The following is a 106,592-nucleotide window of genomic DNA, read 5'->3' on the forward strand; positions in this document are numbered from 1 at the left end:
TTTTGCCGTTGTTGGTGGCGCAGCATTTCTTGCTGCGGCTCAAAAGATGCCAATCACTGCAATTGTCCTGGTCATTGAGTTTACAGGGATCAATTTTAGCTTTTTCATTCCGATGCTTTTAGCGGTTGCTGGGGCCATTAGTATGTTTAATTATTGTACTACGAGGCGTTTATCCAAAACCTCCAAGGATAATATTCCATTATCTCATATCCGAAACTAATATTGGATAACATGTCTCTGGAAGTAGGTCCTTTAATAAAGGAAGCAGAAAGCACTAGATTAAAGATACGATTAACCCCCATAAGCTTTTTCAATCCAAGAAACAAAATCTTCTGCTAAAATCGAGCGATCAAAATTGCTTTCTCCCAAGAGGCGAGCTCGTTCGCCCTTTTCTTTTAGTTGGACTCGATTCGTTGCCGCAGTCTCTAAAGCATCAGCAAAAGCAACTGGGTTTTCAGGGGGTACAACAAAACCGCAATCTTTTTCATAAATCAACTCAGCAAGCCAGCCAGGATAATTATTTAATACAGGCAGACCTGCTGCAATATAATCAAAAAATTTGTTAGGTGAGGTGCCATAATAAAAAGCAGGTACATTCGCAAGAATTTGCAAGCCCAAATCAGCACGTTTCATCAGGCCGGCTAGTTTTATCTTGTCCACTGGCGCATGGAAAATTATATTATCAAGCGCTTCTCTAATGGCTCGTTTTTGTAATTCGGCTTTTAATTTCCCATCGCCAATTAAGAGCAATTTAATATCATTTCGCCCTCGTTGTTTAAGCTCCATGGCAGCATCCAACACCGCATCAAGCCCATTAGCTATGCCATGAGTTCCAGAATACACCGCAAGAAAGTCTTCTGAATTTACCCCAGGTGGTTGCCATTCTAAGACTGGCTCTGAAAAAATATGGAGGTCACAGCCATTCGGTATCAATTTAACCGTGTCATTGGAAACTCGATGTTTTGTAATGCCTTGTACAATACCTGGTGATAAACCAATTAATCGATGTGCTGAGCGGTAAGAGGCCCACTCCAGTACAGACATAGCTCCCAAAACAAAACGATTACGAATAACTCCCATTGCTCTAGGCAATTCTGGCCATAAGTCACGCACTTCAAATACAAATGGCTTACGACGAAACCAGCGTGCAAAAATACCAGGGATACCTACTGTTAAAGGCGTAGTTGTGGCAAAAAGCAAATCATATTTTTCAGTGAAAACCAAACTCGTACTTCTGAATGCAAATTTAAAGAATATTCCCGTACGAGTAAGAAAACGATCCTTGTTTGAGTAGGCTAAATCAAACTCAATAATTTTAATTCCATCAACGGTTCCTTTGCGGCAACCTCGAACAAAAGGTTGTGAAAGTCCTGTTTGGGCGGCACCATAACTACCACATACCATAGTTACCTGATGTCCACGCTTAATAAGTTGCCTCGCCATTTCATAGGAACGAATGCCAGTTGTTCCTTTGGGTGTAGAAAAATGCTGATGAAAATATAAGATCCTCATATTACCCACTATACTCCATTACTATAATAAATCTCTCTGCTTGTTATTATCCAATTCCAATACGGGTAACTTGTTTTTTGAAGAGAACAGCGCGATTTTTTAATATCTACTCACTTAAAACAGATAATATGCAGACTGGCATTATATTTCAATATGTTACTTCACTTTTATGCTTTAAATTTTTATTTTGCCCGGAATATTAAATATCTAAGATAATTTGTTTTGCACATATTATTTCCTTCATATGCCATATGAATTATCCATTGATTTCCCATGCTAAAGATTGGCGATATGATACTGAAGCTAAGTGCTTTAGCTATTCTATGAAATGGAGCAGATTAAGAAGCGATTTTGTCGCTTTTCTATTTGCTCATTTGGTATAGCTTTTAAAAAGCATTGTTAAGCTCTATACCTTATTAAAGTTGTAAGCGAATGATATGATTGAATCTGAATTTTATAACGGAAAAAAATATTAATATATGAAATTATAATAAATTCATAGATAATAAAAAAATCGATTTATTAGCCAGCGAATAGGCAGATAAGGTTATAAGGGTATCTTGGGAAATTTCGTACCTTCCTGCAAAGAATCCTAAAACATTCATAGACCTAGTGAGTTCCAAGAGGAATCCGTGCAAAACTCATACAAACCTCAATTATCTAACAGCTATCGTCCTGATATAGATGGTCTAAGAGCATTGGCTATTATATCTATAGTTGTTTTTCATTTTAATAAGACTTGGTTGCCAGGAGGATTTGTTGGAGTAGATATTTTTTTTGTAATCTCAGGATTTTTAATTACTAAAATAATACAGAATCAAATGATAGACGGAAGATTTTCGTTTGCGTCTTTTTATGCACGTAGAGCCCGACGAATTTTTCCTGCAACATTATTTCTTGTTTTATTTACTTTGTTTGTAGGTATAATTTTCTTATTACCTTCTGATATAAAGAAGTTGTGTCAAGCCGCAATAGCTGCTTCTTTATCAAGTACGAATATTTATTATTGGAAATTTCTTGATACCAGTTATTTTGCCCCTTCATCAGAACTTTTGCCTTTACTCCATCTATGGTCTTTGGGGGTAGAGGAGCAGTTTTATTTAATATGGCCTTTGACTTTAGTACTATTGCATAGAACAGGGGGAAAATTACTTGGAATTGGAACTTTAATTTTAGCCAGTATTTCATTTGTAATTAGTGCGATTGCTCTTAAGAATGATTCTGTTTTTGCTTTTTACATGCTTCCCTCAAGAATGGGGGAATTTTTAGCTGGAGGAAGTCTGTGTACCGCCTCTATTTTACTAGAAAATAAAAAAATTCCTTCTTGGGTATATCAAATCACTGCAATTTCCGGTCTTTTACTAATAGTCTGGTCTCTTTGTTTCTTAAATGAAAAAACAGGATTCCCAGGTCTTATTTCAATAGTACCAACTTTAGGTTCTATGCTATTAATTATATCTGGAAATGGAAGTAATCTGCTTACCAAATTGTTATCTCTCAAGCCAATAGTTGCAATAGGGTTACTCTCCTTTTCCTTATATCTATGGCATTGGCCGATCTTGGCATTTTATCGATACGCCTACGTAGAGTTAGATTTGCTTGGATACTTTATATGTTTGGGTTTAATAACTATATTTAGTATATTTTCATACTATTTTATTGAAACAAAATTTCGATATAATCAAAGAGGATTTATTTTACCTGCAGCAGGATTTAGTGCTGCATTACTTATTCTTATTATTGTCCCCGGATGTTATTTCAATTCAACTGGTGGTTTTATAAGTCAAAGTGCAGCTAATAAGTTTATATTGAAAGCAAGGGCAATAAATGCTCTCAAGGCTCCTGCATATACATACCCTTATAATTGTCAGGATAAACCAGAAAAACTAAAAGATGTAAATTGTATTTTAGGACCTACAAACGTAGAACCTCGCATATTATTATGGGGTGATTCACATGCTGCTCATTATGTTGGCTACTTAAAAATTCTTGCTGAACATTATAGAGTAGGGATTAGAAACTTTACTCGTTCTTCCTGCATCCCATTTTTTGTAAATACGAGAAGATACGTTAATCCCGCTTTACAAGCATCTTGTGAAAATTATCATAAAGTAATCCAGGGTATAATCTCGCAATATGACACTATTATTGTCGGCGCATCTTGGCTTAACTATAACAAAGGTGATTCTATCTATAAGAAAGATATGGAAGTGTTTATTGATGAGTTATCTCGTACAGGAAAGAATGTTATTATTGCATTGGATGTTCCAAAATTTCCAAAGTATGACCAGAGTTGTGAATTAAAATCAACAAAAATACCTCGGTTAGACTGTGAAAAAATGGGCCAAATTATTTTAAAAGAAGACTATGAAATTAATAAATATATCGTTCAATTAGCCTCAAAATATAAGAATGTCTCAACATTTTCATTACGCCAATTGATCTGTAAAAAAAATACTTGTTCGGTTTATTTTGGTGGTAATCCGATTTATTTCGATACAGGCCATTTGAGTATGGCTGGGTCTACATCATTAGGCGAAACATCCCTCAAGAAACACATTATCCCAGATAATATTCGTTCTCTTTTTTTGGTGTAACATAAATATATAGCTGGGTTAAATATTATATCTTCGACGTAGTATGTCCACATAAGTTTTGCCATAATATTGAAGATGGTGTGATGGTATTTCGTGATGATGACCATTTATCTAAGGAAATGGTCATAAAATTAATCCCCTCAATTAGAGAGCAGCTACATCTTGCTTTTGTTGCGCAATAATATCAGCCAAAACGGGTGGAATACGTTTCTTTGCAATAGCATACTTCCCTAGAGCATGGGATCCATAAAGGCTTAAATGTTCTTTATCAAAATAAAGTGCTTTGCCATGCATATAAGCTGAGCATCGATGATCCTTACAAATCAAATCATTAATAGAAAGAACATAAACATTTGAGTAGCGCTGAGATATCTCTTGCACCATTCGATTCCACCTAGTTTCACCATTCCATTCATATTCGCTTTGAGAATTACAATCAAGTGAAGGTACTTTGAGTTTTTTAAATTTACAAACCTTATCATACTTAGGAAAATGAGGAACATCCAAAGTCAAAATAACTTTTTTGCGTGCTTCTGATAATTTTCTAACGAAGTTATCCAGATCCTCATCTAGCGTTTTATGTCTATTACCATACATTTCCCAATTTGCAGCAACTATTAAAATATCATAGCCGTCAATCAATTGCGCAATACGCCTATTAAATGTCCTGCACGAGTCTACTACATCATATCGAAGATATTTATCGACTTCAGTAAAAAAAGGTAAGCATTGTGAATGGGAAAAATTAGTAATACTTATTTCCCAATGTTCTGCAAGTTCTTTCATAAAACCAACATAATGAGCAGAGTGAGAGTCACCCCACATGAGAATTTTAGATTGTTTGGATGCATCACCTAAAATACATCGTTGTTCTGAGAATAATTCCTTTTTATATTTATCCACCTGGCATGTATACGATGCTGTAGACGAAGGGGCTTGCTGTGCCAAAACCTTACGCATGGCAATTAAATAGTCCCTACCTGCATCTTGATTAAGAAATCCGCCCTGATGAATAAACCAAAGTGCTGGCATTAAATTGACCAAAAACAAACATGCAATCTGAACTAATTTTGTCAAAGTCCGGCCGGTACTATACCGGAATCTCTTTTCTACAAAAAAATATGAGCAGATTGAAATAGTTAATATAAGAACCATACAGCTCACCATATCTAAACTGTTTAATTCCACATAGACATAGCGATAGAAGGAAAGAATGGGCCAATGCCATAAATAGAGTGAGAATGAAATTAAACCAATAGATACTAGTAACTTATACGATAATAAATGCGAAATAATATTGCTAGATATCCCATTAGCAATAAGTAAAGTTGCTGCCGCTAAAGTTGGAATACTAACAAGCCATCCTGGGAAAGCCATATTTTCGTTTAACAAAAACATGGCTGCTATAATCAGGAAAAAACTTAATATCGCGATACCATTTACAAATCTAACTTTTTCTCGAGTATTAAAATATTCTGCTAGCAAAAAAGCTAAGCCGCCGATAATTAACTCAAAAGCTCTTGTCGGCAACATATAGTAAGCAAATAGGGGGTGGGAGGCGGTTATCTCAATACTTAAACACAGTGATAACAGTGCTAAAAAGACCAATATCCATTTTATGGATTTGGGCTTTAGCCCTTTGTAAGCCACCATTAAAAGGACTGGCCATATTAAATAAAATTGCTCTTCAACTCCTAATGACCATAAATGCAGTAATGGAAATAATAATGAAGAATCTGCAAAATAATTTGCATCTAAAAAGTACCAATAATAAATATTTGTAACAGAAAAAACTGCTGTTATCGCTGTTTTAGACAAGCGAGATAAATCCTGTGGCAACATAATGAAGTAGGCAACCAACATTACCATTGCAATCATGCAGAGTGTTGCAGGTAATATGCGTTGTACCCTACGCCAAAAGAACTGTCTCATTGAAAATGAGTTATGATTCAATTTTTGAATAATAATTCTTGTAATCAAAAAACCAGAGATTACAAAAAATATATCAACGCCAACAAAACCACCAGGAAGCAAGCTCACATTCAAATGGAATACAATTACGGCGAGAACAGCAATTGCTCTTAACCCATCAATATCAGCCCTATAATCAAAACTATATTTTCTCACTTAAGAAGCCAAATATTTTTTATTCAATTGTAGCCAAATTTCTAGGGCTAAAGGATTAAAAATGTCACGGTACCAAACTGTGGAACTTTTTGATTTATTAGCGCAATAAATTCGATATTTTTCTAATAACTCGTTCCGTTCAACTAATTGATATTTAAATATAAGTGCACTTTCATTAAAATAACTTAATACCGTTTCAACCAATTCATTTCTTAGCCATTCCTCTTGTGGATTCACAAAACCTTGTTTGTCTTTTCTCCAAACAATTTTCTTAGGCAGATAGGCTTTTATTGATTCTCTAAATATCAATTTAGTCCAACCCTTGCCTAGTTTCTTGTGAGGCGGCAAATTAATGAATAACTCCATCAAACGATAATCAAGGAATGGCAAGCGAATCTCTCTTGACCAGGCCATAGACATTCTGTCTTCATAGTGTGTTAAAAAAGGAACCGAAAACTGACTAAGATCTTCAATTTGTCGATCAGTAATTGTTTGATGTTGTTTCAAACCAAGTGCTTTGGACCGATAATTTTTACGTATCATAGCACCAGAAATATCAATATCTCGCCGTTTAATCCAGCGTTTTGGAAGATAACGCTTTGCTTCTTTCCAATTAAATTGAGTTACAACACTACGATTAATTAAAAAACTCCATCCTAATGAAAATGCACGCCAGATTTTTTTTTGCCGTATTAGTGATTGAATATAAAAACCAAGATATTTCTTATAACCACACAGCAATTCATCAGCCCCTTGCCCACTTAATATGACAGTAATTCCCAGCTCATGCGCTTTCTGCATCATTAAATAATGTGCAACATTAGAAAAACTTCCAAGTGGCGCATCATTATGCCAAGTAGCTTTTTTTAACAAATCAATAGCATCTGTCGGCGACCATGATAGTTCTAATTTATGTACTTTAGCGCCTAAGAAATGAGCCATTTTATCAATAAAAACGGACTCATCTAACTTACTCCCAGGCGATACAACTGATAAAATATTTAAATTTGCCGCACTTCCCAAGTGTTGCTGCATCATCGCTGCGATACTCGATGAATCAAGCCCTCCAGAAAGTGTCACACCAATTGGGACATCACTTTTCATACGAATGTTCACAGCATCTTGGAACAAAGAGGCAACATGCTCATGCAAATTATCTCCCTCAAAAGGCTCGGCATCTAAAACATTCCAATAGGGTACGAGATTAAGTTGCAGCTGTTGATTTTTCAAATCAATTTCTATGTAGTGGCCTGCCGGAACAGCTTTAATTGCCTCAAAAAAAGTATTATTAGATGTGTCCTGTATCGACTGAATTAAATACTCACCAACAGCTTGATAATCCAAATGAAATTGCTCACCGGACATTTCTAAAATCGCTTTAACCTCTGAGGCAAAGTAAAGCTGATTATCTTTCAAATAATAATACAAAGGTTTTACACCAGCGCGATCACGGCATAAATACAATTTATTTGTTTTTTGATTGAGCCATGCAAAAGCCCACATACCATTAAAAGCACGTACAGCCGTATCAATGCCTTGCTCATCCAGCGCACAAAGCACCACCTCAGTATCAGTTTCACTATGAAAATGTGTTGTCTGTAACGAGGACTTAAGAGTTAAATAATTATAAACCTCACCATTATATATAATGCATGAAGACGCAGAAGACATAGGTTGTGCACCTGCATCAGACAAATCTAATATTGACAACCGTTGATGAGCAAATCCTAGCTGCCAATGCTCACATTTAAAATGTGCTATATCTTGAATATCCGGACCACGATGCTTTTGAGCTATCTCAGCTCGTTTTAAGCAAGATACAATATCTTTATCCGCAAAATTTGTAACAACTCCAGCTATGCCACACATAAAAATACCTTTTAAAAAAATATCCTTTGGATATAAGCTTCTGACATGATCAAATCTTAAAAAATAGTTTAAGCAATTAATGGTATCAACTTAAACTGTAAGAAATGATTAGTTCATGTTCGTATATTGAATTTGATTCTTCTTTATATTTTTATCTAAAAAACGTCGTGAAGATGCATAATAATTTGTTATGGCGTAGCGTACACCATCGATAATAGGTTGTCCTCGATGCAAGCCACTTGTATCACATAAAATTACAGTTCCTTTTGGAGCTAAAAAAACTTTTGGTGATACATCCATTATCTGCAAATATTCATCAATATTTTCTTGGTCATAACGTGGATTATTAGCATGTTTTCGCGTTTTGGAGCGTAATTCAAAGAGTATTTTATTGCGTAGTTTATGAGAGCCCGTGATGTATTCAAAAGGACCATTTAATTCGGAAACATCTGACAAATAACAAATTGCCTTAAATTGTGATAAAAATGAATCCCTATGCCATCCTCCCCCAGATCCAAATGCTTTAGCATCAGAATATATTTTGGCCGCCATTGTTGTAGTTAAGAGCTGTGGGGTTTTAATATATTGCTCACCAATGATTTTTAAAAATGCTGAATCAGAAAACAAATGACGATGATCCGCACTCATTTTTTGTATCGAAAAAATTCTACGATCGTTGTCTATTATTTGAGCCGTACTTTCCAATGAATTAAAAATTGTGATCAGTCGGTCACAGATATCCGCAGGAAGAAAGGAATCTAAAACGGCATACCCATTTTCTCTAATTTCGCCAACAAGCGCCTTCTCTGAAAAAGGATTTTTGCCAATTTTAGCTATTGAATGCGCAAAAATTAACGCAAAAGAATGAAAAAATGCGGTTCTTTTGATATCTATACTCATGGAATATTCCTTCGATTTTGGTAGAAATATAATGACACAATGACAAATACAACCATTGCAATCATTGGTGATGACAAGGGGTTTATCAACGCTGCCGGGTTCAAATATAGTCCTCTTAATAAGTAACCATAAACAACGACACCAACTACCGTTACTGTTATTGGACGATTTATTCCAACAACTACATCCATTATTGCAGCAACAATACTATAATAAAAAACAGTTATCAGCGGCACTAAATACAAAGGAAATAAATATGCAGTAGCGCCCAGCACTCCAGGTGATGCCCCTCCACGTCCGGAGTCATTGATTAAAATATTTGAAAAATTAAATCGCGATATGGAGCCAAATGAGTCCTTAAATATACCACAATTTCCATCATTAAAAATGACACAAAAGCGGAAGTTAATCTCGTTGCTAATAATTTCCCAGGCTTTTTGTAGTATTTCAGGATTATCACTATGACTATTAATTGCAAAACCAGTTGAAAAATAAATGGTAGACAATCGATCGATTAACCATATGATTTTACTGATATAATAGTCTAATAATAGGGCTGGATCCGATGGGAGCCCTCTTTCCTTAAATGCGATACCAAGAACAAATAACAGGAAAGCAAGTATTAAAGCGAAAAACTTATATTTCAGTCCATTTAAAAGGGGTGTATTAATAAATTTTGCAAACATTGCTGGAAAGTATATATACCATAGAATAATCCCAACTAATATTACTTGTGCCATCCCATCAATTGTTAACAATAATGCTATTGTAATCAACATCCAATATGATTTTCCAAACGTACACTGAGCAGAAAAAATGCCGGTCTTCCTTGCGACAATCATGTAAAATACTTGTGCACATAGTACGGCGTTACCCAAAAAAATGATTTCAACCAAAAATGTTCTAGAGAGATTACTTGATGCTGAGATACCATCATAACGATTAAAATGAAGCCCGGAACTAAAATAAACAATTGCTGCAATAAAATATCCGATAGCAAACAGTAAAAAAAAATGTCTACTTATTCGTGGAAATAGCCTAAACCAAATTCGAACCCATGAGGCTATAATTTTAGTTAAGGGTTCAGCAAAAATTATCAAAAGCAATAAGGTACTAATCAAAACTGTTACAAACTCAAGTGTTACTTGAGGATAAACAAACTCATTGCGTAAATCACCTTGGATCAATCCATAAATAAACAAAGGAGCAATAAGGGAAAAAAAGAGATCTCCCAGTGCAATTTTGATTCCTATTTTAGTAATTTTCACTGTTACTCCCTGCATTGACAATATACGCAGTGCCTTTAAAACTATAAATTATCAGCAGTAAACAAGACAAGCTAAACAGATTAACAAGTACCACAAAATACAACCAGTTATCGCTCCAAATACCGCTATATTTTAGTAAAAACATAATACATTGGAAAACAACAATAACGTTCATCCATAGTAAAAATATGTTACGAGTATTTTCATTGATAAAACTAGAAATTAATGCGATCGCATATCCTCCCAGCAATCCTAGCAATAACAGGAAAAATAGCCCCATTTCATTATTATTCCCACCTCTAACAAAGCAACTTAATAAAGCAAGCAATAATAATGCCCCATGTATTATCCATAAATAAAATTCAACTCGCCCAGATTTAACCACTCTTTGTTCAAAAAGCAACATAACACGTGATAATATCATCGTAAAAATTCCAGAGATCAAAATAGCATCAGAATATATAATAATAATCTCTTTCTGGGTCTGAGCAATATTGAGTATCAATTGGGAAAAAATATATCCGGAGAACACAATTAAAAAAGAAGAAACCTGCATACCCCAATATTTTTTAGATATTTTGACAAACAACTTCATTCCTTTGGAATAATTAAGCTTGCTCGATGGTCGTTTGATAAAGAACATGCCAATAACTAAAGCACAAACTTCAATCATCACATTGCTTGCTGTTTCTGAATGATAATCAGCATATATGCACCATCCTCCAGCAATAAAATTTATAAAAAACAATACCACCGAATAAAAACACGCCTCAACTATATTCTTTTGTACCAAGCGCAATCCAATTAACAGAGTTAAAATTGCATTTAAGGCGCTAATTATTGGGAAATAATAATTTTTCATTACAAGCAGTGAAACAATAGACAGGGGCGGAAAAATAAAAACCCATATTCCTATAATATAATTTTCTACTACATTTACTATTCGCTGGCGGCCACATAAAAATTCTTTTCTTAAACCAGCTCTCATACCTGCTTGAATCAAAAACGCTAAGAATGCAGTAGTTGTTTGCAAATAAATTAAATTTATTAATCCATGATTATTAAAAAATACGCGCGAGCAATATATTGCCAAAGAAAAACCTACTGCACCAAGAAATACCATGAAAAAGCAAATTATATTTACAATTTTTTTCACATCGTTACTCAACCGTTTGAAACATTATATTTTCACGTTTAGAAAATGCATCAATAATCAAATTATAATGTTGAAAGAGCTCGGTTTTTAATGCTGTGGTTCTTAAGGCAATACATTGTGTCTTTGGAAAAATGCATGATAATGAATATAACGCTGTTGATATTACAGAGTATAATTTCTCTGGATACCACTGGTTTTTAAGTAAATAATATTCTATAGCTACATCCGCACGTAAAATATGAACACGTGGGATTGACGCAATGCGTTGAATAACCTCGCTACTTTCTGCCCTATGTGGGATATAATGTACAGTCACATCAGGTGAGTTATGTACTGCAAACTCAACGAGACGGACATAAGCATCTAATTCAATAGCAGACATGTCTACTAATATTTGACCTATAAAAAAAATGCAATTATCCGGATGGATTGAACACATAAATTTATTCGCCAACGAATTAAAACTATTTAAATAAACCTGTTTATAATTTTCTTTCTCTAGTTGAAAAATACTGAAGGCAAGATATTTTTTTATTTCCTTATTTTTTATGATCCTATCCGCTAAAAGCGTAGCCACTCCATCATCGAGTAATACAACTTCCTTTTTTACTACTATATTTGAAAAAAACTTTAAGACACCTGAAAAATAACTCCCCAAAACGACATGATTGTAAGATCGACGTGTTAAAAGAAGAAAATTTATCGTAGAAAATAAAATACTCTTCCAATTTTGGGGTTTAACAAAGAATGTTTTTTTTACATGAACACCAAGGGCTTCAAGCATAACGCGCATTTGCTCATCATTGGTTCCTACTCCACTGTTTCGCACAAAAAAATCATAATATCCTGGATATTGATTCAGATATTCATATGCACACAATAATTGAAATGGGGTTTCTACTAAAATTAGTCCTTTTTTTCTAATTGCCATTGCCTTAATTACTCCGAATCATGCTTTTTAGAGGCGAAAAAAATTATATTCTAAAGTTGTCGACTATTCATCTTCACTGTCTAGGTTCCGTTACTTGTTCGTGACAATTGATCTGATTAATATCCAAACATTTCAACTTTATCCTCCATTTCTGGATTCCGCGAACAGGTCGCGGAATGTGGACCACGATGAATTGTCACAACCCCTTAAAGAGATGGTGATCGATATCACCATTAATTAGCTATTTCTTAGTTAAATAGCTCGGAGGTTAATGCGGTACCTATAGCAATATTTTTTGTAGCTCGTTTTCCTAAAATTTCTTCATAAAACTTAGGTTTTAACCCATAACCAGGTCGAATGGAGCGGATATTTTCTGATGTAAAAACATCTCCGGCCTTCATGGGCTTCACAACGTACAACGAACGGCGAAATTTAATATTATCTTGTTCACTTTGTTTTCTTGCATAAGTAACCTGTCCCAACGCAGACCATGCCACCTGACTATCTCTGCAAAGAGCAGCGAGTTCATCGGGTTCCAATGAAAAACTATCATCAGGCCCCCCCGCGGTTCTATCTAACGTAAAATGCTTTTCGATAATACATGCGCCTAAAGCGACGCTGGTAATTGCTGTTACATTATCTAATGTATGATCGGATAAGCCAGTAACTAAACCGAATCGTTCCCTCAGGTTTGGTAATGTTCGCAAATTATAATCTGCAGCAGGGGCTGGATAACCACTTACACAATGTAAAATAGCGAGTTGTTTACATCCGCCTTCTTTAGCAGCATTAATAGCTTCTTCAATCTCAAGTGCGTCTGCTAGTCCAGTAGATATAATCATAGGCTTACCTGTACTTGCCACATATTTGATGAGCGGCAAATCAATTGCCTCAAACGATGCAATCTTATAAGCAGGGGCATTTAATGATTCTAAAAGGTCTACAGCTGTATTATCAAATGGCGAACTAAATATAGTGATCCCTATATCATGAGCGTAATCAAATAGCTCTTTATGCCAATCCCACGGCATATGCGCTTTTTCATATAACTGGTATAATGTAGTTCCCTGCCACAATCCTTCACGAATAAGAAATTCATCTGATTGGCAATTTATAGTAATGGTGTCTGGCTTATAAGTTTGTAGCTTAACTGCATGAGCTCCTGCATGTTTTGCTGCTTTAATCAAAGTTCGCGCATTCTCTATACGACCATTATGGTTAGCAGAAATTTCTGCAATGATGTATGGTGGTTGTTCTGCAGAAATGCGTCTACCATCTATTATTATTTCAGGATTATTATTCATTCCGTTTAAACCGTCCTTCTTAATTATTCCATTCGTTCTTTAATAAGCCCAAACAAATGACTGCTTGATAATTTGTTCCGTCAAAATATTGATCTCGTAAAATACCTTCCTGTCGAAATCCTAATTTTTCATGGAACTGCAGTGATCTTACATTAGAAGCAATAACATATCCCATCACTTTGTGTGTACCAAATGTGGAAAATGCATAATCTAATGCATGCTTACCTAAAGCACGGCCCGTACCTTTAGGAGCATCAGGCGCTATATAAAATCCCCATTCGACAGGCAGTGTTGAGCAAGACCGAGCAAAATTTACAAAACCTACGGGGATATTATTCTCTTCAAAAATTAATAATTTTTTCTTATCATTTATTGATTCTTTTTCAAACCAAACTATATGTTCGTCTAAACTAATTTCATGATTAGTATACATATACTGCCGAATATCGGGGTGATTGCGCCAATTTAATACCATCCGCAAATCATCACGAATCATGGGACGAATACCATATCTTTTCTGTTCCAGATTAACTAGCATTTATTCTCCCTACCTGCTAAAAAACACTGAAAACCTTTGAACTATCCATCAACTTGATCAAGTTATATTGATGGTTATCATTAGGAAATATTAGGATTACATTCCATTGCTCGTACAACCCGAGCCACACCATAGCCATCAACAAGACTTTGGGCACGATAACTGATTGTATTTAATAAAGCAATATCTTTCATGATGTCCATAAAAGTTTGCACAAAAAACTTTGAAAAAGCTGATGCAGAAGGAGTACCTACATCGATCGCTGCACCCATTGCACTTAATTCAGAAGCAATAGACTTTTGATTATCAGCCAAGGTTACCATAATGGTAGGAAGCCCCAAACAACACCGTTCCCAAGAAGTACTTCCCGCGGCACCAATAGCCAAATCAGCTTCAGCCATTAATTGCTCCATAGTACTAATCCCTTGAAGAACTTCTGTTGCCCAAGGTAATGTTTTAGCTTTAGTATGAACTGAGGCTGCAAAAGGGGCATTAGCTCCTAATACTACGCCTAATTGACAACTGCCTGGTAGTTCAGTTAAGAGCAGCAAGTCTAAAATTTTTTCTGTTACATTAAATTGATCAACTCCGCCCATAGAGATCAAAATTTTGTTAAGAGCTGCCACAGAACGTCGGCCTAAACTATACTCTCGAATTGCGGCAAACTCAGGTCGAATTATTGCAAAATTAGTGCCTGTTAATAAGGAGCAAGATGCTGGAACCCAAGGGCTATAATCTCTGTTTGGTCTATTTAATGTTTGATCTAATAATAAATCGCACATATGACTTCGGTTTGCCAAATCATCGATTACCATTAGATGTTTACAAAATGGCTTCAATACTTCTTCCCAAGATACATCAAGAGCGTAATGATCTACTACCAACCAATCAATTTTGGATGATTTAATTGCAGCGGCAGTTTGTCCTGCATCAAGATTCCAGGTACATCCCAACCATGCATCATAATCGCTTGGATTGCTTTCTTGCTTCGTTAATGAATTATTTTTATCTTTCTGTCGCGGTAAAATATGTACTTTGTAATCTTGCTGTATAATACTTGATATGAGATTACCTGGCAGATCAGCGCAGATAAATACACAATAGTGACCATGGATACGTAATGCATTAGCTAAGGTTAAACACCGCATAACATGACCATTGCCAATCATCAAAGAAGCATCAACTCTAAATGCAACATTCATAAATTTTAATTATTTTGTGGCGCTGAGCAGAAATATATCATATTCAATTTTGACGTAACAGGTCATTGAACGAAGTATACCTTCGAGAGTTTACTTAGGTGTATAATAAAATTTTTCTTCAACATAAAATATCATGAACATAGCAATTATCCCTGCTCGTGGCGGCAGTAAACGCATCCCAAGAAAAAATATAAAAAATTTTCATGGCAAACCTATTATTGCGTACTCTATTGAGGCGGCATTAAGGACCAATTTGTTTGACAAAATAATTGTTTCTACTGATGACAAAGAAATAGCGGCAATAGCCAATCAATATGGAGCAGAAACCCCTTTTATAAGGCCGCTAGAAATCGCTGATGATTATGCGACAACGTTAGATGTTATAGAACATGCCCTAAACTGGCTAGACTCCAATAACTATTATATCAAGAATCTATGCTGTATATACCCAACGGCACCTTTTTTGCAAAAAGAATATCTCGAGGAGTCTTATAATCTTTTAACTAAAGGTGTTCATTATGTATTTGCTGCGACAGAGTATGCTTATCCAGTCACTAGAGCATTCAAATTAACTGAGAACCGTACCATTCAAATGCTTTGGCCTGAGAATTATGAGCAACGCTCTCAAGATTTAGATAAAATATACCACGATGCCGGTATGTTTTATTGGGGAACTTATGAGGCGTTCAAAAAAAAGCTCCCTATTTTTTCTCAACACTCAACCCCCTTATTGCTTCCACATTACCGAGTTCATGATATAGACACATCAGATGATTGGGTCATGGCAGAAATTCATTATAAAATGTTACAAGAAATGTGATGTTTACTCGTTTAATATTCTTTGCAAAGCATCAATTACTGTATCGTGCTGTTCGAGAGTCATCGATGAGTACATAGGTAAACTAATAGCTTCTGAATAATAATCTTCTGCCTCTGGAAAATGCTCTTTTTTAAAGCCCATTTTTTGGTAATATGGCTGACGATAAACTGGAATGTAGTGTAAGTTCACCCCAATGTTATTCTGCCTTAAAGCATCAAAAACCTGTCTATGCGTTAATTTGATACGATCTAGCTGCAAACGGATCACATAAAGATGCCATGACGAATAACTGTTAGCATCCTGAAAAGGGCAAATTAAAGGTAACCCATCTAAAGACTGATTATAACGAGCAGCCAATACATGGCGTTGGGTTATAAACTGCTCTAATCGCTGCATTTGACTAAATCCTAGAGCCGCCTGAATGTCTGTCATTCTGTAATTAAAGCCCAAATTCAACTGCTGATAATACCATGGACCATCAGACTGTTGCGTCATTTTACCCTCATCGCGGGTAATCCCATGACTTCGCAACAAATTAATATATTCTGCATATACAGGATTATTCGTCAGCACCATACCACCTTCTCCGGTGGTAATAATTTTAACAGGATGAAAACTGAAAATAGTAATATCACTATAACGACAGTTTCCTATCGTCTCATTTTTATAACGTCCTCCTATAGCATGAGAAGCATCTTCTATGATCTTAAAACCATAGCGCTGACTCAACCGATAAATAGTTTCCATCTCACAAGGTTGACCAGAAAAATGTACGGGAACCACAATTTTGGGTAAACATCCGTCTAATTCAGCCTGAATTAATTTATTTTCTAAGGCATGAATGCTGATGTTATAAGTGTTGGGATCTATATCTATAAAATCTACTTGCGCCCCACAATAAAGGGCACAATTTGCGGAAGCAACAAAAGTAATCGGGCTAGTCCATAACCAATCACCGGGCCCCAAATCTAAAGCAAGACAAGCAAGATGCAAGGCAGACGTTGCACTATTAAGTGCTATCGCATACTCAGCGCCGCAGTAATTACTAATTTCTTTTTCAAATATAGAAACGGCTGGTCCTTGAGTTAAATAATCCGATTTTAATACTTCAACAACCGCATCAATATCATCTTGTGTTATATTTTGGCGCCCGTATGGAATCATTAGTAAATACCCGATAAATGATTAAATTGTTTTATTTCATGAATATCTAGGAACTTCTCATTTGTTCCTGAATTATATTCAAAACCTTGTTGTACTGGAGTTCCTTTTTCACCTAACTGATTTACTACAAAATCATTTTCACGTCCAAAAAAAGTGATAGTAGGTCTTAAAACATAATGATCTCTAAACTCTAAAGTAAGATGAGAGTCATCCGCAGGGCACATTATTTCATGTAATTTTTCACCTGGCCTAATGCCCATTATTTCAATAGGAAGTTCGGGAGCCATTGCTGTTGCTAAATCAACAATACGGATAGAGGGGATTTTAGGAACAAAAATTTCTCCACCGTGCATGCGGGCAAAATTATTTATCACAAAATCAACGCCCTGTTGTAGGGTAATCCAAAATCGAGTCATTCGTTCATCAGTAATAGGTAAATAACTTGCCTTCTCATCAATTAACTTTTTGAAATAAGGAACTACCGAACCACGGGAACCTACTACATTACCATATCTTACTACCGCAAATCGGGTTCTATGCCCTCCTGAGATATTATTTGCGGCGACAAATAGCTTATCTGAAGCAAGTTTGGTAGCACCATATAAGTTGATGGGGTTTGCTGCTTTATCTGTTGAAAGTGCAATAACCTTCTCTACATTACTTTGTAATGCAGCCTGAATTACATGTTCTGCACCATGGACATTGGTTTTAATACACTCCATAGGATTATATTCAGCTGCAGGAACTTGTTTTAATGCAGCGGCATGAATGACAAAATCTACATCTCTCATCGCTTGAGTTAGTCGCTGCTGATCGCGAATATCGCCAATAAAATAACGCATACACGCATGATTATAAATTTGCTGCATTTCAAACTGCTTCAATTCGTCACGCGAAAAAATAATTAATTTTTTGGGCTGGTAACGCTCCAAAAGAGTTTGTACGTATTGTTTTCCGAAGGAACCTGTTCCTCCAGTAATTAATATTGACTTACCATTAAACATTACATCTCCATTATAATTTATTGAAACCATATCCCGCGCAGATCAAGAACAATACGATCACGAACCCGTTCTGGTGGCAATTCTCTAAACTGCCGATGATCGACTAATAACAAAATAATATCAGCCTCTGTATAGGCATGCTCCATAGTACTTAGCATGACATTACCACTCAATACTTCAGGCAACAAGCTTATATTGGGCTCGACAACCATTGTATATCCCTTATGCATTGCACTAATTTGACTTACTATCTGTAACGCAGGACTTTCTCTTAAATCATCAATATCTGCTTTAAAGGATAGTCCCCAACATGCGATGGTGACGTCCTTGATTGTTTTTTCTGGATTGTTTTGTAAGAAATCAGCCACTGCGGTCTTAACTTTTTCAATTACCCATTCAGGTTTACCATCATTCACTTCTCTCGCAGTCCGAATTAATTTAGCATGTTCTGGACAGGAATTGACTATAAACCAAGGATCAACTGCAATACAATGACCACCAACACCAGGACCTGGCTGTAAAATGCGAACACGTGGATGACGGTTTGCTAAACGGATAAGTTCCCAGACATTAATCTGTAATTGATCACATATAATTGATAATTCATTTGCAAATGCAATATTTACATCTCTAAAACTATTTTCAGCCAGTTTACACATTTCTGCAGTACGAGAATTAGTAAGAATGCATTCACCCTCAACAAAGGTTTTATAGAATAATGCGGCCTTTTCTGAGCATTTTGGAGAAATACCTCCAATCACCCGGTCATTTTGTACCAATTCATGTAATACGTGCCCTGGCAGTACTCGCTCAGGACAATAGGCAATTTGAATGTCAGCATGTTCTCCATGAAGATGAGGGAACATTAAATCAGGTCGTTCTTGAGAGAGCCAAGATGCCATTTGCTCTGTGGTGCCTACTGGTGAGGTCGACTCTAATATAACCAGATCTCCCTTTTTTAAAAAAGGGGCCAATGACATACTAGCTGCTTTAACATAACTTAAATCGGGCTTATAGTTTTCTTTAAAAGGAGTTGGAACCGCAATTAAAAATACATCTGCAGGTTCAGGCCTGTTAGTTGCCCTCAAATATCCTTCAGTTACTACTGCTCGAACTATAATATCTAATTCAGGTTCTACAATATGAACATTTCCGGAGTTTATAACATCAACTGCATTTTGGTTAATATCAACACCAACAACGTGTATTTTCCGAGCTGCTAAAATAGCTGCTGTAGGTAATCCAATATATCCAAGACCAATCACTGCTATTTTATGAAAAGGCATAGTGCTTGGCATATTTATTGAAGTCATTTCCATTTTCCCTAATCTATAAATATTTCTTTGTCGCTCAATTTATTTTCAAGAGCATTTTTATTTGACAGTTGATAAATAATTTGGCCAATGCGTACCGCAGCGAAGCCATCACCATAAGGATTTTTTACTTGGCTCATACGTTGATATGCTTCTGTATTTATTAAAAGCTCTTTGACATGCGCAACTATTTCTTGGGTATTAGTGCCAACAAGCTTTACTACCCCAGAATTAACAGCTTCTGGTCGTTCTGTAGTTTCACGCATCACTAAAACAGGTTTGCCTAGAGAAGGAGCTTCTTCTTGAATCCCTCCTGAGTCAGTAAGGATTATGTAAGCCGATTTCATAAAATATACAAAAGGTAAGTAATCGATGGGCGCTATCAAATGAATATTACTAATGGCCCCCAACAATTCATTGACCGGTTTCTGTACATTAGGATTAAGATGAACAGGATAGACAATATCAACATCGGGAAAAAGCTGGGCAATTTCTTTTAATGCACAACAAATATTTTGAAAGCCTTGTCCAAAATTTTCTCGTCTATGCCCAGTTACGAGAATCATTCTTTTTTCAGGCGCAAAAAAAGGATATTTTTCATGCAGTTTACGAACAACGTCAGGTTGTATTTCAATTTTATCAAGAATGGAATATAACGCATCTACAACAGTATTCCCGGTGAGATAAATACTATCTGAATTAACTCCTTCATTTAAAAGATTTAATCGTGCTAGCTCTGTTGGTACAAAATGCATTGAGGCCAATCCTCCTGCTAATTTGCGATTAGCTTCTTCCGGCCAAGGTGAGTTCATATTTCCAGATCTAAGGCCCGCCTCAACATGAGCTACAGGGATACGGTGATAATAGGCCGATAAAGAAGCGGCCAAAGTTGTTGTCGTATCACCATGAACCAGAATAAGATCAGGTTTGTATGTTTTAAATATATCTGACAACCCAAGTAATATTTTTGCAGTTAAACTGCTAAGATCTTGATTAACTTCCATAACCTGCAAGTTAAAATCAGGGGTTATTTCAAATAAATCCAGTACGGAGTCAAGCATTTGTTGATGCTGTCCTGTTACACAAACTTTGCTACAAACTGTTTCTATGCACTGAAGTTCGCGAATCAAGGGCGCCATTTTTATCGCCTCTGGGCGCGTACCAAAAATTGATAAGGTATTAAATGACATAAAGAACTCTTTAAGTTTTATAATTTTATTCCCTGGCCCAATGTTTTAGCATCCCAATAAAGATGCCTCCCAAGGGCCCCAAAATTAGCCTAGTAATTAAAACCATAGCTTTTTAGACAAATCAGATGGCTTAATCACTCCATCCGGATAAAACAGCTGAAATTTATCCAGATTTTCTATGTCGTTTTTATAAAAATCATACTTGCTTTGTAGAAGAGGTATAAACGTACGAGCTAAATTATATTTTGTTGATTCTGCGAATAAATCGTGGGGAAATATATTGTAAGTTGTATCTATACCAAATGGTTTTGGTAAATGACTAAACCTTACCTCACGTTCATAATTAAAAGTATCAATATTCGGTGTATCTGCAGGTAAAATCCATGCTTGAACTTCGTATGCAGGCTTGGTGAATGCGATATATGCGCTCGCCGTCAGAACGCTTATAATGATTAACCACTTTTGCTGCCACAAGGAGTGTAATAGCCCAAGAGAATCTATTTCCTCATAAGAGGAGGCGTGATTTATTTGTTGTTTCAACGTTAACTCCTTTTATTAACAACAGTAGTCCTCGTAGGGTAAATAGTTCGTTTAAACCATTCCTACATGTAAGAACGTATAAGAACTATAAGTTATTTTTCTATATAACTTTTGCCCCAATGTACGGATTCTACAATACCCATATGCAAATTCAAAGAACAAATTTATTCATGATTGGAGATTCAATTTAGTCCATCTCTGGATAAAGAATTTTTATGAAATCAAGTGGATAAATTATGAGGGTTTATTGCAAAACTTTTCCTGGAAAAAGCGATTATTATATAATGATTATCTTCTGGCCTGCAGCGTTTATAGAATTCGTTACTACGGCTTTCTGTTCAGTGAGTTAGAGGGTAATTATTAGGTGTGTTAATGCTAAAAATTTTTGCAAAAGAGATGATTATAATCAATAATTGGGTTCATTTGCTATAAGAACAAAAGGTAAATTTATAATGTCTTCTCTAAAAATATGCTACATACTCTCAACTACAGAAGGAGGGACATGGGCTTTTGAACAATTACGGGAGCTTAGAAATACTTATCGGTATGATGTTTCAGTTATATTAAGTGGGACTTCCGGAACTTTAGTTGATCGTTTTAGAGCAGAAAATATTCCTGTTTATACTGCGGATTTCGATTTTATGCGTCCGACAGACTTGTTCTTTTTACCGCAAAAGATCTTAAGGCTAGTTAAGTTACTGCGCCAAAAGCGATTTGATGTAATACAAACGCATCTTTTTCCATCTATGGTTATTGGTCGGATTGCGAGCTGGATTGCCGATGTGCCGATTCGTCTTTCAATGATTGCAGGCCCATTTCATCTTGAAGCAGATACACCACAATGGATTGATAAAACAACCAGCTGGATGGATGTGGCAGTGATACCTTCCTGCAATTATTCGAAACAACTTTATTTGAAAATGGGCGTTCCAGAACATCGACTTCATGTCATTTATTATAGCCCGGATGAACGACGTTTTGATGCAGAGAATACCCTTCCTGCAGGCTTGAGGGAGGAATTTGGATGGCCTGCAGGCACGCCATTAATTGGGATGATTGCTTATTTTTATCCAAAATTGGGAAAAAATAGATGGACTCCACCATTTTTGCATGGAAAAGCAATTAAAGGTCATGAGGATGTAATTCGAGCAGCTCCGACCATTCTTAAGGAGTTTCCAAATGCAAAATTGCTTCTAATCGGCAGTGGCTGGGGCGACGCAGGGCAGGAAGTAATGCAATCCATGCAGGCTTTGGTTGCAGAGCTTGGGCTGCAAGATAGTGTGATTTTCACAGGGCATCGTCAGGATATCCCCCGCATTTATCGGGATCTGGATGTATCGATACAAGCCTCACTCAATGAGAATCTCGGTGGAACAATCGAGGCTTTATTAATGGAGTGTCCTACCGTTGTAACCCGAGTAGGTGGTTTAGTAGATACAGTAATTGATGGAGTAACAGGTGTGCAAGTCAATGTTGCTGATCCTGCAGATTTAGCCGAGGGCGTTTTACGCTTGTTGCGAGATCCTAAAGCAGCAAAGAAACTTGGAGAAGCAGGGCGTGCCTACATGCTTGAGAAGTTTACTCTTAATTCCACGGTTAGTGATTTAGATAAGCTTTATCAACATTACATAAAGACAACACCTGTCGGCTATCGATTTTATAAAACGATTTATCGTTTTCTTTTACTCAGTGTCTTAGGATTTTTTGTTTCCTTACGTTTTTTTATTTTAGATATTTGGTTTCTTCCTCGATGGGATATGGGGTGGCGCCCATGGAAACAGATAATCATCCGTTCCAAGATGTTGTTTTATCGATTTTGGTCCCTTATGGTTACTCGCCCCAAGATGTTGCTCTATCGATTTTATTCCCTTGTTGGGCGAGTGGCGGCAAAGATTTCCCTTAAATCTAAGGATTAGGCCCAATAATGCCTAGTAGATAGGGGTGAGATTCCATTTAAGATGATGCCTGATACTTAATAGAGCGAGATTATTGCAAGTTAACTACTGCATCACAGTGGTTAACTTGCTGGCCGTTGCGATGAACTAGGATTGTAGTACCATGCTATTACGTTTGTTCATTGCGTCTTGGAAAAGTACAATCATACACGACAATAGAAACCCTAAAATTAACCCTAATACAATAATTAATCCCTTTTTAGGTTTAATTGGTTTGGAGTCAACCAAAGGCTGGCCGTCCATTGCAAACAGAGTGACTCCATTCACATCGAAGGATAATGTCTTTAGACGTTTAAGCTCAAGTTGTAACTGTTCGATATTTTTTGTATAGGGTCTATCATCTTTTCGCTCACGTAACGCGATAATTTTTTTGTCATTTTGTACAATGTGGAGCTTTTCTTGTAGTGCAGAGATCTGTTTATTATATGCTAAAGTATGGGGGGTTGCTTTCAGAAGAGCGATTTCTTTCTTGAGGTAGGTAGTTCCTTTTAAATAAAGATCATTATGATTTTGATTTACATCCACCACTATATTTTGACTTTTTATTTTCTGAACTTGGTTGGGGTATGTAATTCCCAAAAGTTGGGCGACTTGTAGCGCTTGATCTAATTCCTGTAAGCGAATTTGTCGATCGCGTTGGTCTCGTTTCGTGAGAGCCTCAATGCTGTTGTTTAATTGTGCAATGGATAAGTTCTGTTTATCAATCAGTTGTTTGATTTCATTGCCCCGATTTGCAGTAACAGTGGCGATACGTATCTGTATTTGTTCTGTTAATTTGGTTATTTTACTTTGAATAATTTCTCGTTGCGCTGAAATAAGATTTTTTAACACTTTTTGATTTGTATAGGCCAGATACGCTTTATTAGCAGTAGCTTGTAGATCAAGTGTAGGGAAAAAAGTGATCAATTCAGCTTCTTTACCACTATCATTAAAGCTGTCTTTTGTATCGCCTTTAAAATGATTAATAACAACTATTTGGAAATGTTTTGATGCAACATTCAATAAGTGAGAAAGTTTCTCTTGAGATAGCTGGGCTTTTTGATCTTTAGGGATTACTAAATTATTTTCGCGTAAAAAAGAAATAATATTACTTTTTTTCGATAATAGCTTGATAAATTTATTAAATAAAACAGGTCCCTGTGCATTTAAATCAGCATTTAGTATTAGTTTTTGAAATTGATTTGGGTACGGCTCAATTAAATTTGATTTAGCCTCATAAGTCTTCGGAAGTAAAAAAGCAATCGATATAGCACATAAAGTGCAAAGGCCAGTAACAGCGGCTATAAAAGCTCTTTTTTTGAACAGAACTGATAATAAATCAAAAAAATCAATAGATTGACTGGTATCTGTTTGGTCATGTACAAGCAAATATTGGGGATTAATTGCCTGCAGTTTCTTAGAATTTTCATCCAACATAATTTATTTCCTTACCATTTAACTGAAACAATGCCGACTGCAGATCTAGAAATTGTCGATATTGATCCATGATGCATATTATATTTTGAATAACTCTTGATGTTTCCAATGTTTGAACCAAAGGGAGCATTTTGATGGCTTCAGGAGGGGCTCTAAAATTGCAAAAAGTATTAACAGTCATGAAAATCCATTTAAATTTTGTCAAAATCTATATCACAAACAACTCAGAATCTACGAATGTTTCATCGCTTACTTAGTAGTTTCAACTTTACTGCTTTCTGTTAAGCAGCATAATAAATACCATACTCTATTGAATTTGAATAGCAATTTTTTATCATTCTCAAAACAGTAGGACATAATTGATTTTCCTAATTTTCGCGAGTGTAAAAAATGAAAGATTTTTGGCTAGAAAAATAGGAAGTTAAAATCTTAGAAAAGCCTCAAAAGCACTTTTATATTGTAATTTCCAAACGAGGAAAGTGAACATCAGTAGGTTACTTTTGCTCCTGGCGCCAAACGCAATGATACTTAGTTAAGCTGGTTGTACTTTTCCTTCGTAAACATCCATCACCGAATTAACGTCACCAAACATTTTTACGCTCCCGTGCTCTAGCCAAAGTACGCAATTGCAAAATTGTTTGATGATTTCATTTGAATGAGATGCAAGCACCATAATATTCGATTGATTTACATATTCATTCATGCGGTTTTTTGCTTTTTCAATAAAACTTGCATCACCTACCCCAATTACTTCATCTACAAGAAGAATATCGGGAACTAATGCAGTAGATAAACCAAATGCTAAGCGAATCATCATCCCACTAGAGTAGGTTTTAACAGGCATTGAAAGAAAATCACCAAGTTCTGTAAATTCCTCAACATTTTTGATAATGCTCTTTATTTGACCGTTTGATAAGCCAAGAATTAGTCCTCGCATGCGGATGTTTTCATAACCCGTAAGCGTGGGCTGCATGCCTACACTGATATTAATTAAAGAAACGATATTTCCCTTAATGTATATATTTCCTTGTAGTGGTTCATAAACACCAGAGAGAACACGAAGTAAAGTGGATTTTCCGGCGCCATTATGGCCTATTAATCCTAAACGATCCCCATTTTTTAAGTGCAGAGAGATATTATTTAAAGCCTGTACTTGTAATTTGCCACTTTTCCCATTACTTAAAAGACCACCGGTTGCGATATTGGCGATTCCTCTTTTTAAAGAACGCGCATCAATATCATAAACAGGATATGTAAGTGAAAGATTTTTACAAACAATGTAAGACACAACGCACTCCGTAATTAAATCCAAAAAGGAATATTTCTTCTAAATCGTGCAAACAGGACGAATGAAATGCACGATGAAACTATCGTTATTGAAATGCAGGTATTCCATGTCATCAGATCGGGAACTTGTCCTAACAAAGGCATTCTAATTAGATCAATAAAATAATTTAATGGATTGAATATGATAATGGCAGAGTTTGGCAGCAAATTTGCATTCCAAGAAATGGGAGTAATAAAAAACATCACTTGAATTAAGCTATTAATGATGGGAGGAATATCACGATATTTTGTACCTAATATCGACAAGATTAAGCCTGCTGAAATTAAATTTAAAATAATTAGAAATAAACCAGGAATTACATAAAAGATTGCCCAATTGAGCGGTACTTGAAAATAAAGCGCAACAGCACCATAGACTAAGGCATTATGAAAAAATATGATGACATGACGCCAAGTCAACCTGAATACATATAAAATATAGGGCAACTTGATTTCATTAATAAGTAGGGAGGCTTCAACAAATGTATTACAACTCTCTGCCAGTGCTGCTGAAATCAAGACCCACACTAAGTAACCGGTTGTAAAAAAAGGGACATATTCTGCTATTGATTGATGAAACAATCGACTGTACACAACTGAAAAGGCGACAATAATAACAAGCATACTGGCCGTGATCCAAAATGGACCTAATACTGATCCGCGATAACGAATTTTTATGTCATTCCAGCCTAGATAGGTCCATAGCTTCCACTTTTTTATTGAGTCGAATAAGTCAATAACAGCAAGCTTAGATTGACTGTTTCTTATTTCTTGAGTGGGTATATTAATATCAATAGTCTCAGTTAATTCGTTCATGTACCTTACACCTGGGTTGCTTGAAGCATTACTTCTGTAAGAACTTGGCAGGTTTTATCAATTTCTGATTTTAATAAACTTGGATGAACTAAAAACATCAAGCTGGTTTCTCCAAGTTTGGATGCAACTGGAAGTCTATTATGCGGACGCCAGCCAGTATTATCAAATGCTTTTTCTAAATATACTTCAGAGCAGGAGCCTTGATAACAAGGGACGCCACGATCATTAATTTCTTTTAAAATACGATTACGATCCCAGCCTGCTGCCAGTTGGCTTTCTTCTACAAATACATAACATTTGTAAGCGGCATGCACAATTTCATCAGGAATTTGGGGAACTCTAAGGCCTTTTAAAGTTGAGGCAACTTCATAAATTTGTTTTAGATTGCCTAGTCGTTGTTGATGCCAAGTGGGCATTTTTTTAAGTTGTATGCGGCCAATTACGGCTTGAATTTCAATCATCCTTCCATTCATACCAAAGCTTCGATGTAGCCAACGAAAACCAGGTTCAATGGGTTCATTATATATGGCATCCCAGGATTTTCCATGATCCTTATAAGACCACATGGACGACCAGAGTTGTTCATCATTAGTCGTGACCATGCCTCCTTCGCCTCCGGTGGTCATAATTTTATCCTGGCAGAATGACCAGGCTCCTATATGACCTATTGAGCCAACTGAACGACCTTTGTATTGAGCGCCATGGGCTTGGGCACAATCTTCAATGACATATAAATTTAATTCTTCTGCCAATGCTAGAATGGGATCCATATCACAAGGCCAGCCAGCAAGATGAACGCAGATTATTGCTTTAGTATTAGGGGTTACCACGGCGCGAATGGTCTCGGCGGTAATATTTTGACTGTTTTCATCGACATCAGCAAATACAGGAGTGCCGCCGCAAGTCACTATAGATGAAGCAGAAGCGATGAACGTCCGTGAGGTCACAATGACTTCATCCCCTGCTTTTATTCCAATCGCTTTTAATGCGACATCAAGTGCAATAGTGCCATTTGCTAATGCTACGGCATATTTTGTACCTACCCACGCTGCAAATTCATTTTCAAATTCCCGGCATTCATTTCCAGTCCAATAATTTACCTTATTCGATAGCAGCACTTGATGTATTCGCTCTGCTTCTTCTTCAGAGTAATTAGGCCAAGGTGAAAATGCTGTATTTAACATATTTAATCCTTTGAATTTTTTTTATAAATTTTTGCGGGTACGCCAAAAGCGGTACAATAGTCTGGTAAGTCATTAACAACAACCGAACCTGCTCCTACCATCACTTCGGCACCAATTTTAATACATTGACGTACACAAGAGCCAATACCAACCCAACTTAAATTACCTACACTTACATTTCCTGCTAAACTGACTCCTGGAGAAATATGTACCGCGTGCCCAATAGTACAGTCATGCTCAATAATTGCACCCGTGTTAATAATCGTACCTGCACCAATTGTGCAATCAGGATTTAATACGGCTCTGGCAAAAACAACAGAGCCTTCGGCTATTTTAGCTGAAGGACTTATTATTGCTGAGGGATGAATAATTGTTGCTAATGGAATTTTTTCATTTAAAAAGTACGTCATTTTTTCCATGCGAATAGAATTATTGCCAATTGCAACAACGAGGCCATCAAATTCAGATGCTTGTTCCAGAAAGGATTGCGTCGTTCCACTAACCTTCCACGCCCCAACTTGGTTAATATTTGGCCATCGGTCATCAAAAAGAACAATATTTTGCCAACCAGAACAGAGTGCTGCATCAGCAACAACTTTTGCATGCCCACCTGCACCAATAACAGCAAGAGACTTCATGGATTATTACCTGTAAATTTTTCGTTAGTGACACTTCCTTGACCTGTAATTCCTTCTCGAATCAACACTTTTTTAATGGTTAACATTAAGATTTTAATATCCAAATAAAAAGACTGATGATCCACATACCATAAGTCTAATGCAAACTTTCCTTCCCAATTTAGGGCGTTTCGGCCATTAACTTGAGCTAAACCAGTAATGCCAGGTTTGACATCATGCCGTCTTTTTTGCTCGCTATTATAAAGGGAGAGGTATTCGATTAATAGAGGTCTAGGGCCTACGAAGCTCATTTCACCTTTAAAAACATTCCATAACTGGGGTAACTCATCCAAACTACACGCTCTTAAAACATGGCCCAGGCGAGTGATGCGATCTTTATCAGGTAATAAATCCCCGTGTTTATTAAATGAATCCTTCATTGTTCTAAATTTAATCAGACGGAAGGTTTTGCCATGTAATCCTGGGCGATTTTGATAAAAAAAGATCGGTGAGCCTAAATAATAACGTATTAATAATGCAACAATAATCAATACAGGCATCAACATTATTAATAATGTACCTGATAAGATAATATCGAAAATACGTTTCAGCACAATAATCTCTCCAGTAGTCCTATACTTAGAAGGGTCAATAGATCATAAAATTTTGAACTATTTCTTACAAGGCTTAACTAATAAAAGATTTTTGTTTGGAGTTATGTTTTATCTTATCTAGCTGACAATGAAGCATTGCTCAAGAATATTGATAAAGACCATGTGTTTAATCGCATATGGATTGTAATCAGAATATAAATCACTTTGAATTACCCCAATTTTTGGGGCAAATCACTTAAGTTCTGACTTCCGGTACAAAACATAGCCACTTTTAATTCATACTCAATTGTCTGCATGCATAGGCTAACATGTTCAGACGATTCCAATGCGGCTTCGAGCAGGGGTCTTGCATAACCAACAGTTGTTGCTCCAAGTGCAAAAAGCTTGGCGGCGTTTAAGCCATTAGTAACGCCTCCTGAACCCCAAATTTCGAAAGAGGGTTTTAGTGCTGCAGCTTGTTTGACAGCGGTTACCGTATCAATTCCCCAGTTGCGAAATGTAATCGCTGCCTGTTGGCGAATAGGGTCATTGATTGCTCTATGTCCTTCAATTCGTCCCCAGTGAGTGCCTCCCAAACCACCTACATCAATTGCGGCAATGCCAATATCATTTAAACGTGACATCGTTGCTCGAGAAAATCCACAACCAGTTTCTTTAACGATAATCGGTAAAGGCAGCTTTTTAACTAAATCAGCTAAGGCTTGCCAACCTCCCTTATAGGTTGTTGTTCCTTCAGGTTGCATGCACTCTTGTAAGGGATTGCAGTGAATAATTAAACCATTAGCCTGCAAAGCATCGGTTAAGCGTTGTATTTCACTTAGCGATGTTGTGATTAATTGTGCTATTCCTAGATTGCTGTATAAGTTGACTTGAGGGAAGTCACGACGTAAATCTTGCCATTCAAAAGCTGCTTTGGGATCCGTGAGCTCTCGTCTTTGTGAGCCAACTCCCATTGCCCATCCATTCAATGCACATGCTTCAATAAGATTATGATTGATGTGCTTTGCTCGACGATGACCTGCAGTCATAGAGCTAATGAGGAAGGGTTTTTCTACTACTTGGCCAAATCGGGAGCTTTTAATACTGATTTCATCAAAATTTAAATCAGGCAGAGCATCATGAATTAGATTGATGCTTTCGAACGTACTGAGTTCTGCGGTTTGATTTTCAGGCATTAAGGCTAATTTGATGTGATCTTGTTTGCGTTGCTCAAACTGTTCATAATTATTCGTCATGGATTATATGCCTGCTTCGTTATCTGTAGTAAATACACCAAAAAGAATGGGAGCCTCTGCAATGTACCTCTTTATGCCTGTATTTTCCACTTATTTTACTTTGTGAAGTAATCTATTATGTGAAATAATTATACTATTTTTATGTCTGAGAACCTAATTGGATTCAATCACGAGGAACTACTCATGAGCACACCGCGAATAATTGTTGGAATTACTGGTGCCTCAGGCATGATTTATGGAATACGTCTTTTAGAGCTATTACGTACTACATCCATTGAAACTCATTTAATAGTTAGTAAATCGGCTCAATTGACACGCAAATATGAAACTAACTTGTCATTGGCCGAAGTAAAAGCACTGGCCGATGTTTATCATTCCTGGAATGATGTCGGTGCAAGTATAGCCAGTGGTTCTTTTCAGACAATGGGAATGATCATTGCTCCCTGTTCAATGAAAACTTTGGCAGAAATTGCGCATGGAACGGGTGATAATCTTATAGGTCGGGCAGCGGATGTGACCTTAAAAGAGCGTAGGAGATTGGTACTCATGCCTCGTGAATCTCCCTTGCATTTGGGGCATTTACAAAATATGGTTTCACTGACCCAACAGGGGGCGATCATATGTCCTGCAACGCCTGCATTCTATACCAATCCGGAAACGATTGATGATATTATCAATCACAGCGTAGGTCGAATACTTGACCTTTTTAATATTGATGTAGGAATAGTAACACGTTGGCAGGGATAACGCTCTGCCAAAAAAATTCATGCCGTATCCAGGCACAATGTATTTTATTGTGATTACCCTTTGGGGTTTAGTTCAACCCAATTGGCGTAAGCTTCCATAAATTTTTGCAAGAATTTTTGAGTGTCTTCTTTTGTAATATTTCCTTGCGCATCAAACAAATCTCCTGCCATTCCTATGTATGTTTCGGGTTGTTGCAGCGTTGGAATATCTAAAAAGACAAATGATTGTCTTAAATGATGGTTTGCTCCAAATCCTCCAATAGCACCAGGAGAAACACTTATCACAGCGCCAGGAAGCTTGCTCCAAATACTTTTGCCATAAGGGCGAGAGCCCACATCAACTGCATTTTTAAGTACCCCAGGAACTGAACGGTTGTATTCAGGTGTAACAAAGAGCACGCCCTGATATGTTTTCATTTGTTCACGAAATTGAACCCAAGCCGCAGGAGGTCTATTGTCGTCATCAAGATCCTGGTTGTATAATGGCAAATCACCAATTTCAACAATGTGTAGGTCTAGAGATTTAGGCGCTAGAGAAATAAGCACTTTTGCCATTTTTCTATTGTAGGACTCTTTGCGTAAGCTTCCTACAATAACTGCGATTTTTTTACTCATTTATACGGTTCCTTGTATTATAAGACTCTATATAGGTTATACTGGATGGGTTATCCAAAACAACCCTAAGTTCTTTTTAAACAGGAAAACTTCAGGGCTGGCTTATTGCATTCTTTAATGAACATAATTTTGCCTCGACCTTGGGTTTTTCCGTAAGTCCTGATTATGTGAGCCTCGTTAGATTTTTCATTCACTTAAGCACTGATTCGGGTTTCCAATTTTATTATTGTTTATGTTTTTAATAATGCCAGCCACGTCGATGGCATGATTTTGATTAAAATGTCCATACAGCCATCGCAACAGTAAATGATCGTTTTAAGTGTAATCTACGTTGTTGTTGGCAAGATGATGCTCTATAAAAGTCGAGGTGTGCGCGATATTGGTTAAACGTAAATTGCAATGATTTAATTCAACATGAATAAAATTAAGTATTGATAAATCGAGACAGCGCAAATCGAGGTTATGCAATTGGATTGATAGCTTAAAATCGAAGTAGATGATGATTGATTATTGAGGATGAGTTTGACATTATGAATGTTAATTTTACAAATAAAAAACTCCCTATCCTCTAAAATACTCTCATATTTAAGTGAATAGGAAGTTTCAGGAAATGAATTAGACTACTTCAACTTCTTCAGCTTGAGGACCTTTTTGTCCGTTGCTTGGTTTGAACGTTACTGTTGCACCCTCAGCAAGAGTTTTGAACCCTGTACCTAGAATTGCACTGAAATGCACAAAATAATCTTTACCGCCACTTTCTAAAAAACCGAAACCTTTGGACTCATTAAACCACTTTACTGTACCACGAATTTTTTCTGACATGTTAATTTCCTAAATTGTTACCAGGACATTGTAGCATTATTTTATTAATTGTGCTGTTTTTTTATTAAATATTTTTAAATTTTTTTACATTTAATGCAAAAACATAAAATAACGCTTCCATATCATAGAGTATTTTGATTAAAAACTCTAATACTTTACAATCTTTTAGCCTTTTGATGTTTGTCAGTGGAATTTCACCTCTAGAACTGGAAAGCATTTACTTATTTATTGGGTAGTAAGAAATGAAATCATCGTATCTTAATTCCGGAAGTCTTAGCTGAGGGTGAAGGACTTCTATAACGCAGCAAAGTGACTTAAGTATTTTAAAAAATTAGAGGCGATCAATGTTCAGGGAGCTGAATTAGCTCAAGACCATCTTCTTTTTTTAGAAAAGTAAAAATAATTCCTGAAAAAAAAGTAAGAATCCCTAGCATTAGAAATGTATCATGAAATATTTGAACCGATAGCGCATGGCCCCCAGAATACATGGTAGTGAAAATGCTAAGTAAGATTGCTGATACGGCAACACCAAAACTTTGAGCCAATTGTTGAATGGTACTCATAATACTGGTTGCGGCACTCATATTGTTTTCTGTAATGTTGGCATAGGCCAAAGAATTCATGCCTGTGTACTGTAGCGCAATGAGAAATCCATACATAAAAGTTAAAAATGCGATACTGTATACGGAAGAATGTTGATTGATGGAAAAAAAGGACCAGAGAGAGATACTTACGAGGATTGTATTTATAATTAATAAATTTTTATAACCAAACCACCGTAATATAGAGAAGGATAAAGGTTTGACTAAAAAAACTCCTAAAGCAATTGGAGCGAGCAACAACCCTGATAGACGAGGCGAATAGCCCAATCCAATTTGTAACAGCAAGGGTAATAAAAAGGGGACGCCGCCAAATCCTAGGCGTGCTAATATATTCCCTACAACTGAAATACAAAATGTACGTGTACGCAAGAGCTCCACTTTAACAATAGGGTGTTTTCTTTTATGGGAGTGTTTGGTATATCCACCCAATAAAAGCAAGGCAACCATGAAGGTACTAAGGATTTCTATGGTTGAAGCAGTTGACTCACTAACCATGGACAAACCAAAAGTTAAGGTAGCTAACCCACTGCCGAAAAAAATAAAACCCAGTTTATCAAGCGGAGGAACTGGGCGAGGGGGCATAGAAGGTAATAATTTGCTTGATAAAATTACAGCAAGTACTCCGAAAGGAATATTGACCCAAAAGATCCAACGCCAAGAAAAGCGATAGGTAATAATTCCACCTAGCAATGGTCCAAGCATCATTCCCAAAGAGGCAACCATCACCACGATACTCATCTTGGTGATTAATTCATGTCGTTCACAAGTTCGTAAAATAATGAGCCTGCCAATAGGTATAGTTAGCGCCCCCCCCAAGCCCTGAATGATGCGCGCACAAATTAATTGCCCTAAATTGTTAGTAAACCCGCACCAAATTGAACTTAAGGTGAATACAGAGATGGCCACGATAAAAACAGTTTTCATCCCAAATTTATCGGCAATCCAACCGCTAATCGGGATAAAGATCGCTAAACTCAAAAGATAACTGATTAGTGCTAATTTCAAGTCAATGGGATTGACATTTAAACTCTGTGCCATCACTGGAATTGCGGTATTAATAATGGTGGTATCAACCGCTTCCATAAACATGGCGAAAGAAATAATGAACAAGATGATATTTTTCTTCATAAGTTCAGTATAGCAACAGGCATCAATCATGCATATAGTTGTACTTCTAATGTAGCCTGGGCGGATGCCGCGAAACCCAGACTTGAGTTTAATTTATGATTCAGCCAACAAATTTTTTAATCCTGCTAAATGAGATTTAGCCAGGTTTTTTGATTGTTCCTCAGAACGTTCTACGTTTTTACCAAACCATTCCAAATGTTCTGGCGGCAATTCATCCAGGAATCTGCTTGGTAAACAATCTTGTAATTCACCTCCACGTCGTCTTTGTTTGGCCAAGGTAAAGCATAATCCTTTTTGGGCGCGAGTAATCCCAACATACGCCAAGCGTCTTTCTTCTTCAATTTGGTCTTCATCAATACTCACTCGATGTGGCAATAATTCTTCTTCCATGCCGACCAGATAAACATAAGGAAACTCCAGGCCCTTGGATGCGTGTAAGGTCATCAGTTGTAAGGACTCGTTATCCTGCTCATCTGCTTGCTCAAGAATATCGATCAAAATTAATTTATTAATAACTTCTGCTAATGTTTGTTCGGGCTTTTTGGCTAATAAACGCCCGACCCACTCTAATAACTCCCAAACATTGTCCATCTTTTTTTGTGCTTTTGCGGGAGTATCGCATTGTTCATAAATATGGGCTTCATAACCGCTGTCCTCAACCATCTGTTTTAAATGCTCTACAATCGAGCCTACGGTTAAGCGTTTTTTTGTTTGTTCTATCCATGATTTAAAAGCAAGTAATGCCGCACGAGGTTTTTCTGCAACATGTTCACTAAGCGCGAGATGGTCTGCGGAAGCGTAAAGACTAATCCCGCGGCTTTGCGCATAGTGTCCTAGGGAGTCAAGACTGGCTTCGCCTATGCCACGCTTGGGGGTGTTTATTACCCTTAAAAAAGCAGCATCATCAGCCTCATTACATAGTAGTTTTAAATAGGCAAACACATCTTTAACTTCTGCTTTAGCGAACCATGATTGTCCTCCGCTAATAGTATAAGGAATACCATAATGACGGAGTACTTTTTCAAATACACGTGACTGATGATTGCCGCGATATAAAATCGCATAGTCACCATATTGGGTTCTGGTGCGTAGTTTGTGGCTTATTAAATCAGCCACCACCTGTTCTGCTTCATCATTTTCATCTTTACAACGAATCACTCGCAAGAGTTCTCCATGACCAAATTCACTCCATAATTTTTTTTCAAACAGATGCGGATTATTGGCGATAAGGTGATTGGCCGTATTTAGAATAATATTGGTTGAGCGATAATTTTGCTCTAATTTTATTATTTTTAGTTGAGGGTAATCTTGCTGCAATTGCTTCAAATTTTCCGGTTTAGCGCCTCGCCAGGCGTAAATAGACTGATCATCATCTCCTACCACCGTGAAGCGAGCCTGAATTCCAGTTAATTTTTTTACCAAAAGATATTGGCTTGTATTTGAGTCTTGGTATTCATCCACCAATAAATGGCGAATTTTGTTTTGCCAATAGTCCAATACGGAAGAATGTTCATTTAAAAGGCTGACAGGAATACGAATTAAGTCGTCAAAGTCAACGGCATTGTATGCCTTAAGTGCTTGCTGATAACGTGGGTATAATAGTGCGGCTTCTTCATAAAAAGGCATATTTGAGCTGTTTTTAATTACTTGCTCTGGCGTAAGAAGATCATTTTTCCAGCGTGAAATGTGCTGCTGGATTTGGAAAATAAATTCTCGTTCAGTTGCTTTATTTGCAGGTAAGAAATTGCGTAAAATTTGTAAACAATCTTCACTGTCAAAAATTGAAAACCCTTTTTTCAGCTCGCATAAAGCATAATCACGCTTGAGAATGCTTAATCCCAAAGTATGGAATGTTGCTATTTTTAAACCTCGACGATTAGCTGCCGGCAGAACGGCGGCAACCCGAGCACGCATTTCGTTGGCTGTTTTGTTCGTAAATGTTACGGCACATACTGTATTGGCGGCATAGCCGCACGTGTTAATCAAATAGCCTATTTTTTGCGTTATTACTCGTGTTTTACCGCTTCCAGCTCCAGCAAGAACTAATAATGGTCCGTCTATATAACGTACCGCTGCCATTTGTTGGCTATTCAACATCTTAAAGGGACTCGCTCAAAAAAGCGCAATTATTGCCCGCTTAGGCATTGTGAATCAACTACTAATTAATAGAACGTTCGACATCAAATTCTTCTTCAGTATCAATTTCAATAAATTCAGGTTTAGTTTCTGGTTCATTTGGTTCTTTGATACCAAAAACGACTTTGTCAATTGTTTTGAATAAAGGTGTAAGAATGTTTTTATCTATCATGATTAGTCCTTTAATTTTTCCTGAGGGAGATTTTAAAAGCATAGTTCAAAATCATTTTTTCTCCAGGAAAATTACAAAAAAATTATGATATACTTTGCACAATCACGAGATTTTCTTTAGGGTCTTGCAATCTACTAGTTTGACTCATCCCTCGACTTTTTGTGCTCCCATACTCACATACTGTGTATGCATGCTTCGCTTCGATGCTCAAAAATAAAGAGGGGATTCAATCTGGTGAGGTGTAAAGCAGGTCCTGTTTGCCGTAATTTTATATGAGTCCATTATGAAAGAATCCGACACCCTTCAGCGTTTTATTTTTGAACATGCCAATATTCGTGGTGAAATTGTTCATATTGAAAATACGTACCAAACTATTATGAACCAACGGAATTATCCGCCAATGGTTAAAAATTTGTTGGGAGAAGCGATCGTTTCTTGTCTTCTTTTAGCATCCAGTATTAAATTTCAGGGCAGTTTAAATTTGCAATTTCAGGGGGATAATCGGCTACCTTTATTATTGGTTCAGTGTGACCATGAGTTTAATGTGAGAGCTTTTGCCCAGTTTATTGAACATTTGGAAACTGAAGAATATGCCGCAGCTTTTCTTGAAGGACAGATGGTAATTACTATTAACCAATATAATCAAACAAACTCATATCAAAGTATGGTTCCCATTCAGTCGACATCCATGAGTGAAAATTTAATGAGTTATTTTGCTCAATCCGAGCAGGTATCCACGCAAGTTTGGTTAGCCGTGAATGATAATGCCGCGGCTGGAATGCTACTGCAGTTAATGCCTGGCCAAGATACAGTACAAAGAGAGCAATTTTGGGAGTATGCGGTGCATTTAGGCCAAACGGTGAGTGAACATGAATTACTTACTTTAGATAATGAAACATTGCTTTATCGCCTTTATCATGAAACAGAACTGAGGTTATTTGATAGCCGTAAAACTCAATTCAAATGTCGCTGCAGTTTGGAGAAAATGAAACAAGTGTTAACTGTTTTAGGCGAGGATGATGCAAAAGCATTGTTACAGGAAGAAGGGGAAGTTGCGATTCGATGTGATTTTTGCAATACGAAGTATACGTTTGATCCAATTGATGTAACGATGTTATTTCATAAAGGATGAGATGGCATAATCTGGGGGGAAGGCAAAGCAATAACTGAGAAAATGTTCCTCTGCATCCCCAGATACTGCTACGCTTCACCCAGGCTATAGAACGTTATTTATTGTAAAATAAATTTTATAGAAGATACGATTCCTTTATCCGATTGAATGAGCTGTACGCACTCTCCACGCATGGCTTGTAATACTTGTTGCAATCTAAGAAATTGCTCGCTGAGTTGTGTGTATAGATCCGCCGTATGTTTTCCTTCTAACTCACCAATAGTCAAATAAGCGGCTTGTCCCATTTCAGAAAAATACTCAAGACTGACGTGTCGCTTTTTTGCCATTCCCGGAAATAGTCCGCAACAGAGTAAGCTTTTATCTCCTATATCGCGTAGTAATTCCATTTGCAGGGTTTTCGGCCTATGTATGGACTCAAGAAAATCGAGTGCGATAATGGATTCGATGAGTTTAGGTCCCTGAGAAAAACGCATTAATAAAAATACCAGATAACTTTCAGTATTTTCAGTGAGCATAAGCTGTGTCGCAGCTTGAGCTTCATTAACCAATGCATGCCATTGGCTAATGTCAGTGGGATGTAAAATTAGTTGTTTCATAATTACTCCCTATTTTTTTACCCCTCTCTTTTATTTTAGCAGTTAAAAAATAATTGGTAGGCTAGAAAACGAGTTATTGAGCAGTACTTTGTACACCATGTTTCAAATCACCAGACAGCAAATTCAATTTGCTATACCATAGTAATACCCACTAAGTTTAATACGGCGTTACAAGTTCACTCGGTTTCAGTCATGTACAATTAGGTACACTCCTTCGCCTCGTTCACTTGCACCCTGTCTAAAACATAGTGGGTAATGCTATAAAATATGAGAAGCAGATAGGTTTTAGCTGCTTAATGATGTATAATGTCAAATCTATGAACAAATACTCTGCTTTTTCCTTCAAAGGTTATTTATGATTGATCAGATTCGCAATATTGCCATTATCGCCCACGTTGACCACGGTAAAACCACGTTAGTAGATAAATTACTGCAACAAACCGGTACATTAAATGAGAGAGCGCCCAAAGTTGAGCGCGTGATGGATTCCAATGCTTTAGAAAAAGAGCGAGGAATTACCATTCTTGCCAAAAATACTTGTGTGTATTGGAAAAATCATCAAATTAATATTGTTGATACCCCAGGACATGCTGATTTTGGTGGGGAAGTCGAGCGTATTTTATCGATGGTTGATAGTGTATTGTTGCTGGTGGACGCAGTTGACGGGCCTATGCCACAAACACGTTTTGTGACGCAAAAAGCGTTTGCTCGCGGATTAAATCCTATTGTGGTGATTAATAAAATCGATCGCCCTGGGGCACGGCCTCATTGGGTTATGGATCAAGTATTCGATCTTTTTGATAACTTGGGCGCAACCGATGCGCAATTGGATTTCCCTGTTGTTTATGCATCTGCATTAAACGGTTATGCCAAGTTAAATTTGGAAGATGAAGCGACCGATATGAGCGCTTTATTACAGACCATTATCGATAAAGTTGAAGCACCTAAAGTGGATGCGGAAGGCCCTTTCCAAATGCAAATCAGTTCTTTAGATTATTCATCTTATGTAGGGACTATTGGTATCGGCCGTATCACTCGTGGACAAATTAAAGCAAAATCCGCAGTGAAGATTATTGATAAAGATGGCAATATTCGTTCAGGCAGATTATTGCAATTATTAGGCTTTAAAGGACTGGATCGCGTTGAAGTTGAAGAGGCCGGTGCAGGTAATATTATCGCGATTACCGGTATTGATGGCATTAAAATTTCCGATACGATTTGTGATCCCAATATGGTTGAAGGTTTGCCAGTTCTTTCGGTTGATGAGCCAACAATTAGCATGACCTTCCAGGTGAATGATTCACCTTTTGCAGGCCAGGAAGGAAAATTCGTGACCTCGAGAAGAATTCGTGAACGTTTAGAAACAGAATTATTACATAACGTGGCTTTACGGGTTGACGACTGCGACGATCCTGACAAGTTTCGCGTGTCTGGTCGTGGTGAATTACACTTATCCATTCTTATTGAGACGATGCGTCGTGAAGGTTATGAATTAGCGATTAGTAAACCTGAAGTGATTATTCGTGAAGTAGATGGTGAGCAACAAGAACCTTATGAACATCTGACTGTCGATGTGGAAGAAAATCATCAAGGTTCCATTATGGAAAAATTGGGTGAGCGTCGTGGTGAATTACAAAATATGGTTCCAGATGGCAAAGGAAGAGTGCGTCTTGACTATATGATTCCTACCCGCGGCCTGATTGGATTTCACAATGAATTCTTGTCATCTACCTCAGGTACCGGTTTAATGTATCATGTCTATGATCATTATGGTCCGGCAATTAAAGGACGCATAGGAAAGCGAGCTAACGGGGTGCTGATTGCCAATTGTCAAGGAATGGCTCGCGGTTTTGCTTTATTTAACTTGCAAGACCGAGGTAGATTATTTGTTGAGCCGCAAACCGTGTGTTATGAAGGGATGATCGTTGGGATTCATGCTCGCGATAATGATTTAGTTGTGAATGTGACTAAAGAAAAGCAATTAACTAATATGCGCGCTTCGGGTACAGACGAAAACATTATATTAACTCCTGCTGTCAAGTTAACGTTGGAGCAGGCATTAGAATTTATTGATGATGATGAATTAGTTGAAGTAACTCCTGATTCGATTCGAATAAGAAAAAAATCATTGAAAGAACATGAACGAAAAAAAGCATCAAGAACAGCAAGCATTGAAGAATAAAGTTAAATTTAAACGAATTGTCTTGTATGCACGCCAGCACCGAGCCAATCAAGGGGTAAACGAAAGTTTATACCGTTTGATTGACTTTCTGGAACAGCAAGAAGTGCAAGTTTATCAAGATATTGATACAGCTTCAGGCTTTGATGCGAACATTCCCATATTGGCCAGAGACGATATGGGTAAAAAAAATGATTTGATCATCGTTGTTGGTGGTGATGGAAGTTTGCTTTCAGCTGCCCGGATGGCGATTAAAGTGGATACACCGGTAATTGGAATTAACCGCGGGCGGCTGGGGTTCCTTACCGATATTTTGCCTCATGAACTGGAAAAGCAACTGGGTGCTGTTCTTAGAGGTGATTATGAAGAAGAAAAGCGCTTTCTTTTACATACTCGAATTTATGATGAAAATCATATTTATTTTGAGGGAGATGCGCTTAATGATGTAGTATTGGGGCGCGGAAAAGAAACACATCTCATTGAGTTTTCCGTGCATGTCAATAAGCAACTGGTGAGTCATTATCGCTCTGACGGTATGATTTTATCGACACCCACCGGCTCTACTGCCTATGCTTTATCCGCAGGGGGGCCAATCATGCATCCACAATTGAATGCGATTGTTCTTGTACCTATGTTTTCTCATAGCTTGAGCTCACGTCCATTGGTGATCGACGGTGAAGCTAAAATTGAACTGCATATCAGTAAGTTTAATGAAGCTGATTTGCGAGTGAGTTGTGATGGACATGAATCAAGAATGGTCAAACCCGGACAAAAAGTTGCTATTCAAAAAAATGGCCATCAATTACGGCTGTTGCATCCTCTTGATTATCATTATTATGATACATTACGATCAAAACTTGGTTGGGAATCTAAACATCAGGGATAGGATAGAACATGCTCACCACTTTGTGCATTGAACAGTTTGCGATTGTACAACACCTAGAGTTGGATTTTACTCAAGGGATGACTGCTTTTACTGGTGAAACGGGGGCAGGCAAGTCAATCATGATCGATGCTTTAATGTTGGCTTTAGGTGATCGGGCAGATGCTTCAGTTATCCGGCCTGGCCAGGAAAAATGTGATATCACTGCTGGATTTTTTGTGGGACAAGGATCGGAGCCTGCGCAATGGCTTGCAGAACATGATATTGCTTGCGATGACGGTGAAATTTATTTGCGACGGGTGATTTATGCCGAAGGTCGCTCCAAATCCTATATTAATGGCCAACCATTCCCGTTACAAAAAGTAAAAGAACTCAGCGAAAAACTGGTCCATATTCACGGACAGCATCAACATCAAACACTGATGCAGCATGCAACGCATCGTCAACAATTGGATCAATATGGCAAAAACCAGGCGTTACTTGAAGAGGTTGCGCAACTCTACAAACAATGTCATAAAATTCATCAAGAGATAGAAACATTGCAAAGCCAGGAGCAACAGGCAGATAAAATTGCATTATTGCAGTTTCAAATTGATGAGTTATCTGCGTTGAATCTGCATGAAAATGAAATTGAAACTTTATATCAAGAACATCAAATGTTGCATCATGCAAAAGATTATTTGCAAAAAAGTCAGCAGATCCATGGATTATTAAATTCTGAAGATGAGCCCAATATTTGTACCAGTTTAAACCAGATTTTGCACTTATTGAGTCAATTACCGCAGGAGCAAGCTCAGATCAAAAATACTGCGGAGTTGATCAATGGGGCACTGATTCAATGCGAAGAAGCAATTGATGAAATGCAACAATTCGCCGAACGTGTTTATTTGGATCCAGAACGATTGCATGAAATTGAAACACGTATGAGTGTCATACACCAGCTTGCGCGTAAATATCATATTGATAGCAGCCAACTCCATGAGCATGGACGAAACTTGCAAAACGAACTAGACCATCTGCAAGACAGCGAAAGCAGACTAGCGCAATTAAAAGCTCAGCATTGCCAATTGGTTGCAACTTATGAAACAGCCGCATTTAAATTAAGAGAGATACGACAAGCACAGGCAAAAAAACTGGCAAAAGAAATCACAGCCAGTATACAAAAGCTTGGCATGCCTAAGGGACGGGTGGAGATAGAACTATCTCCCTTAGAAAAAATGCAACCCCATGGAATGGATAAAGTGGAATATAAGGTGTGCACCAATCCGGGTATGGAGCTTGATTCTCTAAGTAAAGTGGCATCAGGTGGTGAGCTTTCGCGAATTAGCTTGTCCATTCAAATGATTACTGCTCAGCAAGGTACAACGCCTACCTTATTGTTCGATGAGGTGGATGTAGGTATTGGTGGCGCGACAGCTGCTCTTGTGGGGCAAATGCTTCGTAAATTAGGTGAGCGGTTGCAAGTATTTTGTGTGACACACCAACCTCAGGTTGCTGCTGCAGCGCATAACCATTTCATGGTTGAAAAGCGAAGTGATAATAAAGAGACGTTTACCCATATCTCCCTACTGCAATCTACTGAAAAAATCGATGAAATTGCACGCATGTTGGGAGGATTGAAAATTACAGAACAAACTCGTTCTCATGCCAAAGAACTGTTGCTGCAAAGTAATTAGAGGGTGTTAAATTTCCTAATTTGTTAAAGCTTCGTATCCTGAATGAAGGCGTAAGCCATAACCCGGGAAATCTTTATTAGGAAAAATCAGATTTCGCTTTCTGAGGTATCGTTACTCTTTTTTGAATGGTTTAAGAGTCATTAATGAGCAAATTGCTCATGTATCGTGTCATTCCCGCGCAGGCGAGAATCTATCCATCAAGCTTGTTCATGACTTTGTTTGCGAGATGGATTTTCGCCAGCGCGGAAATGACATCAATTTAGAGTAGAATGAATTATTAATGTTGGCATTGAATATTAAAAACTCTAGCCTTTAAAAGGTGACCATACTACAGGGTTCCCTTCAACAGGACTACAATCGCAAGTTGACGCCCAGTGAACCTGGGCTAATATATTTCCAGATTTCGCGCTGTTTTATCTCTTTATTAAGTTTTTAATGCCTCAGCAAGTGAAATAAAGTGATAGCCATGTTCTTCAAACATGTGTAGCAAATCATCTAAAAAATAACCATTCAGTAAATTAGCATGGATGAGTAAAATTTGCTTTCCAGGGGTATCTTTTTCGGCAGTTAATGTGCGCTGCCAAACATATTCAAGATAGCGTTGTTTAAAATCAGTTAATGATGCATTTGGATTTTGCTTCATGAACGTTAATAATTTCGAGTTAAACTCGAAATCTCTGCTATCAATGGTCACTGGGGCAATAATGTAATTATTTTTACGTAAATAGTCACGAACAATACTTTTTTTCCAAAATCTTCCTTCGGAAAGATAGGGATAACGAAAATATTTTGGCTGTGACATAAATGGTGCAAGCACTGTTTCTGCCTTACTCAGATCGTTGATGTATTCTTCATAAGAAACACGTTTTAATCTCAGATGAGAATAACTATGGTTTCCTAATTCAAATCCATTTTGTTTAAATACCTGAAATTGCTTGATGGTTTCATTGTTAATTCGATTGCCAATGATAAAACCTATTGCCGGAACTTGATGTTTTACAAGGCTATTAACGATTTTTTCAAACGCTTCATCAGACGTACTAATAAGAGGTAAGTCATCAATGGTAATTGCAATATTCCGTTGTTCTGCATGACAGATACCAACCAATAGAAAAAAGAAAGCAAAAGCAAGGTACCGAATTTTTTTCAAAATATCACTCCAAACATGGTGTTGGTAACATGGTATTGTTCGTTGTTAAATTCTAATTTGATTACAGGGTTGCCTATGTTTGCATAGAAATGTGATAGTTCCAATAGCTAATATGAGATCTGGTGAGCAACCCTATCTATGGTAGAGAGGGCGCTTGCGCAGTATGGTTCCTCATGAATCAACTAATTATTAGATTGCATTAACCCGTTCAGGTAGTGCTTCAATGAATTCTTGTGTTGTAGTTTTTTCATCTTTCCGCAGAGCAAATAGTCGAGGTTGATTATAAATAGGATTATCTTTTTCTTCTGTAAGCACTGCATATATTGCAGAATTATCAGAAAGGGTTGCACGAACTTTATTTTTTAATTGTTCTAGTTGGTCTTTTTTATCATCTGCTACTGTAGTGTTAACCCGGACGGAGTCCAAATGCTTTCGCTCATATTTTTCAATGAGCGACAAAGTATGCTCAACTTTCCATTCTTTTGATGGCTGTTTTGCATCTTTTGCCAATGAAACATTAATCTCCTCTGGAATTCCTAATTGCTTATTCCATGCTTGAGAAAAACTGAGCATCTTCGGTTGAGACTTTTGCACTGCATCGTGCGAAGCTGAGTTCATTTTGCTTGCCAAGTAATCCCAACCGGCAGCAAGAAAATATAAAGGGGAGGCTATAAATTTAAGAAGTTGAGTCGGAATGTCGGTGCCTTGTTCGTGACCTGCTTCAGAGCCCAGACGTTCTTCCAATAATGTTTTCTGTTTATGATTATTAGAACCAATAAAATAGTGGGCGTCTTCAAAACCTTCACTAATAATTGCTACTAATGCAGATATTATTTGAGGGATCCCAGGCATACGATCTGAGGTTAGCGCAACACTCACTAAATGGCCCAAAAAAAGTAAAATACGTAATGGTGCAACCGTTAATTTTAATATAATGCGAAATGGGTTAATCATCTGCAGCCAATTCTCAGTATCCCATACATGGGTGAGCCCCTCGGAAATTGTCTTGTATGCGCGTTGAAATATATTCCCAGTATTACTATCTGTGGCCTCATACACCATTTCCAGTGATTCGGAAGAGTTTTGTATATTAAAAAATATAGCGGACAAGCCAGTGATGATGGGATTAATAAGGCCCATAACGAAACTTGGAATTTTTTTCATCCATTCAAATAAAGGGCGGGCACTGGTTGCTACAGTCCACCAGGTACCCGCAGTACAAACTGTAAGCGCAATAGCTAAACTAACTAAAAATATGGCTATGGAAGCTATAAGCACGTTACGGGCAGTTAAGCCCTGACTCAAATCATTGCTTAGTTTGGTGTACCATTTTTTTATGGTGTCATTGTTGATGAGATCGGTAATCGTATTATACGTCAACATACCATAAGCTGCCCCTGCAATTACCGCCATAGGAACAACGAAAATTGGCCATAAAGCAAAGGGAATAGCGGCTATTAACGGAATCACGCTAAAGGCTTCAACAATGAGATAGGTGCTACCAAGCCCCATAAACGTTGCCGCAAGCAGGCTAAAACCTTTAACAAAATTAAAAGTGGACTTGCGTTGTTCTAATCGCTCTTGCCATTGATTTTGACCATGATTTTTAAGCCAATCTCTTAAGCGTTGCGTATAATGTGATAGTTTTTCCGATTCTTTTGTCTTCGCCGCAAATAATTGTAAAGCGAACCATTTTTCCATATCCGACAATGCTTTTTCTATTTGTTTTTTGCGTTTTCTGCTCTCTTTATCAAGTGGTTTGTTATTGAACTCACTGAGCAGTTTGAGTTGGATTTCATAATCTTTGAAGAACTGAGGACACTCTTCAGAGTTTGTATTTTCCGGGAAATTTTCAAGCAGATACTCTTTAGCTAAATGATTCTCTAGATAATTACTTTTAAATAATTTTTTGAAGGATCCTTTTAGATTTTGTAAATAAACTTCACCTTCATAGGCTACCGAGAGGCCAAAAGCAGCAAATGCTAAATATAAGGCGGGATATAAGGCATACATCCCACTAAAACTTAAAAAACCAAGAATTAAACTAGCGCCTACAGTAAGGGATGCCAGAGCAAGGTAATGAGGAATTTTTTTGAATCGTTTTTTTGTTACTGCCATTTATTTGCTCAATTAATGGATTGGGGTTCAACTGTATCCCAAATGAAAATGATTATCAATAGCGTTAAGTTTAAAAAAAAGACATGTGGTTATTTTTTTAGTGAAGAAAACTTAAATTAAACAGTGGATTCAACTGCCGAATTTAGGTAAAGTGATTTTCGCGATGTAAATATATTTAAAATTTAATTTAACTTAGGAGTAGAAATGCGTTTGAATCAATGGATGACCTATATTGCAGTGGGCTCAGTGTTGGCCAGTGCTAATGTTTTGGCAGCAAATGCCCCTGTTCATGAGCAGTTACAAGTACCTCAATGTCTTGCAGCAAAAATTGCTACTCCTTATGAAGTTTTAGCAGAAAATAAACAATTTAAAATTATTGATATCGCTGCGGCCGATGTAGATGCCCTGACTCATTTGGCAGATGAGACAAATTGTGGTCGTTTTGTGAATGTAAGCCACCATATTATCGGTTCGTTACTGGAAGCAAAAAAACAATCGGCGCAAAGAGTTCTGCAGAAAAAAACAATTAAACCAGTACAATCACAAAGCACGGTTTATGAGATTAAGCACCAGGATGAAGTCAATGCAGCATTGCAGGATGTGACTCCAGCAAATATTTGGAATACTTTGACAAAACTTACTTCATTCCATAACCGCTCCGCCACCAAAGATACAGGCGTCGATGCCGCAAGATGGCTAAAAAAGACTTTTGACGATATGGCTCAAGCAAGCGGTCGCACTGATACAGCAACATTTTTCGTGAAAACAGGCACTTATTATAAGCAACCCTCATTAGTAACGGTTATTGGTAAAGACATCAATGCACCAGGTATCGTAATTGGAGCGCATATGGATACATTGGATGGTCGTATGCCAGGCGCTGGAGATGATGGCAGTGGTTCTGCATCGATTATGGAAATGGCTCGGATTTTGTTGTCCTCTAAAACCACGTTTAAGCGCCCAATCTATATTATTTGGTATGCAGCTGAAGAACGAGGCTTAGTAGGATCTCAATATGTAGTTGAGCATTTTATGGATAATTCAATTCCAGTAAAAGCCGCCATTCAGTTCGATATGACTGGATATCGAGTGGATGCCAACGATCCAACGATGTGGGTCTTTACTGATTATACCAATGAGAATTTAAGTAATTTCGTCGCAGAATTAATCAGCGCTTATGTTCAGGTTCCAGTTGCTTATTCAGAGTGTGGCTATGGTTGTAGCGACCATGCTTCATGGGATGAAGTAGGTATTCCAGCTGCATTCCCATGTGAGTCTAATTTTGAAGATCACAACCCGTACATTCATAGTTCTCAAGATACTATGGATAGATTAAGTCTTGATCATATGACTAATTTCTCTAAATTGGCGTTGGCTTTTGCTATTGAAATGGCATCTGAGTAATTTTTAAATGCCTCTATAAAAATTTATGGAGGCATTATTTTTCATACTGTAAATAGAGGTAATCATGTTGTATCGCGCTGTACTAAGTAAAGTAGGGCTTTCTTTCGGCATATTTTTTTGTTTGATCCTAAGCTGTATGACGTCTACAGCCAATGCTGGAAATATGTTACTTCCTCCTTGGTACACATTACAAACCCGATTAAGCGCTGCGTTAAATGCGGATCCTTGTGTTCATGTCGCTAATTTAACGGGTGAAGGGCGTGATATGGAAATTAAAATTACGGTGTGTAATGAAGATAAAGCTCAGGCATTAGCTTCTTTTGTTAATCGAATTCATGAGTTTGGAGAGCAATTAGTAGTGACGGTTAAAGTTTATTCGTCTGATTCAATTCCTGTTGAAGCAAGTGCTTCAAGCAGTATTAAGGAGTCTGTTGAATTACTTACTCGAGCACTGAAAGGTAATGAATATTTTATAAAAGCAGGAATAGGAATAAGAGGGCATGTTGAATCAGCTTATGCAGTCTTTAAGCCTCAGATTATCCAATATTATTCAGATGATGTTAGTGATTGGTTTCTTAATAGTAATGAAATTGCAGCAAAATTGTTTAGCGACATTTTCAATTTAAATCCTTTTGCTGAAGATGCAATTAAAATATATGCATCTACTGCGATTATTGAAAAATAATGAATCGAAGAATCATTTTATCACTATTTTTGTCTTTAATCGTTTTGCCTCTTTGCGCTGAAAAAGTCGATCAAAAAAAAGACAAAATATCATTCTTTAATAAATTAATAATAAAATTGTGATAGACTATAGAAAATACAGCCAGTTAATTATTTACCCATCTCGCGTTATATATTCGGAACGATCTTATGCCCTTTGTTAAGCCAAAATGTACAATTGGATTATTACTCAGTGCTGCACATCTTGCGTATCGCGTGGTGGGAAAAGACAATGATTTGCGAGATGAGAAGCGTGATGCTTATGTCACTACAGAGCAGTTAGAATGTGATATTGATAAGTCAGGATATCGAATAACTAAGAAAACAAATGCTGATGTAATAAATTCAAATGGATTAACGGCCGTTCGTCTTGAACCAAACGATAATAAATCACCTATTATCATTTCTTTTAGGGGGACAGATTCTATTAGAGATGTGTTTTCTGATATCAATGTACTTTTAACGGGAACAGTAGAAAGAAAATTACAGAAAAAAGCTTTTTCTTTTTTAAAGAAACAAAAAAAGATTTTCCCGGTAGAGAAATAATATTAGTAGGACATTCTCTAGGAGGACACTTAGCTCAACATGTAGGAGCTATAGCTTATGCCGAAGATCCAAACTTGATAACATCAAGAAGCGTACATGTTCGAACGTTTAATACGGCACCTATCGATTCACCTCATGGACGATGGTTGAGTAGTAAACACCCTTCTATTTTGAGTCAATTTTGTAATTATAGACTGGACAAAGACGTAGTCAGCCAAACACCGGTTCAACAATATTATGGAAACACCTTTTCTTTTTGTACCGAAAAAGGTAGATTTGAAGCCCATCCTTTGAGGGCGATGAGAACTGTTCTTCCTGAGTCGGTAAAAAATTTAGAAATAGGGGGAAGCAGTGAAGTGCAAAGGGACTTGAATACCCTAAAAGAAGCAGTTATAGGAATAAAAGAAGCCTATGCAGCCCATATAAGGGGACAATGGTTTTCTAAGCTTCGAATGGGTAGTGAAAATAAAAAAATTATAGATGAGGCATTAGACCAGGTTACAAAGGAATTAAATAAAAATCCGCCCGATTTGGAAACAGCAAAGGTTCTTCTAAAACTTTCTAAGCTTGGTACACATGGATCAACATCGCGCAATTGCCTGAATTGTTTAATAAACGATGTTGATTATGTTCAAAATGAATTTGAGAAACTGCCTAAATGCTCACAAGAGCAATGTGAGGGCGTCCAAGCTAGAGAAGAGTCATGCTCCCCCCGTTTGATGTAAGCTACTATTGATTTATATCTTCCAATTAAACATTGTATGCACATCGCCATTCTTTCGGATGACATTGTGTACAAGTTTTGCGAGAACACCAAAAAAGAACACTTAATTTTCCTGAGCCCTTGTTACGTTGATGTATTATGCAACGGTGGGCAATGATACTCTTCGGTGATCTCATTTTCGGGATTGACTGCTTGCAAAACAATAGGAAATTTCCATAAAGAATAGAGATGTTTTAGTACGTCCGCGGTAGTTTTTCCTAAAGGCACTCTGTTTTGTTGGGTATACCTTAAGGTCATGGAGCGATCACCTTGTACGTCAACAGAGTAAATTTGAATATCGGGTTCCAGATAACCTAAATTATATTGTCGTGACAAGGCTTCTCTTATTCTCTGATACCCTGACTCATTATGAATTGCATTGACGTAAAGATCGGGACTGCGATCATCATCCACAATATGAAATAATTTTAAATCGCGAATCAATTTAGGTGATAGATATTGGGCAATAAAACTTTCGTCTTTGAAATGGCGCATTGCATTATCCAAATTGCTTAACCAATCGGTATTTGCCAAATAAGGAAACCATGCTTTATCCTCTTCGGTAGGATTTTCACAAATCCGCTTGATGTCTTGCATCATATGATATCCCAAAGTATAAGGATTAATGCCACTATAATAAGGGCTGTTATAAGACGGTTGCATAATGACGTTGGTATGGCTTTGCAAGATTTCCAACATAAATTCGTCTGTAACCAAACCTTCATCATAGAGTGCATGTAAAATGGTATAGTGCCAGAAGCAAGCCCATCCTTCATTCATGACCTTGGTTTGGCCTTGAGGATAAAAATATTGGGCCATCTTGCGTACAATACGCACGATTTCTCTCTGCCATGGTTCTAACAAGGGCGCATTTTTTTCGATGAAATACAAAATATTTTCTTGGGGTTCTTCGGGGAAGCGTTTTTTCTTGGCTTGTTCGGTGACTTGTCGGCTCTGAGGTATTGTTCGCCATAATTCATTAACTTGAGATTGCATATAGATTTCGCGATTTTGTTGGCGAATTTTTTCTTCCTGGATGGACAAAGGAGCAGGGTGTTTATACCGATCTACCCCATAGTTCATCAGGGCATGGCAGGCATCCAGGATGGCTTCCACTTCATTGATGCCATAACGTTGTTCGCATTCACTGATGTATTTTTTTGCAAATACTAAATAGTCAATAATGGCATCAGCAGAAGTCCACATTTTAAATAAATAATTGTTTTTAAAAAATGAGTTATGACCATAACAGGCATGAGCAATTACCAAAGCTTGCATAGCCATGGTATTTTCTTCCATCAGATAGGAAATACAAGGATTTGAATTAATGACCAATTCATAAGCCAACCCCATCTGTCCCCGTTTGTAACTTTTTTCAACGCTGACAAAATGTTTGCCATAAGACCAATGGTGATAACCTATAGGCATACCTACGGAAGCATAAGCATCCATCATTTGTTCTGCAGTAATAATTTCTATTTGATTGGGGTAGGTATCTAACTTAAAGTCTTTGGCTATGCGTGCAATTTCACGATCATAGTCTTGTATTAATTCAAAGGTCCATTCTGCCCCCGTGGATAATGGCTTCTTCTTCATGCAGTTTTCCTTTTAAATAGCTCATGAAATACCGGGTAGATGTCTGCTACCGTATCAATATTTTCCATAGCAAAATTAGGATAGCGCTCTTTTACCAGTTGATAGACTTCCCATAGACTTTGATGATGGCGTGGCATGATTTCAATGTAAGCAAAATATTGCAACAAAGGCATAATTTTATCTTGCAATAGCTCCTGACAATAGGGTGAATCGGCATTCCAATTATCTCCATCTGATGCTTGGGCTACATAAATATTCCATGCCTCGGGAGGATATCGCGCATCGATAACGGCACTCAGGAGTTCCAAGGCGCTGGAAACTACAGTACCCCCGGTTTCTCGAGAATAAAAGAATTCTTCTTCATTCACTTCCTTGGCAGAAGTATGGTGCCGGATAAATACTAATTCAATTTTTTCATAATTTTTGGTAAGGAACATATAAAGAAGGATAAAAAAGCGTTTTGCAATGTCTTTTTTCGCTTCGTCCATTGAACCGGATACATCCATAATACAAAACATGACTGCTTGAGTTGATGGTGAAGGGATTCGAACGCGAAAGTTATAGCGCAGATCAATGGTATCAATAAATGGCACGGTTTGTATTTTCTTCTTTAGATATTCAACTCTCTTTTGCAGATTTTTCAAAGCTTCGGTATCTGGAACTGGTTGTGCATGTAGTTGTTCGAGTTCTTCTTCAGCTTCTTTTAATTGTTTTTTATAAGGGGACGCCAAAGCAACTCGACGTCCAGTTGCTTGTTTCATCGAACGAAGAACATTAATATTGTTCGGGATACCGCTGGTTGTTACTCCAGCCCTTACTGTTTTAAAGGTGCTAATGCGCGCCAACTCTTTTTTAACTAAATCAGGTAATTCCAGATCTTCAAAGTACAGATCCAGGAATTCTTCCCGAGATAATTCAAAAACAAAATTATCTTCACCTTCGCCACTATCACTGGCTTCAGAACCATCACCACCACTACCAGAACTGCCATTGGGCCTTCTTATTCTATCGCCGGTTATAAAATTATCATTGCCTGGTAATACACGTTCTATGTGTCCACCTTGGCCTCGGTGAAACACTGGCTCAGAAATGTCTTTGGCTGGAATGGTGATTTGTTCGCCTTGATCAATTTCGGTAATACTTCGCTTGCCTACAGCATCAGAGACAGCACGTTTGATCTGATTTTTATAGCGGCGAAGAAAGCGTTGGCGATTAACCGTACTTTTTTTTCCCGCATTTTGTCGTCTATCAATTAATTGCGACATAATTTAGCCCCACATAAAATATTTCTGCACCTATTTGTAGTTTGGGCGGAGGCAAAAGCCTTAGCTCAAAGACACGTTGATTATAGGTCTTGAGCTACAGCGTCGCGTTTGCTCAAACTACAAAATATCCAGTATTAGCTTTCTCTCATAGGTGCGAGAGAACCGTTTTTATTATTGTGACTTACGTACTCGCAAATACCATTCGCAAAGCAAGCGTACTTGTTTGCGTGTATAACCTTTATCGATCATTCGAGAAATGAACTCTTCATGTTTTTTCTTGTCATCTTCAGATGCTTTAGCATTGAAAGAAATAACAGGTAACAAATCTTCCGTATTGGTGAACATTTTTTTCTCAATCACGGATCTTAATTTTTCATAACTGTTCCACACAGGATTTTTGCCACGATTATTAGCTCGAGCGCGTAAAACAAAATTCACCACTTCATTACGAAAATCTTTTGGATTTGATATCCCTGCGGGCTTTTCTATTTTTTCCAGTTCTTGGTTTAATAAAGCACGGTCAAAAATTTCACCGGTATCTGGATCTCGATAATCCTGGTCTTGAATCCAGAAATCAGCATAAGTTATGTAGCGGTCAAAAATATTTTGACCATACTCAGAATAGGATTCCAAGTAAGCGGTTTGAATTTCCTTGCCAATAAACTCAACATACTTGGGCGCCAAATATTCTTTAATAAAGGCCAAGTACGATTCTTGTACTTCTTGTGGAAATTGTTCTTGTTCAATCTGACGTTCCAGAACGTACATTAAGTGTACGGGGTTTGCGGCGACTTCACTATGATCAAAATTAAACACTTTGGAAAGAATTTTGAAAGCAAAGCGGGTTGATACGCCACTCATTCCTTCATCAACACCGGCGAAGTCACGATATTCCTGATATGATTTTGCTTTGGGGTCGGTGTCTTTTAAACTCTCACCATTGTACACCCGCATTTTGGAATAAATGCTGGAGTTTTGTGGCTCTTTTAAACGGGTTAAGACTGAAAATTGCGCCAGCATGTCCAAAGTACCCGGGGCGCATTGCGCATGAGTCAGAGAGCTGTTATCAATGAGTTTTTGATAAATTCTAGTTTCTTCAGAAACACGGAGGCAATAAGGCACTTTGACAATGTTGATACGGTCTATAAACGCTTCATTATTTTTATTGTTTCTAAATGATTGCCATTCTGATTCATTTGAATGCGCTAAAATAATTCCTTCAAATGGAATGGAAGATAATCCTTCAGTCGCATTGTAATTGCCTTCCTGAGTAGCAGTTAATAAGGGGTGTAGCACCTTGATTGGCGCTTTAAACATTTCAACAAACTCTAAAAGACCGCGGTTTGCTCGGCATAGGCCACCAGAATAACTGTATGCGTCTGGATCATCTTGAGAAAATTCTTCCAGTTTACGAATATCAACTTTACCAACTAATGAGGAAATATCCTGATTGTTTTCATCGCCTGGTTCTGTCTTGGCAACGGCAATCTGTTTTAAACGTGAAGGTCTGACTTTAACTACTCTAAATTTACTGATATCGCCATTATATTCATGTAATCGTTTGACCGCCCATGGTGACATTAAGTAACGCAAGTATCGGGACGGGATCCCGAAACGCTCTTGAAGTAACTCAGCATCTTCAACCGGATTAAATAAGGACAGAGGAGATTCAAAGACAGGCGAACCTTTGATGGCATAAAATGGTGTTTTTTCCATCAAGTCTTTTAATTTTTCAGCAATAGAAGATTTCCCCCCACCAACAGGTCCCAAGAGATAAAGTACTTGTTTGGTTTCTTCCAAGCCTTGGGCTGCATGCTTAAGAAAACCAACAATTTGCTCAATGGGCTCTTCCATGCCATAAAAATCTTGAAATACAGTATAACGAGGAATGATTTTATTGGAAAAAATTCTGGATAAAACAGGATCATGGCGCGTGTCGATCATCTCTGGTTCGCCTATAGCCATTAATAAGCGTTCTGCTGGATTGGCATAGGCAGACGGATCATTTTTACACAACTCCAGGTATTCCTCCAAACTCATCTCTTCTTCTTTGTTATCTACAAAGCGTTTGGTATAACCGGTTAAAAAGTCTTGAGTATTCATGTGCCATCCCCTTTTATCCTTAATATAAGGATATATAGTGTTACTTTACATTTATTGCATTTTACTGGTAAATGCAATAAATGAATTTTCAGCTAACTTCGTTCCATTTATAAAGATTGACCTAAGAAGTTACCCCTTTATAATCATTATAGGCTAAACTAGAAAAATTGTTATATAACTCAATAAACTTAATCGCATTTTGCATAGGATGTAATGATCATGCCTAACACAACCGTTTTTTTAAAAAACTACCAGCCCCCTTTTTTTACAGTGGAGACTGTGAATTTAAATTTTGACTTGTATGATGATCACGCATTGGTCCATAGTGAACTCAAATTAATCCGTCAACATAAAGGTCCTTTGCACTTATATGGAGATGAGTTGGAATTGATTAGCGTGCATATGAATGGCCAAAAGCTGGAACCATCGGCTTATACTGTGCGCGATGATGGGTTAATTATCGAAAATTGCCCTGATGAACTTATATTGAATATAGTAACGCGTATTTACCCGCAAAATAACACGCAATTATCCGGACTTTATCGCTCGAATCATCTATTTTGTACGCAATGCGAGGCAGAAGGTTTCCGACGCATCACTTATTTCCTTGACCGGCCGGATGTTTTAGCCACTTATACTACGCGTATCTCTGCAGATAAAAAGCAATATCCTATCCTATTATCCAATGGAAATTTGATCGAATCCGGTTCGACTATGGATGGACGTCATTGGGTGGTTTGGAATGATCCTTTTAAAAAACCATCGTATTTATTTGCTTTAGTTGCCGGGGATTTAGCTTGTGTTCACGATCAGTTTGTTACGTGTTCTGGTCGAACTATTGATTTGCGTATTTATGTTGAGCCAGGAAATGAAGATAAATGTGCTCATGCAATGGAGTCTTTGAAAAAATCTATGCGCTGGGATGAAGAAGTCTATGGTCGTGAATATGACCTTGATATTTTTATGATCGTAGCGGTTAGTGACTTCAATATGGGGGCGATGGAGAATAAGGGATTAAATATTTTTAACTCCAAATACATTCTTGCTCGCCCTGATACTGCAACGGATCAAGATTTTGCGGATGTCGAAGGTGTGGTTGCCCATGAATATTTTCATAATTGGACCGGTAATCGAGTTACTTGCCGTGACTGGTTTCAGTTAAGTTTGAAAGAAGGACTAACAGTTTTTCGGGATCAGGAATTCTCTCGGGATATGAACTCACGAGACGTGAATCGCATTATGGATGTCAGAATATTGCGAAGCGCTCAATTTCCAGAAGATGCAGGAGCAATGGCACACCCGGTGCGACCTGAGTCGTATCAGGAAATAAACAATTTTTATACTGCAACGGTTTACAATAAAGGTGCTGAAGTAATCCGCATGCAGCATACGCTGCTTGGCAAGGAAGGCTTTCGACGTGGCATGGATTTATATTTTAAACGTCATGATGGTCAGGCGGTCACTATTGATGATTTTGTTGCTGCAATGGAAGATGCCAATGATATTGATTTGACTCAATTTAAACGATGGTATAGCCAGGCAGGAACTCCGGAAGTAACAGTTACCAGTGAGTATGTGAAAGGGCAATTGACCTTAAAAATGAAACAAAGTTGTCCTGCAACTCCTGAATGCCATGATAAAAAACCATTCCATATCCCCATTCAAGTTGCCTTATTTGACTCTAATGGGCATCAAATGCCAGTTGAGCGGGACATTTTGGAGTTAAAGGATGTGGAGCAGAGTTTTACCTTTACTGGTTTGAGCGAAAAACCGGTCATTTCATTATTACGTGAGTTCTCGGCCCCTATTAAATTGAAACACGATTTGAGTCAGGACGAGTTGCTCTTTCTATTGCGACATGAGGTAGATGGCTATGCTAAATGGGATGCTGCCCAAAACCTCATTCTGAACTGTATTAAGGAATGCTTGCATGAACCATCGAGCAAATGGCAAATTCCGTCTGATTTAATTTCTGCTTTGCAACATGTATTGCTTGATGAGTCATTGGATGCCGATCTTCGTGCAGAATTATTAACTCCTCCAGGATTTGAGGATATTGCTACGCGATTAGAATGTGTGGATGTGAGTGCTGTAGAAAACGTCCGTGATTTTTTCCACCAACAATTAGGTTGGTATTTGTATGAAGCGGCCCAATCATTGTATCAAAAGTTGTGGGAAATTGAAGATCACCGTATGAATGGCCCTGCTTATGGACGTAGAAAATTACGCAATGTCTGCCTTTGGCTGATGATGAAAGCTAAGGAAGCTTCAACATTAGACATATGCCAACAGCAATTTATAGCTGCACAAACTATGACTGATCAAATTGCCAGTTTTTCATTATTAGTTAATTGCACGAATCAAGGGTTACGCGAACAAGCAATTGATGATTTTTATAAGCAATGGTCCAAAGATGATTTGGTTTTAGATAAGTGGTTTACTATTCAGGCGACTTGTGAGTTACCGGAAACTTTAACCCATGTAAAAGTGTTATTAAAACATCCTGCGTTTTGTATTAAGAACCCTAATAAAGTTCGAGCCTTGATTGGTGCATTTTGTATGGGAAATCCGCGTAATTTTCATGCCTTGGATGGAAGTGGCTATTCCTTCTTAGCTGAAATGTTAGTGACCCTGGACAAAATTAACCCACAAATTGCAGCACGGTTGGCTAATCCGTTTACTCGCTGGATGCGCTATGATAAAACCAGGCAGGCTTTGATGCGAAATCAATTAGAACAGTTGGATAAGTTGGAATTATCACGCGATTTGGCTGAAGTAGTTTCTAAAAGTTTGATGGTGAGTTAACGAGTTTTTTTTAGTCTGGGTTAGGCGAGGCCATAACCCAGGCTATAATGCGACTTTAGTATTTTCAGCGGGAATTGAGTTCAAATCATTACAAAAATTAGTAGGATTTAACGTGTAATACAGGCCTAAACCTACTTCACATAAAAAAATAAACAAAACAAGTGCACCAAACAAAACATAAAGAATTTGTTTATTTTTTCTCTTTTTTTCATGTATCTTATTGAGAATGGTTTCATTGCTGTGTAGCAAACGGTCGCTAATTATTTTTATGACTGACGCTACAATTGCACCATGGCACTGATGCTTTTCCAAAGCATGTAATTTGCTTATAGATGTTTGCAGTACAACGGTTGTCTCAATTGCAATTACAGTCAGGGCGCAGGTGCGGTTTTGTATAACTCTCATTTCATCAATTGTTTCCCCTGTGGTCAGAGTTCCTATCAATTCAGGAGTAGACGTTTTATTTTCTTTTTTATAAAGTCCGACAGTTCCAGAAACAATAATGAAAAAGTCATCATTTAGCTCTCCTTCTTTAAGCAAAATATGGCCTTTTCCAAAAGTAGACCTTGATGAGATCTCGATGAATGCTTGATAGTTTTCATCAGATAAATGATTTAATAGCGGACAGTTTTTTAAAATATGTTGTTCATTTTCGGAAAAGTCGCCCATTGAATTTTCCTTAACTCAACAAGAGTATCTTATTATGCTTCTTTGTTTTTCAGTATCATTGGGAGATATTGATAGACAAAAAAGCTCAGTTAATTTAATTATTTGTAGAGAGAAGAGGTTTTTTCAAGAAAAATCAATTTTTGAACTATTTTATTGGAAATACGGCTGGCTACTTGATAATTTGCCAGCTCAAAGTTGATTGATAAGCTTTTTGCTGTCAACGTATTGGCAATAAGGTAACAATTCACCAGAGTAGGAGCATATAATGAGTCAGCGTTTTGCAGTTATTGGTAATCCCATAGCGCATAGTTTATCTCCGATAATTCATCAGTATTTTGCCAAACAAGTGAAAGTGCAACTGACTTATGAAAAAATTAAGGCCGATGATTCAACTTTTGAGCAACAAGTATCTGATTTTTTTACTCTGGATGGCAAGGGGCTTAATGTTACTTTGCCATTCAAACAGAGAGCTTTTGCGATGGCACAACAATGTAGCTTACGCTGTACAAAAGCTGGAGCGGCGAATACATTGTGGATGGAAGCAAATCAATTGCATGCGGACAATACCGATGGTGTTGGATTTATTCGTGATTTGCATCGGTATATCGCTGTGGAAAACAAGAGGGTATTAATATTAGGAGCTGGAGGGGCTGCTCGTGGAATAGTTTATCCTATACTGGAACATCATCCTGCGGAGCTTGTCATCGCTAATCGAACTTTAGCTAAAGCGGAGGAGTTCCAGCGTGCTTTCCCGCAAACAAAATGTTTGAGTCTTCATGAGGTTGAAGGACCGTTTGAATTGGTGATTAATGCAACTTCTGCCAGTTTGGCAGGCGAGTTTGTAGCGTTACCTGCAGAATGTATGTCAGCAAAACCATTTTGTTATGATCTGTCTTATAAGCAAAATGATATTACGGCTTTTGTTCAATATGCACGAGGATTAGGTTGTGAGGCAGTGGATGGTTTAGGCATGTTGGTTGAACAAGCTGCTGAGTCCTTTTTTATCTGGCACGGAATTATGCCGGAAACTGAAGAGGTTCTGACATTATTACGTACATCAATGTAGCCTGCGAAGGTAAAGCCCTAACCCGGGTGTTGCAGAGCTGAACCCGAGTTAAACATTGTTTTATGGCGCGATTACTCAAAAAAAGCCATAACTTCTTTGGCGTTATTGATGGTGTCTTGAAAACCTAGCTCAAGCAATTCACGCGTGTAGTCTCGTTCAAAAAGAACAAAACTTAAAAGATCTCCAGAATGTTTTTTCTCTCCTAAAATATTGAGGAGGTAGCGGAGCAAAGTGGGTAGGGCTTTAAAATGTATTTGAGCTAAAGGAGCTAAGTCTTTGCTAGGACGTAAATGCAAAGTAGTAATGGGGCGCCATGGAGAGCGACGTTTTTTCCACATTGACAGCAACATCGCTATTTCATTCATTCGATTGACCATTTCAATATCACGATCAAGATTGTCTAAAAACAGAGCATTTAACATGTTCCCAAAAATATGAGAAAAAGGAATGTCATCATGATTACGTAACGTTTCCTGCTCAACAAATGTAGGTAGTGCTCGGGTTCCTACAATTAGAATTTTGTCGACTTCAAAACGAATAGATCCGCGAAGCGGCGCAGCCAGACCCACACTACCGTCACCATAATGAAAGCCATCAAGTAATACTGTTGGAAAAAATAAAGGCAGGGCACTGGATGCTAAGATATGCTCTGCCTGGAAACTAACACGCTTGCTGCCGTGTCGCGGGTAATTCCAGTCCATAAATTCAGGATTATTGTGCTCGTAAAAAGAAATAGTCTGGCGAGTTTCGTAGCAATTGCTGATTATTTCTAGAGTCTCGAGATAGCCCCCACTTATATTTTGTGCAATTTTATTAAAATCAAGGCCATCTGCTATCATTTCTCTAAGTGGCGTAGTATCAAGTAAATGAGCCGCTTGCCGTTGCTTAATCATCATTGTGCTCATGTTGCGCATTACTGATTTACTTAATGCAAGGTTACTGGCTTTATAGACTTGTTGGCAATGAATTTCACTCCAAATAGTCTCCAGCTTATCAAGCGCCGTGGGAAAGTCATCGGCATTTTCCGCAAGCACCGCTGCATTCATACTTCCCACACTTACGCCGCTGACCATTTCGAAAGGTAATGTTTTAACTTGTAATATGTGGCCAATTGCTTTTAAAACTCCGGCTTGATAAGCGCCTCGAGCACCACCACCTGCCAAGTAAAGGGCTTTTTTAGACATAATGATTTTTTTTATCGCATTGATTTGGTCTCTATGAAGAAATATAGTTGAGTTTATACTCGATTAGCAAGTTCTCGTTTATATTGGAAAAAAATTACTTTATTTTCGCGCATCTGTTTTTTTAGTCTATCGCTCATTGCAAAAAATTAAAAACTCCTTTAACTTAAAAACTTACCCTCTAAAGGAAGAAACTCATGGTGAATATACTTCGCGAGCAACCCCGTGCATTTCACATGATTTTTATGTTGGAATTATGGGAGCGGTTCGGGTTTTACACTGTTCAAGGGATTTTAACTTTATTTTTTATTCGTCATTTGGGGTATAGCGATACGATTTCTTATTATACATTTGGTGCTTATTCGGCTTTGGTTTACGGTATGGTGGTTATTGGTGGGTATTTAGGGGACAGAGTATTAGGCACCAAACGTACCATCGTTCTAGGGCTTATTGTTTTGGCAGCGGGGTATTTTTCTTTAGCTCTTACCGACAAGGAACATGTATTTTTTGCACTGGGATTAATTTGTGTAGGGAATGGTTTGTTTAAAGCAAATCCATCGAATTTACTTGCTAAGTGTTACGAAGCAAATGATCCGCGTTTGCATGGTGGTTTTACCTTGTATTATATGGCAATCAATTTGGGAAGTATGATTGCATTATTTGCTGGCCCAGCAATCTCAAGTCGCTATGGTTATTCTTATGCTTATATGATGAGCGCAATCGGTTTATTAATTGGCTTGGCAAATTATTGGCTTCAACATCAATTTGTTGCCCATATCAATACTGATGCGGACAAACGAATAATCTCGTTGTTCCAGTGGCTTATGATACTGATTGGGATAGTCTGTCTCACAGCGAGTTCTGCGTATTTATTACAGCATGTGATGCTTACAAAAAACTTGTTTTGGTTTATTACCATTACGGTAATTGTTTATTACCTCTTCATGATCCGTAAAGAAAGCAAAATTATCAAAATGCGTATGTTGGTTGCTTTGGCATTGATGCTGGAAGCTATCATTTTCTTTACTTTATATCAACAAATGCCAACATCTTTGAATTTATTTGCAGTACATAATGTAATCCCAGTTTTCTTTGGAATCACGATTGATGCACAAAGTTTCCAAGCGCTAAATCCTATTTGGATTGTATTGATGAGCCCTGTTTTGGCTTATTGTTATGACGTTCTTCATAAAAAAGGCGTAGAGTTTTCTATCCCTTATAAATTTTCTTTAGGGATGACGATGTGTGGGATAAGTTTTTTAATGCTCTTTTTTGCTCGCTATTTTTACACAGATCAGGGCATGGTTTCTTCCTGGTGGTTAATCATAAGCTATTTATTTCAAAGTATTGGCGAATTATTGGTATCGGCGCTTGGAGTGGCTATGGTTGCGGAATTAGTACCTCCCCAAATTGCCGGGTTTGTAATGGGAATGTGGTTTTTAACTTCCGCAATTGCTGGATTTATTGGTGCTACAGTTGCATCTTATACGGCACTCCCTGAACAAATTAAACCCGGGGTCGGATCTTTAATGATTTATACGCATGTATTTGCTTGTATTGGCATCGTCACGTTAATTATTGCGTTCTTCATGTGGTTAATGTCACCACGATTAAGTCGTTATATTTCAGGAAAAAAAACAGACTTGCAGCAAGAGACAAAAGAAGCAGAATACTCTGTATCTAAATGCTATATGTTTCAGTCCGGATTTGAACATCATTCAGATATCCCTTAATTAAAACACATAATTAAGGGAGATAGAGCTTTAAAAGAATGTATTTTATCTAAACCTTAGAGTCAGTTGACATTTCATTTAATTCCGCCCCTTTATGCGTAGGCTAATGAAGCAATTGTCAACCGAGCCTAGTCATTGAAGATGAGTCAAGCTAAATTCATAGCAGAATTTAGCTTGACTCAATTTGTTTTATCTCCAGTGACCACCATGCCAACCGCCACCATGCCAACCAGCTCCGTGCCAACCTCTATACCAACCACGGTTACCCCAATAGCCTAGGCCAGAATAATAGTAACGGCTTGGATAATAGCCTGAGTAATAAGAGTAGCTTGGATAATAGCTTGAATAATAATAGCCATTATTAGGATAAGCAGTAACATAACAACCGCTTAAAAGAAGTGTAGGAACAAACACTAATACTGCGATAATAAGCTTTTTCATAATCGCTTCCTTACTCAATGTTCGCACATTAATTATACTCCATGGTTGCAAATTGATCAAAACAAATCCTATTGCAGATTGTTAGTAATTTGTTTATTAATTAAGGCATTTTTTAAGATAACTTGGATAAACCATGTTCATATCGAGGGGTTCTATTGTACTATGCAGTGTAATTACGGAGTAACGTTGAAAGCTGTTATGAAAAAATGAATATCCAACTCAGTCTGCATTCTCAAAAATTAATAAAGAAATATTTATTAGAGTCTCACGTCCATTCACATGAGCTTAGCTCTATTACTACATCCGCTGATCTTGCGGCGTTGATATCTTGGTTAAATAAAGAGCAAAAATACCCCAGGAAATCAAAGAAGCAACAGCAAAAAATTGAGTTTATTCTTGTATCCTTACGGACTGCGTTGTTGCACGATTTATTCCTTTCGATGAAAGGGGATGACATTAAGCTACCCAAAGAGGAAGAACACAATACTCCGATAGACAAAATCAAATTCACATTACTCACTATCGCAGGTATTTTGGTCGCCGCATGTCAGGGGTTTGATGGTATTGTGACGATGCTAAGTATTTTTAATCTATCCTCCTCAATGATTCTTGCAGCTGGATTTGCATTTTCCTTCCTTTCTGTAATTGTTTTTTGTGGATTTGACTTGGTAAAAGTCTCGAAGGCTTTAGGGGTTAAACTGAGTGATGCTTATAAGTTATTAGATGCATACTTGTTGCAATTACAAATGATTAAATCCATTAGAAAAAAAATAAATGAATATAATCTTTCGGATTTGTCTCAAGATAATTTAAAACAGCTGGAATGTATTATTTCCATGTTGCAAAAGCGTTTTAGCTTGCTCACCGAGGCAAGTCAGCAATTTGGGATGGCACTCGAAAGTGAGAACATGAAAATGGCTAAAACGCTTATTTCCGGCGTGTCCGGAATTCTGTTTTTTGGTGGTGGTTTCTTTGCTGGCCAATCAGTAGCCCTCTTTATGTCAGGTCTTCTTGTAAATCCATTAACACCCGCATTTTGGCCTGTAATACTTTTTAGTGTCATAGTAGGGTTCGCGGCATTTAGCATTTATTGGTATGTTGAGCGTCCTGGATTGGACAAATTGGTAAGTAGTTGGTTTGGCCTCAATGAAGAGAATATACAGAAGTTATGTGATAAAAGTATGATAAAAAAAGAAATTCACAAATTAGAGAGTCTAAAAAGAAAAATAATTAGCGCGGCTCGATTAGCTAAAAGAGTGACTCAAGCAGAGCAGGCTGTTGATGCTCATGATGAACTGCTCATTGATGGCTCAGTTCATGAGCGGACTGTGATTGATATACGAACAAGTGGTAGTTATTATTCTTTTCTTAAACCTCAGGAACCTGCGGATTTATTACCGAAAATTTCTTTGGAGCAAGAACCTATAGACCAGTCGTGCTGTTTTATGTAATTTATATACTATATCGATAATCTTCAATGCGCATGATCCATGGTTTGCATTGAACGTTTAAAGTTAAATATTTAGGGTATCTTTTACAAACGGGATCGTTATTTTTCGCTGTGCTGCCAGAGAGGCATCATCCAATCGATTGAGTAAATTGTGCAGGTCATGCATATTTCGAGAGCATCTATTGAGAAGGAATTGACCTACACTTTCTGGTAAGTCGAATCCTCTTTTTAATGCATGCAGTTTTAAAGTATTAATTTTATCTTCGTCACTTAATTCCATCAATTGAATTACCAACCCCCAACTTAACCTAGAACGTAAGTCAGCAAGTTGGATGGGAATTGTGGTTGGTGATTGATTCCCGGAAATGATCAAAATACTTTTTTCCATATCTTTGATTTTATTATATAAATGGAATAACGCTTCCTCCCACTCGGGATCTTTGGCGATAACATCTATATCATCAATACAGATTAATTCTTGCTCTTCGACTCCTTCTATGGCTTGTGGACCCCATTCCTTGAGAAGAGTCAAAGGAAGATAGATTGCAGATTGAGAATCAATGGCTTGACAACACGCTTGTAATAAATGAGTTTTGCCACTACCCGAATTTCCCCAAAGGTAAAGCAATCGGTCTTCTTTCTGAGTGAGCATGTGCTGTAATTGCTGTTGCAGCAGTTTGTTACTTCCCCAATTGAAATCAACAAGGGTTGCTTCATCGTTTAATTTTATCGCTAATGCCAACTGCTTATTCATTATGATAGTTCTTTATTGGACCACGCTTTTCTGCCCCAGGTCCATATATAATCTATATAAGTAATCGCTGTAGTAAATGTCGTCAAAATGATCAGAACATTGAGCAGATAGGGCGAAAATTCAAAATAGGCTAATTCAAACAAACAGGAAGTAACTAGAATGAGCTGTAATGCAGTATTAATTTTACTGAGCAGTGTGGGTTGAAAATCCAGCTTGCGGCGAACAAATTGATACCAGGCAACTACTCCTAAGGAAATTGTTACATCTCTGAGGAAAACCAAAATGACGAGCCACCAGGGAAGTACACCAATTAAGGCCAAAGAGATGAAGCTGGAAGCAATTAATAATTTATCCGCCAGAGGGTCAACAAAAGATCCAAAAAAGCTTTGCCAGTTAAAACTACGAGCTAAAAAACCATCCAATCCATCACTCAATCCAGCAAATATAAATAAATAAAAAGCAATAACGTACTCGTGATTGTATAAATAAAATAGAAAAGGCGCGATTAATATGAGACGCAATAAAGTTAGAGCATTTGGTATGTGTTTTAGTATCATAGGGCCATACGATAATTTATTTACCCTTATTTGACCAGCACCTTTTAATATCAAGATTGGTTTTTGAAGGGAATATATGTTTTGCTAAACTGTAAATTCTAGTTTATACAATACTCGTAGTTCTGTCACTTATGTTTCTCTTCATTTTTACGATACATAATCACTGTATTACCAATCATTTGTACGAGTTCGGCATGTAATTGCTGGCATAACTCATCTGCCATAATGATTCGATCTTCCTTTTCTGCACCGTTAATTTTCACTTTTATTAGCTCATGTGAAAGCAATGCAATATCTGTTTCTGCAATAACGGCTTCAGTTAATCCTTTCGCTCCAAGAAGCACGACAGGTTTTAAATGGTGTGCTTGGGCTTTAAGCGATTTTTTGAGTGCAGTATCCACTGTAATGTTCCTTAAATTCACTCCAATAATGCAATTATTTTGGAGGCTCAATGATAAAATGGTAAATTATTGCACGTTTTGCTGGGAAAAGGTAGTGAAATTCAGTATCATAGTTCAAATTGATACTCTATATAAATTTATGAAACGTACTAAAAGCAGTAAGCGATGGTTGCAAGAGCACTTTGATGATGTTTATGTAAAGAAAGCACAAGCAGAGGGCTATCGCAGCCGTGCTATATACAAGTTAAAAGAAGTAGACGAGAAAGAGTCCTTGCTCAAACCAGGGATGACGGTAGTTGATCTGGGAGCAGCTCCTGGGGGGTGGACACAGTATGTTTCCGAACGGTTGCAAGGTCGAGGACGTATAATTGCCCTCGATATTTTGCCCATGGATGCCTTACCTGATGTCGATTTTATTCTTGGTGATTTTCGGGAAGATGAAGTGCTGCAAAAGTTAAAAGATTTAATTCCAGAACACAGTGTTGACTTGTTATTATCAGATATGGCCCCAAATATGAGTGGTACTACTGCAATTGATATCCCACGAGCTATGTATTTGGTGGAGTTGGCTTTCGATTTTGCAGAAAAAATGTTAAAACCAGGTGGTTCCATGCTGATTAAAATTTTTCATGGGGCTGGTTTTGATGATTTAGTAAAACAAGCAAGAGCTTCTTTTGAGAAAGTCGTGATTCGAAAGCCTTCAGCTTCTCGCTCTCGCTCAAAAGAAACCTATTTGCTGGCAAAGGGATACAATTTATAGTAACTTTATGATTTAAGAATTCGATCATAATATAAAAGCTGTACGTCACTAACGAGGTTAATACTTTGAACGACATGGTTAAGAATTTATTTTTATGGCTGATTATAGCGATCGTGCTTGTTTCAGTTTTCAGTAATTTCGGCCCTCGAAACTCGGTTGCTGAGAAGCTTTCTTACAGCCAATTTTTGAAAGAAGTCGATCAAGGTATGGTTAATTCAGTCACCATTGAGGATGATAAAATCATCAAAGGGATGACTAAAAATAACAAGCGCTTTGTAACATACATGCCTATGCAAGATAATGCTTTATTAGGTGAGTTATTAAAAAGCAAAGTCGATGTAAGCGGTCAAGAGAAACAACAAGAAAGTTTCCTCCTCCATTTATTTATCAATTGGTTCCCAATGCTGCTTTTAATCGGGGTTTGGGTATTTTTTATGCGTCAGATGCAAGGCGGGGGTGGCCGAGGTGCTATGTCTTTTGGTCGTTCACGCGCACGCTTGCTCGGCGAAGATCAAGTGAAAGTGACTTTTGCGGATGTTGCAGGGGTAGATGAGGCTAAAGAAGAGGTTAAGGAGCTAGTCGACTTTTTACGTGATCCCACCAAATTCCAAAATCTTGGGGGACGTATTCCCCGCGGTGTATTATTAGTTGGTTCTCCCGGAACAGGTAAAACCCTTTTGGCTCGAGCAGTTGCTGGTGAAGCAAAAGTGCCATTTTTCACAATTTCGGGTTCTGATTTTGTTGAAATGTTTGTCGGTGTTGGTGCATCTCGTGTCCGCGATATGTTTGAACAAGCAAAAAAACACGCTCCTTGTATTATTTTTATCGATGAAATTGATGCGGTAGGTCGTCATCGAGGTGCGGGTCTTGGGGGCGGTCATGATGAGCGTGAACAAACGTTAAACCAATTGCTTGTAGAAATGGATGGTTTTGAAGGGAGTGAAGGAGTTATTGTTGTTGCAGCAACGAACCGTCCAGATGTTTTAGATCCTGCATTATTACGGCCAGGTCGTTTTGATCGTCAAGTTGTAGTTCCTTTACCGGATATTCGCGGCCGTGAACAAATACTAAGGGTGCATTTGCAAAAAGTTCCTGTAGATAACAATGTAGACATCATGGCAATTGCTCGGGGAACTCCAGGGTTTTCTGGAGCAGATCTTGCCAATTTGGTTAACGAAGCAGCTTTATTTGCTGCGCGTGCCAATAAACGCAAAGTCAACATGATCGAGTTGGACAAAGCAAAAGATAAAATTATGATGGGAGCTGAACGACGCTCCATGGTAATGGATGATAATGAGAAAAAGTTGACTGCTTATCATGAAGCAGGTCATGCGATTGTTGGATTATGTGTACCAGAACATGATCCGGTTTACAAAGTATCTATTATCCCACGAGGGCGTGCTCTTGGTGTGACGATGTTTCTGCCAGAGCAGGATCGCTACAGCCATAGTAAGCGCCGTCTGGAAAGCCAATTATCCAGTTTGTTTGGTGGTCGTATTGCTGAGGAACTGATTTTTGGACCCGAAAGCGTGACCACAGGTGCATCGAATGACATCATGCGTTCTACTGAAATAGCGCGAAAAATGGTTACGACCTGGGGACTTTCAACCCTGGGGCCACTTACTTTTGGTGAAGAAGAAGAGGAAGTATTTCTAGGGCGCTCAATGAATAAGCATAAAGAAATGTCAGACAGAACGGCGCAGCAAATTGATGATGAAGTACGTGCGATTATTGACCGAAACTATAAACGAGCAAAAGAAATTCTGGTCTCAAATATGGATAAATTGCATTTAATGGCACAGAGTTTGATTAAATACGAAACGATAGATCTCAATCAAATAAAAGAGATTATGTCTGGAAAGGAACCTTCTCCACCAGAGGATTGGAACTCATCAAAACCTCTTGATGGAGCTGAAGTGACTAATCAGCCATCAGAGAAGTCAACAGAGCATGAGGTTATCGTAAATCCTGCTGAAGAGCACTGAGATTATTAGTGAGAAAAGCAGGTGAATCCAACGCAATTTTCAGGTTGGCTTGAGCATCAATGCCAACCTTCTCCAGATAACTCGATCCAAAAACCTTTAATTATGGGGATATTGAATGTCACTCCAGATTCGTTTTCTGATGGCGGCAAATTTTTATCCTTGGATATGGCCTGCGAGCAAGCATATCGCTTAATCAGTCAAGGAGCTGATTTAATTGATATTGGAGGGCAATCAACCCGACCCGGCGCACAACATGTTCCACTCGATGTGGAATTGAGTCGAGTCATACCTGTTATTGAACAAATCCGAGCTAATTCAGATATTTGTATTTCAATTGATACAAATAAACCGGAGGTCATGCAAGCTGCTGTAAGTGCAGGTGCTAATGTAATTAATGATATTTATGCTTTACGCACAGAAGGTGCTCTTGAGATGGCTGCAAAACTTGCAGTTCCTATTTGCTTAATGCACATGCAAGGAGAGCCACACAATATGCAACATGACCCATATTATTCAGATGGCGTACTTACGGAAGTGATGCGTTTTTTTATGGAACGCATTGTTGAGTGTGAGCGTGAAGGCATTAAAAGAAACAATATAATTCTGGATCCGGGCTTTGGATTTGGAAAACAAGTACAAGATAATTTGCTCTTGGTCAAAAATCTTGATAGCTTTGCAACATTTGGGATGCCCCTACTTTTAGGAGTATCACGTAAAAGTACTATAGGGATGGTACTTAATAAAGAGGTGGGTGAGCGTTTGATAGGAAGTATCGCGACTGCTGTTTATGCAGCACTGAAAGGCGTGGGGATCATCAGAACGCATGATGTAGATGAAACAAGTCAAGCGTTGCATATGATTACCATGATTAGTCAGGCCGATGTATATCAGCTCACGCAAGCTAAAATTCTTGATAGAGGTGGTTAAGGATGAGTCAACGTAAATATTTTGGTACTGATGGTATAAGAGGACATGTGGGTTTATCTAATATCAACCCTGAATTTGTGTTGAAGTTGGGTTGGGCAGTTGGTCGAGTACTAGCTAATTGCCATCGCAAAAAAGTAGTAATTGGTAAAGACACCAGAGTATCAGGTTATATGCTGGAATCCGCTCTGGAGGCAGGACTATCCGCTGCTGGTGTTGATGTTGCTTTGTTAGGACCTATGCCAACACCGGCCATTGCCTATTTGACTCAAACGCTGAGGGCTAATGCAGGTATCGTGATTAGTGCATCGCACAATCTGTTTCAGGATAATGGAATCAAGTTTTTCTCCTCAGAAGGGGGTAAATTACCTGACAGCGTTGAATTAGCAATCGAAGCAGAGCTGGAAAAGAAAATGCAAACAGTGCCTTCGCAAAATTTGGGTAAGGCAACACGAATTAATGATGCAAGTGGACGTTATATAGAATTTTGTAAGTCAACGATTCCTTCATTAACACGATTATCTGGTTTAAAAATTGTAGTTGATTGCGCAAATGGTGCGACCTACCATATTGCCCCTAATGTATTTTCTGAACTTGGGGCCGAAGTGATATCCATTGGCAATCATCCTGATGGATTTAATATTAATGAAGATTGTGGCTCAACATCTCCAGAGCTGCTAAGACAGAAGGTCATAAGTACAGGCGCGGATATTGGTATCGGTCTCGATGGTGATGGGGATCGTGTTATATTAATTGATTCAGATGGTCGTTTAATTGATGGGGATCAAATCCTTTATATTATTGCAAAAGACAGGCATCAACGAGGGGTCTTAAATGGCGGTGTAGTTGGTACGCAAATGAGCAATTATGGCCTGGAAATCGCAATAAAAAATTTGGGTATCCCTTTTGTGCGAACACGCGTAGGTGATCGATACGTTTTAGAGGCCCTACGAGAAAGAGATTGGAAGATAGGTGGTGAAACCTCAGGGCATATTGTTTGTCTGGATAAAACTACAACAGGTGATGGGATTGTTGCTGCGCTGCAAGTATTGTCAATTATGGTCAAGCAAGGAAAAACTTTAAAGCAATTAGTTGAAGGGATTAATTTATTACCACAAAGCTTGATGAATTTAAAAACCAATTACGCGGCCTTGCTTGCTGAGCATACACAGGTAATCGAAATAGTTAGGGCTTTAGAAACAAGCTTAAATGGAGAAGGAAGAGTGTTACTTCGACCTTCAGGTACTGAACCCTTATTACGTGTTATGGTAGAAGGTATGGATGAAACTATAGTAAAACAGCATGCACAAAAGCTGTGTGATCATATAAGTCAAATTGAGAGAAATTTGAGTTTTTAGTAAAAAATTAAAACTCACGGTAGTTAATATATAGTAGCTTTTAATAAAAAAAACGCGATAAGACTACACATCGGCTATGAGATTGGGTATAGTCCGCAGTTGAAGCGAGGGGGTGTGCTGATGAGACACAAGATAGTTGCCGGCAACTGGAAAATGAATGGCCAGCTGCAGCAAGTGATTCAATTAAGTAGTGAACTTAAAGAATTGCTTAACTCTATTAATGATGTCCAAGTTATAGTAATGCCTCCAGCAATTTATATTCCACAAGTTAGGGGTATAATTGCTGAATGTAAAATTGAAATAGGTGCCCAGAATGTATATCCGAAGGACTCTGGAGCTTATACCGGAGAGATATCTGCGCCTATGTTAAAAGATTTCGACTGTCGCTATGTTTTGGTGGGGCATTCTGAACGCAGACATTGTTTTCATGAAGATGAAAATTTTGTAGCGCAAAAATTCCACCATGTGAAAGAACATGATATGATACCGGTTCTTTGCGTCGGTGAAACGCTGGTTGAACGTGAAAAGGGGCAAACAGAGCAAGTAATTGCCAAACAATTGCTCGCAGTAAGTGAACGAGACAAAAATTGTTTTCGTGATTGTGTTGTAGCTTACGAACCTGTTTGGGCAATAGGAACAGGGAAAACTGCGTCACCCGAACAAGCACAGGAAGTACATCAGTTTATTAGAAAGCTGGTTGCAGAGATAAATCATAGCGATGCGGAACGGCTACCTCTTTTATATGGAGGGAGCGTGAACGAAAACAATGCCAGAGCATTGTTTACCATGCCAGATGTTGATGGTGGCTTGGTAGGAGGTGCATCGTTGAACGCGAAACAGTTTGTGGAAATTGTGAAATGTATCAATTGATATTAATGATTCATGTAATCGTAGCTGTAGCCTTAATAGGCTTAGTTCTTATCCAACATGGTAAAGGTGCTGATATTGGTGCTGCTTTTGGATCGGGCGCTTCGAATACTATATTTGGAAGCCAAGGGACAGGTGGTTTTTTATTTAAATTAACTGGTGGTTTGGCGATAACCTTTTTTATCACCAGCTTATTGCTGTCATATTTGGTGTCTGTTCAATATCAAAAAGCAGATCAACAAATAATTCCTCAACAAACTAGTGTACCTGCGAGTTCAATTCCAGTACCAGTTGACAACAGTAAGAAGTAATAAATAAGAATTTTTTCTCCGGACTTAAGTACAGAGAGAAGATTAGGAAAGTAAGTAATTACTAATAAAAAGAATATGCCGAAGTGGTGGAATTGGTAGACACGCCGTCTTGAGGGGGCGGTGGCGAAAGCCGTGCCGGTTCGAGTCCGGCCTTCGGCACCATTTTAATCCGTGCAAGGTGAAAAAATGCTATCTCAATATTTACCTGTTCTAATTTTCATAATTATCGGATTGGCATTGGGCTTGGCAATGATAGGGGCTGGTTCTCTTTTGTCAAAGCACAACCCTGATAGCGCTAAAAATTCTCCCTACGAATGTGGATTTGGTGCATTCGAAAGTTCTCATATCCCATTTGATGTTCGCTTTTATCTAGTTGCCATCCTATTTATTATCTTTGATTTGGAAACTGCATTTTTCTTTCCATGGGCTTTAGCTTTACGCAAAATTGGTTGGTTTGGTTTTGCTGGAATGATGTTGTTTTTAGGGTTATTAGTTATTGGTTTTATTTATGAATGGAAACGAGGCGCACTAGAGTGGGAATAATTTAAATGTGCGTAATAACTCACTTCTGATTGTCACTTCAAACGAAGAAAACAATTAGAGGTGGTACCTTTTTTATTAATATTTTAACTGCTTAGAGGCTAACTATGGCGGTTGCAGAATTGCAAAAAAGTGGCTTTGTAACGACTTCAGTCGAGAAACTTCTCGGATGGGCACGTAGTGGTTCTATGTGGCCTATGACTTTTGGATTGGCATGTTGTGCTGTAGAAATGATGCACGTGGGTGCTGCACGTTATGATTTGGACCGGTTCGGAATTATTTTTCGTCCAAGTCCCCGTCAATCAGACGTAATGATAGTTGCTGGTACCCTGTGCAATAAAATGGCTCCTGCTTTGCGCAAAGTTTATGATCAAATGCCTGATCCTCGATGGGTTATCTCTATGGGATCTTGTGCGAATGGCGGTGGGTATTATCATTACTCTTACTCCGTAGTTCGTGGGTGTGATCGTATTGTCCCAGTAGATGTATATGTACCAGGTTGCCCTCCAACTGCAGAAGCACTGCTGTATGGCATTATTCAATTGCAGAACAAAATCAGGCATAAAAAAATCCTAGAAGCTTAAGATCATCAAAGGTGCAAATAGATGACAACAAAAAATGATTATTTGGTTGAACAACTCAAACATGAATTGGCAAGCCAATTTAAAGATATAAGTGTTGCTTATGATGAAGTAACTATTGAGTGTGACGTATCAAATTTAAAAGCAATGATGTTGGAACTACGTGATCTGGAAGCATTTCGTTTTGATCAGCTCATTGATCTTTGCGCCGTGGATTATTTGCTTTATGGTGAGTGTGATTGGGAAACCGATTCAGCAACAGAAAGTGGGTTCTCGCGCGGTGTTGAGTGTCAAGAAGCTAAAGTTTATGCTCTGGATAAACCCCGTTTTGCCGTAGTTTATCATTTACTCTCAACAAAAATGAATCATCGTTTACGTGTTAAGGTATTTGTTGATGAGTCTCATTTAATTGTCCCTTCAGTGCATCATTTGTGGAAAGGCGCAAATTGGTTTGAGCGCGAGGCTTATGATTTATATGGTATTTTATTTGAAGGCCATCCAGACCTAAGACGTATTTTGACTGATTATGGATTTATCGGACATCCATTCCGTAAAGATTTCCCACTCAGTGGTCATGTTGAAATGCGCTATGACGCAAAATTAGAAAAAGTCATATACGCTCCAGTAGATATTGAACCAAGAGTTTTGGTGCCCAAGGTTATTCGTAATGATAACCGGTATATTGGTGATAAAAGGGGCGAATAATGATTGAATTAAAGAATTACACTTTAAATTTTGGTCCACAACATCCTGCAGCACATGGAGTATTACGTTTAGTTCTTGAGCTTGAAGGTGAAACCATAGTTCGCGCAGACCCACATATAGGATTGCTGCATAGAGCAACAGAAAAATTAGCAGAAACAAAACCTTATATTCAAAGCATCGGTTATATGGATAGACTCGACTACGTATCCATGATGTGCAACGAGCATGCCTATGTACGCGCAATAGAGAAACTTTTAGGTATAGAAGCGCCTATTCGAGCTCAATATATCCGTACTATGTTTGATGAAGTAACTCGTATTTTGAATCATCTGTTGTGGTTAGGGGCTATAGCTCTGGATATTGGTGCGATGACCGTATTTTTATATTGCTTCAGAGAGCGCGAAGATTTATTCGATTGCTATGAGGCAGTATCTGGAGCACGGATGCATGCTACCTATTATAGACCTGGTGGTGTTGCACGAGACTTGCCTGATACTATGCCCAAGTATAAAGCATCTAGATGGCATAATGAACGTGAGGTTGAAAAGCTTAACGAAGAGCGCAGCGGTAGTCTGCTTGATTTCCTCGAGGCATTCACAGGACGTTTTACTCGATGTGTTGATGAATATGAAACGTTATTAACTGATAATAGAATTTGGAAACAACGCACAGTAGATATCGGTATTGTTTCACCCGAAGAAGCATTGCAATGGGGTTTTACAGGACCAATGCTTCGTGGTTCCGGAGTTGCTTGGGACTTACGTAAAAAACAAAGTTATGCAGCATATGATCGTGTGGATTTCGATATTCCCGTGGGTAAAACTGGAGATTGTTACGATCGTTATTTGGTTCGTGTTGAAGAATTAAGACAATCAAATCGAATTATTAAACAATGCATCGAATGGCTCAGAGCAAATCCTGGCCCAGTTCGTATTGATGATCACAAGATTACACCTCCACGCCGCGTAGAAATGAAAGAAGATATGGAAGCATTGATTCATCATTTTAAATTGTTTACAGAAGGTTTTTGTTTGCCACGAGGGGAAGTATATAGTGCTGTTGAAGCCCCTAAAGGTGAGTTTGGTATTTATATGGTATCTGATGGGGCCAATAAGCCCTACAGATTGAAAATTCGTGCTCCTGGATTTGCTCATTTGTCTAGCTATGATGCAATGACCAGAGGACATATGATCGCTGATGGTGTCGCGATTTTAGCGAGTCAGGATATAGTATTTGGTGAAATTGATCGTTAATTTTGGGGGCGGTCAGTTTACGAACGTTAAAGTGACATCCCATAAAATTGCAATTTAAATTAATAAAGGTTTAGAAATGTCTGATAATTCAGCAAAAATATTAAATCAATTGGTGTCAGCTCAAAGAATAAAGGACATCGATCACTGGATTGCAAAATATCCAAAAGATCAAAAGCAATCAGCTGTAATGAGCGCACTACGAATAGTCCAGGAAGAGCATGGTCACCTGACTACCGAATTAATGGACGCTGTTGCTGAATATCTAGAGATGCCTCCTATTGCCGTATATGAGGTAGCGAGTTTCTATACAATGTACGAACACAAACAGGTTGGCAGACATTCAATCAATGTATGTACCAATATTTCTTGTATGCTGCGTGATTCAGCTGCGGTTGTTGAACACTTGGAAAAAAAGCTGGGTATAAAATTAGGTGAAACCACAGATGATGGGCGCTTTACTTTAAGATCTGTTGAGTGTTTAGGTGCCTGTGTTAATGCACCGATGATGCAGGTGGACAAGGATTATCATGAGAATCTGACTCCTGAATCTATAGATAAAGTGTTGGAACAATACCAATAAAAGATAGAGGTGGTTGCCGTGGTTGAATTAAATCAAGTTTGTTATCGAACATTTCATCTACCAGAGCCTTGGACACTATCTGCTTATGAAAGTGTTGGTGGATACAGTGCATGGAGAAAAATATTAAAAGAGCAAACTTCTCCACAATTAATTATTGATGAGTTAAAGACATCTGCCCTGCGTGGTCGAGGGGGAGCTGGATTCCCAACAGGATTAAAATGGAGTTTTATGAACCGTAATACTCCAGTACAGAAATATGTAGTTTGTAACTCCGACGAAGGTGAGCCAGGTACGTGTAAAGACCGCGAAATACTTACATTAAATCCACATCAACTCATTGAAGGCATGGCAATTGCTGGATATACCATGGGTGCTACTGTTGGATATAACTATATTCGCGGTGAATTTTGGTTGCCCTATGAGCGTACAGAAGCAGCAATAAAAGAAGCTTATGCGGCAGGTTTATTAGGTAAGAATATTTTAGGTACAGGCATCGACTTTGATTTATATAATCATTTAGGGGCTGGCGCATATATTTGCGGTGAAGAGACCGCATTGCTTAATTCCCTTGAGGGAAAAAAAGGTCAACCAAGATTTAAACCCCCATTTCCTGCCAACTATGGTTTATATGGAAAACCCACAACGATAAATAATACCGAGACTTTTGCTTCTGTTCCGGTCATTATGGAAAAAGGTGGTGAATGGTTCTTAAAAATAGGCAAACCCAATAATGGCGGAGCCAAGTGTTTTAGTGTTAGTGGACACGTTAATAAGCCTGGAAATTTCGAAATCCCCTTGGGAACACCATTTAAAACTCTTCTTGAATTGGCAGGTGGCGTTACAAAAGGCCGAAAAATTAAAGCAGTAATTCCTGGGGGTACATCCATGCCCGTTTTACCTGGTGAGGTAATGATGGGGCTCAATATGGATTATGACAGCATACAAAAGGCAGGTTCAGGATTAGGCTCCGGTGCTGTGATTATTATGGATGAAACAACCTGTATGGTCGATGCACTTTATCGCATTTCCGAGTTTTATATGGAGGAGTCTTGTGGGCAATGCACTCCATGTCGCGAGGGTACCGGCTGGTTAGTCCGTTTGCTACACCGCATTAAGGAAGGCCATGGTGAACCTGGGGATGTAGAGAAATTAGTCAATGTTGCGAATAATATCGAAGGACGCACTATTTGTGCATTAGGTGAGGCAGCAGCTTGGCCGGTACAAAGTTTTGTTAAGCATTTCCGCGATGAATTTGAATATTTCGTTAAGCATAAACGCTCAATCGTCGCAGCATAATTAAAAGGTTTGACCCATGACTACTACTATTGAAATCGACGGTAAAAGGTTTGAAGCAGAAAACGGTAAAATGATCATCGAAGTTGCCGATGAAGCGGGTATTCATATCCCACGTTTTTGTTATCATAAAAAATTATCAGTGGCTGCAAATTGTCGCATGTGTTTAGTTGAGGTAGAAAACGGCCGTAAGCCGGTTCCTGCATGTGCAACTCCAATTACCAATGGTATGAAGGTATTTACCAAATCGAAGGAAGCATTACATTCACAAAAGGTAGTTATGGAGTTCCTTCTTATTAACCATCCGCTTGACTGTCCGATCTGCGATCAGGGTGGGGAATGTGAATTACAAGACATATCCATGGGATATGGGGCAGACGAATCTCAGTATACAGAAAGCAAACGTTCAGTTGATGATGACGATTTAGGCACACTGATTTCAACTGAAATGACTCGCTGCATCCATTGTACTCGTTGTGTCCGCTTTGGCGAAGAAATCGCAGGATTAAGAGAGTTAGGTGCGACTGGTCGTGGTGAGCATATGCAAATAGGTACTTATGTTCAACACAGCATGAAGTCAGAAGTCTCCGGTAATATTATTGATTTATGCCCTGTAGGTGCATTAACTTCAAAACCGTTCCGATTTACCGCTCGAGCATGGGAACTTACTCAACATGATGGTGTAGCACCACATGATTGCCTCGGATCAAATATCTATCTGCATACACGTCGAAATAAGCTAATGCGTGTTGTTCCAAAAGAGAATGAAGCAATTAACGAAACCTGGTTGGCGGACAGAGATCGATTTAGTTATCTAGGACTGAATAGCCCATTAAGAGCAAGTCAGCCACAGATTAAGCGCAACGGACAATGGGAAGTTGTGGATTGGGAGACTGCTTTAAAATTTACAGCAGAGGGTCTAGCGCGAGTTATAAAACAAAATGGTGCAGAGCAGGTAGCCGCTTTTGCCTCAAGTTCTTCTACATTAGAAGAACTGTATTTACTGCAAAAATTAATGCGCCAAATTGGTGTTCATAATCTCGACCACAGATTGCAACAAGTTGATTTTAGAGATCAAGAACATCAAGGAACTACACCAGTAAGTTCCTTACCCTATGCAGAAGTAGAACATCAAAATGTACTCGTCTTGATCGGATGCAATATTGATCGGGAAGTCCCTCTTGCTGGTGTTCGGGTTCGTAAGGCATTCCGTAATGGGGCAAAAATTTACGCAATAAGTCCAGTAGATTTCGATTATTGCTTTGATCTTGATGAGCGCTTCATTGTTTCACCTTTAGAAATGCCAATGCAACTTGCCAAGATTGCTTTAGCACTGACTGGTGACATAAAAAACTTACCAGCGGAAGTACAAAAATTAGTAATAGGTCTTGAGCTGGATGCAGCAACTCAACGAGTTGCCAAAGCATTAAAAGAGGAAAATGCATGCTTAATTACCGGTGCTCTTTGTGAAAATCACCCTGAAGCGGCTTTATTGCGTACCTTGGTGTTCCATATTGAAAAACTAAGTGGTGCGAAAGCATTGCGATTGACTCATGGTGCAAACACTGCAGGTGCTTGGGTCGCAGGGATGGTTCCCCATCGAACAACTGCAGGCAAAACAGATTCAACACCAGGAATGGATGTACAAGCAGCACTAAATGCCAAACTTAAAGCATATTTTTTAATGGGAGTAGAGCCTGGTTTTGATTTTGCTAATCCTTATGGTGCAAGACAATCAATGCTCGGTGCTGAGTTTGTTGTCTTAATGTCAGCTTTCAATCATGAGTCAATGCATGATTATGCTGATGTTATTTTACCAATTGCTCCATATGCTGAGACTTCAGGAACGTATATTAATGTTGATAATACTTGGCAAACAGTAAAGGGCGCGTTATCGCCTCACGGCGAATCCCGACCTGCATGGAAAGTATTAAGAGTACTTGGTAATTTATTGCATTGTGATGGCTTTGAATATTTATCAACTGAAGATATTTTGTCAGAAATTAAAAATAGTGTTGCAATCACTATGGAGCAAGACTATAAGCCCTATTATCCTGAGAGCTTGCCTCTAATTAATCAATCATTGATTCGCGTTGGCGAGTGGCCACTTTATCGTAGCGATGCAATTGTTAGGAATGCTAAAGAATTGCAATTATGTGCTGCTGCTGAATCAGTATGCATCCGCATCAATCCTACAACAGCTGACCGATTGAAATTAGACGATGTTGCTACTGTATCTCAGGGAGATATTGAGATAACATTGCCGCTTAAACGTGATGAACGCATTGCGGCGGATGTTGTATGGGTAGCAAACGCGATGCCTGAAACCGTAGATTTAGGCCATTCATTTGCTGCAATAACTATTAAGCGCTAGGCAGGTAAGAAAATGCTGCAAGATATTAGCATATTAATTTGGGTCATCATTAAAATATTAGTAATCGTAGTGCCATTACTATTATGTGTTGCATATTTAATTTATGCGGAGCGTAAAGTCATTGGGTATATACAAGCACGTATAGGACCCAACCGCGTGGGGGTGCGAGGATTACTTCAGCCTATCGCAGATTTGATCAAGCTAATTACTAAAGAAATTATTATTCCGACGCGTTCTAATAAATATCTTTTTATTGCTGCTCCATTATTTGCTTTAGTTCCGGCTTTGGCAGGCTGGGCAGTAATTCCTTTTCAGGAAGGAATGGTTTTAGCAAATATTAATGCAGGGGTTCTTTATATTTTTGCAATGAGTTCCCTTGGCGTTTATGGAGTGCTAATTGCTGGATGGGCATCTAACTCCAAATATGCAATGTTTGGTGCATTAAGAAGTACAGCGCAGACCGTATCCTATGAAATTGCAATGGGCTTTGCTTTAGTAGGCGTGCTGTTGGCTGCAGGAAGTATGAATCTCACAGACATTGTTAATTCACAAAGAGGTGGAGTTTTACATTGGTGGTTTATTCCTCTATTGCCACTGTTTTTTGTGTTTTGGATTGCAGGAATCGCTGAAACCAACCGTGCGCCATTCGACTTAGCCGAAGGAGAGTCCGAAATTGTTGCTGGATTCCATGTGGAGTATTCTGGAATAGGCTTCGCATTATTCTTCTTATCAGAATATGCGAGTATGATTCTTATCTCTGTACTACTCAGTATCCTGTTTGTGGGTGGTTGGATGTCGCCATTTGAAGGTGTCCCATTTTTACAAAACATATTTTTTATTGTACCCGGGTTTGTTTGGTTAATCGTAAAAGTCTGCTTTTTCTTATATGTATATTTATGGATAAGAGCCACTTTTCCTCGTTATCGTTATGACCAGCTTATGCGTTTAGGCTGGAAGGTACTTATTCCGGTCACCATTGTTTGGATTATTGTAACTGCACTAATGGTTGTTACACATGTTAAACCTTGGTTTTAATGATTAATAGAGAAGCCGATGAAAAAAGCATATCAACTTATTAAATACTACGTACGCAGTTTTCTTTTAATAGAATTATTGCAGGGTTTAAAGTTAACTGGTAAATATTTTTTTAAGAAAAAAATAACCGTACAGTTTCCAGAGGAACAGACTCCAATTTCACCTCGCTTTAGAGGAGCACTTGCGTTACGCCGTTATCCTAATGGTGAAGAACGATGCATTGCTTGTAAATTATGTGAAGCAGTTTGTCCTGCACTGGCTATAACCATAGAGTCAGAACCACGTGAAGACGGATCTCGTCGCACAACAAGGTATGATATTGATGTATTTAAATGCATTAATTGCGGCTTATGTGAAGAATCATGTCCTGTAGATTCCATCGTAGTGACACCGGTGCATCATTATCATGTTAGTGAACGCGGTCAAAATATTATGACAAAAGAAAAGCTCTTGGCACTTGGCGATTTGTTGGAGCCTAAACTTGCGGCAGATAGAGCTGCTGATGAAAAATACCGATAACGGGGTGCAGTATGCATGAATTATTAGTTCAAACTATTTTCTATATTTTTGCGGCTATAGCCGTAGGCGCTGCCTTTATGGTCATTATTCAAGATAATCCAGTACGCAGCGTTTTATTTCTTGTACTTACATTCTTTGCAAGTGCCGTATTATGGATACTTGCCGAGGCGGAGTTTCTGGCACTGATTTTGGTACTGGTATATGTAGGGGCGGTCATGACACTGTTCCTGTTCGTCGTGATGATGCTTAACATTGATGTTGAAGTAATTAAAAACCATTATAGACGCTATTTACCATTCGGTTTAATTCTTGTTGCTTTGTTAACGGGACTTTTAATGGTATCTATTCCTGCAGGTACGTTTAAGTCGAATGTTGAAACTCAGAGCAACACTACAATAAGTACACAGTTATTTGAGGTAACACAAAACAATCCTGATGCAACTCGCTCAAATACTGAAGCCTTGGGCATGGTTCTATATACTGATTATTTACTGGCTTTTGAGATTGCAGCTGTTCTGTTATTAATTGCAATTATTTCAGCAATTACCCTAGTACATAGAGGTCCCAGAAAATCGAAAAGACAGGATGTGAAACAACAGATTCTGACAAGTAGAAATGATCGGGTTGAATTAATTAATATGAAAGCAGAAAAATAATGTTGGGGAATTCTATATGATACCTGTTAATAATTACCTAATTCTGGGGGCAATTTTATTCGGTTTTGGTCTTATTGGCATAATGATGAATCGTAGAAATATCATCTTATTGCTGGTATGCATCGAATTGATGTTACTTGCAGTGAATACTAATTTTGTCGCATTTTCACATTATTATAACGAAATTAGCGGTCAAGTTTATGTCTTTTTTATTTTAACGGTTGCTGCAGCAGAGGCAGCAATAGGATTAGCCATAGTGATGTTGCTTTTTAGAAATAGAGGTAACATTGACGTAGATAAGATGAATCATTTAAAAGGTTAACATTGTGAGTATCCAACAACTTTGTCTAATAATCGTTTTAACTCCCTTGGCTGGCTCCATCATTGCTGGTTTTTTCCGTAATCAAATAGGACGAGCCGGAGCACATTCAGCTACTATCTTAGGCGTTACAATATCGTTTATTGCCTCGCTCTATGTAGCTTGGCAAGTCTTTACTGGCGCCATGCCAACTGAGAGCACAGTTCTATATCATTGGGCAACTGGTGGTTTAATCCTTCCATTTGAATTTAATATTGGTTTTCTGATCGATCCTTTAAGTGTCGTGATGCTCGTGACTGTAAATTTTGTCTCTTTGTTGGTGCATATTTACAGTATTGGCTATATGGCTGATGACGATGGGTACCAGCGCTTTTTTAGCTATATTTCGCTGTTTACTTTTATGATGCTGATGTTAGTCAGTGCCAATAATTTCTTGCAATTATTCTTTGGCTGGGAAGGTGTCGGTCTCGTTTCTTATTTGCTTATCGGTTTTTGGTATCAAAAGGAATCAGCTATTGAAGGTAGCCTTAAAGCATTTATCGTCAACCGTGTGGGCGACTTCGGTTTCCTAATAGGTATTGCACTGGTATTTGCTTACACTGGAAGTATCGATTATGAAACTGTATTCAAGAGTGTTAATTATCTTGCAAGTCAAAATATTGAGCTATTTCAAGGCCACCCTTGGTCTTTAGTCACGGTAATTTGTTTGGCTTTATATGTTGGTGCTATGGGTAAATCGGCACAAGTACCGCTGCATGTATGGTTACCTGAATCGATGGAAGGTCCGACACCTATTTCTGCATTGATTCATGCTGCAACCATGGTTACTGCTGGGGTATTTATGATTGCACGTATTTCACCTCTGATCGAATTTTCCACAACAGCATTGAGCGTAGTTTTGGTTATTGGCGCAACAGGAGCACTCTTTACAGGAATCCTGGCACTTACAATGAACGATATTAAACGTGTAGTCGCCTATTCAACACTATCTCAATTAGGATATATGATGGTTGGAATGGGTGCTTCAGCATATAGTGCAGGGATGTTTCATCTTCTTACTCATGCATGTTTTAAAGCACTTTTATTCTTAGGTGCTGGTTCTGTAATTATCGGAATGCATCATGAACAAGACATGCGGAAAATGGGTGGTTTATGGAAAAAAATGCCAATTACTTATGTAACCTTTGTTATTGGTTCTCTAGCTCTGTGCGCTATTCCTCCACTAGCAGGGTTTTATTCAAAGGATACAATTATTGAAGCGGTACAATTGTCACAGATTCCAGGAAGTGGTTATTCCTATTTCTGTGTTGTTCTTGGCGCGGGTGTTACTGCGATGTATACCTTTAGATCTTTGTTTATGACGTTTCATGGTAAACCTCGCATGGATGAACATACTTTAAGTCATGTTCATGAATCACCATGGGTAGTTTGGTTGCCACTTGTTCTACTTGCTATTCCTTCAATTATTTTAGGCTACATATTGTATATGCCTATGCTATTTGATAATCCATCCATTTTAAGCTCATCTTTATTTATACTTCCTCAACATAATGTGTTGGCAGAGCTTGCGCACGAAATTACATCACCTTTTGCAAGTATGATGCATTCGATATACTCGCTCACTTTTTGGATTACTTTGGCGGGAATTGCGATTGCCTGGCTCTGTTATATAGCTGTACCATCGATTCCAGGCTATTTAGCACGTCGTTTTTCACTCATCTATAAAATACTCGTTAATAAATATGGATTTGATGCATTTAACAATTTAGTTTTTGTAAAAGGTTCTAAGGGGATAGGAACTGTATTTTACAGTGTGGGTGATCAGAAATTGATCGATGGGATGGTTGTGAATGGCAGCAGTCGACTCGTTAGATGGTTATCAGCTAAAGGTCGCGCTATACAAAGTGGTTATCTGTATCATTATGCTGCAGTAATGATTTTTGGATTGCTTGGATTTTTATGCTGGTTGATACTCGGCTGAATATAGGGTGAAGGTATGCATTATTTGCTCAATTTACTAATTTGGTTGCCAGTAATAGGCGGTGTTTTTGTTCTTCTCGCTGGAGATGATCGTAGCCCGAATATTTCGCGTTATTTGGCATTGTTTACCGTAATACTTTGTTTGCTACTGTGTATCCCTCTTGTTGCAGGCTTTGATCCTAAAGTATTAGGAATGCAATATTTGGAGGAATTCTCATGGATGCCAGCACTAGGCATTAGCTATAGCTTAGGTATCGATGGTATGTCCTTACTCCTAATAGTGCTTAGTATATTTACGAATTTAGTGGTGATACTGGCAACTTGGGAAAGTATTACTAACCGCGTCTCTCAATATTTAGCTGCATTTTTGATTATGCAGGGACTTTTAGTTGGAGTTTTCTCTGCATTAGATGCGATTTTATTTTACATCTTCTGGGAAGCAACGCTAATACCTATGTATCTGATTATTGGTATTTGGGGATCAGAGAATCGAGTTTATGCAGCGATTAAATTTTTCCTATATACCTTTTTAGGTTCCGTACTTATGTTAGCTAGCTTTTTATACATGGGCTATATCGCGGGCTCATTTAGTATAGAAGCGTTTTATGCAATTAAACTAAGTATGACAGCTCAAACATTGATCTTCATTGCATTTTTCCTTGGTTTTGCAATCAAAATCCCGATGTTTCCAGTACATACTTGGTTGCCTGATGCCCATACTGAGGCTCCGGCGGGCGGCTCGGTTGTATTGGCTGCTATTTTGTTAAAACTCGGAGCTTACGGATTTATCCGATTCTCTTTACCCATTGTTCCAGATGCATGTAGTCGCTATGCAGGGATTATGATTGCCTTATCTTTAATCGCGATTGTTTATATTGCATTGGTCGCAATTATTCAAAAAGATATGAAGCGATTAATTGCATATTCTTCAATTTCACACATGGGATTTGTGACATTGGGCAGTTTTGCTATTTTTGCGATTGCAAAACAATCTGGATTAAGCGCAGCTGGCCTAATCTTAGAGGGTGCAATTGTAGTCATGATTTCACATGCGTTTGTCTCAAGTGCACTTTTCGCTGGTGTTGGTTTTATCTATGATCGTATGCATACCCGACGTTTAGCAGATTTCGGAGGGATTGTGAATACAATGCCAATATTTGCATCTTTTTTCATGCTGTTCTGTATGGCAAATGCGGGTTTACCAGGAACCTCCGGTTTTGTTGGTGAATTTATGGTAATTCTAGGGTCACTTAAAGCCGGTTTTTGGGTAACATTTTGGGCTGCAACCACACTTATAACTGCAGCAGGTTATAATCTTTGGATGTATAAAAGAGTAATTTTTGGACCTATAGCAAATGAAAAAGTTGCAGAACTAAAAGATCTTTCGGGCTATGAGTTAAGTGCTTATATCTTACTTGCTTTGATGGTTATCGCCATGGGTGTTTATCCCAAGCCGTTTCTAGAGTACATCCATCAAACAGTAAGCCATACTCTGGCATTAGCAAGTCAATCAAAATTGTAATCAAGGTTAACCAATATGACAGCATTACTTGAAAATATCCATGTAGCCATTCCGGAAATGATTGTGCTCGCCACCGCATGCATTGCATTGCTTGCTGATCTATTTTTACGGCATCGGTATAAATCAGTTTCTTATTTCATCTCCTGTGTAGGTTTAGTTTTAGCTGCTGTTGTTAGTTTTCTTTATATTGGTATGTATAAAATTATTACACTCAATGGCTTATTCATTAGTGATGATATTGCCAATTTAATGAAATTTTTTATATACATTAGTGTGTTGCTGAGCTTTATCTATTCAAAAAATTATATAGATGAGCGTCAGATGCCTTCTGGTGATTACTATATTTTAGGATTGTTTTCTACTTTAGGGATGATGCTTCTTGTTTCAGCACATTCGCTGCTTACGATTTTCCTTGGTTTGGAATTATTATCATTGCCCTTATATGCAATGACTGCTATTCGCAGAACAGATAGTGATGCTTCTGAAGCAGCAATGAAGTACTTTGTAATGGGGTCGATTGCTTCCGCAATGCTTTTATATGGTATTTCCCTAATTTACGGGGCAACTGGAAAACTGGATTTACTCGAAGTGGCTAATGTTATTGCCGCGAACTGGCAACAACAAAGTACGCTGCTCGCTTTTGCGATGGTTTTTATCCTCTGCGGGGTTGCTTTTAAATTAGCAGCAGTTCCCTTTCATATGTGGGCACCAGATGTATACCAGGGAGCACCGACTTCAGTTACTTTATTTATTAGTGCTGCACCCAAAGTCGCTGCACTTGGTATGGCTTTTAGATTACTGACAATTGGCCTAGTAGATATTAGTTCACAGTGGCAACAAATTTTGTTGGTAATTACTTTACTCTCCACAGGTTTGGGAAATTTATTTGCAGTAGTCCAAACCAGTATTAAACGTTTATTAGCTTATTCTGCTATATCGCATATTGGATACGCTTTATTTGGTATTTTGGCAGCGACTGCATCAGGATATTCCTCTGCTCTTTATTATATTTTAGTTTACTCAATTACTTCAGCTGCAGCCTTTGGTTTAATTGTATTAATGTCTAACCACGGGATGGAAATAGATAACGTTGATGACTTAAAAGGGCTTAACAAAAGAAATCCTTGGCTCGCATTTATGATGCTAATTATTATGTTTTCTCTAGCAGGAGTTCCGCCTACGGTTGGTTTCTTTACAAAATTGCTTGTGCTGAAGGCGTTGGTCGATGCTCAAATGACATGGGTTGCGGTAGTAGGGCTATTTTTTACAGTAATTGGAGCTTATTACTATTTAAGAATTGTTAAAATCATGTATTTTGATAAACCGACACACACTGACCCTGTGGTTATGAATAAAGGAAATGTCTTAGTGCTTTCACTGAATTGTTTATCATTAATTTATTTAGGTATTTTTCCAGGTACCTTAATTGTAGCTTGTATGAATGCTTTCGGCTCTTAAAATTGTTCAAACTTTGTTCTGCATTAGATAAAAAACCATTTTTTTGATGCAGAATACATATTTATTTACATTCTTGAACGAAAGTACTTGCTAAGAGTACAGACTCTCAGTATACTTGCCATCAGTTGACGCGGGGTGGAGCAGCCTGGTAGCTCGTCGGGCTCATAACCCGAAGGTCGTAGGTTCAAATCCTGCCCCCGCTACCACTTATTAAGAACCCCATTTATGGGGTTTTTTATTATGTACAATTTGTAACTGCACTAAAATCAGTAGTAGCCAGTGAAGCAAAGATCAGCTCGGAAATAATTGTTTTAGAGAAATCACTTCCAGAGCCTAGCTCTTTCCCGAACTTAGGTTACTATATCGTATTTGTATTAGGCATTCGTGCCCTTTTTTGTTTGTTAATACTATGATACAAGATGAATTGGAACATTTATTAGCTCCTACAATTAATGATATGGGCTATGAGCTTTGGGGATGCGAGTACCTTTCGCAAGGTAAGCATTCTTTATTGCGTATATACATTGATAAGGCTGATGGAATAGGGATTGAAGACTGCGAAGCAGTAAGTCATCAAGTCAGTGCTCTTCTGGATGTTGAAGATCCAATTTCTGGGAATTATAGCTTGGAAGTATCATCACCTGGCATTCCAAGACCTTTATTTAAAAATTGGCAATATCAACGTTATATAGGCCATGAAGTACAAATAAAAACTTTTAAGCCAATTGAGGGTAAACGTAAATTACTAGGCACTATTGTCTCAGTATCTGAGAACGCTTTAGTACTCAAAATAAATAATGAAGATAAAGAATTACTTTTTTCAAATATTGTGAAAGCAAGTTTGACAGTATAGAGAGGCGAACAATGAGCAAAGAATTGTTACTGGTTGCAGAAGCGTTATCAAACGAAAGAGGTGTAAGTAAGGATGTTATTATACTTGCCATTCAGGCTGCATTGGAGTCCGCAACTCGCAAAATCTTTGGTTTAGATATAGGGGTACGAATTAAATTAGATCCACGTACAGGTGACTATGAAACCTTTAGATATTGGGATGTAGTCAACGAGGATGAGATAGAGCACCCAGAACGCCAATTAACTGTTGAACAAGCAAAAGAGCGTAATCCATCTGCAAACATTAATGATCGTATAGAAGAGTCAATTCCTTCGATTGAATTTGGGAGAATTGAAGCACAAGCCGCTCGTCAAGTGATTATGCAAAAAGTTAGAGAAGCAGAGCGTGAGCTGGTAATTGATCAATTCAGAAGCAAGCTAGGTCAATTGATTTATGGAACGGTTAAGAAAGTAACCCGAGATAATATTATTATTGACTTAGGTGGTAAAGCAGAAGCATTCTTGCCACGCACAGAAATGCTTCCACATGAAATGTTTCGACCGAATGACAGAGTCCGTGCTTATTTATATGAAATCACACCCCAAGCACGTGGACCACAACTATTTGTAAGCCGTACTCGTAATGAAATGCTCATCGAGCTTTTCCGCATTGAAGTACCTGAAATTGGTGAGAATGTAATTGAAGTGAAAGCTGCTGCACGGGATCCAGGAAATAGAGCCAAAATCGCTGTTAAAACAAACGATGGACGAATTGATCCTGTCGGAGCTTGTGTTGGTATGCGCGGGGCTCGGGTTCAAGCCGTTTCTAGCGAACTTGGTGGCGAGCGTGTGGATATTATTTTATGGGATGATAATCCTGCTCAATTAGTTATTAATGCGATGGCCCCTGCAGAAATTTCTTCTATTGTTGTTGATGAAGATACTCATACTATGGATCTGGCAGTAGAAAAGGATCAATTATCGCAGGCAATTGGTCGTAATGGTCAAAACGTTCGTTTAGCAAGCCAATTAACAGGCTGGACTTTGAATGTCATGACTACGGATGAGTTCGAAAATAAAAATTTGGAAGAATCAAGTAAAATTGTTAAATTATTTACTTCGGCACTGGAAATTGATGAAGAAATTGCTACATTACTAGTAGCGCATGGATTTTCTTCTCTTGAAGAAATCGCTTATGTTCCCAAAGAAGAATTACTAGCTATTGAGGAGTTCGACGAAGAAATTGTAGAAGAACTAAGAAATAGAGCAAACGATAAATTACTCACAATGGCTCTTTCTTCTGGTAAAGAGCTATCTGGTACACCTGACGAATCATTACTCTCAATGGATGGTATGACCGAAGAGTTAGCTAATATATTAGCTGCAAAAGGAATTACTTCCATGGAAGATTTAGCTGAGCAATCTGTAGATGAGTTGTTAGAAATTGAAGGAATGACTGAAGAAAAGGCCGGGGCTTTAATTATGAAGGCCAGAGAACCATGGTTTTTATAAAGCCATGGATTTATTATAAATTAATGTAGTGCAAATATGCAGTTTCTTTTTAGGTAAAGAATACAGCTGCTGAAAGGGGATTAAAATATGGCGGATGTGACGGTTAAACAATTAGCTCAAGTCGTTGGTATTCCGGTTGAACGCTTATTGAACCAGTTACAGGAAGCAGGGTTATCTTTTACTGATGACCAACAGACTGTGAATGAAGAGCAAAAGCGGATCTTACTCAATCATTTGAAGAGAACCTCTCTGCGTGATGTGAATGTTTCGCCTGAAAGAATTACTTTAAGACGAAAAAGCTTATCACAAGTCACCGTTGGTCATGATGCTCATAGCGGTAAAACTGTAAACGTTGAAGTACGGAAGAAAAAGGTTTTTGTAAAACGTGCCCCAATAGTAGAGCTTCCTGAGGCTGAAGAACCTGTTATGCCGGAAGAAAATCAGGCGATACCTGAACAGCATCCCGCTGAAGTTGCTTCTGAGATTCCACCAGTGTCTGAAACACCCATTGAATCAGCTGAGCAAACTGCTGAACCTGTTGAAACAACTGCGGAAACAAACGAAGAACCTGTGGTAGAAGAAACGCTACAGGGTGAAAAAAGCGAAGAGATTCTTGAAAACGTAACACCTGAAGTTCTTGAAAGTACAAATGCGATTGAAAATATGGAAGATATTTCCATAAAAGAAGAGCATAAATTGGAAAAGCAGGCTAAAAAGAAGCATGTAGAGCCAGCAATTGAACCTGATGCAGCAGACTTTAGAAAGGTTAAGAAAAAGCCCAAATATCAACAAGCATCTTTTGAGCGTGATGACGAAGATCAAGAAGGTCATAGACGTGGTGGGCGCAGTAAATTCAAAAAGCGTAAAGGTGTAGAGAAGTCCGAAAAACTTAAAGAAGCTGAAGAGTCACTAAAACATGGTTTTGCATTACCAACTTCTCCTGTAGTAAAAGAGGTTTTAATACCAGAAACGATTACTGTTGCTGAATTGGCAAAAAGAATGTCTGTAAAAGCTGCAGAAGTAATTAAGGTAATGATGTCTCTTGGTGCAATGGCAACTATTAACCAGGTTATAGACCAAGAAACTGCGGTTATCGTGGTTGAAGAAATGGGTCATAAAGCACGCGTTATTAAAGAAGATGCGATTGAAGTGGGATTAGGTGAGTCGATTACTAAAGGTAGTCGTACTGAGTCCAGAGCACCTGTAGTTACGATTATGGGGCACGTAGATCATGGTAAGACTTCTTTACTGGACTACATTCGTCGAACCAAAGTAGCTATTGGTGAGGCAGGTGGTATTACACAACATATTGGTGCATACCACGTAAGTACCCCTAAAGGTGATATTACATTCTTAGATACCCCTGGCCACGCTGCATTTACAGCAATGAGAGCTCGTGGAGCACAGGCCACTGATATTGTTGTGTTGATCGTTGCTGCTGATGATGGTGTTAAACCACAAACTATAGAAGCAATTCAACATGCGAAAGCAGCAAAAGTACCAATTATTGTTGCAATTAATAAAATGGATAAGCCAGATGCAGATCCTGAGCGTGTCATGAACGAATTGACGACACATGAAGTCATTCCAGAAGCTTGGGGTGGTGATACGATGTTTATCAATATCTCTGCTAAATCCGGTATGGGTATTGACGATCTTCTTGATGCAATATTACTGCAATCCGAAGTTTTAGAACTAACGGCAGTAACTGATGGTGCTGCAAAAGGGGTAGTCATCGAGTCACGCTTGGATAAAGGAAGAGGTCCTGTAGCAACCGTATTAGTACAAAGTGGAACACTAAATAAAGGCGATATTTTGCTTGCTGGATTCCAGTACGGTCGCGTACGTGCCCTTGTTGGTGATAATGGAGATATGGTTGATTCTGCTGGACCATCGATTCCAGTTGAAGTGCTTGGCTTATCAGCTATTCCTCATGCTGGAGATGAAGCAGTTGTTGTTCCTGATGAGAAAAAGGCAAGAGAGGTTGCTTTGTTCCGTCAGGGTAAATTCCGCGATGTAAAACTTGCAAGACGCCAGAAATCAACGATTGAAGGCATTATGGAGAATATGGCTGCTGGAGAATCTAAGGTCCTTAATGTGGTACTTAAAGCTGACGTTCAAGGTTCTCTTGAAGCAATTTCAGATGCTTTAGTTAAGTTATCTACTGATGAAGTCAAAGTTGAAGTTATTTCAAGTGGTGTGGGTGGTATTACTGAATCAGATGTTCACTTGGCGATAGCATCTAGTGCAATTTTGGTGGGCTTTAATGTGAGAGCCGATAGCAGTGCGAAGAAATTGGCAGAGCATGAATCAGTTCAGCTACATTATTACAGCGTCATCTACGACATTGTCGATCAGATTAAAGGCGCTTTAACTGGCATGCTTGCTCCGCAATTTAAAGAAGAAATTATTGGTATCGCTGAAGTTCGAGATGTGTTTAAATCACCTAAAATTGGTGCGATTGCAGGTTGTATGGTTATCGAAGGTGTTATTAAACGTAACAATCCTATTCGCGTACTGCGTGCCAATGTGGTTATCTATGAGGGAACTTTGGAATCTCTGCGAAGATTTAAAGATGATGTGGTCGAGGTTCGCCAAGGGTTTGAATGTGGTATTGGGGTCAAAAATTACAACGATGTAAAACCAGGTGACCTAATAGAAGTATATGAAACAGTTGAAATTAAGCGTGATTTATAAAGATGGGTCATAATTTTAAACGTACAGATCGAGTCGCTGAGATGATTCAGCGAAAGTTAGCGCAGATAATTCCTATGGAAGTAAAAGACCCGCGCTTGACAGGGTTTGTTACCATATCAGCAGTAAAAGTTGCTGCTGATTTGGGACATGCCAAAGTATATTTTACCGTTCTTAATGACGATAAAGAAACAACGGCGACTATTTTAAATGCGGCTGCTAGTTATTTACGTAGTGCATTGGCACGCAGTATTACTTTGCGTACAGTTCCTCAACTTCATTTTGTATATGATGAATCAATAGAGTATGGAGAACGTTTAAGCCGTCTTATCGATAAAGTGAATCCGCCAAGTTCCGAAGATGATGAAAGCAATTAATCCTTCAGCATTAGATGGAATTTTATTGCTGAATAAATCAGAAGGAATGACCTCGAACACTGCGTTGCAGAAAGCAAAGAGGCTGATAGGTGCAAAGAAAGCTGGCCATACTGGAAGTTTAGATCCACTCGCCACGGGTATGTTGCCTCTTTGTTTCGGCGAAGCGACCAAAGTATGTCAATTTTTGCTTGATGCAGATAAATGTTACCAAACTACGGGTTTATTAGGCATTAAAACTAATACTGCTGATGCAACAGGTGACATAATCGCTCGTACTGAAGTATTTGAAATTTCAGAGGCTAATTTGCTTGATGTATTAATGCAACATACAGGTCATATAAAGCAGGTGCCTTCGATGTTTTCCGCTTTAAAACATAATGGAACACCTCTTTATCGTTTGGCCAGAGAAGGGATTCATATCGAGAGAAAAGCACGTGAGATCCTGATTAGTAATTTGCAACTTAATGCATTTGACAGTAATCAATTTTCATTAACCGTAACTTGCAGTAAAGGAACCTATATTCGCAATTTAGTTGAAGATATTGGTGATGCTTTAGGTGTTGGGGCTCATGTAACTCGGTTACATCGGGTTTATACGTCAGGTTTAGAAAATATGCCTATGTATTCTCTGGATGAATTAGAGGAAATGACTATTTCAGAACGAAAAGCTTGCTTAATTCCTATGGATAGAGCAATTAGTCATTTGGAAAAAGTGACTCTTTTGAGCGAAGAAATTGTTATAATTCGTCAAGGTAGAGTAGTTACAAATAAAATAGGTGTAGAAAGAGAAGATTGTGTTCGTCTTTATGATGAGAATGCACAGTTTATTGGGTTAGGTGAACGAAATATCCAAGGTGATATTAAAGCGAAACGATTACTTTCTTTTTAATTCTTTTTATATATTAAAAGAGTGATTACCGCTAAATATGAAATTTTTTGCACAAAAATAATTTTCAGTACTTGTTTCGTTGGACATGCCTTGGTAGAATGTTCGCCTTTAAATGAATACTTAGTAGTTCCAGGAGTGTATAATGTCGCTAAGCAGCGCAGATAAAGCAGCAATTGTTAATGAATACAAGCGTACCGATAAAGATACTGGTTCGCCTGAAGTTCAGGTTTCTATTATTACTGGCCGTATTAAATATTTAACTGAGCACTTTAAAGAACACAAAAAAGATTTTCATTCTCGACGTGGACTGCAAGAACTTGTTAATAAGCGTCGTAAGCTGTTGAAATATTTAAAGCGTAACGATGAAGCTCGCTATCAAACATTGATCCAAAGTCTGGAACTGAGAGATTCTTATTGATTGCTGAGCAAATACATTTCTTTACGAATGTACTTTACAAAAAATACTTTAAATAAAGGCGCATTTTTCTGCGCCTTTTTTTCGTTATAATTACTTAAAGAGGAAGATTACGTGGCTAAGTTTACAAAAGAAATAGCATTTGGTGACCACACGCTTATATTGGAAACTGGTGAAATTGCGCGACAAGCGGATGGAGCTGTATTAGCCAGTATGAATGGCACTCAAGTATTAGCTACAGTAGTTGGTAAAAAAGAAGGTGGTGAAGAAAATGGTTTTTTCCCATTAACAGTAAATTACCAGGAAAAATTTTACGCAGTAGGTAAAATACCTGGTGGATTTAATAAACGCGAAGGCAGACCATCAGATAATGAAACTCTAACTTCACGACTCATTGATCGCCCTATTCGTCCATTATTTCCTGAAGGTTTTTGCAATGAAGTACAAGTCATTGTTACGGTACTTTCTCTAAACCCCGAAGTTTCTGCAGATATTGTTGCAATGGTCGCCTCTTCTGCAGCATTAGCTCTGTCTGGGGTTCCTTTTAACGGTCCAATTGGCGCTGCTCGTGTAGGTTATAAGGACGGTATTTACTTATTGAATCCAAGCCGCAAAGACCTGGAGCAATCCAAACTTGATTTAGTAGTTGCAGGAACTAAAGATGCGATTTTAATGGTCGAGTCAGAAGCTAAAGAATTAAGTGAAGACATTATGCGCGGCGCAATTATGTTTGGTCATGAAATGATGAAAAATGTGATCAAAGCAATAGAAGAGCTTGCAGCACAAGGTGGAAAAACTCGTTGGGAGTGGACAGCTCCTGAAGTGGATACTTCTTTACAAGAACGAGTTTCAGATATGGTGAAACAAGATGTTGAAGCAGCGTATCTGATTAAAGATAAACAAGAGCGTTACCAACGTTTGAATGAGTTAAAAGAACAAACAATATCAGCACTGCAAGCAGAGAATGATGAGTTAAAAGCCGATGTAATTGGCAATATGTTTGTCGAAATAGAACGTGCTACTGTACGTAATCGCATTCTTGATGGTGAGCCACGAATCGACGGTCGTGACCACAAAACTGTCCGTCCAATTGCGATTCGTACAAAACTGCTAGAAAGAACACACGGTTCCGTTTTGTTCACTCGTGGTGAAACCCAAGCTATTGTTGTTGCTACTTTGGGTAATGAGCGTGATGCACAAATCCTAGATAATATTACCGGTGAATCGAAAGACCGCTTTATGCTGCATTATAATTTCCCTCCTTATTCGGTTGGGGAAACCGGTATGGTTGGCAGTCCCAAACGTAGAGAGATTGGACATGGTCGCCTAGCAAAACGTGCAATCATGGCTGTTTTGCCCGAGGCAAATGAATTTCCCTATGTTTTAAGAGTTGTTTCTGAAATTACTGAATCTAATGGTTCAAGTTCGATGGCTACAGTATGTGGCACTAGTCTTGCGCTGATGGATGCAGGTGTTCCCTTAAAAGCACCTGTAGCTGGAGTCGCGATGGGCTTGATTAAAGAGGGGGATCGTTACGCAGTATTAACTGATATATTAGGTGATGAAGACCATTTAGGTGATATGGATTTCAAGGTAGCAGGTACTGAACATGGAATCACAGCATTACAAATGGATATTAAAATCCATGGTATTACCAATGAAATTATGGAACAAGCTTTAGACCAAGCCTTAGCTGGTCGCTTGCATATCCTAGGCGTAATGAATAATGCATTATCAGAGCATCGGGACGAATTATCTCAGCATGCACCTCGCATTACTACAATGAAAGTTGCTGAAGACAAGATCCGCACTATTATCGGTAAAGGTGGTGCAACAATTAAAGGATTAATTGACAGTACCGGTGTTTCTATAGATATCGATGATACAGGTGTTGTTCAATTATTTTCTCCAGATATGAATGCATTGGAAGAAGCACAAAAGCAAATTAAGGCATTAATTGCTGAAATAGAGGTTGGCCAAACTTATCATGGTAAAGTAAGTAAGATCGTTGATTTTGGCGCCTTTATCAATCTTTTACCTGGTAAAGATGGATTACTCCATATTTCTCAAATTTGTAGCGATCGTTCACAAAAAGTCGAAGCAGTACTGCAAGAAGGACAAGATATTGTAGTATTTGTTGCGGGAATTGATAAGCAAGGTCGTGTAAAGCTTGAGTGGAAAGATAGACCACAAGCAGAAGAAGTAACAGCCACTCCTGCTGAAGAAGCTCATCATGAAAAAGAGCCTAGTGAAGCAGCAAATGAAGGTATTAGTGAAGGAGAAGAAGAATAAGAAACTATCCATTCTTCCGCATATATAGGTGTGGAAGAAAGATTTTTAGTTGTAACCCGAGTGAAGCAAAAATATGACTAATATAGCCTCCCGGGTTACGCTTTGCTTCACCCAGGTTATAATGCTAGAAAATGGAGATGGAAAGCAGGATTACTTATTGTGAGTCAAGGTTAAGAATTCGGCTCGACTTGTTGGGCTATTTCGCATATCACCAAGCATTACTGAAGTGGTCATTACTGAGTTTTGCTTTTCGACGCCGCGCATCATCATACACAGATGTTTGGCTTCAATTACTACAGCTACACCTCGTGCACCGGTAATTGACTCTAAGCAGTTCGCTATTTCTGAAGTTAGCCGTTCCTGTATTTGCAAGCGTCGCGCAAAGTAATCAACAATTCGGGCTACTTTCGATAAACCTATTACTTTTCCATTAGGAATGTATCCAACATGACATTTGCCAAGAAATGGAAGTAAATGGTGCTCGCACATGGAATACATTTCAATATCCTTGACTATAACCATTTCACTCATATCAGAATCAAAAAGTGCGTCATTAATAATATCATCCAGGCTCTCATTATAGCCTTTAGTCAAATAACGCATGGCATTGGCCGCACGCGTAGGAGTGTCAATCAACCCTTGGCGACTTATGTCTTCACCTAATTGTATTAGCAGTTCTTTATATAGTTTTTCCATTGTTCTTTCCTACCCAGGGGGCCAAGTCATATGACGTCCGCCCAGCAAATGTAAATGAATGTGATATACTGTTTGGCCACCGTCGGGATTAATGTTAAAAACTAATCGATATCCTGCGTCACTTATTCCTTCAGTTTGAGCAATTTTTTTTGCCCCTAAAATCATTTTTCCCAACAGGGCCTGGTTTTCATCGCTGGCGTCATTCAGCGTAGCAATATGTTGCTTCGGAATAATCAGCAGATGTTTAGGAGCTTGCGGGTTGAGATCACGAAAAGCCATTATCTCATCGTCTTCAAAAACTACTGATGCAGGAATTGCACCTTGTGCAATTTTGCAAAACAAGCAATTCATAAGCAATCTCATTGTGATTAAAAAAGACTATTATACATTGCATTACTTATAATGCGACAGCTTCTCTTTGCCTTTTAACGTGTTTTTTCGCATAATAGCCGCTTTATGTTGCAAATTTGCATTCGTACCAAGATTTTTATTTAAAGTAAACCCATAATGGTGAGAGTACTTATTCCTGTTAGAACCGGCTTGCGCCCTAAAGGACGGCGTTTGTCGAATTATCAAGGATATATTATGTCTTATCGTTTTACTGTATTTTTATTCTATTAAGAGGGGAGAAGAATAAATGAGTTTAATGAGAATTAGCAGTGGTCGTGATTTACCAAAGGAAATTAATGTAATTATTGAAATCCCTATGCATAGTGAGCCTGTAAAGTATGAAGTAAATAAAGAGTCCGGAGTATTATTTGTTGACCGCTTTTTAACGACTCCCATGTTTTATCCAGTCAATTACGGTTATGTTCCGCACACTTTATCAGAAGACGGGGATCCAGTTGACGTTCTCGTTGTGACTCCAGTTCCTCTTGTAGGTGGATCGGTTATTCCATGTCGACCCGTAGGTATGTTAAAAATGACTGATGAGTCAGGCGTAGATGCTAAAATCTTAGCGGTTCCTACGAATAAGCTAACTAAAATTTATGAATCGATTCAATCATATGAAGATCTGCCGCAGCATCTATTAAACTCTTTGGAACATTTTTTCAGTCATTATAAAGATTTGGAAGAAGGTAAATGGGTTAAACTGGATGGTTGGGTTGGTCCAGACGCGGCGTTCGAAGAGATTAAGGCCAGCGTAGCTCGATATAATAATGAGCAAAATTAGTTGAAATTTATTTTTTCCGATGAAAGAAATATTCGTGGGGTTTGGGCGAAGACATACGGTCAAGACCCCTGAAACATAATATAGTGCGACTTTAGTGTTGGGTTACACAGCATTAAAACGGAAGTGTTGCATTTATCGGTCTGCTCACCCTTACTATCAATTGATGCTCTAAGTTGTGGCATGAAGATAAGAGACAACTTTTAAGCTGAATCAAATGGAGCAAAAATTGTTAAAATCCAATTTTTATTTAATAACAGGTGGTCCAGGCGTAGGCAAAAGTTCTGTTATAAAATTGTTACAAATGAATTCATTCACCGTAGTTAGTGAAGCAGCAAGAACAATTATAAAAGAGCAAAAACAGCAGGGACACAATGCGATACAAGTTGATAATCGATTTAAATTTTGTCAATTAATGCTGCAACAATGTTTGCACGATTTTTTGGAGTATTCCGAGTTCGTTTCCCCCGTCTTTTTTGACCGAGGACTACCTGATTTATTAGGTTATCAGTCAATCGCCAGTGGAGCAGCTTGGGATAACCTGATTAAAGATATTGTGCTTGTAAATAAACAATATAGATATAATCAACGCGTATTTATATTTCCTCCATGGCAAGAAATATATACAACCGATGAAGAACGGGTGCATACCTTTGAACAAGCTGTTTTGGCTTATGACATAGTCAAAGAAGCACTTATTAGTGCAAACTACGATTTAATTGAAGTACCGAAGCTATCTGTTGAACAACGTGTAACATTTATTTTAGAAAAAATTAATATAGTGATATAAGAATCAACTTTAGAATCGTATAGCAATGCCCTACCCTCAATGCTAATAAGGTTGAATCAAATATTGAATCTCGCTTTCTTTGAAGCCATATGATACTTTATTTCGTGTTATAAAAGCATGAGGTAATTCGGTGACATACCATCTTTCTACATTGTTTCTTATATTGCTTTTTTTAATTCTCTTGGCTGCATTTTTTGCTGCCACTGAAATTGGTATGATGTCGATTAATCGCTATAAGTTAAAACATCTAGTCAAGAAAGAGAATAAACAAGCAACGCGAGTGAATCAAATACTCTCTCGACCCGATCGACTATTGAGCGTTGTCTTAATCGGTAATACTCTGGCTAATATCCTTGCATCAACCATAGCAACTTTGATTGGTCAGCGTGTTTATGGTGATGCGGGTATTGCTATAGCAACCATCATTTTAACGCTGGTGATTTTAGTATTTGCTGAAATGATACCCAAGACATTCGCAGCAATTTATCCACAAAAAGTTGCATTTGCTACTTCATTGCCACTACAAATACTTCAATTGATTTTTGCCCCCTTGGTATACATCAGCAGCTCTATGTCTAACGGTGTATTACGTTTATTTCGGATCTCAATTGACAAAATACAAAAGGAATTCTTGACGAATGAAGAATTACGCTCAGTGGTACATGAAGCAGGGGGGCTATTACCAGTTGAGCATAAGAGTATGTTGATTAGTCTTCTAGATTTGGAGCAAGCTACGGTAGAAGATATTATGATTCCTAAATCGGATATTGTTGGTATCGATATCGAAGAGCCTTGGTCGGAAATTCTGTATCAATTAGAAACAGCAAAACATACCCGTTTGCCTTTATACCGCAATTCCATTGATGATCTGGTAGGAATGATCCATGTGCGTGATGTATTAAATTTGGCTATAGATAATGAGTTGGATCTTAAAAGTCTACTGAAAGCAGCGGATGAGCCATATTATATTCCTGAGGCTACTTCGCTTAATATTCAAATATTAAATTTCAGAAAAATGAAGAGACGAAGTTCCTTTGTAGTTGATGAATATGGAGATATTCAGGGCTTAGTCACAATGGAAGATATACTTGAAGAAATTGTAGGTGAATTTACTACAGATGTGGCTGCACTAAGTCGAGATATTACTCCGCAAAGCGATGGCTCAGTTATTGTTGATGCAAGCATAACATTACGTCATCTAAACCGATTAATGGGATGGCAATTACCGATGATAGGGCCAAAAACGTTAAGCGGATTAATTGTCGAGCATCTTGGCTATATTCCTCCAGCTGATTCATGTTTAACTATAGAGAACTATCGGATGGAAATACTAAGAGTCGGCGACAATACAATTAAAAGTGTAAAAATGTTCAAAATAAGCAAGAGGCGCAAATAATGAAGCTATTTTGTATCACTTTCTTTTAAAGTGATCACTTGTGCCGTAAACATATAACCACCATTGCGAATGGTTTTGATTAATGCCGGTTTTTTTGCATCAACTTCAATTTTCTGGCGTAGTCGGCTTATTTGCACATCAATTCTTCGGTCAAAAGGATTTAGATCACTATTTTTGGTGATTTGCAGCAGGAGCTCCCGGTCCAGGATGCGTTGGGGTTGCAGTACAAAGGTAAGTAATAAATCATATTCCCCAGCACTTAACAGTAATTCTTCATTGGTATTATCACGAAATACTTGCCTGGAAGCAGGATAGAGTCGCCAATTGGAAAAAACTAGAACTTCTTTTTCCTGCTCAGATTGTTGGCGTGCACGTAAGACACGTCGGTTAATTGCGCTGACTCGTGCATGGAGCTCTCTTGGTAATAATGGTTTTACAATAAAATCATCTGCTCCCGCTTCGAGTACTTTAATACAGGCATCTTCATCTGGAGTATCGTTTAAAATCAATAAAGGCACAGGATAGTTTGTATAAAATTGATGAATTGCTTGGAGGTCATTTTGCAAAATAGACCAATGAATTAAAATGGCCATAGGTTTTCCTACTCCACTTTGAATGGGAGCAAATAATTGCTTTTGCTGTACAATTTTAATATTAAATTGTGCAAAGTATTTCTTGAGATCCTCACTCACAGGATCGTTATCGATGAATAAAAGATAACTGGGTTGCGGCATTAATTTATTCCCATTGTTTTTAAGCTGTATTCGTCGTAATTTTGGCAAGATTAGTATCGACTTGCAATTATTTTCGATATTATTCTAGGAGTTATTGGCTCTATTTTCTACGTCTCGCTGGGATGCTGCTTATCTTAAAATCTTACTGGATCCTCAAAAGTAGCATGTTACATTTTTTCCAGCTGGTACAGTTATATCAGGGCGATGCTTGAGGAGAAGGGATGACACAAAATAGAACTCAGTTTTCAAGTTGGTTTGTAACAGACAATGAGCGAGCAAAGGCTTTGGTCAAAAGCGAACTTAAAATGACGAAAAATGATCTTGATAGGTATAATTTATGGTTGGAAGGATTTGTTGATTTTTGGAATAAAAGTGATACGAATCATAGGGAGTTGGGAGCTGTATATTATGACTGGAGTATTGAACAACAGCAAGTCGCATTGGATAACCTTGCTAATCCCACATTCGCTGGTTTGGTGAATGCAATTTTCTTCTATAAGATACACCCGGATAAATTATTTGCTGATGTGATTCATCCTCAAAAGTTAATTTCGGTACAGATGCGTCTAGGGTTATTGCATTATTATATCGAATTAATGCAACAAAAATTGTATGAGATTGCTTTTCAAAAAGGATTAACCCTAGGGATCGACTATTTTTTGCATGATGAGGACTTACCTCAAGGTATTAGAGTCAAGACAAGTGAAGAATATAGACAAATGATTCAATCAGCAGTTAAGCGGTTAAAACTCAACTCTAATTCAACTCACGTAAACGGAGAGACCATTGATTACGTATCAGATCTGAGGAAGGCGTATAAATTTTGGTTTAACCCAAATCGTTTAATAGATGCGGTGATGGTATTAAAACAAAATTTGTTGTCAGGGGGTATAGAGCCAGAAAAGGGCCCAATTCTTTTTCAAGAAAAATTGGTGTCATTGTATAGCCAACTAACTACTTCCGAATGTGTGGATTTATATGGCTACTTTGCTAATAATGATACACAGTCTTTACTCTATACCTTCTTTAACATCACTCACAGAGGCACTTTTGATTGGTTGCCGTTACTTAATAATGAAGAACAAGCCGCGGTAGTTGAGGTTTTTGATGCCTTATGTAGTGTTATGAATGCTTTGCGTATCGAATTGGGAAATAGACATTTCCTCACTGAACCTTATACGTATGATTTAGCGGACTCAAATCTGGAAATAGACAATCGTAATCGTGATGCAGTATATAGAGTGCTTAAAATTTATAAGCACATTAATACAATCCACGACGATGTTATTGAACAATTATTCCAGTCTATCGAAGAATAATTGAGTAACTAGCGCTCTTTCTTTTTCGCTTCCAAGAAGAACGAGCGTAACTGCTTAATGATTAAGGCACCGAGTTTTCTTTCTCTTCCCGATTGCGTGAGTGGAATGCCTATTTTTCGCGAAATCTTAGCTTTTAAAGCAGAGATCCCAATAAGTCTTTTCCATGAAAATCCACCACGATTCATTATTCTAACCCTTATGATAAATAGGGCGAGTATACTATTGTTTTTCTCGGTGTGAAGGAGTTCAAACAATTTTTTATAATGCGTTTATTCGTGATCAGTGGAAGGGCTATTGATATGCCAATTATAGATGTAACTGTCGATGGTATTTATGTGCTTAAGTTGGCTTTGCAATGGCTCTTTTGCAAATTGTAATAAATGAAAAATAATATCCTGCTTGGTCCCGCCAAAATCCTCTTCAAACCAATCGTATAATTTAGAGATGATCAGTTTTCCCTCGATAACGCTTACTCCTCTCAGGGAGTTAATGTAATTTGTGGCAGCTTGGTTTAATTGTTCTTCAAGAAGTTTTCCCTGGTAGACTTTTCTACTAAGATTGGGAGCGCCAATAGTGCCGTTGCTTATGGCATAATGAGTGCGGGGATCATTCCAAATCGCTCTAATAATGCGATTATTAATGTCGTCTAAAGTTAAAGATGTATCTTTAATAGTAATGAGGTTCGCGCCCCATGGGCCTATGCTGAATAATCCTGGGGAAATATTAATTTCTTGAATTGTAGTAACTGGATAATAATTGGCTATAATCTGCACGGTTAAAGCGTTGTATAAATTAATCCAATATGCCAATTGCTCATTACGATTGTAATTATTAATATCGATTTCTGCCATGCTTTTTAAATACTCTTTAAGCAAGTTTAAATCTATTTGTGTCATATGTGCATAATCAACCAAATTGATATTTTCTTCATTGGTGACAATGCGGCGATTAAGAAAATTTTGCCAAAGTTGATGTGAAATAACTTCTTTTGATAACGGGTTATTGACTTCCCATTTGGGCCATAAACTTTTGTAAAATGAGGCGTTTGCTAGTCCTGAAATGAGAAGCATTAATATGAGAATGTATTTATTGCGGTACATTATTTTAAACATGAATTATTGCTCTATTGCGAAGGGCGTTCCCTATAGTATTGCCATCCAAAAACTCTAATTCTCCTCCAGAGGGAATTCCGTGCGCCAATTGAGTAATGTTAATTGATAAATCACACAAAAGCTGATGGATAAAATGAATGGTAGTTTGCCCTTCTACGCTAGGGCTTAACGCTAATATCACTTCTTTGATTTCTTCTTGAATGATGAGATTTTTAAGTCGAGGTAACCCTATGTCCTCAGGGCCTAAGCCATCAAGTGGGGATATTTTTCCCATGAGAACAAAATACTTACCTTGAAAAGCATTGCTTTGTTCTATAGCAGATACATCAGCTGGGCTTTCCACAACACATAGCAAGGAAGAGTCCCTATTTGGATTTTGGCAAAGGGTACAAATTCTTTGTTCTGTATAGTTAGCACAACGTTCACAATGGTGAATATTATTCATTGCTTGCTCAAGACATGATGCAAGGTGTAATCCTCTCTGTCTTTGATGCTGAAGCAAATGAAACACCATACGTTGTGCCGATTTTGGACCTACGCCTGGTAGACAGCGGAGCGCTTCTACCAAGCGGTTTAACATATCCATCGTTAGGATTATTCCTTATCACCGCCCATTAAATCAGTTGGAATGTTTAGACCTGCTGTTAATTGACTGATTTTTTCCTTAGATGCTTTTTCAATTTTTCGTACGGCATCATTAATTGCTGCAGCAACCAAATCTTCCAACATCTCTACATCTTCTTCCATCATGGTAGGTTTAATTTTAACTTCAGTGGCATCATGTCGGCCATTCATTTTAATAACTACCATGCCACCACCAGCTTCACCTGTAACAACTAATTGACTTAATTGTTGTTGCGCTTCTTGCATACGTTGTTGCATTTTTTGCGCTTCTTTCATCAGGTTGCCAAGATTTTGATTCATATCCATTATTAAGGCCTCATATGTTTAGATTTAAATTCGATATATTATAAGTCATCTTTCAGCGGGACAATAGAATTTTTGACCAATTCTGCTGAAAATTCTTGTTGAAGTTGTTGGAACATAGGATCACTTTTTAACGCGGCTTCTGCTTTCAGTTGTTTCTGTTGAGTTGCCTGCTCTTTTTGCTGTGCCGGAGAACATTGAACTGATTCATCACTGTTTAACGTAATTTTTACTTGATTTTGGTAATATTGACTCAAGGCTGTTTCAATGCGCGAGAGTATTGTTGGCGTAAATAGAGATTGATGCCCTTTGGCCACACGTAAAGTAACCTCTCGTCCATCTTTGGCGAGTAATTCAGCATTTTCTGCTGCGTTGAGCGCTAAACCAGTGAGTTTGAGATGAGGGATAATGCTTGCCCAGTCGCTCGCTTCTTGATTAACAACCTGCGGTTGTTCTTCTTGTTCTTCATCATCTAAATTTGCTGTTGGATTCGATAACTCTCGAGCTGGCATTTCTGGAGCCTGCTCAGGTACCTCTTGCAATGCAAGAGATGGTTGTTCAGATGGTAACAGCGTTTTATAGGATGCTAAAGGAGGAAGGGCTTCTTTAGGTGCTGGTCTAAACGTTAGCATGCGCAATATGGTCATATTGAAGCCGATGATTAACGTAGGAGCAAGATGAATTTCTTCACGCCCTTTAAGTCCAATTTGATAAAACAGTTGGGTGTCTTCGGCAGAAATGTGTTGCGCTAGAGTTTTTATTTGTGATGGAGGGCTAATTAGAGGATTATTATCTCCAATGGCATGATATACGGCTAGTTGATGGAAATAGTTAAGTAATTCATCCAATACATATTGAAAATGTCCGCCTTCAATTGAAATGCATTGGCTAATTTTTAATACAGCAGCGGCATTTTGTTCTGCCATGGCATATATTAATTGCAAGGCATAATCTTGTTGGGTATATCCCAGGATCATTTTGACATCATTTGCGCGTAATTGGGTATCGCAGCCTGTAATCGCTTGATCCAAAAGGCTTAAGGCATCGCGCATGCTGCCTCGAGCAGCTTGAGCCAATATATCAACAGCCTCAATTTCAAAACCAAGTTGTTCCTCTTTAAGAATCAGTTGCAAATGCTGGCTGATCAACTCTTTCGCTAAATGCTTCAGATTAAATTGTAAGCAACGAGATAAGACGGTGACAGGAAGCTTTTGTGGATCTGTTGTAGCTAAAATAAATTTAACATGATCTGGCGGTTCTTCCAGTGTTTTGAGCAGCGCATTAAAACTATGCTGCGAGAGCATATGTACTTCATCAATTAAATAGATTTTAAAACGACCAATAGCGGGTGCATATTGGACGTTATCTAATACATCGCGAGTATCTTCAACCCGAGTTTTAGATGCGCCATCAATTTCGATTAAATCAATGAATCGGCCCTGCTCTATTGCATTACAGATAGTGCACTGTAAACAGGGTTCTGAACTAATGCCTTTCTCACAATTCAGTGATTTAGCTAAAATGCGAGCGATACTGGTCTTACCTACACCGCGAGTGCCGGTAAAAAGGTAGGCATGGTGTAATCGCTGTTGATTCAGCGCGTTGATCAATGCCTTGTTTATGTGGTCTTGGCCAACCAGTTGGGAAAATGTGCGTGGTCGCCATTTACGGGCAAGTGCCAGATAGCTCATACATGTTTTCACGAGTTGGGCGGCAGCTCTAAGAGCCACACTCCGGCGCTCGAATCAATCGCTACCGCTGCTCCCTTCCGGGCCTGACGGGGTTCACGATCTATCGCCGCGAAGGGACCAATAGAGCCACCATAGTTGAATGGCGAAGATTAACAAAAAAAAGAGGGGATAGCCAGACTTGGCAAAAAATAATTTATCAATAATTCTTGTGCACGAGATATTCGGATAAAACATAACAATAATATCTTAACTTTAAAAATTAAGCGTTCTATTCATATTGAGTCCAGTAAATCTTAATTTACTCGGCGAATTTATATCTCTGACGTTTAAGCTGTCTTTAATTTCATCCCTGAGCTATCGCATGAGAAAGAATTTAGACAGATGCATCTATCGGTGAATGACGATACATTAAGCTTATTAAAATTATTGTTAAATAGCATGTAGGCGTCTGTGCTTTAGAAATGAGAAGAAAATAACAAACATTAATTCGCATAAGTAAAAATATGAATCCTCGTTATAATGAAATTCATAATATTCTATTCATTAATATATAGTTCTCTCTCGAGTGGAACTACAACAAATATCACATTTTTTTAAAAAAATGCAAAAAGTGTTTGACACTGTTGGCGAAATCAGTAGAATACGCAGCACGCCTTCGGGGCAAGTTCATTAAGAAGATAGAAGACAAACTGTGTGGGCACTTTGAAGAACCTTTG

At 38.1% G+C, this 106,592-nt stretch carries 95 protein-coding genes, 2 tRNA genes, 1 other RNA gene and 2 pseudogenes (1 of these 100 only partly in view); 51 read left to right on the forward strand and 49 right to left on the reverse strand.

Annotation, left to right across the window (positions count from 1 at the left end; translation table 11 throughout):
* On the forward strand, window positions 1-220 hold the 3' end of the coding sequence (locus ELY20_RS07290) for a chloride channel protein (protein WP_110141969.1). It extends 1,082 nt beyond the left edge of the window; the window shows 220 of its 1,302 coding nt (coding positions 1,083-1,302); its start codon lies beyond the left edge, outside the window; it ends in the stop codon at window positions 218-220.
* A 71-nt stretch (window positions 221-291) separates the two neighbouring features.
* Here ELY20_RS07290 and ELY20_RS07295 read toward each other — a convergent pair whose 3' ends face one another.
* Window positions 292-1,512: a glycosyltransferase family 4 protein gene (locus tag ELY20_RS07295; protein ID WP_110141970.1), complete on the reverse strand. Its 1,221-nt coding sequence runs from the start codon at window positions 1,510-1,512 to the stop codon at window positions 292-294.
* 632 nt (window positions 1,513-2,144) lie between these two features.
* On the opposite strand from ELY20_RS07295, the gene ELY20_RS07300 reads away from it, so the two are divergent.
* Window positions 2,145-4,109, forward strand: coding sequence for an acyltransferase family protein (locus tag ELY20_RS07300; protein WP_158618869.1), 1,965 nt, complete (start codon window positions 2,145-2,147; stop codon window positions 4,107-4,109).
* Window positions 4,110-4,253: 144 nt separating this feature from the next.
* On the opposite strand, the gene ELY20_RS07305 is transcribed toward ELY20_RS07300, so the two are convergent.
* From ELY20_RS07305 to pseG, 9 genes are all read right to left on the reverse strand, one after another.
* The gene (locus ELY20_RS07305) at window positions 4,254-6,236 is read right to left on the reverse strand and encodes an acyltransferase family protein (protein WP_110141972.1); all 1,983 of its coding nucleotides are present in this window, start codon (window positions 6,234-6,236) and stop codon (window positions 4,254-4,256) included.
* Complete coding sequence (gene asnB / locus ELY20_RS07310) at window positions 6,237-8,105, reverse strand: asparagine synthase (glutamine-hydrolyzing) (RefSeq protein ID WP_110141973.1); 1,869 nt, start codon at window positions 8,103-8,105, stop codon at window positions 6,237-6,239.
* 108 nt (window positions 8,106-8,213) lie between these two features.
* On the reverse strand, window positions 8,214-9,005 hold the full coding sequence (locus ELY20_RS07315) for a phytanoyl-CoA dioxygenase family protein (RefSeq protein WP_110141974.1): 792 nt from the start codon (window positions 9,003-9,005) through the stop codon (window positions 8,214-8,216).
* Window positions 9,002-10,273, reverse strand: coding sequence for a hypothetical protein (locus ELY20_RS07320; RefSeq protein ID WP_110141975.1), 1,272 nt, complete (start codon window positions 10,271-10,273; stop codon window positions 9,002-9,004). The genes ELY20_RS07315 and ELY20_RS07320 overlap by 4 nt, the downstream gene beginning before the upstream one ends.
* The gene (locus ELY20_RS07325; protein ID WP_110141976.1) at window positions 10,260-11,429 is read right to left on the reverse strand and encodes a hypothetical protein; all 1,170 of its coding nucleotides are present in this window, start codon (window positions 11,427-11,429) and stop codon (window positions 10,260-10,262) included. The genes ELY20_RS07320 and ELY20_RS07325 overlap by 14 nt, the downstream gene beginning before the upstream one ends.
* A gap of 4 nt (window positions 11,430-11,433) precedes the next feature.
* Entirely contained in the window at window positions 11,434-12,360 is a 927-nt protein-coding gene (locus ELY20_RS07330; protein WP_110141977.1) for a hypothetical protein, read from the reverse strand.
* A gap of 248 nt (window positions 12,361-12,608) precedes the next feature.
* Window positions 12,609-13,664, reverse strand: coding sequence for a pseudaminic acid synthase (pseI, locus tag ELY20_RS07335; protein ID WP_110141978.1), 1,056 nt, complete (start codon window positions 13,662-13,664; stop codon window positions 12,609-12,611).
* A 19-nt stretch (window positions 13,665-13,683) separates the two neighbouring features.
* Window positions 13,684-14,202: a UDP-4-amino-4,6-dideoxy-N-acetyl-beta-L-altrosamine N-acetyltransferase gene (gene pseH, locus ELY20_RS07340; RefSeq protein WP_199739220.1), complete on the reverse strand. Its 519-nt coding sequence runs from the start codon at window positions 14,200-14,202 to the stop codon at window positions 13,684-13,686.
* An 80-nt stretch (window positions 14,203-14,282) separates the two neighbouring features.
* Complete coding sequence (gene pseG / locus ELY20_RS07345) at window positions 14,283-15,404, reverse strand: UDP-2,4-diacetamido-2,4,6-trideoxy-beta-L-altropyranose hydrolase (protein ID WP_110141979.1); 1,122 nt, start codon at window positions 15,402-15,404, stop codon at window positions 14,283-14,285.
* A 133-nt stretch (window positions 15,405-15,537) separates the two neighbouring features.
* Between pseG and pseF the strand changes: the two genes are divergently transcribed.
* Window positions 15,538-16,224, forward strand: a complete 687-nt coding sequence (gene pseF, locus ELY20_RS07350) for a pseudaminic acid cytidylyltransferase (RefSeq protein WP_110141980.1) — start codon at window positions 15,538-15,540, stop codon at window positions 16,222-16,224.
* A gap of 3 nt (window positions 16,225-16,227) precedes the next feature.
* Here the strand turns inward: pseF and pseC are convergent, their stop codons facing one another.
* The 5 genes from pseC to ELY20_RS07375 all read right to left on the reverse strand — a co-directional run bounded on the left by pseC (window position 16,228) and on the right by ELY20_RS07375 (window position 21,435).
* Window positions 16,228-17,388 carry a UDP-4-amino-4,6-dideoxy-N-acetyl-beta-L-altrosamine transaminase gene (gene pseC / locus ELY20_RS07355; protein WP_110141981.1) on the reverse strand — a complete coding sequence of 387 codons (1,161 nt, stop codon included), beginning with the start codon at window positions 17,386-17,388 and terminating at the stop codon, window positions 16,228-16,230.
* Window positions 17,388-18,392 (reverse strand): UDP-N-acetylglucosamine 4,6-dehydratase (inverting), encoded by a 1,005-nt coding sequence (gene pseB, locus ELY20_RS07360; protein ID WP_110141982.1) that lies wholly within the window; start codon window positions 18,390-18,392, stop codon window positions 17,388-17,390. Before pseB ends, pseC begins: the two co-directional genes overlap by 1 nt.
* A gap of 17 nt (window positions 18,393-18,409) precedes the next feature.
* A complete protein-coding gene (wecC, locus tag ELY20_RS07365) occupies window positions 18,410-19,705 on the reverse strand; it encodes a UDP-N-acetyl-D-mannosamine dehydrogenase (RefSeq protein WP_325049823.1) in 1,296 nt (431 codons plus the stop codon).
* Window positions 19,706-19,716: 11 nt separating this feature from the next.
* Window positions 19,717-20,895, reverse strand: coding sequence for a non-hydrolyzing UDP-N-acetylglucosamine 2-epimerase (gene wecB, locus ELY20_RS07370; RefSeq protein WP_110141983.1), 1,179 nt, complete (start codon window positions 20,893-20,895; stop codon window positions 19,717-19,719).
* Between the two features lie 96 nt (window positions 20,896-20,991).
* The gene (locus ELY20_RS07375; protein ID WP_110141984.1) at window positions 20,992-21,435 is read right to left on the reverse strand and encodes a Wzz/FepE/Etk N-terminal domain-containing protein; all 444 of its coding nucleotides are present in this window, start codon (window positions 21,433-21,435) and stop codon (window positions 20,992-20,994) included.
* A 452-nt stretch (window positions 21,436-21,887) separates the two neighbouring features.
* On the opposite strand from ELY20_RS07375, the gene ELY20_RS07380 reads away from it, so the two are divergent.
* Window positions 21,888-23,351 (forward strand): glycosyltransferase family 4 protein, encoded by a 1,464-nt coding sequence (locus ELY20_RS07380; RefSeq protein ID WP_110141985.1) that lies wholly within the window; start codon window positions 21,888-21,890, stop codon window positions 23,349-23,351.
* A 126-nt stretch (window positions 23,352-23,477) separates the two neighbouring features.
* Here the strand turns inward: ELY20_RS07380 and ELY20_RS07385 are convergent, their stop codons facing one another.
* From ELY20_RS07385 to fni, 8 genes are all read right to left on the reverse strand, one after another.
* On the reverse strand, window positions 23,478-24,806 hold the full coding sequence (locus ELY20_RS07385; RefSeq protein ID WP_110141986.1) for a Wzz/FepE/Etk N-terminal domain-containing protein: 1,329 nt from the start codon (window positions 24,804-24,806) through the stop codon (window positions 23,478-23,480).
* Complete coding sequence (locus ELY20_RS07390; protein WP_110141987.1) at window positions 24,796-24,987, reverse strand: hypothetical protein; 192 nt, start codon at window positions 24,985-24,987, stop codon at window positions 24,796-24,798. Before ELY20_RS07390 ends, ELY20_RS07385 begins: the two co-directional genes overlap by 11 nt.
* Window positions 24,988-25,338: 351 nt before the next feature.
* Window positions 25,339-26,094 (reverse strand): ABC transporter ATP-binding protein, encoded by a 756-nt coding sequence (locus ELY20_RS07395; protein WP_110141988.1) that lies wholly within the window; start codon window positions 26,092-26,094, stop codon window positions 25,339-25,341.
* Window positions 26,095-26,108: 14 nt separating this feature from the next.
* Window positions 26,109-26,948 carry an ABC transporter permease gene (locus ELY20_RS07400; RefSeq protein WP_110141989.1) on the reverse strand — a complete coding sequence of 280 codons (840 nt, stop codon included), beginning with the start codon at window positions 26,946-26,948 and terminating at the stop codon, window positions 26,109-26,111.
* A 5-nt stretch (window positions 26,949-26,953) separates the two neighbouring features.
* Window positions 26,954-28,132, reverse strand: coding sequence for a DegT/DnrJ/EryC1/StrS family aminotransferase (locus tag ELY20_RS07405; protein ID WP_110141990.1), 1,179 nt, complete (start codon window positions 28,130-28,132; stop codon window positions 26,954-26,956).
* A 2-nt stretch (window positions 28,133-28,134) separates the two neighbouring features.
* The gene (locus tag ELY20_RS07410; protein ID WP_110141991.1) at window positions 28,135-28,770 is read right to left on the reverse strand and encodes an acetyltransferase; all 636 of its coding nucleotides are present in this window, start codon (window positions 28,768-28,770) and stop codon (window positions 28,135-28,137) included.
* The gene (locus ELY20_RS07415) at window positions 28,767-29,363 is read right to left on the reverse strand and encodes a sugar transferase (RefSeq protein WP_276309314.1); all 597 of its coding nucleotides are present in this window, start codon (window positions 29,361-29,363) and stop codon (window positions 28,767-28,769) included. Before ELY20_RS07415 ends, ELY20_RS07410 begins: the two co-directional genes overlap by 4 nt.
* A 209-nt stretch (window positions 29,364-29,572) precedes the next feature.
* Window positions 29,573-30,598, reverse strand: coding sequence for a type 2 isopentenyl-diphosphate Delta-isomerase (gene fni, locus ELY20_RS07420; RefSeq protein WP_110141992.1), 1,026 nt, complete (start codon window positions 30,596-30,598; stop codon window positions 29,573-29,575).
* A gap of 183 nt (window positions 30,599-30,781) precedes the next feature.
* Between fni and ELY20_RS07425 the strand changes: the two genes are divergently transcribed.
* The gene (locus ELY20_RS07425) at window positions 30,782-31,345 is read left to right on the forward strand and encodes a UbiX family flavin prenyltransferase (RefSeq protein ID WP_110141993.1); all 564 of its coding nucleotides are present in this window, start codon (window positions 30,782-30,784) and stop codon (window positions 31,343-31,345) included.
* Window positions 31,346-31,398: 53 nt separating this feature from the next.
* Here ELY20_RS07425 and ELY20_RS07430 read toward each other — a convergent pair whose 3' ends face one another.
* The 5 genes from ELY20_RS07430 to ELY20_RS16890 form a co-directional block, all read right to left on the reverse strand.
* Window positions 31,399-31,959 (reverse strand): NADPH-dependent FMN reductase, encoded by a 561-nt coding sequence (locus tag ELY20_RS07430; protein ID WP_110141994.1) that lies wholly within the window; start codon window positions 31,957-31,959, stop codon window positions 31,399-31,401.
* 615 nt (window positions 31,960-32,574) lie between these two features.
* The gene (locus tag ELY20_RS07435; RefSeq protein WP_058467466.1) at window positions 32,575-32,781 is read right to left on the reverse strand and encodes a cold-shock protein; all 207 of its coding nucleotides are present in this window, start codon (window positions 32,779-32,781) and stop codon (window positions 32,575-32,577) included.
* A gap of 341 nt (window positions 32,782-33,122) precedes the next feature.
* Window positions 33,123-34,511, reverse strand: coding sequence for a DHA2 family efflux MFS transporter permease subunit (locus ELY20_RS07440; protein WP_110142059.1), 1,389 nt, complete (start codon window positions 34,509-34,511; stop codon window positions 33,123-33,125).
* Window positions 34,512-34,604: 93 nt separating this feature from the next.
* Window positions 34,605-36,608: a UvrD-helicase domain-containing protein gene (locus ELY20_RS07445; RefSeq protein WP_110141995.1), complete on the reverse strand. Its 2,004-nt coding sequence runs from the start codon at window positions 36,606-36,608 to the stop codon at window positions 34,605-34,607.
* 61 nt (window positions 36,609-36,669) lie between these two features.
* On the reverse strand, window positions 36,670-36,819 hold the full coding sequence (locus ELY20_RS16890) for a hypothetical protein (protein WP_165831582.1): 150 nt from the start codon (window positions 36,817-36,819) through the stop codon (window positions 36,670-36,672).
* Window positions 36,820-37,102: 283 nt separating this feature from the next.
* On the opposite strand from ELY20_RS16890, the gene hslO reads away from it, so the two are divergent.
* Window positions 37,103-37,951 (forward strand): Hsp33 family molecular chaperone HslO, encoded by an 849-nt coding sequence (gene hslO, locus ELY20_RS07450; RefSeq protein WP_110141997.1) that lies wholly within the window; start codon window positions 37,103-37,105, stop codon window positions 37,949-37,951.
* Window positions 37,952-38,049: 98 nt separating this feature from the next.
* On the opposite strand, the gene ELY20_RS07455 is transcribed toward hslO, so the two are convergent.
* The gene (locus ELY20_RS07455) at window positions 38,050-38,547 is read right to left on the reverse strand and encodes a hypothetical protein (RefSeq protein WP_110141998.1); all 498 of its coding nucleotides are present in this window, start codon (window positions 38,545-38,547) and stop codon (window positions 38,050-38,052) included.
* A gap of 355 nt (window positions 38,548-38,902) precedes the next feature.
* Here ELY20_RS07455 and typA point away from each other — a divergent pair, with 355 nt between their 5' ends.
* From typA to recN, 3 genes are read left to right on the forward strand one after another with little or no spacing between them, the layout of a single operon-like run.
* The gene (gene typA, locus ELY20_RS07460) at window positions 38,903-40,729 is read left to right on the forward strand and encodes a translational GTPase TypA (protein WP_110141999.1); all 1,827 of its coding nucleotides are present in this window, start codon (window positions 38,903-38,905) and stop codon (window positions 40,727-40,729) included.
* Entirely contained in the window at window positions 40,686-41,612 is a 927-nt protein-coding gene (locus tag ELY20_RS07465; RefSeq protein ID WP_110142000.1) for an NAD(+) kinase, read from the forward strand. The genes typA and ELY20_RS07465 overlap by 44 nt, the downstream gene beginning before the upstream one ends.
* Window positions 41,613-41,620: 8 nt before the next feature.
* Window positions 41,621-43,285 carry a DNA repair protein RecN gene (gene recN / locus ELY20_RS07470; protein WP_110142001.1) on the forward strand — a complete coding sequence of 555 codons (1,665 nt, stop codon included), beginning with the start codon at window positions 41,621-41,623 and terminating at the stop codon, window positions 43,283-43,285.
* Between the two features lie 424 nt (window positions 43,286-43,709).
* On the opposite strand, the gene ELY20_RS07475 is transcribed toward recN, so the two are convergent.
* Window positions 43,710-44,435, reverse strand: a complete 726-nt coding sequence (locus ELY20_RS07475) for a polysaccharide deacetylase family protein (RefSeq protein ID WP_110142002.1) — start codon at window positions 44,433-44,435, stop codon at window positions 43,710-43,712.
* A 189-nt stretch (window positions 44,436-44,624) separates the two neighbouring features.
* On the reverse strand, window positions 44,625-46,553 hold the full coding sequence (locus tag ELY20_RS07480; protein ID WP_110142003.1) for a hypothetical protein: 1,929 nt from the start codon (window positions 46,551-46,553) through the stop codon (window positions 44,625-44,627).
* A 204-nt stretch (window positions 46,554-46,757) separates the two neighbouring features.
* Here ELY20_RS07480 and lapA point away from each other — a divergent pair, with 204 nt between their 5' ends.
* The 4 genes from lapA to ELY20_RS07500 all read left to right on the forward strand — a co-directional run bounded on the left by lapA (window position 46,758) and on the right by ELY20_RS07500 (window position 49,951).
* Entirely contained in the window at window positions 46,758-47,957 is a 1,200-nt protein-coding gene (lapA, locus tag ELY20_RS07485) for an aminopeptidase LapA (protein ID WP_110142004.1), read from the forward strand.
* A 64-nt stretch (window positions 47,958-48,021) separates the two neighbouring features.
* On the forward strand, window positions 48,022-48,642 hold the full coding sequence (locus ELY20_RS07490) for a group-specific protein (protein WP_110142005.1): 621 nt from the start codon (window positions 48,022-48,024) through the stop codon (window positions 48,640-48,642).
* Window positions 48,643-48,830: 188 nt separating this feature from the next.
* A complete protein-coding gene (locus ELY20_RS07495; protein ID WP_110142006.1) occupies window positions 48,831-49,226 on the forward strand; it encodes an alpha/beta hydrolase family protein in 396 nt (131 codons plus the stop codon).
* A complete protein-coding gene (locus tag ELY20_RS07500) occupies window positions 49,226-49,951 on the forward strand; it encodes a hypothetical protein (protein WP_233590522.1) in 726 nt (241 codons plus the stop codon). The genes ELY20_RS07495 and ELY20_RS07500 overlap by 1 nt, the downstream gene beginning before the upstream one ends.
* Window positions 49,952-50,073: 122 nt before the next feature.
* Here ELY20_RS07500 and ELY20_RS07505 read toward each other — a convergent pair whose 3' ends face one another.
* From ELY20_RS07505 to ELY20_RS07515, 3 genes are all read right to left on the reverse strand, one after another.
* The gene (locus ELY20_RS07505; RefSeq protein WP_110142008.1) at window positions 50,074-51,585 is read right to left on the reverse strand and encodes a SpoVR family protein; all 1,512 of its coding nucleotides are present in this window, start codon (window positions 51,583-51,585) and stop codon (window positions 50,074-50,076) included.
* Entirely contained in the window at window positions 51,582-52,850 is a 1,269-nt protein-coding gene (locus tag ELY20_RS07510; protein ID WP_110142009.1) for a YeaH/YhbH family protein, read from the reverse strand. The genes ELY20_RS07505 and ELY20_RS07510 overlap by 4 nt, the downstream gene beginning before the upstream one ends.
* 171 nt (window positions 52,851-53,021) lie before the next feature.
* Window positions 53,022-54,953 (reverse strand): PrkA family serine protein kinase, encoded by a 1,932-nt coding sequence (locus ELY20_RS07515; RefSeq protein ID WP_110142010.1) that lies wholly within the window; start codon window positions 54,951-54,953, stop codon window positions 53,022-53,024.
* Window positions 54,954-55,172: 219 nt separating this feature from the next.
* Here ELY20_RS07515 and pepN point away from each other — a divergent pair, with 219 nt between their 5' ends.
* Window positions 55,173-57,758 carry an aminopeptidase N gene (pepN, locus tag ELY20_RS07520; RefSeq protein ID WP_165831583.1) on the forward strand — a complete coding sequence of 862 codons (2,586 nt, stop codon included), beginning with the start codon at window positions 55,173-55,175 and terminating at the stop codon, window positions 57,756-57,758.
* A gap of 42 nt (window positions 57,759-57,800) precedes the next feature.
* Here the strand turns inward: pepN and ELY20_RS07525 are convergent, their stop codons facing one another.
* Complete coding sequence (locus ELY20_RS07525; protein WP_110142012.1) at window positions 57,801-58,427, reverse strand: Crp/Fnr family transcriptional regulator; 627 nt, start codon at window positions 58,425-58,427, stop codon at window positions 57,801-57,803.
* A gap of 265 nt (window positions 58,428-58,692) precedes the next feature.
* Between ELY20_RS07525 and aroE the strand changes: the two genes are divergently transcribed.
* Window positions 58,693-59,493: a shikimate dehydrogenase gene (gene aroE, locus ELY20_RS07530; RefSeq protein WP_110142013.1), complete on the forward strand. Its 801-nt coding sequence runs from the start codon at window positions 58,693-58,695 to the stop codon at window positions 59,491-59,493.
* Between the two features lie 71 nt (window positions 59,494-59,564).
* Here aroE and ELY20_RS07535 read toward each other — a convergent pair whose 3' ends face one another.
* Window positions 59,565-60,677, reverse strand: coding sequence for a patatin-like phospholipase family protein (locus ELY20_RS07535; RefSeq protein ID WP_110142014.1), 1,113 nt, complete (start codon window positions 60,675-60,677; stop codon window positions 59,565-59,567).
* Between the two features lie 194 nt (window positions 60,678-60,871).
* On the opposite strand from ELY20_RS07535, the gene ELY20_RS07540 reads away from it, so the two are divergent.
* Window positions 60,872-62,407: an oligopeptide:H+ symporter gene (locus ELY20_RS07540; RefSeq protein WP_110142015.1), complete on the forward strand. Its 1,536-nt coding sequence runs from the start codon at window positions 60,872-60,874 to the stop codon at window positions 62,405-62,407.
* A gap of 189 nt (window positions 62,408-62,596) precedes the next feature.
* Here ELY20_RS07540 and ELY20_RS07545 read toward each other — a convergent pair whose 3' ends face one another.
* Window positions 62,597-62,848, reverse strand: a complete 252-nt coding sequence (locus ELY20_RS07545; protein ID WP_110142016.1) for a hypothetical protein — start codon at window positions 62,846-62,848, stop codon at window positions 62,597-62,599.
* Between the two features lie 206 nt (window positions 62,849-63,054).
* Here ELY20_RS07545 and ELY20_RS07550 point away from each other — a divergent pair, with 206 nt between their 5' ends.
* Complete coding sequence (locus tag ELY20_RS07550; protein ID WP_110142017.1) at window positions 63,055-64,299, forward strand: hypothetical protein; 1,245 nt, start codon at window positions 63,055-63,057, stop codon at window positions 64,297-64,299.
* Between the two features lie 63 nt (window positions 64,300-64,362).
* Here the strand turns inward: ELY20_RS07550 and hda are convergent, their stop codons facing one another.
* From hda to yhbY, 3 genes are all read right to left on the reverse strand, one after another.
* Entirely contained in the window at window positions 64,363-65,052 is a 690-nt protein-coding gene (hda, locus tag ELY20_RS07555; RefSeq protein WP_110142018.1) for a DnaA regulatory inactivator Hda, read from the reverse strand.
* Window positions 65,052-65,609: a CDP-alcohol phosphatidyltransferase family protein gene (locus tag ELY20_RS07560; protein WP_110142019.1), complete on the reverse strand. Its 558-nt coding sequence runs from the start codon at window positions 65,607-65,609 to the stop codon at window positions 65,052-65,054. The genes hda and ELY20_RS07560 overlap by 1 nt, the downstream gene beginning before the upstream one ends.
* Before the next feature lie 125 nt (window positions 65,610-65,734).
* A complete protein-coding gene (gene yhbY / locus ELY20_RS07565) occupies window positions 65,735-66,010 on the reverse strand; it encodes a ribosome assembly RNA-binding protein YhbY (protein WP_110142020.1) in 276 nt (91 codons plus the stop codon).
* A gap of 139 nt (window positions 66,011-66,149) precedes the next feature.
* Here yhbY and rlmE point away from each other — a divergent pair, with 139 nt between their 5' ends.
* From rlmE to pnp, 30 genes and pseudogenes are all read left to right on the forward strand, one after another.
* Complete coding sequence (rlmE, locus tag ELY20_RS07570) at window positions 66,150-66,770, forward strand: 23S rRNA (uridine(2552)-2'-O)-methyltransferase RlmE (protein ID WP_110142060.1); 621 nt, start codon at window positions 66,150-66,152, stop codon at window positions 66,768-66,770.
* Window positions 66,771-66,844: 74 nt separating this feature from the next.
* Complete coding sequence (gene ftsH / locus ELY20_RS07575; protein WP_165831586.1) at window positions 66,845-68,755, forward strand: ATP-dependent zinc metalloprotease FtsH; 1,911 nt, start codon at window positions 66,845-66,847, stop codon at window positions 68,753-68,755.
* 21 nt (window positions 68,756-68,776) lie between these two features.
* Entirely contained in the window at window positions 68,777-69,682 is a 906-nt protein-coding gene (folP, locus tag ELY20_RS07580; protein ID WP_110142022.1) for a dihydropteroate synthase, read from the forward strand.
* 2 nt (window positions 69,683-69,684) lie between these two features.
* Window positions 69,685-71,037, forward strand: coding sequence for a phosphoglucosamine mutase (gene glmM, locus ELY20_RS07585; protein WP_110142023.1), 1,353 nt, complete (start codon window positions 69,685-69,687; stop codon window positions 71,035-71,037).
* A gap of 120 nt (window positions 71,038-71,157) precedes the next feature.
* Window positions 71,158-71,907: a triose-phosphate isomerase gene (tpiA, locus tag ELY20_RS07590; RefSeq protein WP_110142024.1), complete on the forward strand. Its 750-nt coding sequence runs from the start codon at window positions 71,158-71,160 to the stop codon at window positions 71,905-71,907.
* Window positions 71,895-72,215 (forward strand): preprotein translocase subunit SecG, encoded by a 321-nt coding sequence (secG, locus tag ELY20_RS07595; RefSeq protein WP_110142025.1) that lies wholly within the window; start codon window positions 71,895-71,897, stop codon window positions 72,213-72,215. The genes tpiA and secG overlap by 13 nt, the downstream gene beginning before the upstream one ends.
* A gap of 77 nt (window positions 72,216-72,292) precedes the next feature.
* A tRNA-Leu gene (locus tag ELY20_RS07600) sits at window positions 72,293-72,377 on the forward strand.
* Window positions 72,378-72,401: 24 nt separating this feature from the next.
* Complete coding sequence (locus tag ELY20_RS07605) at window positions 72,402-72,758, forward strand: NADH-quinone oxidoreductase subunit A (RefSeq protein WP_110142026.1); 357 nt, start codon at window positions 72,402-72,404, stop codon at window positions 72,756-72,758.
* A 104-nt stretch (window positions 72,759-72,862) separates the two neighbouring features.
* Window positions 72,863-73,339, forward strand: a complete 477-nt coding sequence (locus ELY20_RS07610) for a NuoB/complex I 20 kDa subunit family protein (RefSeq protein ID WP_058467432.1) — start codon at window positions 72,863-72,865, stop codon at window positions 73,337-73,339.
* A gap of 21 nt (window positions 73,340-73,360) precedes the next feature.
* Window positions 73,361-74,041 carry an NADH-quinone oxidoreductase subunit C gene (locus ELY20_RS07615; RefSeq protein ID WP_110142027.1) on the forward strand — a complete coding sequence of 227 codons (681 nt, stop codon included), beginning with the start codon at window positions 73,361-73,363 and terminating at the stop codon, window positions 74,039-74,041.
* Complete coding sequence (locus ELY20_RS07620) at window positions 74,041-75,294, forward strand: NADH-quinone oxidoreductase subunit D (protein ID WP_110142028.1); 1,254 nt, start codon at window positions 74,041-74,043, stop codon at window positions 75,292-75,294. Before ELY20_RS07615 ends, ELY20_RS07620 begins: the two co-directional genes overlap by 1 nt.
* Window positions 75,295-75,370: 76 nt before the next feature.
* Window positions 75,371-75,874 carry an NADH-quinone oxidoreductase subunit NuoE gene (nuoE, locus tag ELY20_RS07625; RefSeq protein ID WP_110142029.1) on the forward strand — a complete coding sequence of 168 codons (504 nt, stop codon included), beginning with the start codon at window positions 75,371-75,373 and terminating at the stop codon, window positions 75,872-75,874.
* Between the two features lie 18 nt (window positions 75,875-75,892).
* Window positions 75,893-77,170, forward strand: coding sequence for an NADH-quinone oxidoreductase subunit NuoF (gene nuoF, locus ELY20_RS07630; protein WP_165831584.1), 1,278 nt, complete (start codon window positions 75,893-75,895; stop codon window positions 77,168-77,170).
* 16 nt (window positions 77,171-77,186) lie between these two features.
* A complete protein-coding gene (gene nuoG, locus ELY20_RS07635; RefSeq protein ID WP_110142031.1) occupies window positions 77,187-79,541 on the forward strand; it encodes an NADH-quinone oxidoreductase subunit NuoG in 2,355 nt (784 codons plus the stop codon).
* A gap of 12 nt (window positions 79,542-79,553) precedes the next feature.
* Window positions 79,554-80,576: an NADH-quinone oxidoreductase subunit NuoH gene (nuoH, locus tag ELY20_RS07640; RefSeq protein WP_110142032.1), complete on the forward strand. Its 1,023-nt coding sequence runs from the start codon at window positions 79,554-79,556 to the stop codon at window positions 80,574-80,576.
* Window positions 80,577-80,594: 18 nt separating this feature from the next.
* Window positions 80,595-81,095 carry an NADH-quinone oxidoreductase subunit NuoI gene (gene nuoI / locus ELY20_RS07645; RefSeq protein WP_110142033.1) on the forward strand — a complete coding sequence of 167 codons (501 nt, stop codon included), beginning with the start codon at window positions 80,595-80,597 and terminating at the stop codon, window positions 81,093-81,095.
* An 11-nt stretch (window positions 81,096-81,106) separates the two neighbouring features.
* Window positions 81,107-81,751 (forward strand): NADH-quinone oxidoreductase subunit J, encoded by a 645-nt coding sequence (locus ELY20_RS07650; RefSeq protein WP_110142034.1) that lies wholly within the window; start codon window positions 81,107-81,109, stop codon window positions 81,749-81,751.
* Window positions 81,752-81,767: 16 nt separating this feature from the next.
* Window positions 81,768-82,073, forward strand: coding sequence for an NADH-quinone oxidoreductase subunit NuoK (gene nuoK, locus ELY20_RS07655; RefSeq protein WP_058467423.1), 306 nt, complete (start codon window positions 81,768-81,770; stop codon window positions 82,071-82,073).
* Between the two features lie 4 nt (window positions 82,074-82,077).
* Entirely contained in the window at window positions 82,078-84,051 is a 1,974-nt protein-coding gene (gene nuoL / locus ELY20_RS07660) for an NADH-quinone oxidoreductase subunit L (RefSeq protein ID WP_110142035.1), read from the forward strand.
* Between the two features lie 15 nt (window positions 84,052-84,066).
* Window positions 84,067-85,572: a complex I subunit 4 family protein gene (locus ELY20_RS07665; protein WP_110142036.1), complete on the forward strand. Its 1,506-nt coding sequence runs from the start codon at window positions 84,067-84,069 to the stop codon at window positions 85,570-85,572.
* 15 nt (window positions 85,573-85,587) lie between these two features.
* Window positions 85,588-87,030 carry an NADH-quinone oxidoreductase subunit NuoN gene (gene nuoN / locus ELY20_RS07670; RefSeq protein WP_110142037.1) on the forward strand — a complete coding sequence of 481 codons (1,443 nt, stop codon included), beginning with the start codon at window positions 85,588-85,590 and terminating at the stop codon, window positions 87,028-87,030.
* Window positions 87,031-87,159: 129 nt separating this feature from the next.
* A tRNA-Met gene (locus ELY20_RS07675) sits at window positions 87,160-87,236 on the forward strand.
* 203 nt (window positions 87,237-87,439) lie between these two features.
* Window positions 87,440-87,883 (forward strand): ribosome maturation factor RimP, encoded by a 444-nt coding sequence (gene rimP, locus ELY20_RS07680; protein WP_110142038.1) that lies wholly within the window; start codon window positions 87,440-87,442, stop codon window positions 87,881-87,883.
* Between the two features lie 11 nt (window positions 87,884-87,894).
* Entirely contained in the window at window positions 87,895-89,373 is a 1,479-nt protein-coding gene (gene nusA, locus ELY20_RS07685) for a transcription termination factor NusA (protein ID WP_110142039.1), read from the forward strand.
* An 87-nt stretch (window positions 89,374-89,460) separates the two neighbouring features.
* Window positions 89,461-89,806: pseudogene (locus tag ELY20_RS17155) on the forward strand (translation initiation factor IF-2 associated domain-containing protein); the annotation flags it as partial.
* Between the two features lie 242 nt (window positions 89,807-90,048).
* Window positions 90,049-92,070, forward strand: a pseudogene (gene infB, locus ELY20_RS07690) (translation initiation factor IF-2); the annotation flags it as partial.
* Between the two features lie 2 nt (window positions 92,071-92,072).
* Window positions 92,073-92,444 carry a 30S ribosome-binding factor RbfA gene (gene rbfA / locus ELY20_RS07695; protein ID WP_110142041.1) on the forward strand — a complete coding sequence of 124 codons (372 nt, stop codon included), beginning with the start codon at window positions 92,073-92,075 and terminating at the stop codon, window positions 92,442-92,444.
* Window positions 92,431-93,333 (forward strand): tRNA pseudouridine(55) synthase TruB, encoded by a 903-nt coding sequence (truB, locus tag ELY20_RS07700; RefSeq protein WP_110142061.1) that lies wholly within the window; start codon window positions 92,431-92,433, stop codon window positions 93,331-93,333. Before rbfA ends, truB begins: the two co-directional genes overlap by 14 nt.
* 142 nt (window positions 93,334-93,475) lie before the next feature.
* Window positions 93,476-93,751, forward strand: a complete 276-nt coding sequence (gene rpsO, locus ELY20_RS07705; protein WP_110142042.1) for a 30S ribosomal protein S15 — start codon at window positions 93,476-93,478, stop codon at window positions 93,749-93,751.
* 111 nt (window positions 93,752-93,862) lie between these two features.
* Window positions 93,863-96,040 (forward strand): polyribonucleotide nucleotidyltransferase, encoded by a 2,178-nt coding sequence (pnp, locus tag ELY20_RS07710; protein WP_110142043.1) that lies wholly within the window; start codon window positions 93,863-93,865, stop codon window positions 96,038-96,040.
* Window positions 96,041-96,190: 150 nt separating this feature from the next.
* Here the strand turns inward: pnp and folE are convergent, their stop codons facing one another.
* Together folE and ELY20_RS07720 are read right to left on the reverse strand one after the other, a co-directional pair.
* Window positions 96,191-96,736, reverse strand: coding sequence for a GTP cyclohydrolase I FolE (gene folE / locus ELY20_RS07715; protein ID WP_110142044.1), 546 nt, complete (start codon window positions 96,734-96,736; stop codon window positions 96,191-96,193).
* Between the two features lie 9 nt (window positions 96,737-96,745).
* On the reverse strand, window positions 96,746-97,087 hold the full coding sequence (locus tag ELY20_RS07720; protein WP_110142045.1) for a histidine triad nucleotide-binding protein: 342 nt from the start codon (window positions 97,085-97,087) through the stop codon (window positions 96,746-96,748).
* A 286-nt stretch (window positions 97,088-97,373) separates the two neighbouring features.
* Between ELY20_RS07720 and ppa the strand changes: the two genes are divergently transcribed.
* From ppa to ELY20_RS07735, 3 genes are all read left to right on the forward strand, one after another.
* Window positions 97,374-97,910 (forward strand): inorganic diphosphatase, encoded by a 537-nt coding sequence (gene ppa / locus ELY20_RS07725; protein ID WP_110142046.1) that lies wholly within the window; start codon window positions 97,374-97,376, stop codon window positions 97,908-97,910.
* Between the two features lie 226 nt (window positions 97,911-98,136).
* Window positions 98,137-98,697, forward strand: coding sequence for an AAA family ATPase (locus tag ELY20_RS07730; protein WP_158618870.1), 561 nt, complete (start codon window positions 98,137-98,139; stop codon window positions 98,695-98,697).
* A gap of 130 nt (window positions 98,698-98,827) precedes the next feature.
* On the forward strand, window positions 98,828-100,093 hold the full coding sequence (locus ELY20_RS07735) for an HlyC/CorC family transporter (RefSeq protein ID WP_110142048.1): 1,266 nt from the start codon (window positions 98,828-98,830) through the stop codon (window positions 100,091-100,093).
* Window positions 100,094-100,098: 5 nt separating this feature from the next.
* Here the strand turns inward: ELY20_RS07735 and ELY20_RS07740 are convergent, their stop codons facing one another.
* The gene (locus ELY20_RS07740; protein ID WP_110142049.1) at window positions 100,099-100,827 is read right to left on the reverse strand and encodes a winged helix-turn-helix domain-containing protein; all 729 of its coding nucleotides are present in this window, start codon (window positions 100,825-100,827) and stop codon (window positions 100,099-100,101) included.
* A 221-nt stretch (window positions 100,828-101,048) separates the two neighbouring features.
* Here ELY20_RS07740 and ELY20_RS07745 point away from each other — a divergent pair, with 221 nt between their 5' ends.
* Entirely contained in the window at window positions 101,049-102,146 is a 1,098-nt protein-coding gene (locus ELY20_RS07745) for a hypothetical protein (RefSeq protein ID WP_110142050.1), read from the forward strand.
* Between the two features lie 8 nt (window positions 102,147-102,154).
* Here the strand turns inward: ELY20_RS07745 and ELY20_RS16895 are convergent, their stop codons facing one another.
* The 6 genes from ELY20_RS16895 to ffs all read right to left on the reverse strand — a co-directional run bounded on the left by ELY20_RS16895 (window position 102,155) and on the right by ffs (window position 105,999).
* Window positions 102,155-102,331, reverse strand: a complete 177-nt coding sequence (locus ELY20_RS16895; RefSeq protein WP_165831585.1) for a hypothetical protein — start codon at window positions 102,329-102,331, stop codon at window positions 102,155-102,157.
* 84 nt (window positions 102,332-102,415) lie between these two features.
* Complete coding sequence (locus tag ELY20_RS07750) at window positions 102,416-103,258, reverse strand: DUF547 domain-containing protein (RefSeq protein ID WP_110142051.1); 843 nt, start codon at window positions 103,256-103,258, stop codon at window positions 102,416-102,418.
* Entirely contained in the window at window positions 103,251-103,844 is a 594-nt protein-coding gene (gene recR / locus ELY20_RS07755) for a recombination mediator RecR (protein WP_110142052.1), read from the reverse strand. Before recR ends, ELY20_RS07750 begins: the two co-directional genes overlap by 8 nt.
* 8 nt (window positions 103,845-103,852) lie before the next feature.
* Entirely contained in the window at window positions 103,853-104,188 is a 336-nt protein-coding gene (locus tag ELY20_RS07760) for a YbaB/EbfC family nucleoid-associated protein (protein ID WP_028381768.1), read from the reverse strand.
* Between the two features lie 38 nt (window positions 104,189-104,226).
* Window positions 104,227-105,876, reverse strand: a complete 1,650-nt coding sequence (dnaX, locus tag ELY20_RS07765) for a DNA polymerase III subunit gamma/tau (protein ID WP_110142062.1) — start codon at window positions 105,874-105,876, stop codon at window positions 104,227-104,229.
* Window positions 105,877-105,902: 26 nt separating this feature from the next.
* An RNA gene (gene ffs / locus ELY20_RS07770) (signal recognition particle sRNA small type) lies at window positions 105,903-105,999 on the reverse strand.
* Window positions 106,000-106,592 lie beyond the last annotated feature (593 nt).

The organism is Legionella qingyii, from assembly GCF_003990155.1.
Taxonomy (GTDB): domain Bacteria; phylum Pseudomonadota; class Gammaproteobacteria; order Legionellales; family Legionellaceae; genus Legionella; species Legionella qingyii.

Bases quoted from the DNA above. Each gene is read 5' to 3' on its own strand.
- ELY20_RS07295 (WP_110141970.1), bottom strand. From the start codon at position 1,512: ATGAGGATCTTATATTTTCATCAGCATTTTTCTACACCCAAAGGAACA.
- asnB (WP_110141973.1), bottom strand. From the start codon at position 8,105: ATGTGTGGCATAGCTGGAGTTGTTACAAATTTTGCGGATAAAGATATT.
- ELY20_RS07315 (WP_110141974.1), bottom strand. From the start codon at position 9,005: ATGAGTATAGATATCAAAAGAACCGCATTTTTTCATTCTTTTGCGTTA.
- ELY20_RS07330 (WP_110141977.1), bottom strand. From the start codon at position 12,360: ATGGCAATTAGAAAAAAAGGACTAATTTTAGTAGAAACCCCATTTCAA.
- pseI (WP_110141978.1), bottom strand. From the start codon at position 13,664: ATGAATAATAATCCTGAAATAATAATAGATGGTAGACGCATTTCTGCA.
- pseH (WP_199739220.1), bottom strand. From the start codon at position 14,202: ATGCTAGTTAATCTGGAACAGAAAAGATATGGTATTCGTCCCATGATT.
- pseG (WP_110141979.1), bottom strand. From the start codon at position 15,404: ATGAATGTTGCATTTAGAGTTGATGCTTCTTTGATGATTGGCAATGGT.
- pseF (WP_110141980.1), top strand. From the start codon at position 15,538: ATGAACATAGCAATTATCCCTGCTCGTGGCGGCAGTAAACGCATCCCA.
- pseC (WP_110141981.1), bottom strand. From the start codon at position 17,388: ATGATTCCATACGGGCGCCAAAATATAACACAAGATGATATTGATGCG.
- pseB (WP_110141982.1), bottom strand. From the start codon at position 18,392: ATGTTTAATGGTAAGTCAATATTAATTACTGGAGGAACAGGTTCCTTC.
- wecC (WP_325049823.1), bottom strand. From the start codon at position 19,705: ATGACTTCAATAAATATGCCAAGCACTATGCCTTTTCATAAAATAGCA.
- wecB (WP_110141983.1), bottom strand. From the start codon at position 20,895: ATGTCATTTAATACCTTATCAATTTTTGGTACGCGCCCAGAGGCGATA.
- ELY20_RS07380 (WP_110141985.1), top strand. From the start codon at position 21,888: ATGTCTTCTCTAAAAATATGCTACATACTCTCAACTACAGAAGGAGGG.
- ELY20_RS07385 (WP_110141986.1), bottom strand. From the start codon at position 24,806: ATGTTGGATGAAAATTCTAAGAAACTGCAGGCAATTAATCCCCAATAT.
- ELY20_RS07390 (WP_110141987.1), bottom strand. From the start codon at position 24,987: ATGACTGTTAATACTTTTTGCAATTTTAGAGCCCCTCCTGAAGCCATC.
- ELY20_RS07400 (WP_110141989.1), bottom strand. From the start codon at position 26,948: ATGAACGAATTAACTGAGACTATTGATATTAATATACCCACTCAAGAA.
- ELY20_RS07405 (WP_110141990.1), bottom strand. From the start codon at position 28,132: ATGTTAAATACAGCATTTTCACCTTGGCCTAATTACTCTGAAGAAGAA.
- ELY20_RS07410 (WP_110141991.1), bottom strand. From the start codon at position 28,770: ATGAAGTCTCTTGCTGTTATTGGTGCAGGTGGGCATGCAAAAGTTGTT.
- fni (WP_110141992.1), bottom strand. From the start codon at position 30,598: ATGACGAATAATTATGAACAGTTTGAGCAACGCAAACAAGATCACATC.
- ELY20_RS07425 (WP_110141993.1), top strand. From the start codon at position 30,782: ATGAGCACACCGCGAATAATTGTTGGAATTACTGGTGCCTCAGGCATG.
- ELY20_RS07430 (WP_110141994.1), bottom strand. From the start codon at position 31,959: ATGAGTAAAAAAATCGCAGTTATTGTAGGAAGCTTACGCAAAGAGTCC.
- ELY20_RS07435 (WP_058467466.1), bottom strand. From the start codon at position 32,781: ATGTCAGAAAAAATTCGTGGTACAGTAAAGTGGTTTAATGAGTCCAAA.
- ELY20_RS07440 (WP_110142059.1), bottom strand. From the start codon at position 34,511: ATGAAGAAAAATATCATCTTGTTCATTATTTCTTTCGCCATGTTTATG.
- ELY20_RS07445 (WP_110141995.1), bottom strand. From the start codon at position 36,608: ATGTTGAATAGCCAACAAATGGCAGCGGTACGTTATATAGACGGACCA.
- ELY20_RS16890 (WP_165831582.1), bottom strand. From the start codon at position 36,819: ATGATAGATAAAAACATTCTTACACCTTTATTCAAAACAATTGACAAA.
- hslO (WP_110141997.1), top strand. From the start codon at position 37,103: ATGAAAGAATCCGACACCCTTCAGCGTTTTATTTTTGAACATGCCAAT.
- ELY20_RS07455 (WP_110141998.1), bottom strand. From the start codon at position 38,547: ATGAAACAACTAATTTTACATCCCACTGACATTAGCCAATGGCATGCA.
- typA (WP_110141999.1), top strand. From the start codon at position 38,903: ATGATTGATCAGATTCGCAATATTGCCATTATCGCCCACGTTGACCAC.
- ELY20_RS07465 (WP_110142000.1), top strand. From the start codon at position 40,686: ATGAACGAAAAAAAGCATCAAGAACAGCAAGCATTGAAGAATAAAGTT.
- recN (WP_110142001.1), top strand. From the start codon at position 41,621: ATGCTCACCACTTTGTGCATTGAACAGTTTGCGATTGTACAACACCTA.
- ELY20_RS07480 (WP_110142003.1), bottom strand. From the start codon at position 46,553: ATGGCAGTAACAAAAAAACGATTCAAAAAAATTCCTCATTACCTTGCT.
- lapA (WP_110142004.1), top strand. From the start codon at position 46,758: ATGCGTTTGAATCAATGGATGACCTATATTGCAGTGGGCTCAGTGTTG.
- ELY20_RS07490 (WP_110142005.1), top strand. From the start codon at position 48,022: ATGTTGTATCGCGCTGTACTAAGTAAAGTAGGGCTTTCTTTCGGCATA.
- ELY20_RS07495 (WP_110142006.1), top strand. From the start codon at position 48,831: ATGCCCTTTGTTAAGCCAAAATGTACAATTGGATTATTACTCAGTGCT.
- ELY20_RS07505 (WP_110142008.1), bottom strand. From the start codon at position 51,585: ATGAAGAAGAAGCCATTATCCACGGGGGCAGAATGGACCTTTGAATTA.
- ELY20_RS07510 (WP_110142009.1), bottom strand. From the start codon at position 52,850: ATGTCGCAATTAATTGATAGACGACAAAATGCGGGAAAAAAAAGTACG.
- ELY20_RS07515 (WP_110142010.1), bottom strand. From the start codon at position 54,953: ATGAATACTCAAGACTTTTTAACCGGTTATACCAAACGCTTTGTAGAT.
- pepN (WP_165831583.1), top strand. From the start codon at position 55,173: ATGCCTAACACAACCGTTTTTTTAAAAAACTACCAGCCCCCTTTTTTT.
- ELY20_RS07525 (WP_110142012.1), bottom strand. From the start codon at position 58,427: ATGGGCGACTTTTCCGAAAATGAACAACATATTTTAAAAAACTGTCCG.
- aroE (WP_110142013.1), top strand. From the start codon at position 58,693: ATGAGTCAGCGTTTTGCAGTTATTGGTAATCCCATAGCGCATAGTTTA.
- ELY20_RS07535 (WP_110142014.1), bottom strand. From the start codon at position 60,677: ATGTCTAAAAAAGCCCTTTACTTGGCAGGTGGTGGTGCTCGAGGCGCT.
- ELY20_RS07540 (WP_110142015.1), top strand. From the start codon at position 60,872: ATGGTGAATATACTTCGCGAGCAACCCCGTGCATTTCACATGATTTTT.
- ELY20_RS07545 (WP_110142016.1), bottom strand. From the start codon at position 62,848: ATGAAAAAGCTTATTATCGCAGTATTAGTGTTTGTTCCTACACTTCTT.
- ELY20_RS07550 (WP_110142017.1), top strand. From the start codon at position 63,055: ATGAATATCCAACTCAGTCTGCATTCTCAAAAATTAATAAAGAAATAT.
- hda (WP_110142018.1), bottom strand. From the start codon at position 65,052: ATGAATAAGCAGTTGGCATTAGCGATAAAATTAAACGATGAAGCAACC.
- ELY20_RS07560 (WP_110142019.1), bottom strand. From the start codon at position 65,609: ATGATACTAAAACACATACCAAATGCTCTAACTTTATTGCGTCTCATA.
- rlmE (WP_110142060.1), top strand. From the start codon at position 66,150: ATGAAACGTACTAAAAGCAGTAAGCGATGGTTGCAAGAGCACTTTGAT.
- ftsH (WP_165831586.1), top strand. From the start codon at position 66,845: ATGGTTAAGAATTTATTTTTATGGCTGATTATAGCGATCGTGCTTGTT.
- glmM (WP_110142023.1), top strand. From the start codon at position 69,685: ATGAGTCAACGTAAATATTTTGGTACTGATGGTATAAGAGGACATGTG.
- tpiA (WP_110142024.1), top strand. From the start codon at position 71,158: ATGAGACACAAGATAGTTGCCGGCAACTGGAAAATGAATGGCCAGCTG.
- secG (WP_110142025.1), top strand. From the start codon at position 71,895: ATGTATCAATTGATATTAATGATTCATGTAATCGTAGCTGTAGCCTTA.
- ELY20_RS07605 (WP_110142026.1), top strand. From the start codon at position 72,402: ATGCTATCTCAATATTTACCTGTTCTAATTTTCATAATTATCGGATTG.
- ELY20_RS07610 (WP_058467432.1), top strand. From the start codon at position 72,863: ATGGCGGTTGCAGAATTGCAAAAAAGTGGCTTTGTAACGACTTCAGTC.
- ELY20_RS07615 (WP_110142027.1), top strand. From the start codon at position 73,361: ATGACAACAAAAAATGATTATTTGGTTGAACAACTCAAACATGAATTG.
- ELY20_RS07620 (WP_110142028.1), top strand. From the start codon at position 74,041: ATGATTGAATTAAAGAATTACACTTTAAATTTTGGTCCACAACATCCT.
- nuoE (WP_110142029.1), top strand. From the start codon at position 75,371: ATGTCTGATAATTCAGCAAAAATATTAAATCAATTGGTGTCAGCTCAA.
- nuoG (WP_110142031.1), top strand. From the start codon at position 77,187: ATGACTACTACTATTGAAATCGACGGTAAAAGGTTTGAAGCAGAAAAC.
- nuoH (WP_110142032.1), top strand. From the start codon at position 79,554: ATGCTGCAAGATATTAGCATATTAATTTGGGTCATCATTAAAATATTA.
- nuoI (WP_110142033.1), top strand. From the start codon at position 80,595: ATGAAAAAAGCATATCAACTTATTAAATACTACGTACGCAGTTTTCTT.
- ELY20_RS07650 (WP_110142034.1), top strand. From the start codon at position 81,107: ATGCATGAATTATTAGTTCAAACTATTTTCTATATTTTTGCGGCTATA.
- nuoK (WP_058467423.1), top strand. From the start codon at position 81,768: ATGATACCTGTTAATAATTACCTAATTCTGGGGGCAATTTTATTCGGT.
- ELY20_RS07665 (WP_110142036.1), top strand. From the start codon at position 84,067: ATGCATTATTTGCTCAATTTACTAATTTGGTTGCCAGTAATAGGCGGT.
- nuoN (WP_110142037.1), top strand. From the start codon at position 85,588: ATGACAGCATTACTTGAAAATATCCATGTAGCCATTCCGGAAATGATT.
- rimP (WP_110142038.1), top strand. From the start codon at position 87,440: ATGATACAAGATGAATTGGAACATTTATTAGCTCCTACAATTAATGAT.
- nusA (WP_110142039.1), top strand. From the start codon at position 87,895: ATGAGCAAAGAATTGTTACTGGTTGCAGAAGCGTTATCAAACGAAAGA.
- rbfA (WP_110142041.1), top strand. From the start codon at position 92,073: ATGGGTCATAATTTTAAACGTACAGATCGAGTCGCTGAGATGATTCAG.
- truB (WP_110142061.1), top strand. From the start codon at position 92,431: ATGAAAGCAATTAATCCTTCAGCATTAGATGGAATTTTATTGCTGAAT.
- rpsO (WP_110142042.1), top strand. From the start codon at position 93,476: ATGTCGCTAAGCAGCGCAGATAAAGCAGCAATTGTTAATGAATACAAG.
- folE (WP_110142044.1), bottom strand. From the start codon at position 96,736: ATGGAAAAACTATATAAAGAACTGCTAATACAATTAGGTGAAGACATA.
- ELY20_RS07720 (WP_110142045.1), bottom strand. From the start codon at position 97,087: ATGAATTGCTTGTTTTGCAAAATTGCACAAGGTGCAATTCCTGCATCA.
- ppa (WP_110142046.1), top strand. From the start codon at position 97,374: ATGAGTTTAATGAGAATTAGCAGTGGTCGTGATTTACCAAAGGAAATT.
- ELY20_RS07740 (WP_110142049.1), bottom strand. From the start codon at position 100,827: ATGCCGCAACCCAGTTATCTTTTATTCATCGATAACGATCCTGTGAGT.
- ELY20_RS07745 (WP_110142050.1), top strand. From the start codon at position 101,049: ATGACACAAAATAGAACTCAGTTTTCAAGTTGGTTTGTAACAGACAAT.
- ELY20_RS16895 (WP_165831585.1), bottom strand. From the start codon at position 102,331: ATGAATCGTGGTGGATTTTCATGGAAAAGACTTATTGGGATCTCTGCT.
- ELY20_RS07750 (WP_110142051.1), bottom strand. From the start codon at position 103,258: ATGTTTAAAATAATGTACCGCAATAAATACATTCTCATATTAATGCTT.
- recR (WP_110142052.1), bottom strand. From the start codon at position 103,844: ATGGATATGTTAAACCGCTTGGTAGAAGCGCTCCGCTGTCTACCAGGC.
- ELY20_RS07760 (WP_028381768.1), bottom strand. From the start codon at position 104,188: ATGGATATGAATCAAAATCTTGGCAACCTGATGAAAGAAGCGCAAAAA.
- dnaX (WP_110142062.1), bottom strand. From the start codon at position 105,876: ATGAGCTATCTGGCACTTGCCCGTAAATGGCGACCACGCACATTTTCC.